The organism is Actinoplanes sp. DH11, assembly GCF_020873875.1.
Taxonomy (GTDB): Bacteria; Actinomycetota; Actinomycetes; order Mycobacteriales; family Micromonosporaceae; genus Actinoplanes.
Genome location: NZ_JAHWGU010000017.1, coordinates 113,673 through 204,607 on the forward strand (window position 1 = coordinate 113,673; position 90,935 = coordinate 204,607).

81 protein-coding genes, 4 tRNA genes and 1 pseudogene (1 of these 86 only partly in view) are annotated in these 90,935 nt (G+C 70.7%); 41 read left to right on the forward strand and 45 right to left on the reverse strand.

Annotated features, from left to right (window positions below; translation table 11 throughout):
* Both LPA41_RS24315 and LPA41_RS24320 read left to right on the forward strand, forming a co-directional pair.
* Window positions 1–411: the 3' portion of a GNAT family N-acetyltransferase gene (locus LPA41_RS24315; RefSeq protein ID WP_229073070.1), read on the forward strand. It extends 135 nt beyond the left edge of the window; only the last 411 of its 546 coding nucleotides appear in the window; its start codon lies off the left edge, out of view; the stop codon is at window positions 409–411.
* Window positions 404–910, forward strand: coding sequence for a GNAT family N-acetyltransferase (locus LPA41_RS24320; RefSeq protein ID WP_229073071.1), 507 nt, complete (start codon window positions 404–406; stop codon window positions 908–910). Before LPA41_RS24315 ends, LPA41_RS24320 begins: the two co-directional genes overlap by 8 nt.
* Window positions 911–1,592: 682 nt before the next feature.
* Here LPA41_RS24320 and LPA41_RS24325 read toward each other — a convergent pair.
* Entirely contained in the window at window positions 1,593–2,555 is a 963-nt protein-coding gene (locus LPA41_RS24325) for a YafY family protein (RefSeq protein ID WP_229073072.1), read from the reverse strand.
* Between the two features lie 65 nt (window positions 2,556–2,620).
* On the opposite strand from LPA41_RS24325, the gene LPA41_RS24330 reads away from it, so the two are divergent.
* The 3 genes from LPA41_RS24330 to LPA41_RS24340 are packed head-to-tail and all read left to right on the forward strand — an operon-like array spanning window position 2,621 to window position 5,385.
* Window positions 2,621–3,556, forward strand: a complete 936-nt coding sequence (locus tag LPA41_RS24330) for an ATP-binding cassette domain-containing protein (RefSeq protein WP_374238205.1) — start codon at window positions 2,621–2,623, stop codon at window positions 3,554–3,556.
* A 2-nt stretch (window positions 3,557–3,558) separates the two neighbouring features.
* On the forward strand, window positions 3,559–4,296 hold the full coding sequence (locus tag LPA41_RS24335; RefSeq protein WP_229073074.1) for an ABC transporter permease: 738 nt from the start codon (window positions 3,559–3,561) through the stop codon (window positions 4,294–4,296).
* An 18-nt stretch (window positions 4,297–4,314) separates the two neighbouring features.
* A complete protein-coding gene (locus LPA41_RS24340) occupies window positions 4,315–5,385 on the forward strand; it encodes a magnesium and cobalt transport protein CorA (RefSeq protein WP_229073075.1) in 1,071 nt (356 codons plus the stop codon).
* A 76-nt stretch (window positions 5,386–5,461) separates the two neighbouring features.
* Here the strand turns inward: LPA41_RS24340 and LPA41_RS24345 are convergent, their stop codons facing one another.
* Entirely contained in the window at window positions 5,462–6,262 is an 801-nt protein-coding gene (locus LPA41_RS24345; protein WP_229073161.1) for a hypothetical protein, read from the reverse strand.
* A 239-nt stretch (window positions 6,263–6,501) separates the two neighbouring features.
* On the opposite strand from LPA41_RS24345, the gene LPA41_RS24350 reads away from it, so the two are divergent.
* Entirely contained in the window at window positions 6,502–6,840 is a 339-nt protein-coding gene (locus LPA41_RS24350) for a PRC-barrel domain-containing protein (RefSeq protein WP_229073076.1), read from the forward strand.
* A 28-nt stretch (window positions 6,841–6,868) separates the two neighbouring features.
* Here LPA41_RS24350 and LPA41_RS24355 read toward each other — a convergent pair whose 3' ends face one another.
* From LPA41_RS24355 to LPA41_RS24365, 3 genes are all read right to left on the reverse strand, one after another.
* Entirely contained in the window at window positions 6,869–7,753 is an 885-nt protein-coding gene (locus LPA41_RS24355; protein ID WP_308036607.1) for an MHYT domain-containing protein, read from the reverse strand.
* Between the two features lie 283 nt (window positions 7,754–8,036).
* Complete coding sequence (locus LPA41_RS24360; RefSeq protein ID WP_229073078.1) at window positions 8,037–8,903, reverse strand: response regulator; 867 nt, start codon at window positions 8,901–8,903, stop codon at window positions 8,037–8,039.
* 59 nt (window positions 8,904–8,962) lie between these two features.
* Complete coding sequence (locus LPA41_RS24365; protein ID WP_229073079.1) at window positions 8,963–9,526, reverse strand: PadR family transcriptional regulator; 564 nt, start codon at window positions 9,524–9,526, stop codon at window positions 8,963–8,965.
* 54 nt (window positions 9,527–9,580) lie between these two features.
* On the opposite strand from LPA41_RS24365, the gene LPA41_RS24370 reads away from it, so the two are divergent.
* Entirely contained in the window at window positions 9,581–10,843 is a 1,263-nt protein-coding gene (locus LPA41_RS24370; protein WP_229073080.1) for a D-arabinono-1,4-lactone oxidase, read from the forward strand.
* Window positions 10,844–10,876: 33 nt separating this feature from the next.
* Here the strand turns inward: LPA41_RS24370 and LPA41_RS24375 are convergent, their stop codons facing one another.
* Window positions 10,877–11,329 (reverse strand): rhodanese-like domain-containing protein, encoded by a 453-nt coding sequence (locus tag LPA41_RS24375; RefSeq protein ID WP_229073081.1) that lies wholly within the window; start codon window positions 11,327–11,329, stop codon window positions 10,877–10,879.
* A 72-nt stretch (window positions 11,330–11,401) separates the two neighbouring features.
* Here LPA41_RS24375 and ftrA point away from each other — a divergent pair, with 72 nt between their 5' ends.
* Window positions 11,402–12,394, forward strand: coding sequence for a transcriptional regulator FtrA (gene ftrA, locus LPA41_RS24380; RefSeq protein WP_229073082.1), 993 nt, complete (start codon window positions 11,402–11,404; stop codon window positions 12,392–12,394).
* Window positions 12,395–12,474: 80 nt separating this feature from the next.
* Here ftrA and LPA41_RS43045 read toward each other — a convergent pair whose 3' ends face one another.
* A complete protein-coding gene (locus LPA41_RS43045) occupies window positions 12,475–14,547 on the reverse strand; it encodes a beta-galactosidase (RefSeq protein ID WP_229073083.1) in 2,073 nt (690 codons plus the stop codon).
* 47 nt (window positions 14,548–14,594) lie between these two features.
* Between LPA41_RS43045 and LPA41_RS24390 the strand changes: the two genes are divergently transcribed.
* The gene (locus LPA41_RS24390) at window positions 14,595–16,721 is read left to right on the forward strand and encodes a glycoside hydrolase N-terminal domain-containing protein (RefSeq protein ID WP_229073084.1); all 2,127 of its coding nucleotides are present in this window, start codon (window positions 14,595–14,597) and stop codon (window positions 16,719–16,721) included.
* A gap of 20 nt (window positions 16,722–16,741) precedes the next feature.
* Here the strand turns inward: LPA41_RS24390 and LPA41_RS24395 are convergent, their stop codons facing one another.
* Genes LPA41_RS24395 through LPA41_RS24405 form a run of 3 tightly spaced genes read right to left on the reverse strand, consistent with a single transcriptional unit; the run spans window position 16,742 to window position 20,282 of the window.
* Window positions 16,742–17,644, reverse strand: coding sequence for a carbohydrate ABC transporter permease (locus LPA41_RS24395; RefSeq protein ID WP_229073085.1), 903 nt, complete (start codon window positions 17,642–17,644; stop codon window positions 16,742–16,744).
* A complete protein-coding gene (locus tag LPA41_RS24400; protein ID WP_229073086.1) occupies window positions 17,641–18,627 on the reverse strand; it encodes a sugar ABC transporter permease in 987 nt (328 codons plus the stop codon). Before LPA41_RS24400 ends, LPA41_RS24395 begins: the two co-directional genes overlap by 4 nt.
* Window positions 18,624–20,282 (reverse strand): extracellular solute-binding protein, encoded by a 1,659-nt coding sequence (locus LPA41_RS24405; protein WP_229073087.1) that lies wholly within the window; start codon window positions 20,280–20,282, stop codon window positions 18,624–18,626. Before LPA41_RS24405 ends, LPA41_RS24400 begins: the two co-directional genes overlap by 4 nt.
* 167 nt (window positions 20,283–20,449) lie before the next feature.
* Here LPA41_RS24405 and LPA41_RS24410 point away from each other — a divergent pair, with 167 nt between their 5' ends.
* From LPA41_RS24410 to LPA41_RS24425, 4 genes are all read left to right on the forward strand, one after another.
* Window positions 20,450–21,715 carry an ROK family transcriptional regulator gene (locus tag LPA41_RS24410; RefSeq protein WP_229073088.1) on the forward strand — a complete coding sequence of 422 codons (1,266 nt, stop codon included), beginning with the start codon at window positions 20,450–20,452 and terminating at the stop codon, window positions 21,713–21,715.
* Window positions 21,716–21,883: 168 nt separating this feature from the next.
* On the forward strand, window positions 21,884–24,781 hold the full coding sequence (locus LPA41_RS24415) for a glycoside hydrolase family 3 protein (RefSeq protein WP_229073089.1): 2,898 nt from the start codon (window positions 21,884–21,886) through the stop codon (window positions 24,779–24,781).
* A 55-nt stretch (window positions 24,782–24,836) separates the two neighbouring features.
* Window positions 24,837–25,325, forward strand: a complete 489-nt coding sequence (locus LPA41_RS24420; protein ID WP_229073090.1) for a hypothetical protein — start codon at window positions 24,837–24,839, stop codon at window positions 25,323–25,325.
* Window positions 25,322–25,816, forward strand: a complete 495-nt coding sequence (locus LPA41_RS24425) for a transcriptional regulator (protein ID WP_229073091.1) — start codon at window positions 25,322–25,324, stop codon at window positions 25,814–25,816. Before LPA41_RS24420 ends, LPA41_RS24425 begins: the two co-directional genes overlap by 4 nt.
* 588 nt (window positions 25,817–26,404) lie before the next feature.
* Here the strand turns inward: LPA41_RS24425 and LPA41_RS24430 are convergent.
* Window positions 26,405–28,183, reverse strand: a complete 1,779-nt coding sequence (locus LPA41_RS24430; protein ID WP_229073092.1) for a cellulase family glycosylhydrolase — start codon at window positions 28,181–28,183, stop codon at window positions 26,405–26,407.
* A gap of 592 nt (window positions 28,184–28,775) precedes the next feature.
* Here LPA41_RS24430 and LPA41_RS24435 point away from each other — a divergent pair.
* On the forward strand, window positions 28,776–29,330 hold the full coding sequence (locus LPA41_RS24435; protein WP_229073093.1) for a hypothetical protein: 555 nt from the start codon (window positions 28,776–28,778) through the stop codon (window positions 29,328–29,330).
* Between the two features lie 3 nt (window positions 29,331–29,333).
* On the opposite strand, the gene LPA41_RS24440 is transcribed toward LPA41_RS24435, so the two are convergent.
* Genes LPA41_RS24440 through LPA41_RS24450 form a run of 3 tightly spaced genes read right to left on the reverse strand, consistent with a single transcriptional unit; the run spans window position 29,334 to window position 32,213 of the window.
* Complete coding sequence (locus LPA41_RS24440) at window positions 29,334–29,945, reverse strand: GNAT family N-acetyltransferase (protein ID WP_229073094.1); 612 nt, start codon at window positions 29,943–29,945, stop codon at window positions 29,334–29,336.
* Between the two features lie 10 nt (window positions 29,946–29,955).
* On the reverse strand, window positions 29,956–31,515 hold the full coding sequence (locus LPA41_RS24445; RefSeq protein WP_229073159.1) for an APC family permease: 1,560 nt from the start codon (window positions 31,513–31,515) through the stop codon (window positions 29,956–29,958).
* A gap of 56 nt (window positions 31,516–31,571) precedes the next feature.
* Entirely contained in the window at window positions 31,572–32,213 is a 642-nt protein-coding gene (locus LPA41_RS24450) for a GPP34 family phosphoprotein (RefSeq protein WP_229073095.1), read from the reverse strand.
* 262 nt (window positions 32,214–32,475) lie between these two features.
* Here LPA41_RS24450 and LPA41_RS24455 point away from each other — a divergent pair, with 262 nt between their 5' ends.
* Window positions 32,476–33,324, forward strand: coding sequence for a helix-turn-helix transcriptional regulator (locus tag LPA41_RS24455; RefSeq protein WP_229073096.1), 849 nt, complete (start codon window positions 32,476–32,478; stop codon window positions 33,322–33,324).
* A 41-nt stretch (window positions 33,325–33,365) separates the two neighbouring features.
* Window positions 33,366–33,581 (forward strand): DUF397 domain-containing protein, encoded by a 216-nt coding sequence (locus LPA41_RS24460; protein WP_229073097.1) that lies wholly within the window; start codon window positions 33,366–33,368, stop codon window positions 33,579–33,581.
* Window positions 33,582–33,746: 165 nt separating this feature from the next.
* Here the strand turns inward: LPA41_RS24460 and LPA41_RS24465 are convergent, their stop codons facing one another.
* Window positions 33,747–34,517 (reverse strand): hypothetical protein, encoded by a 771-nt coding sequence (locus LPA41_RS24465; protein WP_229073098.1) that lies wholly within the window; start codon window positions 34,515–34,517, stop codon window positions 33,747–33,749.
* A gap of 583 nt (window positions 34,518–35,100) precedes the next feature.
* On the opposite strand from LPA41_RS24465, the gene LPA41_RS24470 reads away from it, so the two are divergent.
* The gene (locus LPA41_RS24470) at window positions 35,101–36,963 is read left to right on the forward strand and encodes a sensor domain-containing diguanylate cyclase (RefSeq protein WP_229073099.1); all 1,863 of its coding nucleotides are present in this window, start codon (window positions 35,101–35,103) and stop codon (window positions 36,961–36,963) included.
* On the opposite strand, the gene LPA41_RS24475 is transcribed toward LPA41_RS24470, so the two are convergent.
* Window positions 36,948–38,378, reverse strand: coding sequence for an LVIVD repeat-containing protein (locus LPA41_RS24475; protein WP_229073100.1), 1,431 nt, complete (start codon window positions 38,376–38,378; stop codon window positions 36,948–36,950). The two genes, LPA41_RS24470 and LPA41_RS24475, sit on opposite strands and share 16 nt — an antisense overlap.
* Before the next feature lie 134 nt (window positions 38,379–38,512).
* Here LPA41_RS24475 and LPA41_RS24480 point away from each other — a divergent pair, with 134 nt between their 5' ends.
* Window positions 38,513–39,205, forward strand: coding sequence for a DUF305 domain-containing protein (locus tag LPA41_RS24480; protein WP_229073101.1), 693 nt, complete (start codon window positions 38,513–38,515; stop codon window positions 39,203–39,205).
* Between the two features lie 57 nt (window positions 39,206–39,262).
* Here LPA41_RS24480 and LPA41_RS24485 read toward each other — a convergent pair whose 3' ends face one another.
* The 4 genes from LPA41_RS24485 to LPA41_RS42735 form a co-directional block, all read right to left on the reverse strand.
* Entirely contained in the window at window positions 39,263–39,988 is a 726-nt protein-coding gene (locus LPA41_RS24485) for an SDR family NAD(P)-dependent oxidoreductase (RefSeq protein ID WP_229073102.1), read from the reverse strand.
* Window positions 39,989–40,036: 48 nt separating this feature from the next.
* Complete coding sequence (locus tag LPA41_RS24490; protein ID WP_229073103.1) at window positions 40,037–40,858, reverse strand: helix-turn-helix transcriptional regulator; 822 nt, start codon at window positions 40,856–40,858, stop codon at window positions 40,037–40,039.
* 85 nt (window positions 40,859–40,943) lie between these two features.
* On the reverse strand, window positions 40,944–41,561 hold the full coding sequence (locus LPA41_RS24495) for a hypothetical protein (protein ID WP_229073104.1): 618 nt from the start codon (window positions 41,559–41,561) through the stop codon (window positions 40,944–40,946).
* A 128-nt stretch (window positions 41,562–41,689) separates the two neighbouring features.
* Window positions 41,690–42,937 (reverse strand): cytochrome P450, encoded by a 1,248-nt coding sequence (locus LPA41_RS42735; RefSeq protein WP_229073105.1) that lies wholly within the window; start codon window positions 42,935–42,937, stop codon window positions 41,690–41,692.
* Window positions 42,938–43,247: 310 nt separating this feature from the next.
* On the opposite strand from LPA41_RS42735, the gene LPA41_RS24505 reads away from it, so the two are divergent.
* Window positions 43,248–44,783, forward strand: a complete 1,536-nt coding sequence (locus tag LPA41_RS24505) for a sulfatase (RefSeq protein ID WP_229073106.1) — start codon at window positions 43,248–43,250, stop codon at window positions 44,781–44,783.
* Between the two features lie 12 nt (window positions 44,784–44,795).
* On the opposite strand, the gene LPA41_RS24510 is transcribed toward LPA41_RS24505, so the two are convergent.
* Window positions 44,796–45,440, reverse strand: a complete 645-nt coding sequence (locus tag LPA41_RS24510) for an NADPH-dependent FMN reductase (RefSeq protein ID WP_229073107.1) — start codon at window positions 45,438–45,440, stop codon at window positions 44,796–44,798.
* 153 nt (window positions 45,441–45,593) lie between these two features.
* Here LPA41_RS24510 and LPA41_RS24515 point away from each other — a divergent pair, with 153 nt between their 5' ends.
* On the forward strand, window positions 45,594–46,217 hold the full coding sequence (locus tag LPA41_RS24515) for a DUF4190 domain-containing protein (protein ID WP_229073108.1): 624 nt from the start codon (window positions 45,594–45,596) through the stop codon (window positions 46,215–46,217).
* Between the two features lie 97 nt (window positions 46,218–46,314).
* Here the strand turns inward: LPA41_RS24515 and LPA41_RS24520 are convergent.
* The 4 genes from LPA41_RS24520 to LPA41_RS24535 form a co-directional block, all read right to left on the reverse strand.
* Window positions 46,315–46,390 (reverse strand) — tRNA-Lys (locus LPA41_RS24520).
* Window positions 46,391–46,432: 42 nt separating this feature from the next.
* A complete protein-coding gene (locus tag LPA41_RS24525; RefSeq protein ID WP_229073109.1) occupies window positions 46,433–47,398 on the reverse strand; it encodes an SEC-C domain-containing protein in 966 nt (321 codons plus the stop codon).
* 92 nt (window positions 47,399–47,490) lie between these two features.
* Window positions 47,491–48,474: a polysaccharide deacetylase family protein gene (locus tag LPA41_RS24530; protein WP_229073110.1), complete on the reverse strand. Its 984-nt coding sequence runs from the start codon at window positions 48,472–48,474 to the stop codon at window positions 47,491–47,493.
* A gap of 225 nt (window positions 48,475–48,699) precedes the next feature.
* Window positions 48,700–48,772, reverse strand: a tRNA-Lys gene (locus LPA41_RS24535).
* 139 nt (window positions 48,773–48,911) lie between these two features.
* Between LPA41_RS24535 and LPA41_RS24540 the strand changes: the two genes are divergently transcribed.
* Together LPA41_RS24540 and LPA41_RS24545 are read left to right on the forward strand one after the other, a co-directional pair.
* A complete protein-coding gene (locus LPA41_RS24540) occupies window positions 48,912–50,141 on the forward strand; it encodes an Ig-like domain-containing protein (protein ID WP_229073111.1) in 1,230 nt (409 codons plus the stop codon).
* Between the two features lie 106 nt (window positions 50,142–50,247).
* Window positions 50,248–51,486, forward strand: a complete 1,239-nt coding sequence (locus LPA41_RS24545; RefSeq protein ID WP_229073112.1) for an Ig-like domain-containing protein — start codon at window positions 50,248–50,250, stop codon at window positions 51,484–51,486.
* A 1,077-nt stretch (window positions 51,487–52,563) separates the two neighbouring features.
* Here the strand turns inward: LPA41_RS24545 and LPA41_RS24550 are convergent.
* The 9 genes from LPA41_RS24550 to LPA41_RS24590 form a co-directional block, all read right to left on the reverse strand.
* Complete coding sequence (locus LPA41_RS24550) at window positions 52,564–53,685, reverse strand: DUF6461 domain-containing protein (RefSeq protein WP_229073113.1); 1,122 nt, start codon at window positions 53,683–53,685, stop codon at window positions 52,564–52,566.
* A 52-nt stretch (window positions 53,686–53,737) separates the two neighbouring features.
* On the reverse strand, window positions 53,738–54,697 hold the full coding sequence (locus LPA41_RS24555; RefSeq protein ID WP_229073114.1) for a hypothetical protein: 960 nt from the start codon (window positions 54,695–54,697) through the stop codon (window positions 53,738–53,740).
* Window positions 54,690–55,208, reverse strand: coding sequence for a SigE family RNA polymerase sigma factor (locus LPA41_RS24560; protein ID WP_229073115.1), 519 nt, complete (start codon window positions 55,206–55,208; stop codon window positions 54,690–54,692). The genes LPA41_RS24555 and LPA41_RS24560 overlap by 8 nt, the downstream gene beginning before the upstream one ends.
* Before the next feature lie 46 nt (window positions 55,209–55,254).
* Complete coding sequence (locus LPA41_RS24565; RefSeq protein WP_229073116.1) at window positions 55,255–56,523, reverse strand: cellulose binding domain-containing protein; 1,269 nt, start codon at window positions 56,521–56,523, stop codon at window positions 55,255–55,257.
* A 246-nt stretch (window positions 56,524–56,769) separates the two neighbouring features.
* A tRNA-His gene (locus LPA41_RS24570) sits at window positions 56,770–56,845 on the reverse strand.
* 75 nt (window positions 56,846–56,920) lie between these two features.
* On the reverse strand, window positions 56,921–57,511 hold the full coding sequence (gene orn / locus LPA41_RS24575; protein WP_308036609.1) for an oligoribonuclease: 591 nt from the start codon (window positions 57,509–57,511) through the stop codon (window positions 56,921–56,923).
* Window positions 57,512–57,649: 138 nt separating this feature from the next.
* Window positions 57,650–58,816 (reverse strand): winged helix DNA-binding domain-containing protein, encoded by a 1,167-nt coding sequence (locus LPA41_RS24580; protein ID WP_229073117.1) that lies wholly within the window; start codon window positions 58,814–58,816, stop codon window positions 57,650–57,652.
* A gap of 120 nt (window positions 58,817–58,936) precedes the next feature.
* Complete coding sequence (locus tag LPA41_RS24585) at window positions 58,937–62,578, reverse strand: hypothetical protein (RefSeq protein WP_229073118.1); 3,642 nt, start codon at window positions 62,576–62,578, stop codon at window positions 58,937–58,939.
* Window positions 62,579–62,725: 147 nt separating this feature from the next.
* Complete coding sequence (locus LPA41_RS24590; protein ID WP_229073119.1) at window positions 62,726–64,372, reverse strand: copper resistance protein CopC; 1,647 nt, start codon at window positions 64,370–64,372, stop codon at window positions 62,726–62,728.
* Window positions 64,373–64,509: 137 nt separating this feature from the next.
* On the opposite strand from LPA41_RS24590, the gene LPA41_RS24595 reads away from it, so the two are divergent.
* The 8 genes from LPA41_RS24595 (at window position 64,510) to LPA41_RS24630 (ending at window position 70,775) form a co-directional block, all read left to right on the forward strand.
* Window positions 64,510–65,058: a sigma-70 family RNA polymerase sigma factor gene (locus tag LPA41_RS24595; protein WP_229073120.1), complete on the forward strand. Its 549-nt coding sequence runs from the start codon at window positions 64,510–64,512 to the stop codon at window positions 65,056–65,058.
* Window positions 65,059–65,152: 94 nt separating this feature from the next.
* Window positions 65,153–65,620, forward strand: a complete 468-nt coding sequence (locus LPA41_RS24600) for a MauE/DoxX family redox-associated membrane protein (protein WP_229073121.1) — start codon at window positions 65,153–65,155, stop codon at window positions 65,618–65,620.
* A complete protein-coding gene (locus LPA41_RS24605; protein WP_229073122.1) occupies window positions 65,617–66,357 on the forward strand; it encodes a thioredoxin domain-containing protein in 741 nt (246 codons plus the stop codon). Before LPA41_RS24600 ends, LPA41_RS24605 begins: the two co-directional genes overlap by 4 nt.
* Window positions 66,354–67,394, forward strand: a complete 1,041-nt coding sequence (locus LPA41_RS24610) for a hypothetical protein (RefSeq protein WP_229073123.1) — start codon at window positions 66,354–66,356, stop codon at window positions 67,392–67,394. Before LPA41_RS24605 ends, LPA41_RS24610 begins: the two co-directional genes overlap by 4 nt.
* Before the next feature lie 492 nt (window positions 67,395–67,886).
* Window positions 67,887–68,309, forward strand: a complete 423-nt coding sequence (locus LPA41_RS24615; RefSeq protein WP_229073124.1) for an S-adenosylmethionine decarboxylase family protein — start codon at window positions 67,887–67,889, stop codon at window positions 68,307–68,309.
* Between the two features lie 20 nt (window positions 68,310–68,329).
* Entirely contained in the window at window positions 68,330–68,806 is a 477-nt protein-coding gene (gene bcp, locus LPA41_RS24620) for a thioredoxin-dependent thiol peroxidase (protein ID WP_229073125.1), read from the forward strand.
* Window positions 68,807–69,281: 475 nt separating this feature from the next.
* Complete coding sequence (locus LPA41_RS24625) at window positions 69,282–70,175, forward strand: HNH endonuclease (protein ID WP_229073126.1); 894 nt, start codon at window positions 69,282–69,284, stop codon at window positions 70,173–70,175.
* Between the two features lie 512 nt (window positions 70,176–70,687).
* Window positions 70,688–70,775, forward strand: a tRNA-Leu gene (locus tag LPA41_RS24630).
* Window positions 70,776–71,226: 451 nt separating this feature from the next.
* Here the strand turns inward: LPA41_RS24630 and LPA41_RS24635 are convergent.
* Both LPA41_RS24635 and LPA41_RS24640 read right to left on the reverse strand, forming a co-directional pair.
* Entirely contained in the window at window positions 71,227–72,237 is a 1,011-nt protein-coding gene (locus tag LPA41_RS24635; RefSeq protein ID WP_229073127.1) for an expansin EXLX1 family cellulose-binding protein, read from the reverse strand.
* 63 nt (window positions 72,238–72,300) lie between these two features.
* Window positions 72,301–73,116 carry an MOSC domain-containing protein gene (locus tag LPA41_RS24640; RefSeq protein ID WP_229073128.1) on the reverse strand — a complete coding sequence of 272 codons (816 nt, stop codon included), beginning with the start codon at window positions 73,114–73,116 and terminating at the stop codon, window positions 72,301–72,303.
* Between the two features lie 39 nt (window positions 73,117–73,155).
* Here LPA41_RS24640 and LPA41_RS24645 point away from each other — a divergent pair, with 39 nt between their 5' ends.
* The 7 genes from LPA41_RS24645 to hutH all read left to right on the forward strand — a co-directional run bounded on the left by LPA41_RS24645 (window position 73,156) and on the right by hutH (window position 81,133).
* Window positions 73,156–73,461: an antibiotic biosynthesis monooxygenase gene (locus LPA41_RS24645; RefSeq protein WP_229073129.1), complete on the forward strand. Its 306-nt coding sequence runs from the start codon at window positions 73,156–73,158 to the stop codon at window positions 73,459–73,461.
* Between the two features lie 68 nt (window positions 73,462–73,529).
* Window positions 73,530–74,354: a MurR/RpiR family transcriptional regulator gene (locus LPA41_RS24650; protein ID WP_229073130.1), complete on the forward strand. Its 825-nt coding sequence runs from the start codon at window positions 73,530–73,532 to the stop codon at window positions 74,352–74,354.
* Between the two features lie 15 nt (window positions 74,355–74,369).
* Window positions 74,370–76,001, forward strand: coding sequence for a urocanate hydratase (hutU, locus tag LPA41_RS24655; RefSeq protein ID WP_229073131.1), 1,632 nt, complete (start codon window positions 74,370–74,372; stop codon window positions 75,999–76,001).
* On the forward strand, window positions 75,998–77,155 hold the full coding sequence (locus LPA41_RS24660; protein ID WP_229073132.1) for an allantoate amidohydrolase: 1,158 nt from the start codon (window positions 75,998–76,000) through the stop codon (window positions 77,153–77,155). The genes hutU and LPA41_RS24660 overlap by 4 nt, the downstream gene beginning before the upstream one ends.
* Window positions 77,152–78,456: a formimidoylglutamate deiminase gene (locus LPA41_RS24665; protein WP_229073133.1), complete on the forward strand. Its 1,305-nt coding sequence runs from the start codon at window positions 77,152–77,154 to the stop codon at window positions 78,454–78,456. The genes LPA41_RS24660 and LPA41_RS24665 overlap by 4 nt, the downstream gene beginning before the upstream one ends.
* A complete protein-coding gene (gene hutI / locus LPA41_RS24670; protein WP_229073134.1) occupies window positions 78,453–79,601 on the forward strand; it encodes an imidazolonepropionase in 1,149 nt (382 codons plus the stop codon). Before LPA41_RS24665 ends, hutI begins: the two co-directional genes overlap by 4 nt.
* A complete protein-coding gene (gene hutH, locus LPA41_RS24675; protein ID WP_229073135.1) occupies window positions 79,598–81,133 on the forward strand; it encodes a histidine ammonia-lyase in 1,536 nt (511 codons plus the stop codon). Before hutI ends, hutH begins: the two co-directional genes overlap by 4 nt.
* Before the next feature lie 133 nt (window positions 81,134–81,266).
* Here hutH and rdgB read toward each other — a convergent pair whose 3' ends face one another.
* From rdgB to LPA41_RS24695, 4 genes are all read right to left on the reverse strand, one after another.
* Window positions 81,267–81,881, reverse strand: coding sequence for an RdgB/HAM1 family non-canonical purine NTP pyrophosphatase (rdgB, locus tag LPA41_RS24680; protein ID WP_229073136.1), 615 nt, complete (start codon window positions 81,879–81,881; stop codon window positions 81,267–81,269).
* Window positions 81,878–82,606: a ribonuclease PH gene (rph, locus tag LPA41_RS24685; protein ID WP_229073137.1), complete on the reverse strand. Its 729-nt coding sequence runs from the start codon at window positions 82,604–82,606 to the stop codon at window positions 81,878–81,880. The genes rdgB and rph overlap by 4 nt, the downstream gene beginning before the upstream one ends.
* A gap of 10 nt (window positions 82,607–82,616) precedes the next feature.
* Entirely contained in the window at window positions 82,617–83,843 is a 1,227-nt protein-coding gene (locus tag LPA41_RS24690; protein WP_229073138.1) for a glycosyltransferase, read from the reverse strand.
* A 66-nt stretch (window positions 83,844–83,909) separates the two neighbouring features.
* The gene (locus tag LPA41_RS24695) at window positions 83,910–84,656 is read right to left on the reverse strand and encodes an MBL fold metallo-hydrolase (protein ID WP_229073139.1); all 747 of its coding nucleotides are present in this window, start codon (window positions 84,654–84,656) and stop codon (window positions 83,910–83,912) included.
* Window positions 84,657–84,930: 274 nt separating this feature from the next.
* On the opposite strand from LPA41_RS24695, the gene LPA41_RS24700 reads away from it, so the two are divergent.
* Window positions 84,931–85,386 (forward strand): hypothetical protein, encoded by a 456-nt coding sequence (locus tag LPA41_RS24700; protein ID WP_229073140.1) that lies wholly within the window; start codon window positions 84,931–84,933, stop codon window positions 85,384–85,386.
* Here LPA41_RS24700 and LPA41_RS24705 read toward each other — a convergent pair.
* The 5 genes and pseudogenes from LPA41_RS24705 to clpS all read right to left on the reverse strand — a co-directional run bounded on the left by LPA41_RS24705 (window position 85,329) and on the right by clpS (window position 88,047).
* Window positions 85,329–86,294, reverse strand: coding sequence for a PLP-dependent cysteine synthase family protein (locus LPA41_RS24705; RefSeq protein ID WP_229073141.1), 966 nt, complete (start codon window positions 86,292–86,294; stop codon window positions 85,329–85,331). The two genes, LPA41_RS24700 and LPA41_RS24705, sit on opposite strands and share 58 nt — an antisense overlap.
* Window positions 86,295–86,298: 4 nt before the next feature.
* The gene (locus LPA41_RS24710; protein ID WP_229073142.1) at window positions 86,299–86,613 is read right to left on the reverse strand and encodes a MoaD/ThiS family protein; all 315 of its coding nucleotides are present in this window, start codon (window positions 86,611–86,613) and stop codon (window positions 86,299–86,301) included.
* A 64-nt stretch (window positions 86,614–86,677) separates the two neighbouring features.
* Window positions 86,678–87,168 (reverse strand): annotated as a pseudogene (locus LPA41_RS24715) (Mov34/MPN/PAD-1 family protein).
* A 59-nt stretch (window positions 87,169–87,227) separates the two neighbouring features.
* Window positions 87,228–87,728 (reverse strand): DUF2017 domain-containing protein, encoded by a 501-nt coding sequence (locus tag LPA41_RS24720; RefSeq protein WP_229073144.1) that lies wholly within the window; start codon window positions 87,726–87,728, stop codon window positions 87,228–87,230.
* A gap of 28 nt (window positions 87,729–87,756) precedes the next feature.
* Window positions 87,757–88,047: an ATP-dependent Clp protease adapter ClpS gene (clpS, locus tag LPA41_RS24725; RefSeq protein WP_229073145.1), complete on the reverse strand. Its 291-nt coding sequence runs from the start codon at window positions 88,045–88,047 to the stop codon at window positions 87,757–87,759.
* Window positions 88,048–88,165: 118 nt separating this feature from the next.
* Between clpS and LPA41_RS24730 the strand changes: the two genes are divergently transcribed.
* The 3 genes from LPA41_RS24730 to LPA41_RS24740 all read left to right on the forward strand — a co-directional run bounded on the left by LPA41_RS24730 (window position 88,166) and on the right by LPA41_RS24740 (window position 90,926).
* Complete coding sequence (locus LPA41_RS24730; RefSeq protein ID WP_229073146.1) at window positions 88,166–89,452, forward strand: nicotinate phosphoribosyltransferase; 1,287 nt, start codon at window positions 88,166–88,168, stop codon at window positions 89,450–89,452.
* A gap of 10 nt (window positions 89,453–89,462) precedes the next feature.
* Entirely contained in the window at window positions 89,463–90,041 is a 579-nt protein-coding gene (locus LPA41_RS24735; RefSeq protein WP_229073147.1) for an isochorismatase family protein, read from the forward strand.
* 285 nt (window positions 90,042–90,326) lie between these two features.
* Window positions 90,327–90,926: an alpha/beta hydrolase gene (locus LPA41_RS24740; RefSeq protein WP_229073148.1), complete on the forward strand. Its 600-nt coding sequence runs from the start codon at window positions 90,327–90,329 to the stop codon at window positions 90,924–90,926.
* Window positions 90,927–90,935: the final 9 nt, after the last annotated feature.

Sequence of the window (90,935 nt, forward strand, 5' to 3'; positions counted from 1 at the left end):
TCCGAGGACAACTTCGCCCACTACCTCGCCGACCCGAACCGGATCATCGTGATCGTGTCCGAGGATGATCAGCCGACGGGTTACGCGATGCTGGTCGTCGGGCCGATCGCGGACCCGGACGTCGCCGCGGTGGTGGACGCGACGACGAGCGTCGAGCTGAGCAAGTTCTACGTGGCCGAGGAACAGCACGGCACCGGCGCGGCCGGGGCGCTGATGGCGGAGACGCTGTCCAGCGCGGCCCGGGCCGGGGCGAAGAGCTGCTGGCTCGGCGTCAACCAGCACAACGAGCGCGCGGCGAAGTTCTACGCGAAGCACGGATTCGAGATCATCGGGACGAAACGGTTCCTGGTCGGCTCCGAGTGGCACGACGACCACATCCGGCAGCTGGACCTATCCTCGCGGAATGGCTGAGGTACGGGCAGCGCGCGAGGACGACGTCCCGAGCATCGTCGGCATCTGCACCAGGGCGTACGCGGCGACCTACCCGCAGATCCTGCCGGCGGGATATCTCGACCGGATGATCGCCGAGTTCTACACCTCGGAGCAGGTCGCCAAGCGGATCGCCCCGGCGCCGCCGGACTGGCTCGGCTATCAGGTGGCGGAACAGGACGGCCGGGTTCTCGGCACCGCCGCCGGCGGGCTCACCGCACCGGGCGTCGGCGAGCTCTTCGTGATCTACCTGGAGCCGTCCGAGCGCGGCCAGGGCCTCGGCTCCCTGCTGCTGGACCGGATCACCGAGCAGATCCGCGAATTGGGGGCGACCGAGATGTGGGTGGCCGCGGTGGTCGGCAACGAGCTGGCGCTGCCGTTCTACGAGGCGCGGGGCTTCACCCGGGCGGGCAAGCGCCGCGCCGCCGGCTCCCGCGAAGAAGAGAACGCCTGGTCCTGGCTGCTGCACCGGCCGATCTGAGCCCCGCCACCCTGATCACCCCCGGCCGGGACTGCCCGCGCACCTCCCCCGGTTCCAGCCCCGCTGCCACCGGATGCGCACCACCCCCGGGCCCGGTTCCGGCTGCCGGTTCCGCCGGACGTGCACCCATGTTCCCCGGTTCCGGCCCCACTCACGCCGCCTATGCCCGAGATGTTGATCTGCTAGCGCTACGAAATCGCTGTGATCATGGGGTCAAAACCGCGATTTCGTAGCGCTAGCAGATCAACTCCGCCGCGCGCGCGAGCAGATCAACACCGCTGCGCGCGCGGGCAGATCAACACCGCTGCGCACCCAAGGCGGCCGGCCAAGGCTAGTGATCCAGGGACCGCGCCGGGGCCGAGCGCCAGCAACGACGCGCCGCACTCGCCCGCCGGCACGTCGACATCCTGCGCGCGATGCCCCGCACCCGACCTCTTTGACCAGCACAGACCGGCACAAAGGCCCCTACTCGGGCAGCATATGGACCTCCGCCATGCCAGGAGTGTGACCACCGTCACTGTCCACTGAGGAAGCATGACATAGCAGCGGCTTAACGAGGCGGGAAAGTGTCGTACCCCGTCGATACTTTGAAGGTGCGGATCGGCGCCACGGGGGCGCCGATCCGTCCAAACCCGACAGTCAGGCGACCGGAACGCGTTGCGCAGCAGCGCCTTCCCCACAGTCAGGCGACCCGGGACGCGTTGCGCAGCAGCGCCTCGCCCGCCGCGCGGGCTCGGTCCCGCAGCTCCGGCGGTGACTCCACGACGAACGGCGCGGCAAGCACACCGAGGATCATGATCGGCCAGCCCAGGTCGTCGACGCTGAGCCGCATGCGGCACGTCGAGTCCGAGGTCTCCTCCACGGTCGCCCAGTGGCCGACGGACGACCGGACCACCTCCGCCGGGGCGTCGATGAGGACCGCTACGTCGTACCGGTTGGGGATGGTCGCCAGGCGCGAGCGCAACCAGGCCGCCGGGTCGCCACCGGGCAGGTCGCGGGGGCGGAACCGGGCGCCGGTGGGCGCCGGGGCGGTGAGCCGGTCCACCCGGAAACTGCGCCAGTCGCCCCGCTCCAGGTCCCAGGCCACCAGGTACCACCGGCGGCCCAGCGACACCAGCCGGTGCGGCTCGACGTGCCGGCGCATCACCGCACCGTCGCGCGGGGTGTAGTCGAAGTGCAATCGCTCCTCGCCGCGGCAGGCCATCGCGATCGTGGTCAGCGACACCGCGTCGAGCACCGGTCCCCCGCCGAACGCGCTGGGCGCGGTCACCGCCTGCAGGGCGTCGATGCGCCGCCGCAGCCGGGGCGGGAGCAGCTGGATCACCTTCGCCAGCGCACGGACCGACGTCTCCTCGAAGCCGGCGACCGCCCCGGCCGCGGCGCTGCGCAGCCCGACCGCGATGGCGACCGCCTCCTCGTCGTCGAGCAGCAGCGGCGGCATCGCGGCGCCGGCCTGGAGCTGATAGCCCCCGGCAACACCGCGGCTCGCGTCGACCGGGTAGCCGAGCTCGCGCAGCCGGTCGACGTCGCGCCGCAGGGTCCGCGGGCTCACCTCGAGCCGATCGGCCAGCTCCGACCCGGGCCAGTAACGATGGGTCTGCAGCAGCGAGAGGAGCCGCAGCATCCGGGCACTCGTGTTCGCCATGCGTCCAGACTCCCCATGATTGCGGTCAGGAAGTGGCCGCTGTGAACTCTAGCGTCGACGACATGATGATTGAGACGCGAGAGCTGACGAAGCTTTTCAAGGACGTCCGCGCGGTCGACGGCATCAACCTCACGGTGGCGCGCGGCGAGCTCGTCGCGTTGCTCGGCCCGAACGGCGCGGGCAAATCGACCACGCTGCGGATGCTGACCACGCTGATCCCGCCGACCTCGGGCAGCGCGCAGGTCGCCGGCTTCGACGTGGTCCGCCGGCAACGGGAGGTGCGGCTGCGGATCGGCTACATCGGGCAGGGCAACGGCGCCGGGCACAGCCAGCGCGGGCGCGACGAGCTGATCAGCCAGGGCCGGGCCTACGGGATGACCGTGAAGGCGGCACGGTCCCGGGCCGGCGAGCTGATCGACTCGCTGGGTCTGGGTGAGGTCGCCGACCGTACCGTCTCCACCCTCTCCGGCGGGCAACGCCGCCGCCTGGACATCGCGATGGGGTTGATCCACGCGCCCGAGCTGCTCTTCCTCGACGAGCCGTCCACCGGCCTGGACCCGCAGAACCGGGCCAACCTGCAGGAACACATCGTGCGGCTGCGCGCCGAGCACGACACCACGATCGTCCTGACCACGCACTACCTCGACGAGGCCGACTCGATGGCCGAGCGGGTGATCGTGGTGGATCACGGTCGGATCATCGCGGACGACACCCCGCGGCACCTCAAGACCAAGCACGTGGGCGACCGGGTGATCCTGGGCTTCGCCACCGAGGCCGAAGCGGTCGACGCGGCCCGGACCACCGGCGGCGCCCGCAGCGGCACCGAGGTCGTCGTCACCACCGAGGACGGTCCGCACCTGGCGCCCCGGCTCCTGACCGAGCTGGGCACCGTGGCGCGACTCGAGGTGCGGCGCCCGACTCTCGACGACGTCTTCCTCACCCTCACCGGCCGCAGCCTGCGTGAGGACAGCAGCACCCCCGCCGAGCTCGTGGAGGCCTGATCATGACTTCGTTCGCCACCGACACCCGCGTCGTCTTCAGCCGCGAGCTCCGGCCGGTCGTCCGCGACCCGTTCTCGGTCATCTTCTCGATGATCCAGCCGCTCTTCTTCCTGGCGCTGTTCGCACCGCTGCTGCCCGGTGAGGAGTCCCTCCAGTGGTTCGTCCCCGGCATCATCGTGATGTCCTGCCTCTTCGGCTCCTCGATGACCGGCTCCAACCTGCTCTACGAGATGCAGACCGGTTCGCACGAGCGGATGCTCGTCACCCCGCTGCGCCGCCCGGCGCTGCTCATCGGCCGGGCCCTCAAAGAGATCGTCCCGATGATCGCCCAGGCCGCCCTGATCGTGGCCGTCTGCATCCCGTTCGGCTTCGACCTGCACCTGCCGGGCGCCCTGCTCGGCCTGCTCATCCTGTCCGGCTTCTGCATCGGGCTCGGCGCGCTCTCCTACACCCTGGCCCTGGCCGCGAAGAACAAGGAGTGGCTGTTCTGGACCGTGCAGCAGACCCTGCTTTTCCCGCTGTTGCTGCTGGCCGGCGTGCTGCTGCCGATCGACGACGGGCCGGGCTGGCTGCGGGCGCTCTCCCGGGCCAACCCGATGACGTACGTGGTCGACGCGGAACGTGCCCTGTTCGCCGGGGACGTCTGGGCCCGAACCACGGTGGAGGGCGTGATCGCGGCCGTGGTGGTCGCCACCCTGGGCCTGGTCGTCGGCGTGCGGGCCATGCAACGGTCGGACTGACCGCTACCGTTCTTCCCCATGAGACGTGTGCTCGGGCGGCTGCTGGAGACCATCGTCGGCTCCCCGGAACCGGCGCCGGTCCGACGCGGCAACCCGGGCGCGGTCGTGGACTGTGCGGTCTACGCCGGCGGCGCCCGCCGGTCCGGGCCCGGCACGACGCCGTTCCCGGAGGCGGCCCGTCAGGCCGGGCGGCGCGGCGCCTTCGTCTGGCTGGGCCTGCACGAGCCCGACCGGGCCACCATGGCGGCCGTGGCCGAGGTCTTCGACCTGCACGAGTTGCACGTGGAGCAGGCCGTGGCGGGCGGGCACCGGCCAGGTGTCGAGGTGCTCGGCGAGGTGACCCGGCTGGTGCTGCGCACCGCCCGCTATGTCGAGCACGACCAGCTCACCGAGACGTCCGAGGTGGTCGAGACGGGCGACGTCACGGTGCTGGTCGGGCCGTCGTTCGTGATCACCGTGCGGCACGGCCCGGTCGGACCCCTCTGGCACGTGCGCCGGGAACTGGAGGGCCGCGCCGAGGTGCTGCGGCAGGGACCGTGGGCGGTGGCGTACGCGGTGAGCAGCCGGATGGTCGACAGCTACCTCGATGTGGCCGGGCACGTCGAGCACGACCTGGACCGGATCGAGGAGGAGACGTTCACGACCTCCCGCCGGTCCGAGTTCGCGCACATCTACCAGCTCAAGCGGGAGATGGTGGAGTTCAAGCGGGCGGTGCTGCCGCTCGCCGAGCCGATGGCCCGGCTGCTGGAGCTGCCCACTGTCCCGGCGGCCCTGCGGCCCTACCTGGTCGACGTGCGGGGCCGGCTGGCCCGGGCGGCGGACCGGGTGGCCGGCTTCGACGACCTGCTCAACTCGATCATCCAGGCCCGGCTGGCGCAGGTCTCGGTGGATCAGAACCACGACATGCGCAAGATCGCCTCGTGGGCCGCGATCGCCGCGGTGCCGACGGTCATCGCCGGGATCTACGGCATGAATTTCGAGATCATGCCGGGACTGGACTCCCGGTACGGTTTCTGGATCGCGATCCTCGCCATGATCACAATTGCCGGCGGGGTGCACCGGACGCTCAAGAAAGCCGGCTGGCTCTGAATCGCGCTTGTCGAATCGACAACGCGCGGCCGGAATTGATCTCCAGCCGCGCGTCGCCTTTTATCCGGCTACGGGATCAGCGGCCGCCGCCACTGTTCCCGTGACCACCGTGGCCACCGCCGTGACCACCGTGACCACCCTGGCCACCGGTGTGGCCGCCCTGCTGGCCGCCGCTGTGGCCGCCCTGCTGGCCGCCACTGTGGCCGCCCTGCTGGCCGCCACTGTGACCGCCCTGCTGGCCGCCACTGTGACCGCCCTGCTGGCCGCCACTGTGACCGCCCTGCTGGCCGCCACTGTGACCGCCCTGCTGGCCGCCACCGTGACCACTACCCGGGCCGCCGTGCCCCGGAGCGCCGGGGCCGTTGTCGCCCGGCCCGTCCGAGTGGCCGTGTCCGGGGCCGCCCGGACCGCCGATGCCACCCGGCGAGGTGTTGCGCGCCACCACCGGAAGCGACAGAACGGTGGTGCGCGTCTGGGTGCGGGCACGGAAACCGCACTCGTCGTAGGAGATGGTCGCCCACAGCTTCGTCACGCCGGTGCGCTGCGCGAACGGCGTCACGCGGATCGTCGTGTAGTCGGTGCGGCCCGGGCGCAGCGAGTCGCCCCGGGAGAACGAGACGGACCGCCGCTTGCCCAGGTAGTCGACCTTGACGCGTTCACCGCGGAACTGCACTGCGGCGTCGCAGATCGGCCGGTCGGTACGCCAATGCACGGTGACCAGGCTGGTGGTGTTGGCCCGTACCGCCTGCAGCCAGTTCGAGACCGGCGCGGGCCCGCGGCCGACCGCCGCGGCCGGCGCCGCCGCCGACATGGCCGCCATCCCGGCGGTCGCCGTGGCCAGGGCGATCATCGTGCCGATTCGCCGAGTCTTCTGCATGAGATCCTCCAGTGCCTTCGATGCACGCCGCAGGGATCCGGCGTGACAAAGGGGACACTATGGGAATTGCGGACATACCGCCGCGTTTCTCGCCGCGTTTCGGTACAGAAAACCCATTGCTGTACAAAATGTTTAGGCCCTACTCAGCCGAAAAGATGATGTTGAAGAACGGCTTCCAATAGGCCGGTTTCCCGATATCCCGCAGCATGACGCGACTGCGCCGCGGGTAGAACGTCACCATGACGGAGAAGAGCGAAGACCTCGGAAACCCGGTGTCCTACCTGGTCGCGAAGGAGGGCATTCCGGTCTACGACCGGTCCGGCGACACGGTGGGCACACTGGAGCACGTCCTGGCCGACGAGGCTCAGGACGTCTTCCACGGCCTGCTGATCAAGACCGGCGACGGCCACCGGTTCGCCGGTGGCGACCAGGTGGACGGCCTCTTCGAGCGCGGCGTGATCGTCAGCGAACCGGCCGACCAGCTCGCCACACCCGCCGCCGACATGCCGGCAGGCCTTGCCGAGAACCGTACGACGGCTCTCCGCAAGGCCTGGGACTGGCTGATCCAGCCGAAGTGATCGCGCCCCTCGGGGCGCCGGCGAGTCTCTACTGCGCGCGGTCGCGGTCGCGGTAGGTCCAGTTGCCGCCGCCGAGCGTCGACCGGCCCGGGCCCTGGCCCGGCTGCGGCTGCCGGTGCTGCGGCTGCTGGCCCCACAGCTGTCCGGGCGGGGTGCCGGCAGCCGGTGCCGGGCGCGCCTCCAGCCGGGAGGCGAGGTAGGCGGCCGCCTCGCGGTCCTCCTCGCTCGGGGCGGCGGCGAGCGCGTACACCATGCCGAGGATCGCGAAGACCACCGCGGCGCCGACCGGCGCCAGCAGGCCGGTGGCGGTCGCGCCCTCGACCGAACCGAACGACTCGCCGGAGAACACCGACATCGCGGCCATGCCGGTGAAGTGCATGCCGTTCACGGCGATACCCATGACCAGCGCCGACGCGAAGATCGCGAGCGGCTTGCGGACGTTCAGGGCCAGCCAGAGCGCGACGGTCGCGGCGACCACGGCGATCGCCACCGAGAGGACGACCTCCTGCCCGGCGTAGTGGATCTCGCCGCGGAGGCGCATGGCGGCCATGCCGGTGTAGTGCATCGCGGCCACACCGAGGCCGGCGAGCACGCCGCCGATCAGGATCCGGATGCGTGGCGCGGCGGAGCCGAGCAGCGCGATCGCCAGGCCGACGCCGACCGCGACGAAGGCGATGACGGCGCTGGCGACGGTGAGGCCGACGTCGTACCGGATCGGCGTGCCGCTGACGCTGAAGCCCATCATCGCGACGAAGTGCATGCTCCAGATGCCGGTGGCGCCGATCGCCACCGCGGCGAGGGTGAGCCACCAGGCACGCTCGCCACCGCTCTTCGCCTGACGGAAGCGCACCGCGGCGGTCAGCCCCAGGAGCGAGCCGAGCACCGACAGGATGTAGCTCACCGCCGGGGTCACCCATCCATGATCAAAGTGATGGATCTCCGCCATTGCGCTGTTCCTCTCGCGTTTCGACATCGCCGCGCTGCATCCTGCACCCGCCACCGCCAGGACCGTGACTGATTGTGACGCAGGTTTCGTCACGAGAGAACGTGCAACCGATCTCGATTTGGATCTGGTCCGATCGGCTGACCTACCATTTGTGCCTGCAAAGACCCGTTTTCACGGATAGCGACCCACATGTCTATCGGTGGGCATTGATGTAACTTTGGGTGAGATGTACGGCCGCGTGAAGGGCCACTCAGCCGGCGCGGGACAGCAGGTTCACCGCGGCGGCCCGCTGCGAGTGCAACACCTGGACGGTGTCCTCGGTGCACGTTCCCGGCTTGTCGTCCATCACGCACAGGGTGCCCACCACATGACCCTCGGTGGAGTTCAGCGGCACGCTCGCATACGACCGGATGCCGCTGACCGCGAAGAGCGGCGTGTTCGCGTACTCCTCCGAGGTGGCACTGTCGCCGATCAGCACCGGTACGTCCTCGGCCACCACGATGGTGTCCGGTGACCACTCGACCGGCACCCCACCGGCCTCCTGGACCCAGGTCGGCAGCCCGTGCGACCCGGCCACCACCACACTGTCGTTGAGGACCAGCATGATCGCCGCCATCGGCGCGCCGGTCAGCCGGCACAGCTCCTCGGCGAACCGGTCCAGCGCGGCCGCCTGGGCGGGCCGGGTCAGGAGGTCGGAGACGGCGAGCAGCCGCTCGACGTCGACCAGCTGCGTGGCGCCTCCGGATGCCGCCTGCTCGCCCGACCCGCGAGCCGCGAGCAGTTCGTTGGCGGCGTCCACGACGTGCCGGGGGCGGACCGGCTTGGAGATCGTCACGTCGACGAGTCCCCGGGCGGCGGCCGGCGCGGCGGCGGACAGCATGATCACCGGAATGGCTTTGGTCGCCTCGTCGGCGCGCACCCGCTCGGCCACGTCGAGACCGCTCAGGCCGGGCATGTGGTGGTCGAGAATGATCAGGTCAGGACGGCTCTCGGCGATCACCTCGAGGGCTTTCATTCCGGTGAGCGCCGTGCGAACCGAGTGACCCTCGTTGCTCAGCACCGTGGCGAGCAGTTCGGCGATATCGGTGTCGTCCTCCGCGACCACGATCGACGCCATGCGCAGCTCCTCCTCGGTCGACGGGCAGAATCGACCTTAACCCCCTCGAGCCAGGCGAATCAGGCGTTTGCCGTGGCCGGGACCGGACCGGCGTCCGCCGGCCGTTCGTCCCACTCGACCTCACGCGCGCGGATCCGGCGGGCCAGCTCGGCGATCCAGGCAATCTCGGCGGCCACCAGCCCCTGCCAGTACTCCGCCGCCAGCGGACCGTGCCCCGGCGCACGGCCGGACGCCAGCCGGGCCGCACGCTGGTCGAGAATCACCGCGGCCCGCTCGGCGGAGAGCACCTTCGCACAGCCGACGGCCAGCACGAAGTCCATCGACGCGGCCGGGGAGTCACGCAGGCCGGATTCGACCCTGCGGTGCAGGCCGGCGCGGCCGGCCTCGGTCGTCTCGTAGACCGTGCGCGGCGGCCGGTTGCCCACCCGGCCCGGTTCCCGCGCGGTGACCAGGCCGGCCTTCGCCATCGACTTGAGCAGGGTGGCGACGGTGCTCCGGGTGACCGGCAGGTGCCCGCACCGTTCCCGCAGCGTGACGGCCAGGTCGTACGCGTGCGCGGGCCGCTCGGCCAGCAGACCCAGGATGGGCAGCACCAGACTGTTCCGGGACGCGTCCAAAGGCATCGCCCAAGCGTATACATCTAATCAAAGCGCGGCTCACCACCGTAGGGTGAAGTGATGCGGGAACGACTCACCGACTGGACCGGCACCAACTGGGCCGGCAACGTGGCCTTCAGCACCGAGCGCGTGCACCGGCCGAAAACGATCGCTGAGGTGCAGGAGGTCGTGGCCGCCGGCGAGCGGTTGCGGGTGCTCGGCAGCGGCCACTCCTTCAACCGGATCGCCGACACCGACGGCGCGCTGATCTCGCTGGCCGGGATGGCCCGCACTGCCGAGATCGGACCGGACCGCACCTCGGTGCGCGTCGACGGCGGCATCCGCTACGGCGAACTCGCGGCGCTGCTCGAGCCGGCGGGCCTGGCCGTGCACAACCTGGCCTCACTGCCGCACATCTCGGTCGCCGGCGCGGTCGCCACGGCCACGCACGGCTCCGGCGTCCGCAACGGCAACCTCGCCACCGCCGTCTCCGGCCTGGAGATCGTCCGGCCCGACGGCGAGCTGGTCACGCTGACCCGCGACGACGCCGACCTGGCCGGCGCGGTGGTCGGCCTGGGTGCGCTCGGCGTGGTCACCGCACTCACCCTGGACGTCGTACCCGCCTTCGAGCTCCGGCAGTACGTCTACGACGACCTGTCGGCGGCAGCCCTGCGCGAGTCGCTCGACGAGATCCTCGCGGCCGGGTACAGCGTCAGCCTCTTCACCCGCTGGACCGGGTCCGGCATCGACAACGTCTGGCTGAAGCGGCACGACCCGATGCCGGCCGGCGACTTCCACGGCGCCACTCCCGCCGACGGGCCGCGCCACCCGATCCTCGGCATGCCCACCCGAAACTGCACCGAGCAGGGCGGCGTGCCCGGTCCGTGGGCGGCCCGGCTGCCGCACTTCCGGATGGAGTTCACCCCGAGCAGCGGCGAGGAGCTCCAGTCGGACTGGCACGTGCCGCGGGAGTACGCCCTCGACGCGATCGAGGCGGTGAACGATCTGCGGGAACGCGTCGCGGCAGTGCTCCAGGTGTGCGAGATCCGCACGGTTGCCGCCGACGAGTTGTGGCTCAGCCCGAACTACCGGAGGGACAGCCTCGCGCTGCACTTCACCTGGATCGCCGACACCGATGCGGTACTGCCGGTCGTGGCCGACCTGGAGAAGGCTCTGGCTCCGATGGCGGCTCGCCCGCACTGGGGCAAGATTTTCACGACGGCTCCCGATGAGCTGCGGTCCTTGTACCCGCGCTTCGCCGATTTCGCCGGGCTCGCCCACCGTTTCGACCCGACCGGCAAGTTCCGCAACCCCTGGCTGGACAACCTGCTCGGGACGGACTGACCACCGGCCCGGCCGGTCCGGTCACACCGGGTCTCAGCAGCCGCAGGCCGCGCCGGCCGGGGTGGTGAGCTCGTCGGCCGGGCGGGCCCGGACGCCGTGCTCGTCGCGGACCGGGAAGCCCTCCCGGACCCAGTACTCGTAACCGCCGATCATCTCCTTGACCGGATAGCCCAGCCGGGCGAACTCCAGCGCGGCCTTCGTGGCGCCGTTGCAGCCCGGTCCCCAGCAGTACGTGACGACGCGGCTGCCCGCCGGTACCACGTCGGCGGCCCCGGCCGCGATCCGCGCGGTCGGCAGGTGCACGGCGTGCGGCAGGTGGCCCTGGCGCCACGCCTCGTCACCCCGGGAGTCGATGACGATGACGCCGGGCGTGCCCGCCTCCAGGTCGGCGTGCACGTCACTCACGTCGGTTTCGAAGCGCAGCCGGGCGGCGAAGTGGGCGACGGCCGCGATGTTCTCACCGGCCGCGATGTTCTCACTTGTCATGCCGATCATCGTGCCGTCGCCCGGCCGCCGGCCCCCAGTGGCGGAAACGACGACGGCCGCTAAGATTCCGCCATGCTTCAGGCCGGCCGCCGCGGCCCGTCCGTGTCGGTGCTCGCCTTCGAGGGCATGTCGGTCTTCGAGGTCGGCATCGTCACCGAGGTCTTCGGGCTGCCGCGTCCCGAATTCGACTTCCCGTGGTACGAGCTGACCGTCTGCTCCGAGACACCGGGACCGGTCCGCGTCGTGGGCGGCGCCACCCTGCACACCGGTCACGGCCTGGACGCGTTCGCGGCCGCCGACACCGTGATCGTCCCCGGCGTCCCGGACGTGCGCGCCACGCCCTCCGCCGCGCTGGTGGCCGCCCTGCGCGCCGCGCACACCCGGGGCGCCCGCATCCTATCCATCTGCTCCGGCGCGTTCGCCCTGGCCGGAGCGGGTCTGCTGGACGGCCGCCGGGCCACCACCCACTGGCGGTACGCGGACCTGTTGCGCACCCGCCACCCCGGCATCCGGGTGGACGCCGACGTGCTCTACATCGACGACGGCCAGGTGCTCACCAGTGCCGGCAGTGCGGCCGGCCTGGACCTGTGCCTGCACGTCATCCGGCTCGACCACGGGCCGACCGTGGCGAACATGGTGGCCCGCCGCCTCGTCGTGCAGCCGCACCGGGACGGCGGGCAGGCGCAGTTCGTGGAGTCGCCCGTCCCGCCCGGCCCGGACGACGACCGGGTGGCGCGCAGCATGGAGTGGGCGCTGACGAACCTGGCCCACCCGATCACCGTCGACGTCCTGGCGCACCGGGCGCACATGTCCCCGCGGACCTACCTGCGGCACTTCGCCCGGGCCACCGGCACCACGCCGATCCGCTGGCTGATCACCCAGCGGGTGCACGCCGCCTTGCCGCTGCTCGAATCCGGCACGGCGCCGATCGAGGAGGTGGCCACGGCGGTCGGCTTCGAGACGGCCGTGACGTTCCGGCACCACTTCACCCGGACGATGCGGACGTCACCGTCGGCCTACCGGCGGGCGTTCGCCCGCCCGCCCGAAGCCGGCACGCGGCGGTGAAGACCGCTCTCACCCCGTGCAGCCGGCGCGCGGCCGGATCGTTTGCACCCGTGCCGCCGGTGCGGCCGTAAGGACCGCTCTCACCCGGGCAGCCGGACCACGACCGCACCGCCGTCCCGGACCGTCACCGACCTGTCCAGCTCCCGGCCGGTCACCGCGTCCGAAGCGGTGCCGGGCAGGGGCACCACGACTGCGGCCGGCCCGTGGTTGAACAGGAACAGCAGCGGCCCCCGGCGGACCGCCTCCACACCGTCCGGCCGGCCGTCGAGCACCGGCGCCACCCCGGCCTCGGCCGCCACCCGGGTCAGCAGGTCGCGCAGGGCGTCGCCGGTGAGGGCGGTCGAGACGTACCACGCGGATCCGGCGCCGTGACGGTTCCGGGTGATGGCCGGGGCGCCCGCCAGGATTCCTGATCCATATCGGACGACGGTCTCGGCACCCGCGGTTTCCACGCGCTCCGCCCAGCCGCTCGCCAGGTACCCGCCGGAGAGCGCGATCGGCACGTCCGGCGGCTGCGGGTGCCATTCGACCACCCGGACACCGAGAAGGTCGCGCAGGGCGCCCGGGTAGCCGCCGAGCCGGATCCGGGTGTCCGGCTCGGCGATCCCGCTCAGATAGCTCACCACCAGGTGCCCGCCGGCCGCCACGAAGTCACGGAAGACTGCCGCGGCGGCGTCGTCCAGCAGATAGAGATGCGGCACGACAACCAGCCGGTACCGGCTGAGATCGCCGCCTGCGCGACTGACGGGAAGATCTGCGGGAAGGCCGGAGGAGTGGTCGGCGGGACGGCCGGCTGGGCGGTCGGCGGGATGGCCGGCGTCGGAGAGACTCGCGGCGCGGAGATCGGCGCCGGGGAAGACGAAGTCGGTCTGCAAGCCCGCCCGGAACAGCGTCCGATGCACCTGCCGGACGGCGGCCAGGTAATCGATGTCGGCCGACGGCAGCCCGGCGCCCTGCAGCGCCCACCACGACGGCGCGTCCCAGGTGATCGCGATTCGCGCGTCCGGCGGGTCGAGGGCGGCGACCTCCGGTCCGAGCGCCCGCAGGGTCCGGCCCAGGCCGACCGCCTCGCGGAAGACCGGGCTGTCCGGCCCGGCGTGCGGCACCAGCGCGGAGTGGAAGAGTTCCGCACCGCCGCGCGGCTGCCGCCACTGGAAGTAGAGGGCGCCGCGCGACCCCCGGGCCACGTAGGCGAGGCTGTGCCGGGTGAGCCGGCCCGGTTCCTTGGCGTGCATCCGGCCGCGCGTGTAGATCAGGTTGGGCGCGGTCTCCATCAGCAGCCACGATCCGCCGCCCCAGCCACGGGCCAGGTCGGCGGCGAACGCGGTCTCCTCCTCGGCGCCGCCGTCCGCCGTGTCCGGGTAGTGGTCGACGGCAACGACGTCCACTTCGGACGCCCAACGGGCGTGGTCGACGCTCACCCAGCCACCCTGCACGAAGTTTGTGGTGATCGGCACGTCCGGGTTGAACCCGCGGAGCCTGTCGCGCTGCTCGCGGTAGGCGCCGAGCAGTTCGTCGGAGAGGAATCGGCGGAAGTCGAGCACCTGTGCCGGGTTCGGCAGGTACTGGGTGGCCCGCGGCGGCATGATCTGCGCCCAGTCCGAGTAGCGCTGGCTCCAGAACGCCGTGGTCCACGACTCGTTGAGCGCGTCCAGGTCGCCGTGCCGCTCGCGCAGCCAGGCCCGGAAGGCGGCCGCGGTCCGGTCGCAACGGCAGTCGGTGCCGTACTCGTTGTGCACGTGCCACATCGCCAGCGCCGGGTGCCGGGCGTAGCGGCGGCCCAGTTCCCCGGCGATCCGGCGGGCGGCCGCGCGGTAGGCCGGAGCGGACACGCAGTAGGTGTCGCGGCTGCCGTGGGTGAGCCGCACCCCGTCGGCGGTGACCGGCAGTGCCTCCGGGTGGGCGAGCGTGAACCACGGTGGCGGCGAGGCGGTCGGGGTGGCCAGGGCGACCCGGATGCCGCCGTCGTGCAGCCGGTCCAGGACCCGGTCGAGCCACGCGAAGTCGTACTCGCCCTCGGCCGGCTCCAGGTGTGACCAGGCGAAGACTCCGACGGTCACCAGGTTCACCCCGGCCCGGCGCATCAGCGCGACATCCTCGGCGTGCACCTCTTCCGGCCACTGCTCAGGGTTGTAGTCACCGCCGAAAAACACCGGACACCACCTTGACTTTAGTTTGTACTCTAAACAAAGTAGGTGGCGTGCCGAGCCACGTCAATCCGTCGTTCCAGGACTCGCGTAGCACCGCCTCCTGGGAACACGCGCTGATCACCGGGAACGGGCGGCAGGGTGCGCTCTGCTACGGCTCACCCGGCGGGCTGCGCTTCACCCTGGCACACGAGGACCTCTTCCAGCCGGTCACCGAACCGCTGCCGCCACCGGCCACCGCCGCCGTGCTGCCGCGGCTGCGCGAGCTGATCGTTGCCGGACACTTCGACGAGGCGGCACGGACGGTCTGCGACCTCGCGGCAGAGGAGCATCCGGGGTACGCGCAGACGCGCTGGCAGGACCCGCTGATCCCGGCGTGCACCCTGACCCTCACGCCCGGCCGGCCGGGACCCGGATACACCCGCGGCACCGACTTCACCACCGGCGTCGTCCGGCAGCAGTGGGCCGGCGGGCGCTGCGACGCCTTCGTGTCCCGGGCCGACGACGTCGTGGTCGTCCGCCTCGACGACTGCGGGGCGACGGTGGACCTGGCCCTTGCCGACGGCGAACCGGAACGGCCGATCGACGCCACCGTCACCCGGCTCGGCGACGACCTCGTGCTCACCGGCAGGTTCACCGGCGCCGGATGGCCGGGAGCGCCGGCCGGTTGGACCGTGGCGGTGCGGGTCACCCGTACAGCTGAGGAGCTTTTGATCGTCGCACGCACCGCACCTGGCCTGCGTGAACCCGCCGAGGCCCGGGCCGCGCTGCCGTCCGGCGACTTCGACGACCTGCTCCGGGCGCACGCGCCGATCCACGGCGGCCTGTTCGGCCGGGTCCGGCTCGACCTGGGCGGCGACGTCGCGGAACGGCTCTTCGACGCCGGCCGTTACGCGATCATCAGCAGCACCGGGCGGCGGCCGCCCACCCTGCAGGGCGTGTGGAGCGGCACCTATTCGCCGCCGTGGCGCAGCGGCTGGACCATCGACGGCAACCTTCAGGCGGCGCTGCTCGCGGTGCACACGACCGGCACGCCGGCCCTGATGGTGCCGCTCTTCGACCTGATCGACACGCTGATGGACGACTTCCGGGAGAACGCCCGCCGCCTCTACGGCGCCGGCGGCATCCTGGCGCCGGCGCATCTGGGCACGCACGGGCGGCAGAACCACTTCGGGCCGGTCTGGTGCCTGACGTTCTGGACGGCCGGGGCCGGCTGGCTCGGGCGGCTCTACCTGGAGCACTGGCAGTTCACCGGGTCGCGCGAGTTCCTGACGTCGCGGGCGTTGCCGTTCCTGCGCTCGGTGGCCGACTTCTACCTGGACTTCTGCACCACCGGTTCGTCGTCGCCACTGTTCAACCCGTCGTACTCGCCGGAGAACGCACCCGCCGGCACCGGCGCACAGGCCTGCTCCGACGCCACGATGGACAGGCAGGTGGCCGCCGACGTGCTGCGCGCCCTGCTGACTCTGGACGCCGGGCACCCGGACGCCCCGCGCTGGCGCACCCTGCTCGAGGCACTCCCGCCCTACCGCGTCACGGCCGGCGGCGTCCTCGCCGAATGGATCGACCCGCGGCTCGACGACAACCACGCCCACCGGCACTGCAGTCACCTCTACCCGTTCTGGTACGCCGGCGATCCCGCCGTCGCCGACGACCCGGTGCTGCACGCCGCCGCGGTCCGGGCGGTGCGGGAACGCCTGCGGTGGTGGCTGAGCGAGGAGTCCGACGAGATGGGGTACGGCCTGGCGCTGCTCGGCACGGCCGCCGCGCACCTCGGCCTCGCCGCCGAGGCACATGCGGCCCTGACCCGCGTCGCCGGCGCGTACTGGCGTCCCAGCCTGGTGCCGACCCACAACCGCGATCACCTGTTCAACGTGGACCTCGCCGGTGGCCTGCCCGCCCTGGTCGTCGCCATGCTGCTCCGCAGCCGTGACGTGGGCCCCGACGGCGTGGCGCGGATCGACGTCCTGCCGGCGCTGCCCGGGGCCTGGCCCACCGGCAGCGCACACGGCCTGGTCGCGCGGGGCCCGGTGACGGTGGACGTCAGCTGGTCACCGGACACGGTCACGGTGACGCTGCGCTCCACCACGCACCGGGAGGTGGAACTGGGCCTCCCGGCCGGCCAGGAGAGGCTCACCCTGCGGCCCGGCCTCCCGCACGCGCTCACGCGTAGCCGATGAACTGACGCGTGGCCGATGGATCAGCCCTTGACCGCGCCGATGATCACGCCCTTCGTGAAGTGCCGCTGGACGAACGGATAGATCAGCAACGCCGGGACGACGGTGATCACCACGACCGCCATCTTGATCGCCAGGGTCGGCGGGGTGGCCGCGCCGAGACCCGGGATGTAGACGGCGGCACCCGAGGACGTCGGGGACTGCCCGGCCAGGATGAACTGCTGCAGGACCCGCTGCACCGGCTGCAGGTCGTTGCGGTCGATGTAGAGGACCGCGTTGAAGAAGGCGTTCCAGTAGCCGACCGCGTAGAACAGGCCCACCACCGCCGTGACCGCTTTCGACAGCGGCAGCACGATGCGGGTCAGGATCCGGAACTCGCCGGCACCGTCGATCCGGGCACTGTCCAGAAGTTCGCCGGGGATGCTCATGAAGAAGGAGCGGAGCACCACCAGGTTGAACGCGCTCACCGCGGTCGGCAGGATCAGCGCGAGCAGGTTGTCCTTGAGGCCGAGGCCGGTGACGACCAGGTACGCCGGGATCATGCCCGGGTAGATCAGGAACGTCAGCAGGAAGTAGAAGAGGATCGGCCGGTGTGCGAGCGTCCCGGGACGCGACAGGCCGTACGCCGCCAGCACCGTCACGGTCAGGCTCAGCACGGTGCCGGCGAGGGCCACCACCGTGCTGACCACTATCGCGTCGGTGATCTGGCCGCCCGAGAAGATCACGACATAGGCCGAGGGGTCGAACTCCCGGGGCAGGAAGACGTACCCGCCCACCGCGTTGATGGTCTTCTCCGAGGAGAGGCTCGTGATCAGCACGACCCAGAGCGGTACCACCACCGCGGCCACCACGGCGGTCAGGACGGTGCCCTTGCCGAGCCGGCCGATCAGGGAGGGCTTCTCCTCCCACGCAGGTCTGACGCTCATGATTTCGAGTAGATCCCTTGCTCGCCGAACCGATGTGCGATCTTGTTGGCGCCCACGATGAGCAGCAGGCCGACCACCGCCTTGAACAGGCCGGCCGCCGCGCCGACGCCCCATTGCTGCACGGCGATGCCCTGGTAGTAGACGTAGGTGTCGAGCACCTCGGCGGCGTCCCGGCCGACCGCCTCGCGTTGCAGCACGAACTGCTCGAAGCCGACGTTCAGCGCGTCACCCAGCCGCAGGATCAGCAACAGGATGATCACGGGGCGCAGTCCGGGGAGGGTGATGTGCCAGAGCCGGCGCCAGCGGCCGGCACCGTCCGCCGCGGCCGCCTCGTACTGTCCCGGATCGATCGCCGCCAGCGCGGCCAGGAAGACGATCATGCCCCAGCCGGCGTCCTTCCAGATCGCCTGCGAGGTGATCAGGAAGATGAACGTGTCCGGGTTGGTCATGATGTCCAGCGCGGCGAGGCCGGCCTGACGCAGCGTCTGCGCGATCAGGCCGGCGCCGCCGAACATCATCTGGAAGAGGGAGACGACGAGCACCCAGCTGAAGAAGTGCGGCAGGTAGACGACGCTCTGCACCAGCGACCGCAGCCGCGGCGACATGATGCTGTTGAGCAGCAGCGCCAGGGCGATCGGGATCGGGAAATAGAAGACCAGCTGAAAGATCGTGATCGAGAGCGTGTTGCGTACGGCGTCCCAGAACGCGGGGTTTTCGAAGAGGTACTCGAAGTTCCCGAACCCGATCCACTCGCTGTAGAGGAACGCCTCGAACGGGTTGTCGCCGACGAACGGGTTGTAGTCCTGGAACGCGATGACGTTGCCGAGCGCCGGCACGTAGTGGAAGACCAGCAGCAACGCCATCGCCGGCAGGCACATGAGCAGGAGCGGCCAGTCCCGCCGCAGCCGTGCCGAGAACGACAGCTGCCGCGGGACCGGCGCCGCCTTCGCGGTCTTCCGGAAGATCGCTGGGAGGGCGCTCATCGGCCGTTGTCAGCCAGGACCTTGGCGTAGAACTCGCGGGCCGCGTCGCCACCGCCGGACTTCCACTCCGCGATCACCTTGGGCAGGTCGGAGAGGGGACGCCGGCCACGCTGAATGTCAGTGATCTTGTCGTCGGTGGGCTGCTGGATGGCCGCCTGCTGCGTCGGCACCTCGACCTTGATGCCCTCCCACGGGTTCTTCTCGAGGTACTTCGTGGCGTCGTTCCCCCAGTTCACGAAGTCGGCCGCGTAGTTCGGGATGTCCGGGCCACCGACGATGACCGCGGGACGGCCACCGGTGAAGACGAACTGGTTCGCGAACTCCTTGACGTAGAGGTCGTTGGTGACCGGCGCGCCACTGGCGTCCCGCTTGAAGTGGGTGCCCTCGACGCCGTAGTTGTAGAGCTCGTACTCCTTGGTGCCGAACGGTGCGGCGACGTAGTTGAGCACCCGTAACAGCTCCTGGGTGCGCTCCTGCCCGAGCCCCTTCTTCACGAAGGTCCACATGATCGACGGGGTGCTGGCCCACCGCACCGGCGGCTTGCCGGCGTCCGCGCCGAAGACCTTGACGGCCTGCATGTCGAAGCCGGGCGTGGTCGCGATCGCCGGCCGCAGCACCTCTTTCCAGGCGCCGCCGCCGTCGGCGAACATGAAGATCTTGCCGCCCTTGAACAGGGTCTTGACGTCGCCGCCCTTGGTGCTCGCCAAATCCGGGTGGATCAGCTTCTCGGCGTAGATCCGGCTCATGAACTCGACGGCCCGCTGGTACTCCGGTGTCTCGTACCGGTGATAGACCTTGCCGTCGGCGCCCTTGGCCCAGCCGTTCTGCGACCCGGTGTTGCCGCAGATCTGCAGCACCTCCTGGAAGATGTCGCCGAACGCCCACTCACCGGCGTCCGGGTTCGTCATCTTCTTGCCGAACTCGTAGAGCTCGTCGAGGCTGGCCGGCGCGGCCATCCCGCGCTTGTCGGCGACGTCCTTGCGGTAGAAGAGCAGCGTGGGGTACGGCGAGTCGGTCGGGAACGGGACGGCCATCAGCTTCCCGCCCCAGACCGAGTCCTGCCAGGCCTTCGTGTCCAGGCCGGCGAGCAGGGGGTACGCGTTGACGTTGTCCCCGGACAGGTAGGGCGTGAGGTCCTCGAACAGCGCGTGCACGCCGTCGCTGAACCGGGCCAGCTTGTTGATCTCCCAGCCCGGGATGCAGGTCAGGTCGGGCACGTCCCGGGCGCCGAGCATGGTGTTCAGCTTGTCGCCGTAGGTGTTGCCGTCCTGGATGCTGAAGTTCAGCGTCCCGCCCATGTCCGCGGCGACCGCCTGGACCAGCTTGTTCTCGGTCGGCGGCGCCGGCCCCCACCAGGGCGTCGTCACACTGATCGGCTGACCGCTGGTGATCGGCTTCGCGGTCACCGCGTCGGCGAGGGTCGCGGGGTACTTGACGTACCCGTCGGCCATCGGCCGGACACCCTTGACGTCCGGCGGGACCAGGGTGGAGTCCTTGAACGCGGGCACCACGCCGGCGGCCTGCTCGGCGGTCGTCGCCGAGCCCGCCCGGCTCGGGTCCTTGCTGCATCCGGTGAGCAGCCCGCCGCCGGCCACGGAGGCCGCGCCGAGGCCGATCAGCCCGAGGAAGTTTCGCCTGTTCGTCGACGCGCCCACGGCGCACCTGCCTTCCGAAATGGCTTAAGTTTGGTTAGCGTCTAAACTAAGTACATCGAAGACAAGCTAACTGACGTGTGGTGCGGGCGACAAGGATCACTTGGGAGCGCGACCATGGAGCCGATGGCAAGATGGCGGAGAAAATCCGGTGGAGAGCGGAGCTCGATGTGAGGACCACGCAGGCCGAACCCCAGCCGGCCGGCTTCACCGACGTGCGCGCCACGAATCTCGCCGTGGTCCTGCGTCACCTGCGGACGAACGGGCCGAGCTCCCGCGCCGCGATCGCCGCCTCCACCGGCCTCAACAAGGCCACCGTCTCCAGCCTGACCGGCGACCTCATCGACCAGCGGCTGCTTCGCGAGACCGGGTCGAGCGGGAACCGGATCGGACGCCCGGGGACCGCGCTGGCGCTGGACGGTTCGGCATACGCGGCGATCGGCATCCAGGTCGCGGCCGACCACCTGACCGCGCTCGCCGTCGACTTCGCCGGTGACCAGCTGCTCCTCTGGCACCGGGCGCTCTCCCTGAGCGGCGGCCGCGCGGTCGCCGCGATCATCGCCCTGGCCCAGCGCGCCGCCACCCGGGTCCGGCAACAGGGCCGCACCGTCCTCGGCATCACCCTCGCCGTCCCCGGCCTCGTCGACGAGCAGGGCACTGTCCGGCTCTCCCCCGCCCTCGGCTGGTCCGACCTGGACCTGCGCGGCCCGGTCGCCGGTTCGCTGCGTCAGCCGGGCCTCGTCGTGACCGTCGCGAACCAGGCGGCCTTGGCCGCCCTCGCCTGCTTCCGGCGGCAGTCGAACCTCACCCACGCGCCGGGCGACGGCCCGGCGGCGAACGGCGGCCCGGGGGCGCGGAGCGACCAGGCGGCGAACGGCCGGCTCGCGCCGGAGGGCGATCTCATCCTGGTGAGCGGCGCCGCCGGGATGGAGGCCGGGGTCATCACCGGCGGCCGCCCGCTGCACGGCGCTCGCGGGTTCACCGGTCAGATCGGCCGGTTCGCCCTCGGCCCGGCCGGCAGTCCCACCCTGGCCGACCTGGCCGGCGTCGAACCGCTGGTGCGCCGCGCGCTGCCCGATTTCGACCCGCAGTCGCTGACCGACCTCGGCCCGGCCGTGGAACAGGTCGCCGTGCTCGCCCGTGCCGCCGACGCCGGCGCCCTGGCCGCCCTCCGCGACACCGGCCGCCACCTGGGCCAGGGTCTCGCCATCCTGGCGAACCTCACCGACCCGTCGATGATCGTCCTGGGCGATCACTACGCGACTCTCGCCGAGTGGCTGGTCCCGGCCGCCGAGGTCGAACTGGCAGCGCATCTGCTCGCGCCGGCGCCGGCCCGGATCGTCGCCTCCGAGCTGGGATCGCACGCCGGCGCACTGGGCGCGGCACTGTCGCATCTGGACCGGGTCGATACTGGGAGCCTTCCCACGGCGGTGTAACAATCGATACCCGTTACTCCTTGACCGGCGCGGGACGGGGTGCGAGCCTCAGGGAACCCGACCGAAACATTCGCGAAATCACTCGCGCGCTCGGTTGTCGAAGCGCTTCGACTGTCCGGTCCCGACAGCCGGCTCCGACAGCCCGGCTCGGCCCCGAAGGAACGCGTTGTGACCGATTCCCCCGCTTCGCGCGACGCCGATCGCGACACCTTCCGCGACCCCCAGCAGAAGGTTGCCGCGCGCGTCTCCGACCTCCTCGGCCGGCTGAGCCTCGCCGAGAAGATCGGCCTGCTCAACCAGCACCAGGCCGCGATACCCCGGCTCGGCGTCGGCCCGTTCCGCACCGGGACCGAGGCCCTGCACGGCGTCGCCTGGCTCGGCACCGCCACCACCTTCCCCCAGGCGATCGGCCTGGCCAGCAGCTGGGACCCGGAACTGCTGCGCCGGGTCGGCGAGGCGGTCGGCACCGAGGTCCGGGCCATGCACCACCGCGACCCGGAGAACGTCGGGCTCAACGTCTGGGCGCCGGTGGTGAACCCGTTGCGCGACCCGCGGTGGGGACGCAACGAGGAGGGCTACTCCGAGGACCCCTGGCTGACCGGCGTGCTGAGCACCGCGTACTCCCGCGGGCTGCGCGGTGATCACCCGCTCCGGCTGCGCACCGCGCCGACGCTCAAGCATTTCCTCGCGTACAACAACGAGACCGACCGCTGCCTCACCTCGAGCAACCTGCCGCCGCGGGTGCTGCACGAGTACGAGCTGCCGGCCTTCCGCCCCGCGCTCGCCGACGGTGCCGCGGTCGCCGTGATGGCGTCGTACAACCTGGTCAACGGCCGCCCCGCCCACCTGAGCCCGCTCATCGACGAGTGCCTGCGATCCTGGTCGGCGGAGGACGTCCTGGTCGTCGGGGATGCCTGGGCGGTGCACAACCTGGCCGGCGACCAGCGGCTGTTCGACGACCACGTGACCGGGTTCGCGGCCGCCCTGCGCGCCGGCGTCGACTGCGTCACCGAGGACCTGCCCGCCACCCTGGCCAACTTCACGGCCGCCTGCGAGCGCGGCCTGATCACCGAGTCCGACGTGGACGCCGCTGTCCGGCGGATCCTCGCGATCCGGTTCCGGCTGGGTGAGTTCGACGCGGGCGCGGACCCGTACCGGCACATCGGGCCGGACGTGATCGACTGCGCGGACCACCGGGGGCTCTCGCGGCAGGCCGCCCGGGCGTCCGCCGTGCTGCTGCACAACGACGGCATCCTGCCGCTCGACCCGGGCACCACCGGCCGCGTCGCCGTCGTCGGGCCGCTCGGCGACACCCTGTTCGAGGACTGGTACAGCGGCACCCCGCCCTACCGCACGACGCTGCGCGACGGCATCGCCGCCCGGATCGGCGCCGGCTCGGTGGTCTTCGCGGAGGGCGTCGACCGGGTGACCTTGCGCTGCGCCGCCGGCTTGCTCTTCGCGACACCGCAGGGACCTCTGGGCGTACGGGCGGACGACGATCTCCCGGACGACGATCTCCCGGACGACGATCTCCCGGACCACCCCGGCACCGTCTTCGACCTGCTGGACTGGGGCGAGGAGACCGTCTCGCTGCGGGTGAACGGCCGCTGCGTCGGCGCCGACGGCCTGGGCCCCGGCGACCACCTGCTGATCAACGACCGGCCGGGGCCGAACGGCTGGGAGGTACGGGAGACGTTCCGGTTCGTGCCGGCGCCGGACGGTGTGCTGCTCCACCACGTGCAGAGCGACCGCTTCCTGGTCGCCGGCGCGGACGGGCTGGTCCGGACCGCCGCGACCGGACCGGCGGACGCGACAGTGTTCACCGTGGACCTGCTCGTCGACGGCGTCGCGGCGGCCGCCGCCGTGGCCGCGTCGGCGGACGTGGTCCTGCTCGCCCTCGGCAACCATCCGCTTGTCGCCGGGCGGGAGACCGCCGACCGGCGCGACCTCGAACTGCCGGGCACCCAGGACGATCTGCTGCGCGCCGTGGCGGCCGTCAACTCGCGGACCGTGCTCGTGCTGACCAGCAGTTACCCGTACGCCATCGGGTGGGCTCTGGAAAATCTGCCGGCCGTGCTCTGGTCCGCGCACGGTGGCCAGGAGCACGGCGGCGCCCTCGCCGACGTCCTGTTCGGCAGCGACGCGACCGGCGACCTCGTCGAACCGGCCGGCCGGCTGACCCAGACCTGGTACGCCGATGACGGCGACCTGCCGGACCTGCTCGACTACGACATCGTCGCGTCCGACGCCACGTACCTCTACTACCGCGGCACCCCGCTCCTGCCGTTCGGCCACGGTCTCGGATACACCCGGTTCCACTACACGGACCTGCGCCTCAGCAGCGACGACGTCGACCCCGCCGGCCGCGTCACCGTCACCGTCGACGTCGTCAACACCGGCGACCGCCCCGGCGCCGAGGTGGTGCAGTTCTACACCCGTCAGCAGCACTCCCGGGTGAAGCAGCCGCTGCGCCGGCTCCGCGGGTTCCGCCGCATCCACCTCCAACCGGGCGCCGGCACCACCGTCAGCCTCACCCTGGACGCCGCCGACCTGGCGTTCTGGGACGTCACGAGGTCGCGCTGGGTGGTCGAGGACGCCACGCACACCATCGCCGTGGGCCGCTCCAGCACCGACTGGCGGCGCACCGCGACGCTGCGCGTGCGAGGCGAGCACATCCCGGCCCGCTGCCCCCGGTCGGGCCTGCGGTTCGCCGACAACGACGGGTACGACCTGACGGCCCCCGTGACCCTGCCCGGCCTCCCGGTCGATGCGGTGCGCAGCACCGGTCCCGGGGCCTGGACCGTCTTCGACGACGTCGACCTGGGGCGCGGGCTGACCCGGGTGACGGCGGGTGTCGCCGCCACCGGACCGGGAGCCACCCTGACGCTGCGCCTCGACGACCCGCTCGACGGCCCGGTGCTGGCCACCGTGCCGGTGCCGGTGTCGGCAGGCCTCGACCCGGTCCCGGAGACGTCGGCCAAAATCGATCCCCTTCCCGGCCGGCACGCGGTGTTCGCCCAGTTCAGCCACGCCGGCCTGACCGCGACGGTGCTGACCTTCAGCTGATCCGCGCTTGCTCACTGTCCACATCGCAGGTACTTTCCAAATGGAAAGGAGAGCGATGACCGACATGACTCACGCGGCGGCCACCGAGGCCCTGACCGCGGCGGACCAGGGACTCCGGCGGGGCGCAGGCGCCGTCCGGCCCCGCAACACCACGCGGTTCGTGCTGGTCACCGGCCTGCTCTCGATCGCCGTGGGCACAACTTTCGACATCCCGGCGTCGCTGTGGGGCGTCGGTGCGATCCTGCGCTTCCCGCTGCCCCTGGTGATCTGCGCGGGGTGGGCCCTCTACGTCCGCCGGGAGTGGCCGGCCCGGCCACGGCCGGCGGGGTACGGGCGCGTCGTCGTCACCGCGTTCTTCGCCCTGCACCTGCTGTGCTTCGCGGCGGCGTCCCTCGCCGGCATCGCGCTGCGCGAGGCCGGAACCCCGCTCCCCTTCACCGCCGCGGGCCTGGTCTACGCCCTGCTGATGATCCCCGCGGTGGCCTTCGCCGCGCACCGGCTCGCTCCCCGCTACGCCGACCGGATGGCCCGGCAACCTCGATGACGACCGAGCCGGAACTGAACCCGGTCATCAACACCACCACCCGGCTCACCGTCATGGCGGTGCTGGCCGCGGTCGAGGAGATGGAGTTCGGCGCCACCCGGGACGCGGCAGGCATCAGCGACTCGGTCCTCTCCAAACAGGCCACCGCGCTGGAACGAGCCGGCTACCTGACCGTACGCAAGGGCAGCATCGGCCGCCGGCCACGCACCTGGCTGTCCCTGACCACCGGCGGCCGCACGGCCATCCGGAACCACATCGCCGCACTGCGGCACCTGCTGGCCCGCGCCGAGGCCCCACCACAGCCGACGGCGGGAGCGGCGGGAGCGGCGCAGCCGACGGCGGGAGCGGCGCAGCCGACGGCGGGAGCGGCGGGAGCGGCGCAGCCGACGGCGGGAGCGGCGGAAGCGGCGCAGCCAGCGGCGGGAGCGGCGGAAGCGGCGCAGCCAGCGGCGGGAGCGGCGGGAGCGGCGCAGCCGGCGGCGACCGGCTGACTGCGGCGCCGGTCGCATGACCTCGCAAATCCGGCACCGGTGGCGTCACTGAACGCGGCCCCGGTGGGCGGGCAGGCGGGATGTCGGCCGGTGGTGGGCGAGGCGCACGAGGGCGGCGTTGTAGTTCTTGCCCTCGGGTCCCCTGCGGCCGCCGCGGTCGGTTGCGTGGCGTTGTTGATCTGCTAGCGCTACGAAATCGCTGTGATCATGGGGTTAAAACCGCGATTTCGCATCGCTAGCAGATCAACATCTCGACGAGGACGGCGCGACCGGGACCGCCAGAGGACACGGGAGTGGATTCGCGGGCGGTGTCGGCTGGGTGGCGATCGGGGCGCGGCGACCCCGGGCGCGTGACCCGGGGCTCGGCGGCCCAGGCGCGCCGCCTTCCCCCCGACGTCGCCTGCCCTCTCGGTCGACGGCGGCGTCGACTGCCGGCAGCCACGTCACGAAGGACCCTCCGCGGATGGCCGTGTCGCTGTCAGCGGTCCATCGACGCCGCCCGGCCCGGTGACAACACCCCCGAACGACAGGGGCAGCAAGGCCGGGCGGCTGAGCGATGCCCGGCCGAAGACGATCAACAGAGCGCGGTCAGGCGATGGGTGTGCCGGTCACCGTGGTGCCGGAGCGGGTCAGCTGGTAGGTGACGATCTCGCCGCTCCAGAAGTGGAAGCGCAAGGTCACCGGGGTGGCGTCGGTGACCTCGGCGAAGAAGTCCGGCGTCAGGCGGATCGTGCCGGCGGCGTGGTCGGGGGCGAAGGCGCGGTCGTACTCCTTGTACGGGGTCCAGCCGTGCGGTCCCGCGTTGCTGCCGTCCGGGTAGATCGCCGTCATCGTGGCCAGCCGGTCGCCGTTGAAGGCCGCCGGCACGGCGAACGACGTGGTGCTGCCGGTGGCGGCGGAGAGCACCGGGCGGTCGGTGGCGATCACGTCGAGGCGCCACGGGACGCCGCGGGAGAAGCGCAGGGAGAGGGACGCTGTGACCCCGTACCCCGGTGGTTGGGTCAGCCGCGTGAGCAACCCGGCGGTGAGGGTGAGCCGGTCGCCGGAGATCTGGTAGTCGGGGCCGCGCCGCAGGGTGCTGGCGCCGAGGCGGATCTGGGTGAAGCCGGTGCCGTTCAGGTTCAGCGTGATCGTCTGCGCGGTGACCGGCGCCGAGCGGCTGACGAAGACCAGGTCGGTGGCGGCGGTGCCGGATCGGGTCGTCCAGCTGGAGCGGATCTGACCGAAGAGTTCCGGGTCACGCCAGGCCAGGGACGTACGGTCGAAGTGCTGCCCGTTGTCCCAGAGCATCGTGGCGACCCCGCGGACGCGCGCCTGCCGGCCGAAGAGCTCGAAGAACTTGAGCTTCTCCCCCTGCTCGATCGTGCCGGTGTGCCGGTCGAAGCCGAGCAGGCCGTACTCGCCGATGACCACCGGCACGCCACGCGCCACCAAGGTGGTGTGTATCCGGGTGAACATGTCGATCAGGTCCTGCTGTGCGGTGGCGTCGAAACGGTAGCCGCCGGCGACGTTCACGCTGAACGGCCAGTACCCGTAGTAGTGCACGGTGGCGATCAGATGGGGGTCGTTCAGGGCGGCGAACTCGGCGGCGAGGTTGTCGAGGTGCACCTGGTCGGCCGAGGTGTGCAGGGTCGGCAGCACGAGCAGCCGGTCGGTGTTGCCGCCGCCGGAGCCGCGCACGATGCGGTGGAAGGACGCGTTGAGCTCGGCGAGGAGCGCGGCCGGGTCGCCGCCGGTGAACTGCGGCTCGTTCACGCTCTCCAGCACCAGGCGCGGCGACGCGTCCCGGAAGGCAGGGGCCACCTGCGACCAGATGGCGTTGAAACGGGCCAGCACGGTGTCGTGGTCGACCGGCATGTTGTTGATCCACTGCCAGGAGTCGTGGTGGACGTTGAGCATCACGTGGAAGCCGTCGTCCAAGGCCCAGCCCACCACCTCCTTCACCCGGGAGAGGTACGCCGGGTCGATCGTCCAGTCCGGCCCCGGCCCCTGGTGCTGTCCCCAGGTGACGGGGATCCGGATGCTCTTGAAGCCCTGTGCCCGGATGCCGTCGAGCAGTTCCGGCGTGACCCGCGGGTTGCCCCACGACGTCTCGTCGTCGCCGGTGGCGTCGAACGTATTGCCGAGGTTCCAGCCCGGCTGCATGGCGGCGACCGCCTGCGCCGGGGTGCGGGCCGCCTCGCCGGCGGCGGCCGGGGTGCGGGCCGTCTCGCGCGCGGCGGCCGGGATGCGGGTTGTTTCGCCGGCGGCGGCCGGGGTGGGACCGGCCGCTGATGCCGGCGCGGGTCCGGCCGGGCCGAGGCCCAGCCCGGTGATCAGGGCGAGGCTGAGGCCGAGGCCACCGAGCCTGCCGAACAGTCGCGACATGACGCTCCTGACGAGGACGCGTGGAAGCGGAGCGGACGGGAGCGCTCCCACTGTGATCTCGGCAGACTATGTATGGACGTCAAACTATGTCAATGAATGCCGGCGACATGGCGGCGGGCCATCCGCGGGGGCGAGCGGGGGATGCACACCTCGCCGGAATGGCCCGCCTCTCGGCCTGTCGCAGCGACGCCCCGTCCCGCCGTCGAAGGGTGAGCCGGGGTGCCGGCACCGGCCCGCGCGGCGACCTTGCCGGGCGAGCACACGGTGCTCATAACGCGGAGGCTAGTACTCGGTGCATTCCACAGAAAGGCTGATCCACGGGATACTGCACTTTCCGAGAAACCGATTCCAGTGGCTCCGTCGAAAATGGTCGGCACCGGCTCAGACGAGTCGATCTCTGCGACTACCTGCAACTACGCAAGTTGCATGATCGTTCACCCAAAGGCATCACTCCAAACTGGATTGGCACATGATTTTGGGGATTACGCATTGTCGCGCCCCTATTGCAGTTCGTACTCTATGGTCACCTGTTATCGATCGACTTGAGTACGAGAGCGGGGCCGCTCGGCACGGGCCCGCGTGGGGAGCAGCCATGCTTGTCAAAGTCATCGACCAGATCACCGACGACATGCACGAAGCAGCGTGGGACATGTACGAAGGCGCGTTCGCCGACCTTCGTGCGCTCGCAGTGCAACGCCATCTGATGTACCGGGCGGAGTTCGACCAGGTGATGTTCGATCCCCGAATCGACAAGTACCTCTGCCTCGACGACGGCGGCAAACTCTGCGGCCTGTCCACGTACACCAATGACCTGTACGCGATGCCACTGATCGCTCCGGAGTACTTCGAGCGCCGATGGCCCGACCTCTACGCGCAGAAGAAGATCTGGTACTGCGGCTTCGTAGCGGTCGCCGAGGACGCCCGATCCACCCGGGCCTTCGCAGAACTCGTCGAGGCCATGTACCGAACCGCCACGGATCGGAACGGGATCATCGCACTCGACTTCTGCCGTTACAACGACGACAACCGCAACATGGCGAAGGTGATCCGGTTGATGTTGCGCCGGCTCTCCGGCGGCACGTTGCGAGCGTCGTGCATGGACCAGCAGTCGTTCTGGATCTACGAATTTCCAGCGGCGTCACAGTAGGAATCACGCCATAGGCGACCTCCACATGCACCAGAGCGGAGGCCCGTCGGGAAGTTCGATCACGGACCGGACCTGGTATCCGTGCCGAAGGTAGAGGTCGCGATTGCGCGGTTCGTTGGCCTCGAGATAGGCGGGGAGCCCGGCCCGGTCCAGACGGGCGTGGTGGCGGTCCAGCAGGGCGCTGCCGATGCCACGGTTCTGCCGGCTGGGCCGCACCGCCATGAAGGCCAGGTAGTGGTGCGGCTCGAGCGGGTGGTGCTGGTCGAGCGCGGCGTCCAGCTGCTGACAGCGGTCGAACGCCGTGTCGGCGGCCTCCTTGAGCCGGCGCTCGTAGTCGACCGGTGCCGGGATCATCGAGGTGAGCGGGAACCAGAGCGCGACGCCGCTCATCCGGCCGTCGCCGTCGGCGGTGCTGTAGACCTCGCCGTGCGCCAGAGCGTGCTCCACGAAGATCTCGAAGTAGCGGGGCGAGTTCTGCCCGCGGATCAGGGTGTCGGGTTGCATCCAGCGGGCCACCGGTCCGTCCCACAGCGCCTCGGCCACGAGATCGGTGATCTCCTCGGTGTCGTACGGCGACACGTGCCGGATCACGAGTTCCTGGATGGCGTACGTCATTGATCTTTCCCTACTTGATCGACGGAAGTTGGTCACGTAGTTCGTGCGGATGCTGGTACTGCGAGTGGGAGTGCGGTCGCGGCAGCGCGGGATAGTCGAGGACGTTCCGGCCGTCCGCGCCGCGGCCGATGCCCGCGTACACATCCGGGCGGGTGCGTTTCACGATCAGCGCCCAGCCGAAGCCGATCGCCGCGAACAGCAGGTAGCCCACCGTGAACACCCAGTGGAAGACCGAGTCGCTGCCCACCTGCAACAGGTCGCCGAACCCGATCACGGTCGCCAGCAGGATGATGCTGAGCAGGAAGAACGCGAAGATCGGGGCGACCCGGGCCCGCCAGATGTTCTCGCCGCGGCGGTGCTGGACGAAGAACGCGATCACCGCTGCCGAGGCACTCCACATCAGGATCAGCACGCCCAGACCGCCGACCACGGTCAGCCACGCGAAGAGGTGGACGAGCGGATCGATGCCGAACAGGCCGTAGGTCAGCAGGACGCCGAGCGCCAGGATGCTCTGCGTGACCGAGCCGACCACCGGTGCTCCGGTACGGGGATGCGCGTACCCCCATCGGCTCGGCAGCACCCGCTCCCGGCCCAGGGCGAACTGGTAACGCGAGACCGCCGCGTGGAAGGCCAGCAGGGCGGCGAAGATGCTCGTCATGAACAGCAGGTAGCCGATGGTGATGAGCGTGCCCGGCACGTGTGGCGCGACAAGGGTGAAGACGAGGTCCGTCTGCTCGGTCCGGGCGGCACCGACGATCCGGGTCGGTCCGGCGGCCACCGACATGGCCCACGCCGACAGCGCGCAGAGGATGCCGGCCAGGATCACGCAGAGGTGGGTGGCCCGCGCGATGGTGCGTTTCGGGTCCTTGGCCTCCTCGGAGAGCACGACCGTCGCCTCGAAGCCGGTGAACCCGCCGATGGCCAGCACCATCATGGCCACCACCTCGGGGGTGAGCAGTTGTGCCGGCGCGAGCGCGGAGAAACTCACCGAACCCTCGGCCGGGTTGCCCGCCATCACCAGGTCGTAGATCAGCACCACCGCGATCTCGGCGATCAGCAGGACGCCGAGCACCTTGCCGCTGAGGTCGACCCAGAGCATGCCCAGCACCGCGATCAGCGCCCACGCGACGAGGGCGCAGGCCAGCCAGGACGCGGTCAGTCCGACCGCTTCGAGGATGCCGGAGGCGACCACCCCGAAAAGGCCGAACAGGCCGATCTGCATGAGCGAATAGGCCGCCAGCGCGACGAAGGCCGCCGCGACACCGAGCTCCCGGCCGAGGCCGTGGCTGATGTACGCGTAGAAGGCGCCGGAGTTGACGATGTGCCGGCTCATCGCGACGAACCCGACCGTGAAGATCGAGAGAATCCCCGCCACCACGAGGTAGACCAGCGGCACCGCCGTGTTGCCGACCACCGCGTAGATCGTCGAGATGGCCCCGATGATCACGGTGAGCGGCGCCGCGCCGGCCACGCCGAAGAAGACCACCGACGAGACACCGAGCCGGTTGCTCGCCAGCGACTGGCTGACGATGTCCGGTCCGGAGTTCCGCCGGTTCAACTCCGTCAGCATGGTGCCGGCCCACTGATCGACGTTGTTGCGCCGGCGCTGGTGGCGGCCGGCCGGGCTCACCGGCGGCCCACCGCGAGCGCGGTGCCCACCTGCTGCTCGGTGCACTCAACGAGTTCACGCAGGTCGCTGGGCAGCGAGGCGATCATGCTGGGCAGAGAGTGGTAGATGTGCGGGTACATCTCGAATCCGTACATGACGTGGCGGGTCAGACCGGTCGCGACGACCAGCCCGACCAGCAGGCGGTCGGCGAGGTTGAGATCCATGCCGCGGACCAGGATGTTCGCGATCCGGGTGGAGGCCCAGGCGGCGGCGTTGCGCTGCCGGGCGGTGTTCGGCATGTAGAGCGTCTGCGTGGAGCCCAGCATGCGGCGGCGGGTGACCATCTCGACGGCGCCGACGCGCATCAGGCGCTCGGCGACCCGCAGGGCCGCGTCCTGGGACAGGAAGGCGAGCCAGGTCCGCACATCGGTGTGCTGGGACTGGGCCGAGAGCAGATCAAGGACGTCATGCGAGAGCGCATCGCGCGGCGGATGACGATCGACAATGAACAGTTCGCCGTCGGCGACACCGACACGGCCCTCGAGTACGAGTTCGGAGAGCAGAGCGGCGGCCAAACCGAGGCCGGTCGCACGGGGATGGAGTCTGGACCGGCCGGTGCGGTCCTCGTGTGCGATCAGGTAGTACTGGTCAGCCAACACTTGCGCCACGCCCCTTAGACGCCAGTTCCAATGATCATTTCTCTATGTGTAGGAAAGAAGACAGAACTCGATGTCCGCAGCATCATGTACCGAACATCAAGGTCAATACAAGAAGTACTAGACTTCTCATTAAGGCCCTGCAGTCTGGAACTCCACTAAGGATCATGCAGAATTGCGATCATGGGGCGCGTGATCGAATGGGCTACTGGATCGTGAGGAACCGGTCGTAGTGTCGACCGCATCAGGACCGTAGGGAGTCCAGGTGTCCGATATCGAGGGTCCGACGCTCCGCCGCCGCCGACTCGGCGCGGAGCTCAAACGATGCCGGGAAGCCGCCGGCCTGACGCAACAGGACGTGTCCCGGCACTTCGAGTGGCACGCCGCCAAGGTCACCCGGATCGAGACCGCACGGGTGGCGGTCACCCCGCGCGACGTGCGGGATCTGCTGACCTTGTACAACGTCCGCGACCAGGGATACCGCGAGGCGCTGGTGGAGCTCGCCAGGCTCTCCCGGGAGCGCACCTGGTGGACCGACTACCGGGACATCATGCGACCCGGCAACTTCGTCGGCCTGGAGGCGGCCGCCTCGTCGATGCGCGCCTGGGAACCGATCATCGTGCCCGGCCTGCTGCAGACCGAGGCATACATGCGAGCACTGATCAAGACCGGTCGCTCGAACGATACCCAGCAGCAAATCGACAGGCGGGTGGCATTGCGCCTCACACGGCAGAGCCGGCTCGGCGGCGATCGGCCGCTCGAGCTCTCGGCAGTCATCGACGAGTCGGTGGTGCGCCGTGTCATCGGCGGCGAAGACGTCATGGCAGATCAACTGCGACATCTGATCGATACGGCTGGATTACCGAATGTAACCCTGCAGATCTTGCCCTTCAGCGCCGGGGAACATCCGTTCCTTGGGGGTTCAGCAGCACTTTTGGAGTTCCGCGAGACCACCCATTTGGATGTTGTCTACCTCGAAGGCATTGCGGGAGACTATTACGAAGAGCAACCGGATGAGGTTGCCCGGTACCGGCAGGAGTTCGAGCGAATGAGTGCTAAGGCGCTCGATCATCGGACTACGATAAAGATGATCGAGAGTCTGCTCGTCGCGTAGCGCTCCCGAAGGAATCTCATATCGAAGGGAGGTGCTCGACCATGCTCGCGCACCAACTCGACGGTGCCGTCTGGAGAAAAGCCAGTCGCAGTAACGGCAGCGGCGGCAGCAACTGCGTCGAGGTCGCATTCCTCGACAAGGGAATTGCCGTCCGTGACAGCAAGGACCAGGCGGGGCCGGCTCTCATGTTCACGGAAGCGGAGTGGACCGCTTTCGTGGACTCCACCAAGGACGGCGAATTCGATATCGACTCGTGAGAGCCTACCGATAGCCGCACACCGATGGAAGTCCTGAAAGGTTAGATCGACTTTCGCGATGTGCGACTTGAGGAGTGCCACGGCGTCTCCCCGTGAGGCGCCGTGGCACAGGTCCACCGCCCGCCCGGCGCCGGTGACACACCGGCACCGCATGATGACAATCGGTCAGGCGAAGGCCGGCCGGAACGCCACCGCGACTGCGGGGGCCGGCGTCAGATGCCGGACCGCCGCCGCCCGGGCCTGCGCGACCGCCGCCTCCCGCACCAGGCTGTCCCAGTTGCGGCGGGCACGCACGGCGTCCTGCCAGGCCGCCCGCTCGGCCGCCACGGCCTGCTCGTGCACGCGCGCCAGGTAGGCCGCGCTGACCCGGTGCACCGTCACCTCCTGCTCGGCCGGGTGCAGCCGGGCGTCCCACCCGTGGTGCCCGTTCAGCGCGTCGACGACCGCCTCGGCGGGCAGCTCGCCACGCTCGGCGGCCTCGCGCACGGCCCGGTGCAGGAAGCGCTCGCGGTACGCGTACTCCGCCGGGGTCCGCGCCGTGTACGGCGTGCCGAAGGCCACCGCTGTCCGGCTCCGCGTCCAGCGCACGTCCGCCGCCTGCCAGGACCGCCAGGCCGCGTCCACCCGCTCGCCGGCCGCCTCCCAGTGGCCCTGCCAGCGCTGCGCCGCGGACTCCGCCCGATCCGCCGCCACCCGGACCTCCTCGGCGTAACGCACCGCCTGCCGCGCCTCCTCGGCCTGCCGCAGGCGCAGCTCGTCACGCTGCTCGGCCCGGCGGCGCAGGAAGCCCACCGTGTCGATCAGGGCCCGCCCCGGGTGCCGCACGTTGTGCGGGCTGGCCAGCACCACGAGAGCCGGCAGGGTGAGCAGCATGAGGGTGGCCCAGATCGCCATCGGGGCCGGCTCGGTGAGCAGCATCTCGGCGACGATGTTCATGGTGGTGGTCCGTCCGATCGGTTCGGTGTCCGTTTCCTGGCAGGCGTGGACCCCCGGGCAGCACGTGGTGCTGTCCGAAAAGGGTCAGGCGGAAACGGCGGGCGGAGCCCGCGAACCGAAGGCCCCGGAGAGCGTCCGGGCGCACAGGACGCGCTCGGATCCGGGGGTCGAGCCGGTCGGAACCGGCGCGGCGGCCGGAATTTCGGGGGTACGCGCGGACGGGACACATCCGTCGGCGGAGGCCGTATCGACCGCCACGGCAGAGGCGGAAACGCTGATGGAGCTCGGGCTGCAGGGGGCCTCACCAGTGGGAACGGGAGCCGTCAGCAGCGCCAGAACGAGCGTCAGCAGGACAGGCAACGACCGGAGCAGAGCGCTTCGGGATGTCGTGGCCATGGGACGAACGTACCTATTTGTCATCGAAAGTCCGATTGCGGCGCGCCAGATGATCACCCGTTCCGACTACGCGGATCGGATAGATCTCGCGGCTCGCGGACAGGATCACTCAGCTCGCAGCCCCACGCGCCGATCGAGACATACCGAGCCGGAAGCCATCCGGTCGCCACCCGCGACAGGAGCGATCATGCAGAAGCGCACCGCGGTCACCGACCCGGTCCTGCTGGCGCTCGTGGCGGTCGGGCTGCTCCTGGCGCCGTGGTTCCTGATCGGGCCGGGCGGCGTGACCACCTCCTGGGTGGTGCAGACGACGCTCGACGTGCTGATGGCGTCCCTCGCCTGGCAGATGGCCCGGCACGCGGAGATGCCGGCGGCGGGCCGCCGGTTCTGGCGGGTGGTGGTGCTCGCCTGCGCCCTGTGCACGATCGGCGACGGGTACCAGACCGCGCTGATCGTCCTGAATCCTGGGACGACCGGGATCAGTCTGGTGCAGACCGGCTTCGTGGTCCTCGGGATGGGAACCGTGGTCGCGGCCACCCTGCGGCATCCGCTCGGCGGATCCGGGCGGCTCCGGCTGCGGCTCTGGTTCGACGCGGCGACGGTGCTCCTCGGCGTCGCTGTCTTCCTCTGGTACTTCCTGCTCGCCCAGGAGCTCGGCGGCCGGCAGGACGCCGACCGGTGGGCCGCCTCGGCGACCGCCGTCGTCATGCTGCTCATCACGTTCGGGCTGCTCAAGCTGATCCTGAGCGGGACGGCGCCGTTCACCCGGACGGCGGGGTCGCTGGCGAGCCTGAGCCTGGCCGGGACGGCGCTGGCCGCCCCGATCACCACCGGCCTGATCGGCGACCCGAGCCCCGGGACGATGATCGTGGTGCAGCTGGCACCGTGCGTGCTGACCGCGGTGAGCCTGCGGCTGCAACAGCTCCAGGTCGGCCGGCTTGCCGAACGGGCGGCCACCCGGCCCGGGCCGCGATCGAGCCGGCTGCCGTACCTCGCGGTCGTCGCGACCCAGCTCCTGCTGCTGTGGTCGTTGCGGGACGGGCGGATGGACAGCCGGGTCTGGGGCGTCGCGATCGGCGTCGTGCTGATCACGGCGCTGGTGCTCGGCCGGCAACAGGCCGCGTTCCGTGACAACGAGCGCCTGCTCGGCGAGCTGGACTCCCAGCGCGAGCGGTTCCGGGCCCTGGTTCAGAACACCTCCGACGTGACGCTGGTGGTCAACGAGGAGGCCCTGGTGCAGTACGCCAGCCCGGCCGTGGAGCGGATCCTCGGGGTGACGCCGGAACGACTCCTGGGCACCACGCTGTACGAGCTCACCAACCCCGACGACATCCCGGGCGTGCACGTGCTCGCCGGGCAGCTCGCCGCCCGGCCCGGCGCCGGGCTCACCACGCAGGTCCGGTGGCGGCACACCGACGGCTCGTACCGGTGGATGGACGTCGTCTGCACCGACATGCGGCACAACCCCGGCGTCGGCGGCGTGGTGCTCAACGCCCGGGACGCGTCCGAGACCCGGGCCCTGCACGACGAGCTGCGCCGGCAGGCCAGCCACGACGCGCTCACCGGCCTACCCAACCGGGTGCTGCTGCACCGCCGGCTCCAGGAGTCCGACGCCGGGCGGGTCAGCATGCTGCTGATCGACCTCGACGGCTTCAAGCAGATCAACGACCGGCACGGGCACCACACCGGTGACCTCGTGCTGATCACGGTCGCGGAGCGCCTCACCGACCTGCTCGGCGCCGGTGAACTGGCCGCCCGGCTGGGCGGCGACGAGTTCGCGGTGCTGCTGCCCGGCACCGGCACCACCGAGGCCGACCGGCTGGCCCGGCGGATCGCGGCGGTGATCGGCGAACCGATGCTGATCGCCGGGCACTGGCTCACCGTGGGCGCCAGCGTCGGCGTGGCGACCGGCGAGCCGGGCGAGGGCGACGGGCTGCTGCGCGAAGCCGACGCGCTGATGTACGACCGGAAGAAGGCCCGGAAAGCCGGCGGGACCGCCCTGGTGGACGGTCCCGCCGGTCTCGCTACGTCAGATCACCAGCGACGGTAGTCGTCCTGGGTCTGCGCGTTGAACTGCCAGGTGCGCTCCCGCTCGGCCCGGTCGATCCGGCGGTCGCTGACCTCCAGGACGTCCAGACCCTTCTGGATGTCGTTGGAGTAGATGAAGCCGTTGTACCAGTACGCCGACCACGAGCCACCGGTGATGGCACGCTCGGTGCTCAGCGGGCCCCGCTCCCAGTAGGCGATCTCCTTGGGCTTGCGCGAGTCGGTGAAGTCCCAGACCGAGATGCCGCCCTGGTACCACGCCTGGACCATGATGTCGCGGCCCCTGACCGGGATCAGCGAGCCGTTGTGGGCCACGCAGTTCTCGGTCGCCGCGTTCTCCCGCGGGATCTTGAAGTAGCTGCGGAACTCGAGCTTGAGCTTCTTGCCCTTGCCCTTGATGTCGTAGATCGCGTTCGCACCCCGGTTCGGGCCGACCTCCGGGTTGCAGGTGGCCTCGCCGCCGCCGCCGAGCTCGTCGGTGAAGACGACCTTGTCGGCGTCGTTGTCGAACGTCGCCGAGTGCCAGAAGGCGAAGTTCTCCGTGTCCCGCACCGTGGTGATCACCTTCGGCGCCACCGGGTTCGAGATGTCGAACAGCGCACCGTCACCCATGCAGGCGCCGGCCGCGATGTCCTTCTGCGGGTAGGCGGTGATGTCGTGGCAGCCGCTGGTCGCGGTGCCGTAGTCACTGCCCGGGAAACCGCCGTCCGGGAAGAGCACCGGCGTGGCGACCACGGCCGCCGCGGTCGGCTTCTTCAGCGGGACCTTGACGATCGAGATCTTGTCGTGCGGCCACTCACAGTTCGGCAGGCTGGCGCCGGACAGGTTGTAGGACGACACGTACAGGTAGACCGACTTGTCGCGGCCCTTGCCCGGCACGACCGTGTGCGTGTGCGAACCGCAGTCGGTCTTCACCGCGGACACGTACTGCGGGTTCCGCGGGTCCTTGATGCTGAAGATCTTGATGCCTTCCCAGCGCGGCGTCGTGGCCGGCGCGCTGCTGGGCACCGCGGTGCTCTTGCAGGAGTCGTCCGAGCGCTGCGAGTCGGTGGAGAGGAAGAGCAGGTCTCCCCAGACCGTGATGTCGTTCTGCGAACCCGGGCAGACCACCGGCCGGACGACCTGCGGATTGCGGGGGTTCCTGATGTCGTAGACGGTGAAACCGTTGTAGTTTCCACCGAACGCGTATTTGCCCTGGAAGGCCCAGTCGGACCCGAGGGAGTTCTCGGCCTTGAACTCGTCGACCTTCGGCCGGTTGGCGATCTGCTTGATGTTCGAACTGCTGCGAATCTCGTCCACGCCCGGAATGTCGGCGGGCGCGGCCTGCGCAGGTGCCGCAGCCAGGAAGCTGAGCAGGACCGCCGCAGCGCCGACACTTGTCAGGCGCTTGAGCCGCCCTCGTGGGGCAGGGTGCTTCATGGAGCTCCTTCCGCTCACGGAACCACCGGCGAAACACCGCGAGTCGTGTCGCGCGCACCCCCGGTGACAGCGATGTCGGTCGTTACGATAGCTGTCGAACGTTTCGTTGGGCACCCTTGACGAAAAAGGAAGCGATGAATCGCCGACACTCCCGGACCTTCGCGGCCACGAGCCTGACGGTCCTGGCCGCCGCCGTGGCCGCCCTGACCGCCTGCACCTCCGGCGGCGACCGCCCGCAGCCGGCGGCACCCACCTCCGCGACCGCGACCGCGCCCGCACCCTCATCCTCGCCCGTGCAGGTGCTGGTTCCGGGGCGTCCGGGAGAATCGGCCGTACTGTCCGATCCCGGCACGGTCGACGTGCCCGAACCCGCGGGCTTCAACTCGATCGACGTCGCGTACGTGCAGATGATGATCGCCCACCACCAGCAGGCGCTGGAGATGGCCGACCTGGCGCCCGCCCGCGCCGCCAACACCGGCGTCAAGAACCTGGCCGCCCGGATCAGCGCGTCCCAGAAACTCGAGATCGACTATTTCAAGGGCTGGCTGCGCGACCGCAACCAGCCCGAGTCCGATCCCTCGCACGACCACTCGACGATGCCCGGCGGGCAGAGCCCCGAGAAGATCGCCGAGCTGACCGCGGCCACCGGGGCGGACTTCGACAGGCGTTTCGTCGCGATGATGTCCGAGCACCACCGCGGCGCCCAGCAGATGACCGGCGACCTGCTGCGCAGCGGCTCGGACGAGCGGTTGTCCGAGCTGGCGAACGAATCAGCCGTCGAGCAGGTGGTGGAGATCGAACGAATGGCCGACCTCGGCGTGAGCTGACACCGGGCCGGCCGATCCCCGGCCTGGACGGACCGGGCCCGGTTCCTCCAGGCCGGGTCAGAGGAGCATGCCGCCGGAGGCCTCGATCCGCTGGCCGGTGACCCAGCCGGTGCCGTCGCCGAGCAGGGCCGCGATCACGCCGGCGATCTCCTCGGGCTCGGCCACCCGGCCCAGCGCGGTGATGCCGCCGATGTGCGCCCGCACCTGCTCGTTGTCGCGCAGCGCCCCGCCGCCGAAATCGGTGCCGGCGGGGCCGGGCGCCACCACGTTCGCGGTGATGCCACGCGGGCCGACCTCCTTGGCCAGGTACCGGGTGAAGACCTCGACGGCGCCCTTCATCGACGCGTACGCGGCGTAGACGCCGTCACCGGTGAACCGCGCCAGCCCGGTGGAGAGGTTGACGATCCGGCCGCCGTCCGCGATCAGCGGGAGCAGCCTCTGCGTCAGGAAGAACATTCCGCGCCAATGCACGTTCAGCATCTCGTCGAAGGCCTCCACGGGTGTCTCGGCGATCGAGCCGGCCACGCCGACCCCGGCGTTGTTGACCAGGAAGTCGAAGCTGGTCCGGCCGAACCGGTCGGCCAAAACCTGGCGCAGCGACCCGGCGAACGCCTCGTACGAGTCCAGGTCGCCGACGGTCAGCGGCAGGGCAACGGCGTCGATCTTGTCGCCGGGGTCGCCGCGGTGGGTGTAGATCACGTCGACGCCGGCGTCGATCAGGGCCAGGGCGGTCGCCCGGCCCAGTCCGCGGTTGCCACCGGTGATCAGGGCGATTTTGGGCATGGTGATGCCTTTCTGCGAGGGTTCTGCGAGGGTCGGTGAGAACGACGGTCAGGCGCTCACGGCGGCGAGGAGCTGAAGCTTCTCGTAGCTCGCCGATCCGGGCACCGCGGTGAAGACCAGCAGCGTCTGGGACTGGTCCGGGTCGTGCAGGTTCTGGCAGTACAGGTCGAGGGCGCCGAGTTCCGGGTGCAGCAGCGTCTTTCGGTCGCTGTGCGTCAGGCCGACCTCGTGATCGGCCCAGATCTCGGCGAACTCAGCGCTGGCGTTCAGCAGCGCCGCCACGATCTCACCGGCCCGCCCGTCCGGAGCCGAGGTGTACGCGGCCCGCAGCTGAGCCGCGAAGATCCGCCCGTGCCGGGGGTGGTGCTCGGCGGGGTAGATCCGGCGGGCCGCCGGGTCGGTGAACCAGCGGTACCAGGTGCTGCGGGCCAGCCCGGTGAACCGGGTCTCGTCACCGACGAGCGCGGCGGCCATTCTCGTCTGCCGCAGCGTCTCGCCGTACCGGGAGATGATCATGGCGGGGGTGTCGTCGAGGCGGTCCAGGATTCGCATGATCCCGGGGCTGATGTGATCGTCGCGCAGCACCCGCTGCGGCACCGGGTGGCCGCCGAGGCGGAACAGGTGATCGCGCTCTTCCAGGCCCAGATGCAGGGCCCGGGCCAGCGCCGCGAGCATCTGCTCGGAGGGCGCCGGGCCACGCTGCTGCTCGATCCGGCCGTAGTAGTCGGCCGACATCCCGGCCAGCGCGGCCACCTCCTCGCGCCGCAACCCGCCGGTACGCCGCCGCGCGCCCCGGGGCAGTCCCACATCCTCCGGCTGCAACGCCTCGCGGCGGGTGCGCAGGAAATCCGCCAGCTGTCCCCGGTCCACGTCCCTGATCCTCCCCGCCCGCCGATCCGATGGACCAAGCTTGGCGCGTCACGGCCACCGGATGAAGGCCGCGCTCAACCGGGGATCAGTCGTCCCTGGATCCGGAGCGGGACAACTGCCCGGCCAACTGGTCGGCACCCGCCGACAGCGCGGCGAACCCGGTCTCGGAGAGGTCGTCGTCCTCGCGCAGGTCCTCGAGCTTCTCGGTGAAGTCCTCGAGCTTGTCCACGGCCTCCTCCCGGTCGCCGCGGTCAATCCGCCGCTGCACGTCGCGCAGCCGGCGCCGCAGCGTGCGGGCGTCACCGTCGTCCAGCTCGTCCTGCTCCTCCAGCGCGTCGATCACCACGCCCAGCCGGCGGATCAGCTGGCCCGGCCGGGCCGCCGGGGTCCGGGCCGGCGCGGCAGTGGTCCGGCTCGGGGTGGGCGACGGCCGGGCGGACGGTTCCTCGGTGGCCTCGTCGGTGGCCTCCGCGGTCGGCTCCGCGGTGACCGGCGCGGAACTCGCCACCGCGATCGGCGCCGCCACCCGCTGCTCGTCGTCCCCGCCGGACGAGATGGCCCAGACCGCCACCGAGACGATCACCACCGTGGCGGCGGTGATCGCTCCGAGGATCTTCAGGCGCGGGCTGCCGGACGGGCCGGTGCGGCCGACGACCGGCAGTACGGTCGTCGGCGCCTGGTACGGATCATGCGGAGCGGACACGGCCGCAATCATGCCAGGCGTCGCGGACCCGGCCCCCGCCGTGCCGGGCCGGGCCTGGCTGGGCTGGGCTGGGCTGGGCCAGGCCGGGGCCGGGACGGGTCTGCGGGGGCGGCCGTCGCTGCCGGGTCCTACAGGAGCACCGGCAGCTCGTGCAGGCCGCGCAGCAGCATGCCCGGGCGCCACCGCACCAGCTCCGGCTCGACCGCCAGCCGCAGCCCGGGATGCCGGTCCATCAGCCGGCCGAAGGCGATCTGCGCCTCCAGCCGGGCCAGCGGGGCGCCCAGGCAGTAATGGATGCCGTGACCGAACGCCAGGTGCGGGTTCTGCGAGCGGTCCAGGCGCAACTCGTCCGCTTCCGGGAAGCGGTTGTCGTCACGGTTGGCCGAGAGCAGCACGATCACGACCGGATCGCCGGCCCGCACGGTCACCCCGCCGATCTCCAGGTCCTCGGTGGCGACGCGGAAGGTCGAGGTCTCCACCGGTCCCTCGTACCGCAGGAATTCCTCGATCGCGGTCGGCAGCAACGCGCGGTCGGCGCGCAACCGCTCCCATTGCTCGCGCTCGCGAAGCAGCAGCCAGGTGCCGTTGCCGATCAGGTTCACCGTCGTCTCGTGACCCGCGATGAGCAGCAGGAACACCATCGAGGAGAGTTCCGCCTCGGTGAGCCGGTCCCGCTCGTCACGCACCTGGATCAGGCCGGAGAGCAGGTCCTCGCCCGGGTCAGCGCGGCGCTCGGCGATCTGCGCGAGGATGTAGCCGACCATCGCCCGGATCGCCGGTTCCAGCTGGTCGCCGGACTGCGAACCGGCCACGATCACGTTCGACCAGGCGCGGAACGCGTCCCGATCCGCGGCCGGCACGCCGAGCAGCTCGCAGATCACCTGGATGGGCAGCGGGAAGGCGAAGGTGTCGATCAGGTCGGCGCTCTCCCGGCCCGCCAGCGCGTCCAGAAGTTCGTCGGTGATCTGCTCGATCCGCGGGCGCAGCGCCTCGATGCGGCGGGCCGTGAACGCGGCCGAGACGAGGCGGCGCAGCCTGGTGTGATCCGGCGGATCGGTGGCGAGCATGTGCCGGGACAGGACCGCCGCGGGGCTCGGCGGCCGGTTCGCCGCCGGCTCCGGCGCCGGGTTCGCGGGCGAGTTGGGCACCGGGTTCGCCGCCGTGGACGAGCCGATCGCGAAGGCGGACTGCTTGGACAGGCGCGGGTCGGCCAGGGCGCGGCGGGCGTCGTCGTAGCGGGTGACCAGCCAGACGGTCAGGCCGCTGGGCAGCCGCGTGCGCCGGACGGGTCCGGTGCGACGCCATTGCGCGTACGCCGGGTGGGGGTTGGCCTGGAAATCCGGGTCGGTGAAGTCGACCTCGAGGTTCTGGGTCACCGTCATGACGATACTCGTCGATGCGATGTCCGGGTGTCAGGACGGACCGTGACGAGGCCCGCGCGGCGGGCGCAGCGGCAGACGGGGACGCCGGGGACGCAACCGGGGCCGGCGCGGGCGGGGCTGGGCGCAGACGGCAACGATCGAGCACATGCCACGGACTATCCCCCGGTTAGCCTCCGGGACCGTCGCCGTTGAGGCATTCTTAATGACCATCTCAACGCGAATAAAGCAACCGCGGATCGTACGGGGGCCCGCGCCGACTACCCTCCGGTGGTCGCCTCATCCCGGACGGAGTTGCCGCCCCACCATGTCTATCCGATCCCGCCGCGCGCTCACCGCCGCCTCCGTGATCGTCCCGCTGCTGGCCCTGACCGGATGCACCGCCACCTCCGCGGAACCGGACGCCACCGCCTCGGCAAGCCCGTCCGCCCCGGTGAGCCCGTCCGCGACCGAGTCGGCCACCCGGCCCAACATCGTGCTGGTCCTCACCGACGACATGTCGAAGAACCTGGTCCAGTACATGCCGAACCTGAAGCGGATGCAGCAGGACGGCACGACGTTCACCAATTACACGGTGAGCGACTCGCTCTGCTGCCCGTCGCGGGCGTCCCTCCTCAAAGGACAGTTCCCGCACAACACCGGCATCTTCAAGAACCACGGCTCGGACGGCGGTTTCCGCCTCTTCCACAGCCGCGGCCAGGAGCAGTCCACCTTCGCGACGGACCTGCGGACGGCCGGGTACCGCACCGGGTTCTTCGGCAAGTACCTCAACGAGTACCTGCCGGCGACGAGTTTCAACGGCGGCAAGCCCTACGTGCCGCCGGGCTGGGACCAGTGGGTGGCCGGCGGGAACGCGTACGACAACTTCAACTACGCGCTGAACGAGAACGGCGTGGTGAAGAAGTACGGCAAGAAGGAGTCGGACTACCTGACCGACGTGCTGTCGGCCAAGGCGTCGAACTTCATCACCACGTCGGCCGCGACCGGCAAGCCGTTCATGATGGAGGTGGCGACCTACGCGCCGCACGCACCCTTCACACCGGCACCGCGCGACGCGAAGCTCTTCCCCGGGCTGAAGGTGCCCCGGGTCCCCGCCTACGACAGGTTGCCGGCGGACGCACCGGCCTGGCTCGCCACCCATCCCCCGCTGACCGCGGTGCAGAAGAACCGGATGGACACCGAGTACCGGCTGCGCGCCCAGTCCATGGTGTCGGTCGACCGGATGCTCGGTTCGCTGCGTGCCACCCTGACGAAGGCCGGCGTGGCCGACCGGACCGTCGTGATCTTCAGCTCGGACAACGGCCTGCACATGGGCGAGTACAGCCTGCCCTCCGGCAAGCAGACCGCGTTCGACACCGACGTCAACGTGCCACTTATCGCCGCCGGGCACGGCGTGCGGGCCGGGCAGACCGTGGAAGCCCTGGTGGAGAACGTCGACCTGCGGCCCACCTTCGCCGACCTGGCCGGGGCGACCGCGCCCGCGGAGACCGACGGGCAGAGCATCGCGCCGCTGCTGGCCGGCCAGGCCCCGGCACAGTGGCGCACCGTCTCACTGATCGAGCACCGGGATCCGGCCACCGACCCGGCCGACCCGGACTACGAGCGGGACAGCATCAACATCCCACCGACGTACGACGCCCTGCGGACCGCGCGATACACCTATGTGGAGTATGTCGACGGCACACGGGAGTACTACGACCGCAGCACCGACCCGCACCAGCTGCGCAACCTGGCCGCCACCCTGTCGAAGGAACGGATCCAGGAACTGGGTGCGGCACTGCGGGGCCTGACCCGATGCGCCGGCGCGCAGGCGTGCCTGACGGCCGGGCAGGCCGTCAGCTGACCACGCGCGGGATCAGCCGGCTCCGCGGGCCCACGGTGGCAGTTGCGCGCCGCGCGGGAAGCTCGGCGCGTCCTGCCGTTGCAGCACCGGGTAGACACTGGAGTGTGCCTGCCAGGACGGCTGCTGCCGGGTCTCGGTCAGCGACCGCACCAGCGCGTGCACCATGTCCCGCAACGCCATGTGCAGGCGCCCGTCGGCGATCAGGCCGTCCGGGCCGACCGACGACATGTCCAGCGGGATCCGCACGCAGGCCGCCCGCAGCAGACGGGCACCGGCGTGGTCGAGAACAGACTCCAGCGCCGCCCGGGCGCCGTCGTCGCGCCCCGGACCCACCACGGAGAGCCAGGCCGCCGGCTTGCCGGTCAGCTCGCCCCCGTCGACCAGCCAGTCCAGCAGGTTCTTCAGGCTGCCCGGAAGCGAGCCGCCGTACTCCGGGGTGCTGACGAGCAGGGCGTCCGCCCGGGTCACCTGCCGGCGCAGGGCCAGGACCGGCTCCGGTGGGGACGCTTCGCCCGGCACGAACGCCGGCAACGTGACAAGACCGTCGTAGAGCTCCGCACCGATCCCGTCGGCGGCGTGACGGGCCGCGGTGCGCAGGGCCGCGGTGTGCAGGGAGCCGTCGCGGGTGCTACCCGAGATCAGCAGGACGCGGGTCATGCCGGGAAACGATACGGCCCACGGTGCATCACGACCGTACGGCCGAGGGGGGTGCCGATTTTCGTACCGAATGAATGTCGACATGTAGCCAGGGGCGCAGTCGAGCGGCAGCATGAACAAACGGTCCAAAACAGGTCAGGAACTCGGAGCCCGATGTCGCATCCCCTCCCACCACCACAAGACCCCTACGAGCCGTACCAGCCGCCGCCCGCGCCGCCGGCCTTCGATCCGACCCAGGCACCGCCGCCGACGACACCGTTCGCCGCGCCCGACAGCGCGCCGCCGACGACACCGTTCGCGGCGCCGGACAGCGCGCCGCCGCAGACGACGCCGTTCCCGCCGCAGCCCTATGCGCCGCTTCCCTACGAGCCGCCGCAGGCCTACGAACCGCCGCCCGCCTACGAGCAGCCGCCGGCATACCCGCCGCCGCAGGCCTACCAGCCGCCGATGCCCGGGTACGCGGACAAGGGTCATCCGCCGGCGCCGGGTTACCAGCCGATGCCGGTCGGCCCGCCCACGTCGGGCTGGGCGGTCGCGTCGATGGTGCTCGGCATCGTCGGAGTGCTGCTCGGCTGGTGCACGTGGGCGGTGCCTGCGCTGCTCGCCGTGGTCTTCGGGCACATCGCGCTCGCCGAGACCGGGCCCGGGCAGAAGTCCGGCCGGGGCATGGCGATCGCCGGCCTGATCATGGGCTATCTGATCTTCGCGCCGATGATCGTGCTGATCGTCCTGGGCGGGTTCAGCGCGATCACCGGCGGCTTCAACCCCACGCCGTGACACACCAGGTTCGCCTCCGGCCGGGGTGGCCGGAGGCGGACGGGCAGGGCGGCCGGGAAACGAAAAAGCCCCACCGCGAGGGGTGAGGCTTTTCGTGTGGTGCGCCGCGTAGGACTTGAACCTACAACCCGCGGATTAAGAGTCCGCTGCTCTGCCAGTTGAGCTAGCGGCGCGTTCCAACGAGGAAGAACGTTAGCACACGGGCTCGGCGACCCTCATCGGGACCTCGGCAGGCAGCACTTCTTGTACTTCGCCGCCGAGCCGCACCAGCAGGGGTCGTTGCGGCCGGGCGGCCAGGCGGTGCCGGGCTCGTGGCTCTCCAGGTGACGCGCGTAGCCGGCGCGCACGCCCGCGTCGGCGGGGTCGCCACCGTGCCGGGCCACGTGCTCGGCCAGGTCGTCCACCGAACCGGCGTGCAACCGGAAGCCGGACTGTCCCGATTCGGTCCAGACGGTCAGGGCCCGTTCCAAATCTGCACGGTGGTCGTCCCAGGTGTGCCCGTAGACGTCGGCGAACGCCGGCCACCGGAGCAGCACCTTGTCGAACTCGCCCCGGGGCCAGAACATCACGCCCGACCCGGCCGGCGCGGCGCCAGACCCTGATCGCATCCGGTCGGCAGCGTCGTCGTACTCGTCGGCCGGCAGCTCCAGATCGCGCCGGACCCGGCGGCGGACCTGAAGCAGCGCGTTCGTCAGCCTGGCCCGTTCCGGGCCGTCCGGCCGGTCCAGCACGGTCGTCAGGGCCGCCGTGAGCCACTGCTCGGCGATCGCCGCCTCGCCGCACTCCTCGAGTGCCTCGGCCAGGTAGGCCGCCGCGACCGGCTCGCGGATCAGGCGCGGCCGCAGCGCGGTGAACACGGACATCGCCTCGTCCTCGCGGCCCAGCCGGCTCAGCAGTTCGCCGCGCCGCGCCCGGGCGAAGCCGTCGGCGGCCGCCTCGACCTGCCGGTACGCCTCGATGGCCCGTTCCACAAGCGCGAGCGCCGGCGGCAGGTCGCCCTGTTTCTCGGTGAGTTCGGCGGCCAGCATCAGCGCGTATCCGGCGTCGGCCGGGTCGGCGAGCGCCTGCCCGTCGACGGCGGCCACCAGCTCGGTGGCCGCTGCCCGCAGGTCGCCGCCGCGCAGTGCCCCGTGCCCGATCTCGTCCAGATCATCACTGGTCAGCAACTGGAAGGATGACACAAATCACCCTAACCCGTGGGCGCGGGTCGACGCGCCCACGGGCCGGTTTCTCCTCGGCCGCCGCGCCGCTCGGCCGCTCGGCCGCCGCGCCGTCAGTTCGCCGTGCAGGTGAGCGTCGGCCAGCTCCAGTCACCGCCGTGCTGCACGGTGAAGCCGAAGTTGTTGCCGTTGCCGTTCGGCCGGGCGGTCATCACGGTGCCACTGGTCCAGCTCACCTGGGCGTTCCAGGTCGCGATGATCCGCTGGGCCGGCCGGAGGGTGACCGTGACCGTCCAGTTGTTCGACCCGGTGACCGCGACCTGGCCGTTGAACCGGTCCCCCCACTTCTGCCCCTCGGAGTAGCCGGCGGCGCAGGACGAACCACCCGGCGGCGGCGTCGTCCCGCCGCCGCCGGGTGCCACGGCCCGTCCCGTGGTCGGTGAGATCATTCCGGCGCACAGACCTCGGCTGCGCAGCCCGGCCGCGATCTGCGGGATCGCGGCGACGGTCGCGGCGTACTGGTCGTGCATCAGGATGATCTGGCCGTCGCGCAGGGTGCTCGCCGCCTGCACGATCTGGGCGGTGCTCGCGCCGTTCCAGTCCTGGGAGTCCACGTCCCAGGTCACCGTGCGCAGGCCGAGCGCGGAGGCCGCCGACGCCAGGGTGCCGTTCGTCTCACCGTAGGGCGGGCGGAACAGCACCGGCGTGCCTCCGCCGGCCGCCTGGATCGCGCTCTGCGTGCGGGACAGTTCCGAGCTCATCTGCGCGGCGGACAGCGTCAGCATGTGCGGATGGGTGTAGCTGTGATTGGCGACCCACATGCCGGCGGACACCTGGGCGGCGACAAGCCCCGGATGGGCCGCGGCGTTCTGGCCGGTGTTGAACATGGTGGCCCGCAGGCCGTTGCTGCGCAGCGCGTTGAGCAGGTTGGTGGTGTTCGACGGGTTGGGGCCGTCGTCGTAGGTGAGCGCGACGTATCCGCCGGCACAGTCGGCGGCCGCGGCGGGGACGGCCGGGGCGGCGGAGGCTTCGAGCGGGCCGAACAGGACGGTGGCGGCAGCGGCCAGGACGGCGGCCGTGGCGCTGGTTCTGCGCATGGGGATGCACCTTTCGCCGGGGGACGAGCCTTTGATAGACGATCGTCGTTGCCTTTACCGCTCCCGTCAACCGGTACTTTTCCGAAACTTTCGAAGCCGCTCAGCAGTGACGACGGCCATCAAAGATCTTGCGGACGGGCACCCCTGCGGACAGACTCCGGAAGTATCGGAGCGCGGGCAACAAAAAACCCCGGCCACGTGGGCCGGGGTTGATGCTGGAGAGAGTGCGTCGCGTAGGACTTGAACCTACAACCCGCGGATTAAGAGTCCGCTGCTCTGCCAGTTGAGCTAGCGACGCTCGCCGTGCAACGAGGAAAACGTTAGCACGACCTCTGATGATCTTTGAAATCGGTTGTTCGCCATCACAAGGGGGAGCCGTGACTTGCGTCCATGAGTCAGTATGTCTGCGCTGAGAACTCCAGAACGGGGCCACGACGATGGTTGACCTCCGCCGCTCCCTGGCGGCGATCCTGGCGCTTGCCGTGATCGCTCCTCTCGCCGCGTGCAGCGGCGATTCCGAACCTAGCCGCGCCGACCCTGGCACCGTTGCCAGCTCGGCGGCCGCACCGGTCCCGGAGAGCGCCACCGTGGCCGAGCCGGTGTCGCTGACCGTCTCGCCGGCCAAGGACAAGAAGAACGTGCCGGTCAGCGCCGAGATCGGGCTGAAGGTGACAGGCGGCGAGGTGACCTCGGTCACCCTGACCGACGCCAAGGGCAAGGCGGTCACCGGCGACTTCCGCGAGGACGGCTCGGCCTGGGTGCCGGCCAAGCCGCTGAAGACCAAGCAGACGTACGAGGCCAAGGTCGTCGCCACCGGCAAGGACGGCACCGCGACCACGCAGACCACGTCGTTCACGACGATGGGCGAGCCGGGCCGCCGCACGGGCACCGGGCTCTACCTGTTCGACGACCACACCTACGGCGTCGCGATGCCGGTCGTCGTCGAGTTCAGTCCCGGGATCAAGAAGAAGGACCGGGCCGCCGTACAGAAGCGGATGTTCGTCCGGACCGACCCGCCGCAGCCAGGCACCTGGTCGTGGACCGCGAGCGGTACGCAGGCCTACTACCGCGCGCCGGAGTTCTGGCAGCCCGGCACGAAACTCGACGTGCGGATCGCCGTCGGCGGCCTGCCCACCGGCGCCAACATCTACGGTGACAAGGACCGGTCGGCGAGCGCCAAGATCGGCCGCAAGTTCGAGATGAAGGTCGACAACAAGACCAAGAAGATGACGGTCGTCCAGGACGGCGAGACGGTCAAGACGATGCCGGTAAGCCTGGGCAAGAAGGCCACCCCGTCGTCGAGCGGCACGATGGTGGTCATGCAGAAGATGGCGGCCACCGTCTTCGACACCACCGACACCGACGGCGCGGACGGTTACCGCACCGACATCGAGTACGCGCAGCGACTCACCTGGAGCGGTCAGTACATTCACTCGGCACCGTGGTCCACCGGTGATCAAGGTCGCCGGAATGTGTCACACGGATGTGTCAACGTGTCACCGTCGAATGCGCGGTGGCTGTTCGACAAGACGCTCGTCGGTGACCCGGTCACCGTGCGCGGCACCGAGGACAAGCTGGAGTACGGCAACGGCTGGACCCCCTGGGACGTCAGTTGGGAAGAGTTCGCCAAGGGCAGCGCGTTGAAGGTGCCGTCCAACATCGGCTGAGTGTCCGGCGACCGCGACAGGGGTACTACGGCACAAAACCGGGATTGGTCGCGAGACGTTTTTGGAGCACTATTGGGCGCCGGGGAAACGACGCCGTGAGGGGACCATGGACATGGACAGAATTCGGTCGGGTCGCCGCAGTTGGCGGGCGGCCGTCGTCACCGTGCTGGCGAGCACCCTGCTGCTGACTGCCGCGTGCAGCAGCGGCGGAGACTCGCCGACGTGGCAGGACGGCGGCGCAGCCGGCAGTTCCGCCGCACCGGCCGCCGAGTCCCCGTCGCCCGAGCCCACGCTGAGCACCGTCGCGGTCACCTCGCCGGCGCTCGACGCCACGGGCATCGAGGCGTGGTCCGACGTGAAGTACAACAGCGAGGACCCGGAGAACACCGACGTCAAGGTGACCGACCCCGAGGGCAAGGAGGTCAAGGGCACGGTCGACAAGGACGACAACGTCTGGAAGCCGACCGAGTCGCTGGCCTGGGGCACGAAGTACACGGTCACCGTCACCGGCCCCGAGGCCGAGGGCAAGAACAACACGACCAGCAGCACGTTCACGACGATGAAGAAGCCGGCGAACCTGGTTCGCGTGACGAGCTTCCTCGGCGACGGCAACACCGTCGGCGTCGGCATGCCGCTGATCATGAAGTTCGGCCGGGCCATCCCGGAGAAGTACCGGGCCGAGGTCGAGCGCCGCATGGTGGTCACCGCGACACCCGCGCAGGAGGGCACCTGGCGCTGGATCAGCTCCACCGAGGTGCACTTCCGGCCGAAGAACTACTGGAAGGCCGGCTCCAAGATCTTCTACAAGGTCCAGCTCAAGGGCGTGAAGCTGGGCGACGGGTGGTACGGCCGGTCCGACCTCACCGTCGACATGAAGGTCGGCCGCTCGCTGATCATGACGGTCGACAACAAGTCCAAGAAGATGACCGTCAAGCAGGACGGCAAGGTCATCAAGACCCTCCCGGTGAGCCTCGGCAAGCCGAAGACGCCGTCCTCCAGCGGCACCATGGTCGTCATGGAGAAGAAGGCGCACACCGTCTTCGACACCACCGACACCGACGGCGAGGACGGTTACCGCACCGACATCGACTGGGCGCAGCGGATCACCTACAGCGGCCAGTTCATCCACGCCGCCCCGTGGTCCGAGGGCCAGCAGGGCCGCCGCAACGTCTCGCACGGCTGCGTCAACGTCTCCGAGGCGATGGGCAAGTGGCTCTTCGACCGCACCATGATGGGCGACGTGATCACGGTCTCCGGCACCGAGGACAAGCTCAAGAACGGCAACGGCTGGACCGACTGGAACATGAGCTACGACGAGTACAAACAGGGCAGCTACCTCCGGTAACGGACAAAGCCGCCGAAGCGCGGGCCCGGTCTCCCAAGACCGGGCCCGCGCCTTTTCCTGCGGTACGCCCACCGGCCGCCCACCACCACCTCCCCCACCCGCCCGGTCACCGCCACCTTCCGCAGGCGCCCGGTCGCCGCCACCTTCCGCCTTCCGCAGGCGCCCGGTCGCCGCCACCGTTCCCGGCCACCCGATCACCGGCACCTTCCCCGGCGGACCTGTCGCGATCGCCCTGTTCCGGTCGTCCCCGCGCGGCCACGTGCTGCGGCGATGCGGGCGGTGGTCTCGAGGCGAGCACGAGGGCGGCCACCATAGCGACAAGCGCCCAGTGATCGGGCCAACGCCGTCCACATTGCCGTCGATCAGCCGGGCCAGCTTGTGCTTGTGCTTGTGCTTGCGCTTGCCGGCCAAGCCCGGCTGTCACTCACGGTCGTTGGGAGCGCTCCGCAACAGCCGTGCGTGACAGCCCACCGGACCGGCTGTCACTCACGGTTGGTTGAAAGCGCTTGCCAGCAGCCGTACATGACAGCCGCCAGGGCCGAGCTGTCACCCACGGCTGGCGAGAGCGCTCCCCGGCAGCCGTACATGACAGCCGACCGGTCAGCCGCCGACAGGATCACCGAAACCGCTCCCCACGGCCATGCACGACAGCCCACCGGACCGGCTGTCACCCACGGTTGGTGAGAGCGCTTCCCGGCAGCCGTACATGACAGCCGGCCGGGGCGGCTCGCGCTCGCGCTTGCAGCTGTCAGATGGGACTGATCACTGAGAAAGCTCTCTGACAACCATCAGGGGTCGGGCCGGCTGGGTCTACGGTCGCGCTGAGATCGCTCTCCGACAGCCATGGGCTCGAGCTTGCACTGCTCGCCGGGCGGGCCGCCGCCGGTTGCGCCGCCCTGAATCAGTCGAGCCGGCCGCCTGATGTCCACTGTTGGCGATCAGTTGCTGCTGTGGTCGCTCGCTGCGGGTGCTTTCTGACCGAGCGGTTCGGCGCGGGCAGACTCGCCGGCGTTCGCGGTGCGCGGGCTCGCGGGACCGACCGGGCTCACCGCAGCATGGTTGACGCGCCCCGGGCGGTCAGCGGAAGGCTTTGCGTACCTTGGCGATCAGGCGGGGCCACTCGCGGTCGTCGGTGTCGGTGTCGCCGTCCTCGTCACTGTCCGAATCGGACCATTCGTCGTCGGGTGCGTCGTACTCCTCGTCCCAGCGCTCCGGCCAGCCCTGCGACCGTGTGCCGGCCCGGTGAGCCTCCGCAGCCGGCCGACCGGTGGAAGGGCTTTGCACGGCGGCGGTCGGCAGGGACGGAGCTGGCACGGAAAGGACTGGCACGGAAGGAGCCGCCACGAGACTGCTGGCTCGAGCAGGAACAGGGGCGGCGGAGGCATCGTGAGCAGACCTGGACTGCGCAGGCGCACCCTGAGCACGCCCAAGCTGCGCGAGCGCACCCTGAGCGAGCCCGGGCTGCGCGGGGGCGTTCAGGGTGGGTGCGGAGTTGGCGGGCGGGGGTAGGGGTGTGTGTTTGAAGGAGGCGGATTCGAGGAGTTGCAGTGTCAGGCGTACGCCGGTCAGCTGTTCCGCCAAAGCCATCGCCCGCTCGCGCTGCCTTGCGTCCGATGTCCAGTTTGGATCAGCGGTTTCGGTGTTGTCGGCGGGGATGTCGAAGCCTAGGCGTTCCAGGACCGTGAGGATGCCGTCGGGGTCGGAGCCGGAGCGGTGGGCCGGGTCGGCGGGGTCGAACTCGAGCAGTATCTCGCCGTCGCGGGCCCAGACGAAGCGTTCGCCGGAGTGGGACACCAGGGTGGTTCCGCGGGAGAGGCGGCGGGCTTCGATCTCCGGTCCGACGATCAGGGTCCAGTTGTTGATTGTGGTGGCGGCGACGAATTCGGTGCCGGTCTGTTCGGTGAGGCGGCGCAGACCTACCGCGCGGGCCGGGTCGGTGCCGCCCAGGTGGGTGATGACGTCGGCGGGCGTGCGGTCCCGGACCAGCGTGAGGCAGCAGGCTTCGGCGAGTTCCGCGCACTGCTCGGTGAACCAGGCGTAGTCGAACCGGGCATGGTCGGACCCGGCATGGTCGGACCGGGCATGGTCGGACCGGGCATGGTCGGACCGGGCATGGTCGGACCGGGCATGGTCGGACCCGGCATGGTCGGACCCGGCGTAGTCGAACGAGGCGTAGTCGTCAGCGCTGACAGCAACCATGTCGTGATCATGCAACATGGTTCTGAGGGGCCCGGAGTCGGCTGTGCCGGGGTCAGCGGAAGGCGCCGCTGATCTCGGCCTTGGCCGGGCCTGCGCCGGCGATCGCGCCGTAGGTGTCGGCGCGCGGGTCCCGTTTCCCGGCGGTGTGCACGAATTGGGCGGCGAACGTGTAGTCGCCGGGTGCCAGCGTCCGGCCGTCGTGCAGGGTGAACCGGTAGAGCAGTGCGTCAGTCTCCTCGGTGACTGTCGTCGCCAGCATCTCGCTGGGCACCGAGCTCCACTGGCCGGCCGGGGCCACGCCGCTGGTACGCGCCACGCTGACCAGCACGTCCAGCTCCGTGATCGTCTCGGTGGTGGTGAGCACCAGGTTGCCCTGCGTCCACGTCGCGTTCGAGTGCGGGTCGGCCGTGGCGACCGAGCTGAGGAAGCCGGCGGCCGGGGTCCACCGCGGTGCCGCGCCGCCGGCCGCCGGGGGCCGTTGCGGGCTGGTCGTGGAGGCGGCATCCGGGGCGCCCCCGGCCGGATCGCCGGACGCCGGCGAGGACAACACCCCGCCAGGCCCAGCCGGCGACGACAGCCCGCCGGACCCGGCCGACGACGAGACCCCGCCCGACCCGGCCGACGACGACAGCCCGCCGGGCCCGGCCGAAGGCGACAGCCCGCCGGACGCCGATGACGGCCCCGACCCCGGCGACTCCGACCAGGAGCGCGCGTCGGAAGACGCGGACGGCACCCCGGGGGACGACCCGTCGGACGACAGGTCGGGGGCGGACGACACCGAAGTCGCGGCCGGCGGCCGGTCACCGATGAGCCGGACCCCGGCGACGCCGACAACCAGGGTCGCCACCACCGAGGCCGCGGCCGCCACCGGGCGCAGCGCGAGGAACGCCCACCGGCTGCGGGCCGGTTCGCCGCGGCGCCGGGCGACCCGGGTGCGGATCGCGTCCCGGTCGGGCACGTGCCGTTCGGCCTCACGGCGCAGCACCCGGCCGAGATCCGGGTGTTCAGCCATGCAGGCCTCCCATCATCAGCGGCGTGCCCCGCAGATGTTCGCTCAGCTGTGCGGCGCCCCGCGAGGTGTGACTTTTGACCGCTCCGACCGAGATGCCCAGGATCGAGGCGACTTCCTTTTCCGGGACGTCGAACGCGTACCGCAGGATCACGCACTCACGGCGCCGCTGCGGAAGGCGCTGCAGCGCGGCGCGTACGTCAAGGATCGCGGGGGTGTCCCGCTCGCCGCGCTCGCGGCGCAGCAGCCCGAGGCGCAGAATGCCAGCCCGTTCCCGGCTCTGCCGCTTGATCCACTGACGGGCCAGGTTGGTGACGATGCCGCGAGCGTACGCGATCGGGCTCTGCGCCGACTGGACACGCTCCCAGTGCCGCCACACCTCCACGAACGCGTCGGCCGCCAAGTCGTCGGCGGCCTGCGAGTCGCCGGTCACCAGGTAGGCGAGCCGGGACAGATCGGCGTGATGGTCGTCGAAGAACCGCCGGAAGGCGTATTCGGTCTCAAGGTCGGACAAGCCACTGTTCCTGACCGTCAGGGGATACACGGGGGGAGGTGCGGCGTCAGCCGATCGTCACGGAGTACGCGCTGGTGTCCAGCCGGCCCGACCCGGTGAAGATCTCGGGACCGGCCTGCACGCTGGACAGGTACTTGTCGCGGGCCAGCCAGCCGCGAGCGACCAGGTCGTCGGTGAAATCGGTGAGATTCAGGGCGGCGGACGAGGTGTTGGCGGTACGCACGAAGGAGTACACGTTCCAGCCGATGTTGCCCCGGTAGAGGTCCCAGGTGGTGCCGGCGACGGTCACGGTCGCCTGCTTCGTGCCGACCGGTCCCGCGCCACCGGTCCGGTGCAGCCAGACCATGACCTCGTCGGTGGGGTTGTGCTGCCAGTCCGGGTTCGCGATGTCGTGGAGCCACAGGTCGTACGCGACGTTCATGATGCCGGCGGTCGTCTGCGTGACCTGGAAGTTCCAGGCGGTGTCGACCGGCTTGCCGTCGCTGAGCCGGATCGGCAGGCCGGTCCCGGTGGTCTTCCAGCCCCAGTGCCAGCCGAGGACCGCACTCGCGTACGACTTGACCTTGGTGGTGTCGCCCGCCCAGTTCCAGCTGGTCCCCCAGCTCAGTTTGTCGCCGCTGAGGCCGTTCTCCCGGACGCACTGGGAGCCGGTGCCGTCGGCCTTGCCCCAGACGTTGTTGTTCACCCAGTACTTGCCGCGGATCAGGGCGGCGTAGTCGGCGCAGTTCTCGGCGCCCGGAGCGCCACCGGGCGCGGCAGTCGGGCTCGCCGAAGCGGTTGCGGACGGCTTGATCGAACCGGTCGGGCTCGCCGAAGCGGTTGCGGACGGCTTGATCGAACCGGCCGGGCTCGCCGAAGCGGTCGGCCGGCTCGAAGCGGTCGGGCTCGCCGAAGCGGTGGTGGGGCCGGTGCAGGCCACCCCGTTCAGGGTGAAGCCGCTCGGTGCCGGGTTGCTGCCGCTCCAAGCCCCGTTGAAGCCGAGCGTCACCTGCCCACCGGCGGCGATCGAGGAGTTCCAGCCGGCATCGCGCACGGTGACCGCGCCGCCGTTCTGGGTCCACGTACCGTTCCAGCCGCTGGAGACCTTCTGCCCCGACGGGAAGGTGAAGCCGAGTGTCCAGCCGCTGACGGCCGCCCCGCCGGAGTTCTTGATCTTCACATCGCCGGTGAAGCCGCTGTTCCACTGGCTGGGGACGCTGTAGGTCACGGAACAGGCGGCGGCTTCCGCGGCGTCGGCGTTGAGCACGCCGGCCACCGCGGCCGCGGCGCCGAGGGTCAGCACCGAGAGCGGTACGACGATGCGCCTAGCAAGCATGGGGAGTCTCCCGGGGAACGAGGATTGATCCACACCCCAGTGGCCCGACGACCGGGAAAGGTTGCTCGCATCCCACAAATTTTTCGGTGATCTTGCGGAGCGCTCCCACGGGATGCTCGGCCTCGTACACAAAGACCCCGTACACAAAGACTCCGTACACAAAGGCTCAGTACGCGAAAGGCTCCGTACGCGAAAGGCTCCGTACAAGAAAAAGGCCCGGTCCGAAGACCGAGCCTTTCGCTCACATGGGGTGATCGACGGGACTTGAACCCGCGACCCCCGGGACCACAACCCGGTGCTCTACCAGCTGAGCTACGACCACCATGACCACGACGCGTTCCCGTGGTGCCGCACAATCATAGCCACACCGGATGCGGGGTCGTCGAGCGGGTTACTCCTACAGCTCCGCGGCGATCGCCTTGGCCGTTTCCACGTCCGGCCCGGGCTGCGGCACGAAGACCGTGCGCCGGTAGTACTCCAGCTCGCGGATGCTCTCCCGGATGTCGGCGAGCGCGCGGTGCGACAGGCCCTTGGCCGGTTGACCGAAATAGACCCGGGGGTACCAGCGCCGGCACAGCTCCTTGATCGAGGAGACGTCGATCATCCGGTAGTGCAGGTGCGCGTCGAGCGCCGGCATGTCACGGGCCAGGAAGCCGCGGTCGGTCGCGATCGAGTTGCCGCAGAGCGGTGCGGTGCGCGGGTTCGGAACGAACTCCCGGATGTACGTCAGGACCGCCTCCTCCGCCTCCGCCATGGTGATCGCCGAACGGCGCACCTCATCGGTGAGACCGGATTTGGCGTGCATGTCGCGCACCACCGGCGGCATCGCGTCCAGTGCCGCGTCGTCCGCGTGAATCACCAGGTCGACGCCCTCGCCGAGCACGTTGAGTTCGGGATCGGTGACAAGCGCCGCGACCTCGATGAGCTTGTCCTTGCCCAGGTCGAGACCGGTCATCTCACAGTCGATCCACACCAGAAGATCCGCCACGCGGACAGCCTACGCCGGGCGCGACGACATCGTTCGACGTGATCTCAGCTTCGCGCTCTTTGTCCCGTTTGGCACCCCGACTTCCCAGTTGGCCGAATATTGGGTAAACTGAACTTAACGGACGAAGCCCCCCTTCGGTTACTCCGTTCCCCCGGGTAAAGGGCCCTCCGTGTCGGCAGCACGGAGGGCCCTTTCGGGCTGCCGGGAACGCAGCGCCCAGCTCACCTCCGGCCGCTCATCGGCCCACCGGATCTCCGCCTTCTCCCCTGGCGACACGAACTCCACGAGCCGCTCCCCCTCGGCCGCCACCTCCGCCCGGACCCGGCCGGTGAGCGGCCGAATCTCCGCGATCGACAGCGTTGAACCGGCCAACGACCAGGTCGCGGCCACAAATCCATCCACCAGCACCGTCGGCCGCACGATCGACCACCCCGGCATCACCAGCGGCCGGTCACCCGGGTGGATGATCCGGGCACGGTCGGAGTGACCCAGCAGCGCATTGTCGAACTCGGGCAGGAACACCACGGGCGCGGCCATGCCTTCATCGGCCAGCGGGGCGTCCGGCAGGTCGTACAACTCGGTCCCGGCCTCGTCCCGGAAGACCCGCAGCTTTTCGCGCATTCCGGACATCAGCCCGCGCAAGCGGGTCAGTCCCGACCAGACCTGAACGTCCTTGGCCGAAGCCGGCCCGAACGCCGCCAGGTAGCGCGTCACCAGCTTTTCGGGTGCCGGCTCACCGGCCTGCGGCCGCCCCAGCCAATCATCGGCGAGCACACAACTCACTCGCCCCCGGTGCCGCCACGTCCCGGCCGGCGGCGGATGCAGCAGAGACAACCGCAGGTGTACGACCAACTTCAGCCACTCCGGGTCCGGACCGGGAAACCGTTCCACCAGCCGCCGGGTGATCTCCGGCCGGCTCATCGGCCCATCCGCCAGAATCTCCCGGGCCGCCTCCAGCAACTCCTCCTGAGCCAGCCCGCCCAACCGACCGCCACGCCCCGCGAACCGGTCCAGGTACGGCTGCAACGTTGAACGCAACCAGCCAAAATCCTCCCCCGTGCAGAGGTGCTGGGTGCCGCGGAGCAGGGCGCTGCGGACCACCGTCCGGTCCTGCAGGAGCGCGGTCAGATCGGCCTGCCGGAACGTGGGGATGCGCGCCCGCACGCTGAGATACGGGGAGTCGGACTCCTGCCCCTGCAACGCCACCAGATGAGCGATCACCTCGGCCGGGGCGGCCGTGCTGTCGCTCAGCAGTTGGCGGGTGAGGAAGGTCCGGTTGAGCTCACGGGTGGAGAGAACTCTCATGTCCCCGACCGTAGGCGCGATAGAGGTCAGTTCCTGACCACTATCCGTTCCGGCCGTCGCCGGGAAACGGGCCGGGCCGCCGACCTGATGGTCGGCGGCCCGGTGCGGGTTGATCCTCTGTCACCCGTTCGGACGGTCAGCGTCCTTCGGGTCGTCGCGCTTCGGAACGTCGTTGTCACGGTCGCGATCGGCGGCGGGCCGACCGGCGACGGTACGGCGGCGGCGCCGTTCCGAGCTGGCGGCGAGCAGTTCGGCGGCCTCTTCCCGGTAGCTCAGCGTCCGCGAGACCTTCTGCTGCTTCTCCGATGCCGGCGGCTTCGGGCGGGGTTGCGGTTTCGGCTGCGCTGGGGCTTGCGCTTTCGACTGCTCCGGAGCTTGCGGGTGCGACTGCCCGGTGGCTTGCGCCTCCGGCTGCTCCGGGACCTGGCCCGGCTGCTTCGCGTTGGGCACAGTCTTGGACGCTCGGGCCTTCGACTGCCCTGGTGCCTGCGCCCTCGGCCGATTCGACGCCTGCGTTGCCGCCTGCTCCGAGCCCTGCGACTTGGGCTGACCCGGCTCCTGCGGTTCTGCCTGCTTCGGCGCCTGAGGTTTCGCCTGTGCTGGGGCATCGGAGCCCGGCTGAGCTGCGGCCTCAGATCCCGGCTGCGTCGGGGTGTGGTCGGCCGGCTGCTCCGGTGCGGGCACTTTGCCGGTCTTGCCGGCGGCCCGGGCGGCGACCGATTCGGCGGCTTTGAGCCATGCTGCCGGTACGCGGCGGCTCGTACCGGACTTCCCGGCGGACGCCGACGGCTTCCCGGCGAGCCGGCTCTGCGCTCGGGTGAGCGGATTGTTGGCGGGCTTCTTGCGCACCGGTCCGGCGGGTTCTGGCTGCGCCGGAACCGCGTTCGCCCGCGCCTCCCCGAACCCGGACGCCTCGACGGCATGCATCGAAGCGCGGTCCGCCGCCGCAGCCGAGCCGTCGCCAGCGGCCACGTTGTCGTCCTCGCGCGGCGCGGCCGTCGCAGGCTCGGCGTCTTCCGGTTCGGCGGACTTCGGCTCGGCCTCCGCCGGTCGAGGCGCCCCCGGCTCCGCGGCCTTGTCTGTCGAACCTTGGCCCCCGAGCCCCTCGACTGCCGACGCTCCGGCGACCGCTGTGTCCTTCGGCATCGGCTTGCCGGCGGGCGGCCGGCCGGATTCGACGGTGTGAATCGAGGAACGGGTCTCCGGCAATGCCCGGACACCACCGCTGCCCGGCGCCTTCGTTCCCGCTGTCTTCTCCGTGGTCGATCCGTCCGTCACCGCTGCGGGCGGGTCGACCGCAGCCTGCGCATGCCGGCCTTCCTCACTCTGCCCGGGCGGGTCGACCGCAGCCTGCGCATGCCGGCCTTCCTCACTCTGCCCGGACGGGTCGACCACAGCCTGCCCAAGCAAGCCGCCCAGAGCCGGGCCGCCCAGAGCCGGACCATCCACAGCCGGGCCGGACGGATTGCGCACAACCTGCCCGGACGAGGCGGCAGGGGCCTGCTCGGACTGATCGACTGCCGGGTGGTCGGGTCCGGGTGCCTTCTCCTCAGTTGCATCCGGTGCGGGCGCCGACCGGCTGGGGATGGGCAGGATCGGACGCTTCGGGCTGTCGGCCTCGTCTTCCTCGGACTTTTGCTGATTCTTTTCGGTCTGGGTGGGCTTGGCTGCCCTCTCCGCCTGGTCGTCAACGGGGGTGGGTTCTGTCTTTGCGGTCGCGGCAGGCGCGGCGTCCGGAGCGAGATCCACGATCGATGCCGGGTGGACGTCAGAAGCGCCCTGCTCAGGAGCGGACGGCGCGTCGGTGCGAGCGGTTTGCTCAGGAGCGGACGGCGCGTCGGTGCGAGCGGTTTGCTGCAGAGCGGATGGTGCGTCGGTGCGAGCGGCCTGCTCGGGAGCGGGCGGCGCGTCCGTGGGACTGATCCGGTACGGGCCCATGTGGGTCAGGCCGGTCGCGTTCCAGTCGGTGGCGGCCGGGCCCGTGTGCAGCGCGATCCCGGAGACGGCCAGGCTTGGCGATGCCGAGACCCCGGCCGGGGCGGCGGGCGAGCTGGGAGTGGGTTCGGACGCTGAGCCGGCGGCCGGGGCAGTCGTCGGCTTGCCGGCCGGGGCGGCCGGTGGGGTGGCTGCGGGCTTTGTGGTCTGGCTTGCGGTTCGGCGCTGGTCTGCGGCCTTGCGGGCCTGCTTCCGCGAGATACCGGGCCGGATGTTTCCGCCGCCCTGGCGTGGCGCCTCGGCCAGGTTGCCTGGGCGCTCGTTCCAACTCTGACCGGTCGAGGAGGAATCCGCGCCCGCCGACACCCCAAGATCCGGGGCAGACCCGGAGGCCGCCGCAGACCCGGAGTCCGGGGCGGACCCGGGGGCCGCCGCAGACCGGGAAGCCGGCGCGGACCCGGAAGCCGCCGTAGACCCGGAAACCGGCGCGGATCCAGAGGACGCCGCGTCCGACCCCTCGGTAAGCAACGTGCCCGGCGCCTCCGAAAGAACAGCCTCCGTAAGAACAGCCTCGGGAAGACCAGCCTCCGGAAGAACAGCCTCCGGCGCCACGTCGGCTTCGCTTTCGGTGGCGCTTGCTTTGCGCGGGGAAGCGATGGGCGCGTCAGCCCGTACCGCTGAAGAGGCTTTCCGGGCCGCCGCCTCCCGGAGGCGTGCCGCTGCCCGCGCCTCGGTCTGCCGGGCGCGTTCCGGTGCTGTCGCGGCGACCCAGGCGCCGACCGCGGTGGCGTGGAATTCGGGGATGTCGCCGGGTGCGGCGGTGCGGCGGTTGGTGCGGCGGGCGGGGATGGGACCGGGTTGCATGGCCGAGAGTGCCGGGGTTTCGCCGAGCAGGTTGAGGGGGCGGCCGGGGGCGGGTGTGGGGGTGTCGGGGAGCGCGAGCGGGGCGCTGGTCCGGCTGGGTGCCGCGCCGCTGCCTGCCGGCAGCTGCGGTTTGGGCGCTTTCGGCGGCCAGGAGAACTCGGGCAGGGCGGGTGGGCGCGCCGGGCGGGAGTCAGCGAGGGTACGGGGCCGGTGCGCACCACCGGGCCGGCTTCCGCGGATGTTGGGCAGGGGGGCGCCGATGGCGTACATCAGTTCCGGCACCTGGCTGGGTTCGACGACGTAGACGACTTCGCGGCGCCGGCCGGGCCAGGCGAGGACGACGACGCTCGCCATGATGAGCAGGGTGCCGAGTGTGATCAGGCCCCAGGTGCTGGAGTTGAGCCAGCTGGGGCGGACCTCGGCGACGGCGGCGAGCCGGTTCACGGGTGCGCCGCCGGGGCTCATCAGGACGAGGCTGTACGGCCCGCCGGTGAGTTCGCCCGGCACCAGGTTGAGCTGGCCGTTGCCGGTACGCGTCCAGAAGGCCTGCTGCCCCGGGATGCCGGCGGGAACCCGCGGTCCGAGCACCCGTTCCGTCGTGACCGGGAGGGCGCCGGTGCCGATGTCGACGGCGTCCACCCGGGTGTGCGGCACGCCGGCCAGGTAGCGGCTGACGTCGGCGGCCGGAGCCAGCCCGACGAACGCCGCACCGTCGGTGGTGGCGGCGGCCAGGCGCAGCCGGGTGTCGCCGATGCGCGCGAACGGGGCGTCGTCGCGCAGCAGCCGATCGATGTCGGGTACCACCACCGCGTACCCGGGGATCGCGAGTTTTTGCAGCTCACCGCTGAACGCGCCACCCGGGTCGCGATGCTGCATCAACGCCCACAGCGCGCCACCCGCCAGCAGCGCGGGCAGCCCGACGGTGAGTAGGAGCATGCCGAGGATCGTGCGGAACACCCGCATCTGTTCTCCCCCTTCCCGGGCCGTACCGCCAAGACCATACAGAGGCAAATAACCCCAAAGTGGTCAAATCGGTACGGCGTCCCTGAATGAGATGCGAAACGGCCCGGCCTCTCGAGGAGAGCCGGGCCGTGGTGCCGGGGTGCGGGGTCAGGAGACCTTGGCGGTCATGGTCAGGGTCGACTGGTCGATCTCGCTGGTCCGGGCGGTGAACTTGAACGTCCACTCGCCGGCCGCCGGCAACGCGATGTCGCCGATCGCGTGGAAGTCGGTGATCCGCAGCAGCGGAATCTCGATCGGCTCGATGCCCGCGCTGGTCAGCGCCGCGGTCGCCTTCCACTCGACCACGGGGAGCGGCTTGTTGTCGGGCGTGTAGGCGTACAGGTGGATCGAATTGTTGCCGACCGCCGCCGGGAAGAGGTCCACCTTGAGCGACATCTTCGGCGCGGTGATCGTCTGGCTGACGGTGCTGACCGTGGAGGTCTCGGCGGCCTCGGCGGTCCGCGGCGGCGAGATCTGCACCAGCGCCGAGGTGACACCCAGCACCACCGCGGTGATCGCCAGCTCCACCGCGACGATCCTGCGGAGCGGACCCGGCGACTCCTCGGCGGCGCGTTCCTTGACGAGCTTGCGGGAGTACGCCGCCACGCCGATCACGATCGCCGCCAGGGCCACCTTCGCCAGGATGAGCCGGCCGTAGGTGCTGTTGATCAGCCCGTCCAGCGTCGACACCTCGATCAGCGCCTGCACCACACCGGCGAAGACGAGCGCGGCGACCGCAGTGGCCGCCCAGCGCGACCAGATCGGCAGGATCGCGCCGAGCTCCCGCCCGTTCGCCTGGCGCAGCAGGAAACCGAAGAGCATCACCAGACCGCCGAGCCAGACCGCCATCGCCGCCAGGTGGATCGCGTCGATCACCACCGAGACGCCGGCCACCGGTGAGGCGGTCGGGTGCCCGGTCAGCGGCCAGGTGGCGAGCGCCGCCACCCCGAGCACCCCGAGCAGGGCCAGGTCCAGCTTCGACTCGCCGCCGCCGGACCCGACGAGCAGCGGCCGGAGCAGGAACGCCGCGGCGATCACCACGCCGAGACGGACCAGCATCACCGCGCCGAACGTGCTGCCGAGCACGTCCCGCAGGTCGCCGACGCGGACGTCGAACAGCCCGGTCCCCAACGTGTACGGCGCCTGCAGGTAGAGCGCCACCAGGGTGCTCCCGGTGACCAGCCCGATGCCCGTCCAGATCAGCCGGCCCGGACCGCGCCGGGACAGCCGCTGCGGCCAGAGCAGAGCCAGCACCAGCACCGGGCCGACCAGCAGGACGAGTCCCGCGTACCCCAGATATTTCGCCACCGGGATGAGGCCGCGCACCACCGGGTCGGCCGGCGCCTCGCCCGCGGTGTCGGTCGGCGGCGTCGAGGCCGCACCCACCGAGTAGCTGATCGTGCCGGCGACCGGATGGCTGTCCGCGGAGATCACCCGGTAGCTGACCAGGTACGTCCCCCGGCCGCCGCCGGAGCGCAGCGGGATCGTCACCTCCGTGCCGCTGACCGTCGGGTCACCCTGGTTGGCCTGCGAACCGTCCGGCGCGATCACCCGGATCTTGCCGGAGAGCAGCTGCACCGACTCGCTGAACGTCAGGGTCACCCGAGGCGGCGCGTCCGGCACGATCGTGCCGTTGCCCGGGTCGCTGCCGACAAGTGCCGCGTGCGCGCTCGCCGGCGCGGCGGACAGCAGAGTCCCGAAAAGCCCGAGCAGCAAACCGGCCAGCACAGCCAGCACTCGGCGGCGGTCAGTCAAGACGCACTCCGTTCCCGGTCATGGACTTCCGGTGTTTCCGGTCATGGACTTCCGGTGATGGACGCTGAGTCGCCCGGAAGCACTTGCATGGTTCCAGATGCGGACCGGAACTGCCGATTCGCGTAGCATCACTGCTCGTGACGGCAGGTGAGCAAGAGACGGACGAGACCACCGCGCTGGCTCTGGCCGCCCGCGACGGCGACCGGGCGGCGCAGGCCGCGTTCGTGCGAGCCACCCAGACCGAGGTCTGGCGGTTCACCGCCGCACTCATCGATCCGGGTACCGCCGACGATCTCACCCAGGAAACCTATCTCCGCGCGTTCCGGGCGCTCGACACGTTCGCCGGCCGCTCCAGCGTGCGCACCTGGCTGCTCGGCATCGCCCGGCGCACCTGCGCCGACCACCTCCGCTCGGTGGTCCGCCGGCGGCGGCTCGACACCCGGCTCGCCGCACAGGCCGCCACCGAGCTGCCCGTCCCCGACCCGGCACACCGGCTGACCAGCGCCGACCTGCTCAACCGGCTCAGCGACGAGCGCCGGACGGCGTTCGTGCTGACCCAGGTCCTCGGCCTCTCCTACGCCGAGGCGGCCGAGGTGGAGGGCGTTCCGGTGGGGACGATCCGCTCCCGGGTGGCCCGCGCCCGCGACGAGCTCATCACAGCTGTTTCCCAGGCACAGGCCAGCTGAGAACGGGTCTTCCGGCCCTGCGTGTGACGCCCGTCCCCGGGCCACGATGATCGGGAACTGGGGCGGGACGAACAGCGTCTAACGGGGCGTGACCATGGAAAGAACCTGGCCGTGGATCTCCACGGCGGCACGGCTCGGCCTGGCCGCGGTGTGGCTGGTCGCCGGCGGGCTCAAGGTCGGTGACCTGGCGGCCTCGGCGCGCGCGGTTCACGCGTACCAGTTGATGCCCTATGACATCTCCAAGATCGTGGGCGCCGCCCAGCCGTTCCTGGAGATCGCCCTCGGGCTGCTCCTGCTGGCCGGGCTGGCGGTGCGGCTCACCGCCGGCATCTCCGCCGTCCTCCTGGTGATCTTCATTGCCGGGATCGTGTCGGCGTGGGCGCGCGGCCTGCAGATCGACTGCGGGTGCTTCAGCACCGGTGGTGAGCTGGCGGCCGGGTCGGATCCCGCGTACGGGGTGGACATCCTGCGGGACCTCGGGTTCCTGGCACTCGCCGGAATCCTGCTGTGGCGGCCACGGAGCCGGCTCTCAGTTGACAGCGTGCTGATGGGGGAACGATGAGCAAGGGCAAACGGGACCGGACCACCCAGGCCCGGGAGATCGTCGCGAAACAGCAGGCCGCCGAGCGACGGCGCAAAGTGACCCTCTGGACGTCGGTCGGCGTGGTCCTGGTGCTTTTCCTCGCCGGCTTGGTCGGCTACACCGTGATGTCGCGTCAGGACGACGGCACCCTCGTCACCCCGGCCGCGGCGGTCGACGACGGCACCGCGTTCGCGGTCGGCAACGGCCCGGTCACCGTCGACGTCTACGAGGATTTCCTCTGCCCGGCCTGCGCCAACTTCGAGAAGGCCAGCGGCGCCACACTGCAGGAGATGGCCACCGCCAGCAAGATCACTCTGCGGATCCACCCGGTGGCGATCCTGGACCGGTTCTCCAACGGGACGGAGTACTCGACGCGCTCCGCCGGAGCCGCCGCCGCGGCCGCCGAGGAGGGCAAGTTCCTCGAACTGCACAACGTGCTCTACGCCAACCAGCCCGCCGAGAACAGCGACGGCCTGAGCAACGACAAAATCGTCGAGCTGGCGAAGTCGGTGGGCCTGACCAGCGAGACTTTCGCGACGGCGGTGAACGAGGGAACCTACAAGGCGTGGGCGACCAAGGCGACCGAGAAGTTCTCCGACCGCGACTTCACCGGCACGCCGACGATCGTGGTCAACGGCACTCAGCTGACCGGGCCCGGCGACACCGTGCCGACGACCGAGCTGCTCACCCAGACCATCGAGAAGGCGGCCGGGTGAGGCGACTCCTCCCGCTGCTGCTGGTGGTGGCCGGTTTGCTCCTCGGGCCGGCCACGCCCGCGTTCGCGCACGCCGGCGACACCACCGAGGTCAGCTCCTACCGGACCCAGGTCACCGGCTTGAGCAGCCCCTTCGACGGCCTCAGCGTCCGCGTTGTCGAAGGTGGCGCCCGCCTCGAACTCACCAACGACAGCGGCCGGCCCGTCGAAGTGCTCGGCTACTCCGGGGAGCCGTACCTGGAGGTCCGCCCCGACGGCACCTGGGAGAACGCGAACTCACCGGCCGCCTACGTCAACCAGACCCTAGGCGGCGAAACCCCGCTGCCGGCCGGCGCCGACCCCACCGCGGCACCCGCCTGGCGTCAGATCTCCACCGACACCACGATCCGCTGGCACGACCGGCGCGCCCGCCGGGTCGACGCCGGCCTCCTGCCGCAGGCCGCCGCCGACCCCGGCTCCGAGCACCGGCTGCGGGAATGGGCGATCCCGCTGCGCGACCAGGTGCGGACCTTCGAGATCCAAGGCACGCTCGACTACGAACCGGCGCCGGTGACCTGGGCCTGGTGGGCGGGCGCGGCCCTGCTGGGTCTGGCCGTCACTCTCGTCGCACACCGGTGGGCGGCCGGCTCGGCGCGATGGCTTGCGCTCATCGGGGGGCTTGCTTCTCTGGGGTACGCGTACGCCCGCACCGCCGACGGCGCAGGCTGGTCCGGCGTCCTCGTCCTCGCCGGCCTGCTCGCCTGCGCGGCCGCGTACCGTGACCCGCCCTTCTACCTGGCCCTGTCCGGTTTCGTCCTGGCCGCGTTCGCCGGGTTCGGCAGCGCCGACGTCTTCTTCGCCTCGGTCGTCCCGGCGGCCGGGCCGGGCTGGCTCGCCCGCACCGCCGTGTCACTCGCCATCGGGATCGGCGGGGGGCTGGCGCTGACCGGGGTGTTGCGGATCCGGGCGGCGACGCCGGCGGCCGCCCCCTCGACCCCCGCCTCCGCCTCTGCCTCTCCCTCCGCCTCTGCGGCGGACTCGGCCGTTGGCTCGGCCTGACCTGCCGGCCCGGCCACGGGTATTGGCTCGGCCTACCTGCCGGCCCGGCCACGGGTATTGGCTCGGCCTACCTGCCGGCCCGGCCACGGCGGCGCCCGACGCGCTGTCCAGGTCGCGATGTTGATCTGCTGGCGGAGCGAAATCGCGGTTCAGACCCCATGATCACAGCGATTTCGTAGCGCTAGCAGATCAACATCCCGCCGTGGCCCGGGCGCGGCGGGCCGCTGACCACAACCGGTCCCCCGGCGATGTCCCGACTCGGTCGCACCGCTGCCCTCCCGAGTACATGACTCGGTGCGTACGACCCCATTGATTACGTTTCCGTACGCCGCCGGGACCACCGTTTCCCGCTTTCTCCGACGCATTCGATGACGAATTCCGTACCGCCTCTGAACTGCGAAAACACCAATGTGCCAATTAGCGGCTCAGGGGTGACGGCGGTTCGTGGTGCGGCGGTAACGTTCGGTTGTGGCAATTCGCTGAGGAGGACCGATGAACCATTACGGCGACGAACTCACGCTCCGCCTCTCGGCCGTGACCGACATCCGGCCACTCGACGACGAGCAGCAGCTCACCACCTTCATGCGCGACCTGGTCGCCCGCATCGGCATGACTGTCATCGCCGGGCCGCTCGTCGCCACCGAGGGCGGCCCGCCCGAGAAGTCCGGCAAGTCCGCCGTGGTCATCCTCGCCGAGTCGCACGCCGCCGTGCACACCTACCCGCACCTGCGGGAAGTGCTCGTCAACGTCTTCTCGTGCAAACCGTTCCACGAGTCCGACGTGCTCGCCGAGTTCCACCGCGTCGTCGGCGACTTCGAGATCGCCGAGCGCTCCCTGAGCCGGCGCGGCGAGGAATGGCCCCGTGACCTGACCGCCGCACGGCAGCTCTGGAGTGGGCAGCGGACCGCCGCCTGACCGGCACTATCGTCGGTCCCATGACTGAAAACGTGCGCCTGGCCGCCGGCGACACCGCGCCCGACTTCACCCTGCCCACCGACAACGGGGACAGCCTCACGCTCAAGGACCTTCGCGGGCGCAAGGTCGTGCTGTACGCGTACCCCAACGCGATGACGCCCGGCTGCACCAAGCAGGCGTGCGACTTCCGCGACTCGCTGGCCTCGCTGCAGGCCGCCGGGTACGAAGTGGTCGGCATCTCCCCCGACAAGCCGGCCAAGCTGGCGAAGTTCCGCGAGCGCGACGCCATCACGTTCCCGCTGGTCAGCGACGAGGACAAGAGCGTGCTCACGGCGTACGGGGCCTTCGGCGAGAAGCAGCTCTACGGCAAGACCGTGACCGGCGTCATCCGCTCCACCTTCGTGATCAACGAGGACGGCACGATCGAGCGGGCGCTCTACAACGTCAAGGCCACCGGCCACGTCGCCAAGCTCCGCCGCGACCTCGGCCTGGACTGACACGATCCCGCAGCCGGCGCGGCCACCTTTCGCCGACCCCGCTGACCGCTGACCCGCCGACCCTGCTGACCTGCCGACCCTGCTGACCCGCAGGCTCTGCTGATCCACATACCGGGGCATGTGGTCCCGAAGATTGGGCTACTGCTCCTGCAACATGGACTGCTGGTCCCGCGACGTGGCGACCCGTGCCGCGGCGACGCGGCCAGATCGGGCCTGCCGGTCAAGAAGTCGGGCCGAACCCCGCAACTCCGGGCACTACCCGCCGATGGGGAGAGCAATCGCCACCCTCCATGGGCCGGCAGCAAGACCCGGATCTCACGGCGGCCGTCATGCGGTAACCAACCCGCAAGGCGGCCGCCGTGCACGTATTCCGATCATGGCTTGTCGTGCGTGAGCTGTCCTCATGACCACTGGTCACGCGTTCGTCCGATACACCCGCGCCATACTCACCGACGCGGTCTCCGCGTCGACGTCGATGGCCGGCGTGCTCCGCCATCTCGGGTTGCCGCTCAACGGCGGGTCCCACGCCCACCTGTTGCGCCGGATCGCCCATCTGGGCATCGACACCTCGCACTTCCTCGGCCGGGCGCATGCCCGGGGCACGGCCAGCCGGCCGCACCGCCTGCCCGCGGATCTCCTGGTCGAGCGCCCAGCCGATGCCCGCCGGCAGGCGCCCACCACGCTGCGGCGGGCACTCGTGCAGACGGGTCGCGCCTACCGCTGCGCCACGTGCGGCATCGGCGCCGAGTGGAACTCACGGCCCATCACCCTTCAGGTGGACCACATCGACGGCCGATTCTGGGACTGCCGGCCGCACAACCTAAGGTTTTTGTGCCCCAATTGTCATAGCCAGACGCCGACCTACGCCGGACGCAACCGGCCACGGCAGACGACACCCTTGATCCGGGTCAACAGCGCCGGCGACCCGGTCGAGCCGGCCACGCCGCGAACCGACCTGACCGAAACCGCCCGCGTCGAAATTCTGCGGCGCGTCGAAGCCCGCAGCCTCGGACCGACCGAGGCGGGACGACTCCTGGGATGCCGGCGCAACCACGTCTACACGCTCCTCCGCCGACTGCGGGACTACGGCTCAACGGAACCGCCGCCCCGTCAACGCCGGCAGTCCGCCACGGAACTCTCCGCGATCGTCGCCTTTGCCGCGGCCCATCCTCGGCTGAGCCCCCGGAAGGTGGCGGCCGCCCTGCGCTCCCGAAGCCCGGACCCGATCACCGTCTCTGCGGCCACGGTCGAGAACGTGCTGCGGGAGGCCGGCCTGTCGAGCTGGGCGAATCACGCGGGCGCTGGCCGAGCGGCAACCGAGCAACGGGCGGCCAAACAACCGGATGCCGAGCAACAACCGGCCGCGTAACCGGATGCCGGACGAACAACCGCCGAACGACCGGTCTCCGAACCAGCGACTGCGTAATGAGCAGCCAGCGAAGGCGTCCACATTCGGCCCGGGCCCGGTCAGCTGTCACTCACGGCTGCCAGACACGCCCTCCAACAACCACAGCTGACAGCCCGACACGGCCAGCTGTCACTCACGGCTGCCGGAAACGCTCTCCAACGACCATGACTGACAGCCCGGCAGGGTTGGCTGTCACTGGCGGTTGCCGGAAACGCTCTTCAACAACCGTGGGTGACAGCCAGGCTCGGCGGCTGTGAAACGGATCATCGATGGTCGACTCTTATACACCACCTCAGCGGACGCGACCCCCGACCCGGTCGGGCCAGCGCCGGGCACACGCGAAGGTGTGACGAGAAGAGGGTCCTGGCGGGCGCGAGGAGCGCAGTTGTGCACGATCGGCACCTACCGAGAGGTCGATGGCAGATCTGACCGATTAGACTTCTCACAACGCGTTGCCTCAATGGGCAAAGCGGGCGGAAGTGGCGAAATCAGGCAGCCGCGCGGGTTTTAGGTGCCCGTGCCCGAAAGGGCGTGGGGGTTCGAGTCCCCTCTTCCGCACCAACTCAAGTCTGCATATCCGGCATTCACTGAGCAGCACACCGGAGCCTCACCGAAATCGGTAAGGCTCCGGGTGGAGGGGACGGCTGCGCGCGCGCCGGTCAGTTGGGCGTGGCCGTCGGCACGCTCACGGGGTGAGTCGGTCTGTCAGCACGCCCAACCGGCGAGTCGAGTCGCGCCCAGCTGGCGAGTCGAGTCGCGGGTCAACGCGTCTAGCTGGCGGGTCGAATCGGTCAAGACGCGCCGCTGGCGGTCGGAGTCGGTCAAAAACGTCCCACCGGCGGGTCGGAGTCGGTCAAAAACGTCCCACCGGCGGATCGGAGTCGGTCAAAAACGTCCCACCGGCGGATCGGAGTCGGTCAAAAACGTCCTACTGGCGGTTGGAGTCGGTCAAAAACGTCCCACCGGCGGATCGGAGTCGGCCAACGTCGCCCCACCGGCGGATCGGGGTCGGTCAGCAGCGGTTGGGGGCGGGTTCGGCTGCTGTCAGGTCGAGGGCTGCGGCCTCGGCCGCCGGGTCGGTGGGGGTCGACTCGAGCAGCGGGGCGGCGGCTGCCGACGCTGACGCTGTTGCCGGCAGGGCGGCTGGGGCGGAGGCTGCCGGGCTGGATGGCGGCGCGGCGGAGGCGGGGGCGGAGCGGGAGGCCTTGGTGGCGGGCTGCTTCGACGGGGACGCGGCCGGCTTCTTCGGGCTGGTGGCCGGCTCGGGCGACGAGGCAGACAATGACGACGAAGACGACGCCGAGGAGGCTCGGACGGCTGTCTTCTGGACGGTGCCGGGGTTCATTTTGATGCCGGAGACGGTGCTCGTCTTCCCGTACACATCGGTGATCTTGATCTTGAAGGGGCCGGGACCGGCGCCGCTGTCGATGATCCAGTAGTTGAAGTCGGTGCGCTGGGCCTTGGTGAAGCCTCGGCCGGAGCTTGCCACCTGCACCGAGGAGAGCAGGTTGGCGTGGTGGTCTATGCGGGCGGCGAACCAGTACTGGGACGCGCCCTCCTTGACCCGGACGCTTATCGGGGCCGGCACCGGCGGGTTCTTCACCAGCTTGTACTTGATCGGGATGATCCCGTCGATCTCGGCGCCGATCTTCTTGAACGCGGTGCGGCTCAGGTCGAGGTGACCGGCGGCGCATTCGGGGCAGGAGTCGAAGACCTTGACGCGGACCTTGCCCTTGGGGCCGGTGACGTCGAGGTAGGCACCGCAGGCCGCGCCCTCGGAGTACTGCGACGGGCCGAGCGCCACGTAGAGGTCGTCGGCGGGCGGTTCGAGTGAGCAGTTGCCCGAGGTGCCGGCCAGGTCGTAGAACGTGGCCTTGCCGGTCTTGGTGGTGGTGCTCGGCGGCGCGGCGCAGGCGGAGCCACCGGTCTGCAGGAGCAGGGCGACGCCGATGATTCCGGCGACCACCGCGGCACCGCCGGCGGCGAGCCAACGGACGGGGAACGGGCTTCGATGAGCACTCACCCGGGCATATTGGTCGGCGTGCGGCGGGTGGGGCAAATTTTCTAAGACTCCCCTAAGACGGATTCACTCTTCCACGACATTCACCGGGTCCCCTGTCCGAATTCGACCAGTCTCGCCGGCGGTCAGATCGGGGATCAGGTTCACCGCGAACATCAGGCCGTTGCCGAACCGGCGGTGTTTGCCGAGCACGTGCAGCGGCTGCCGCCCGGTCTCGCCGGTCTCCTGGTCGATCGTGGTGACCCGGCAGCGGTCGCACGGCTTCGCGACCCGGAAGGTGAGCTCGCCGATCCGCAGGCGCCGCCCCGGCCATGCGTCCTCGGCCCAGGCGGGCGCGTCGGCGACCACCAGGTTGGGCCGGAACCGGTGCATCGGGACAGGCTGGTCGCCACCCTCGGTGAGCCAGTCGTTGAGTGCGTCGAGTGACGCCGCGTTGGCCAGCAACACGGGGTAGCCGTCGGCGAGACTCACCCGGTCGTCCGGCCCGGCGTGCGAGCCGATCGACCGGCCGGTGGGGTCGGCCTGCCAGACGAGCCGGGCGTCGCGGCCGAGGAAGGCGCTTGTCCACTCGTTCTCGGCGAGGCGGGCGGGGACCGGTTGCTTGTTCCGGAACACCCGGACGGCGATCTTCGGGCTGTCGTGCGGTTCGTCGATCTCCAGGGTGCCGTGGCCGGGCGCGGTGAGTGCCAGGCCGCCGGGCCGCGGCCGGGCCGCGAGCTGGGTGAGCAGCGGTGCCTCACGCTGGGTGATGCCGACACCGTCGGCGTCGACGATCATCCACCGGCGGTCGCCGGTCAGGCCCCACGGTTCAACGCCGGCTTCGTCGTGGTCCAGGCGGTGGCAGCCCTTGACGGGGTACGAGTGGAGCGCCGTGATCCGCATACCCAGCAGCCTGCCACACGGGCACCTACGCTGACTCTCATGATTGCGCGGATGTGGCGGGGCTGGGTGCCGACCGGCCGTGTCGGTGAGTACGTGACCTATGTGGAGCAGACCGGCCTGCTGGCGTACCGCCGGACCCCCGGCAACCTGGGCGCCCAGATGTGGACCAGGGATCTCGGCGACGGCCGGTCCGAGGTGACGACGGTGAGCTGGTGGGAGTCGCTGGACGTGATCCGCGCCTTCGCCGGCGACGACATCGGGCAGGCCGTGTTCTATCCGGAGGACGACGCCTTCCTCGTCGACCGGGAGACCACGGTGACCCACCACGAGGTCGCCGCCCGCTGACTCTCGCGGCCACGCCTCTTTCGCTTGACCCTCTAGCTTCTGAAAGTTTTCATGCATAGCCTGAGGCTGTGAATGACGGAGTAGTCAAGCTCTTCCAGGGCGCCCGGCTCACCCCGACCCAGCGGCGGATCGCACACTGCCTCGTCGAACGCGGCGCGACGGCGGCCTACCTGTCGGCGGCCGAGGTGGCCGAACTGGCCGGGGTCAGCCAGCCGTCGGTGACCCGGTTCGCGATGGCGCTGGGCTGGTCCGGCTATCCGGCGCTGCGGCGTGAGCTGCGCACCGTCACCGCCGACGAGCCGGCCGAGCCGTCCGGGCGCAACGCCATGCAGCGCGCCGTGCACGCCGAGACCGAGCACCTGCGGCGCCTCGGTGAGCAGCTGGACCGGCTCGACGACGTACGCGCCGCCGCCGGCCTGCTGGTCGCCAGCCGGCCGCTGCCGGTGCTCGGGTTACGGGCCGCGGCACCGCTCGCGGCGTACTTCGGCTACTTCGCCGCCAAGGCGTTCCCGGACGTGCGGGTGCTCGACGGCGGCGGGACAAGCCTGCTGGACCGGCTCGATCAGGCCCGCGCGGCCGGCGCCGGTGCGATGCTGGCGATCGTGCTGCCGCGCTACCCGCGTGAGACGGTGGAGGCCGTCCGCGAGGCCAAGGCGGCCGGCCTCGCCGTCGTCGCGATCACCGATTCGGCGGTCAGCCCGGTCGCCGAGTCCGCCGACGTGGTGCTGCCGGCCGCGGTCGGCACCCAGCTCGTCTTCGACCTGCACACCGGCCCGATGGCGATGGCCATGGTGCTGCTGCAGGCGATGTGTGATGCGGCGCCGGAACCGGTGCAGCGCCGCCTGGAGGAGTTCGAAGCGACAGCCGCACAGCGGCACATCTTTCTGGCGTGATCGAAAGGAGCCGACATGACCGAGATCCGTTCGCCGCGCGGTACGTCGTACACCGCTCAGGGGTGGCCGCAGGAGGCCGCCAAGCGGATGTTGATGAACAACCTGGACCCGGACGTGGCCGAGCGTCCGCAGGACCTCGTCGTCTACGGCGGCACCGGGCGCGCCGCCCGCGACTGGCCGTCCTTCCACGCCATCGTGCGGGAGCTGGACCTGCTCAAAGGCGACGAGACCCTGCTGGTGCAGTCCGGCAAACCGGTCGGCGTGCTGCGCACCCACGAGTGGGCGCCGCGCGTGCTGATCGCGAACTCGAACCTGGTCGGTGACTGGGCGAACTGGCCGGAGTTCCGGCGCCTGGAGCAGCTCGGCCTGACCATGTACGGCCAGATGACCGCCGGCTCGTGGATCTACATCGGGACGCAGGGCATCCTGCAGGGCACCTACGAGACGTTCGCCGCCGTGGCCGCCAAGAAGTTCGCCGGTGACCTGGCCGGGACACTCACCCTGACCGGCGGCTGCGGCGGGATGGGCGGTGCGCAGCCCCTGGCGGTCACCATGAACGGCGGCGTCTGCCTGGTCGTCGACGTGGACCGGACCCGTCTGCAGCGCCGCGTCGACACCCGGTACCTGGACGTCGTCGCGGACGACCTGGACCAGGCGATCGCGCTCGCCCTGGAGGCCAAGGCGGCCCGGACCGCGAAGTCGATCGGCGTCGTCGGCAACGCGGCGCTCGTCTTCCCCGAGCTGCTGACCCGCGGCGTCGAGATCGACATCGTGACCGACCAGACGAGCGCGCACGACCCGCTGAGCTACCTGCCGGTCGGCGTGGAACTGGCGGACGCCGCCGAGTACGCGCGAACCAAGCCCGAGGAGTTCACCGACCGGGCCCGGGCCAGCATGGCGAAGCAGGTCGCCGCGATGGTCGGCTTCCTGGACGCCGGCGCCGAGGTGTTCGACTACGGCAACTCGATCCGCGGCGAGGCTCAGCTGGCCGGGTACCACCGGGCCTTCGACTTCCCCGGTTTCGTACCGGCCTACATCCGGCCGCTCTTCGCCGAGGGCAAGGGACCGTTCCGCTGGGCGGCGCTCTCCGGCGACCCGGCCGACATCGCCGCCACCGACCGGGCGGTGCTCGACCTGTTCCCGGAGAACGAGCCGCTGGCGCGCTGGATCAAGATGGCCGGCGAGCGGGTCGCCTTCCAGGGGCTGCCGGCGCGGATCTGCTGGCTCGGTTACGGCGAGCGGGACGTCGCCGGTGTCCGGTTCAACGACATGGTGGCCAAGGGTGAGGTGTCCGCGCCGATCGTGATCGGCCGGGACCACCTGGACTCCGGTTCGGTCGCCTCGCCGTACCGGGAGACCGAGGCGATGCTCGACGGCTCCGACGCGATCGCCGACTGGCCGCTGCTGAACGCGCTCGTCAACACCGCCAGCGGCGCCAGCTGGGTGTCGATCCACCACGGCGGCGGGGTCGGCATCGGCCGCAGCATCCACGCCGGTCAGGTCTGCGTGGCCGACGGCACCGCCCTGGCCGGGCAGAAGATCGAGCGGGTGCTCACCAACGACCCGGCGACGGGTGTGCTGCGGCACGTGGACGCCGGTTACCCGTCGGCCTCCGCCGGTGGCGTCACGATCCCGATGAGCCGATGAGCGCGTTCACCCGGGCCTGGCAGGAGATCGCGCCGATCGGCCGGGCCGACAGCGGCGGTTACCTGCGGTACGCGCTGACCGAGCCGGAGCTGACGCTGCGCGATTGGTTCCGCACCCAGGCCGCGCGAAGGGACATGCGGGTCACCGACGACGGCAACGGGAACCTCTTCGCATGGCGGGGCGAACCGTGGGCGCCGGGCACCGTGCTGACCGGTTCCCACTTCGACTCGGTGCCGCACGGCGGCGGATACGACGGGCCGCTGGGGATCGTGAGCGCGTTCCTCGCGGCCGACCGGATCGACGCCTCCCGGCAGATCGGGATCGCCGCCTTCGTCGAGGAGGAGGGCGGGCGGTTCGGCGTACCCTGCCTGGGTTCTCGTCTGCTGACCGGCGCGATCGCGCCCCAGCAGGCCGCCGCACTCACCGACCGCGACGGCATCTCCTTCGCCGAGGCGCTGGGGTCGGTGCCTGCCGGGGCCGACCTCGCGAAGATCGGGAACGTCGCGGCCTTCGTCGAGCTGCACGTCGAGCAGGGCCGGGCGCTGGACGTCCCGGTCGGGGTGGCGAGCGCGATCTGGCCGCACGGGCGCTGGCGGATGGACTTCGCCGGCGTCGGCGACCACGCCGGCACCACCCGGATGAGCGACCGGCGCGACCCGATGCTGACCTTCGCCTTCACCGTGCTCGCCGCCAACAAGGAGGCCCGGCTCAGCGGGGCGCACGCCACCATGGGGCGGGTCCAGGTCGAACCGAACGCCACGAACGCGATCCCGTCGCTGGTGCGCGGCTGGCTGGACGCCCGGGCGGCCGACACCGGCACCCTGGACCGGCTGGTCGACGCGGTGGTGCGCAAGGCGACCGAGCGGGCCGATCGGGACGGTACGTCCCTGACCGTCACGCCCGAGTCGGTGACCGCCGAGGTCGCCTTCGACGAGGCTCTGGGCCGGCAGCTGTCGAAGGTGCTGGGGAACGCGCCGATCCTGCCGACCGGCGCCGGACACGACGCCGGAGTGCTCTCCGCGCACGTGCCGACCGCGATGCTCTTCGTCCGCAATCCGACCGGGGTGTCGCACTCCCCCGCGGAGCATGCCACCGACGAGGACTGCGAGGCCGGCATCGAGGCCCTGGCGACGGTCCTGGCGGAACTGACATGACCGTCTACCACGCCGGCCACGCGTGGATCGGCGGCAAGGTCGAGCGCGACGTCCGCATCGACGTCTCCGGTGACCGCATCACCGGCGTGCGCGCCGGTGCGGAACGGACCGGCGAGATCCTGACCGGCCTCGTCCTGCCGGGCTTCGCCAACGCCCACTCGCACGCCTTCCACCGGGCGCTGCGCGGACGCACCCACGGCGACCGCGGCAGCTTCTGGACGTGGCGGGAACTGATGTACCGGGTGGCCGGCCGGCTCGACCCGGACAGCTACTTCGCGCTCGCCACGGCGGTCTACGGCGAGATGGCGCTGGCCGGGATCACCTGCGTCGGCGAGTTCCACTACCTGCACCACGGCCCGGACGGGGTGCCCTACGCCGACCCGAACGCGATGGGCAATGCGCTCATCGCGGCCGCCCGCGAGGCCGGGATCCGGATCACCCTGCTGGACGCGGTCTACCTGACCTCGGGTGTCGACGGCAAACCCCTCGAGGGCGTGCAACGGCGGTTCTCCGACGGCGACTACGACGGCTGGTACCGCCGGTTCGAGACGCTGCGCGGTGGCGACGGTGTCCGGATCGGTGCGGCGCTGCACTCGGTGCGGGCCGCGCCGGCCGACGGCATGGCGACGTTCGCGCAGCGCACCGACGGGCTGCCGGTGCACGTCCACCTCTCCGAGCAGCCCGCCGAGAACGAGGCCTGCCAGGCCGTGCACGGCTGCTCACCCACCGAACTGCTGCAGGACAGGGGTGTCTGGCAGCCGATGACCACCGCGGTGCACGCCACCCACCTGACCGCGGGCGACATCGAGATCCTCGGCGACGGGCAGTACGTCTGTCTCTGCCCCACCACCGAACGGGACCTGGCCGACGGCATCGGGCCGGCCCGGGCGCTCGCCGACGCCGGCGCGGCACTCACCCTGGGCAGCGACAGCCACGCCGTGATCGACATCTTCGAGGAGGCGCGCGGCGTCGAACTCGACGAACGGCTCGCCACCCGCCGGCGCGGCCACTTCGGCGCCGGCGAACTGCTCACCGCGGCCACCGCCGCCGGACACGCGTCGCTCGGCTGGCCCGACGCCGGCGAGATCGCCGTGGGCCGGCGCGCCGACCTGGTGGCGGTCTCGCTGGACAGCGTCCGGACCGCCGGCACCGACCCGGCCGGACTGGTCTTCGCGGCCACCGCGGCGGACGTGACCGACGTGATCGTGGACGGGCGCCGGGTGGTCACCGGCGGGCGGCACCGGTCGATGGACGTGGCGGCCGCCCTGCGCAACTCGACAACCGAACTGGTGCTGTCATGAGCCTTGCCGTCACGAACATCGGTGAACTGGTCACCAACGACCCGCACCTGGGCATCGTGCACGACGCCGCCGTGGTGGTCGACGGCGACCGGATCGTCTGGGTGGGGCCGTCGTCGCGGACGCCGGCGGCCGACTCCCGGCTCGACGCGGACGGCGCCGCGGTGCTGCCCGGCTTCGTCGACAGCCACGCGCATCTGATCTTCGCGGGCGACCGGGCGGCCGAGTTCGGGGCGCGGATGGCGGGGGCCGCGTACACCGGCGGCGGCATCCGCACCACTGTCGCCGCCACCCGCGCGGCAAGCGACGACGAGCTGCGCCGCAACGCGCGGCGCCTGGTGGGTGAGGCGCTGCGGCAGGGGACGACCACGATCGAGATCAAATCGGGGTACGGGCTGACCGTCACCGAAGAAGCCCGGTCGTTGCGCCTGGCTGCGGAGATCGTCGAGGACACCACGTACCTCGGGGCGCACGTGGTCCCGGCCGAGTACGCGGGACGCGCCGACGACTACGTGGACCTGGTCCGGGGCGAGATGCTGGACGCCGCGGCACCGTACGCCACATGGGCCGACGTGTTCTGCGAGCGCGGCGCGTTCGACGGCGACCAGGCCCGGGCGATCCTGACCGCTGCCGCCGCACGCGGCCTCGGCCTGCGGCTGCACGCCAACCAGCTCGGTCCCGGCCCCGGGGTCCGGCTCGCCGTGGAGCTGGGTGCGGCGAGCGCCGACCACTGCACCCACCTCGACGACGCCGACGTGGACGCACTGGCCTCCTCGGACACCGTGGCGACGCTGCTGCCGGGCGCCGAGTTCTCCACCCGCTCGCCCTACCCGGACGCGCGCCGGCTGCTGGACGCCGGTGCGACTGTCGCCCTGGCGACGGACTGCAACCCCGGGTCGTCGTACACCAGCTCCATGCCGTTCTGTATCGCGCTGGCCGTCCGGGAGATGCGCATGACCCCCGCCGAAGCCGTCTTCGCGGCCACCGCCGGTGGGGCCGCCGCCCTGCGCCGCACCGACCTCGGCATCGTGCGGGCCGGCGCCCGCGCCGACCTGATCGTGCTCGACGCACCGTCCCACCTGCACCTGGCCTACCGGCCCGGTGTCCCCTTGATCCGCACCATTCTGCACGACGGAGTGCCACAGTGATCGTCACCGTTGAACCCATCGGCGTCAGCGCCGCCGACGTGATCGCCGTCGCCCGGGGCGACGCCCGCGTCGAGATCTCCACCGCCGCCCACGAGGCGATGGCCACCAGCCGGGCCATCGTCGACGGCATCGAGGCGTCCGGCCGGCCCGTCTACGGCGTGTCCACCGGCTTCGGCGCGCTCGCCAACACCTCGATCGCCCCGGAACGCCGTGCCGAGCTGCAGCACGCCCTGATCCGCTCGCACGCCGCCGGGATCGGCGCGCCGATGCCGCGCGAAGTGGTCCGGGCGATGATGCTGCTGCGGGTTCGGTCGCTGGCGATGGGTCGCTCCGGTGTCCGGCCGGTCCTCGCGCAAGGCCTGGTCGACCTGCTCAACCACGACCTGACGCCGTGGGTGCCGGAACACGGCTCGCTCGGCGCCTCCGGTGACCTGGCGCCCCTCGCGCACTGCGCGATCGTGCTGCTCGGCGAGGGCTGGGTGCTCGGCAAGGACGGCGCCCGGATCTCCGCGGCCGAGGCGCTGCACAGCGCCGGCCTGCGCCCGCTCGAACTGGCCGCCAAAGAAGGCCTCGCGCTGATCAACGGCACCGACGGCATGCTCGGGATGCTGCTGCTGGCGATCGCCGACGCCGGGCACCTGTTCGCCATGGCCGACGTGACCACCGCCCTCGCGATCGAGGCGATGCTCGGCTCGGAACGGCCGTTCCTGCCGGAACTGCACGCGATCCGCCCGCACCCCGGCCAGACCGACTCCGCCGCCAACATCCACCGGCTGCTCCAGAACTCCGCGATCATGGACTCGCACCGGGACGACCTGGCGCACGCGGTGCAGGACGCGTACTCGATGCGCTGCGCCCCGCAGGTCGCCGGCGCCGCCCGGGACACCCTCGCGTTCGTGACCACCGTCGCCGGCCGCGAACTGGTGTCGGTCGTGGACAACCCGGTCGTGCTGCCCGACGGCCGGGTCGAGTCCACCGGCAACTTCCACGGCGCGCCCCTCGGCTTCGCCGCCGACTACCTGGCCATCGCGGCCGCCGAGGTGGGTGCGATCGCCGAACGGCGCGTCGACCGGCTCCTCGACGTGACCCGGTCCCGGGACCTGCCGCCGTTCCTCTCCCCCGACGCCGGCGTCAACTCCGGGCTGATGATCGCCCAGTACACGGCGGCCGGCATCGTCGCGGAGAACCGGCGGCTGGCCTCGCCCGCCTCGGTCGACTCGCTGCCCACCAGCGGCATGCAGGAGGACCACGTCTCGATGGGCTGGGCGGCCACGAAGAAGCTGCGTACCGTCCTGGACAACCTGACGAGCCTGCTCGCCGTCGAACTGCTCTCCGCCGTCCGCGGCCTGCAACTGCGGGCGCCCCTGACCGCCTCACCGGCCGGGCAGGCCGCGGTGGCGGCGGTGACACCGTTCGCGGGCGGCCCGGGGCCGGACGTCTTCCTGGCCCCGGTGCTGGAACAGGCCCGCGCGGTGATCAGCGGACCGGCCCTCCGCACCGAGATCGAGAAAGCCGTCGGCCCACTGCGCTGATCCCCCGGCTTTCGATTCGCGAGGGCTGGACTTTCGATTCGCGAGGGCTGGACTTTCGATTCGCGAGAGGTGGGCTTTCGATTCGCCAGAGCGAGGGGCGTGGGTTGCGAGAGCCGCAACCCACGCCGCGTCCTCAGCGGGGCAGTTCCTTGGCGATCACCTTGGCGAGTTCGCGGAACGCCTTGCCGCGGTGGCTGATGGCGTCCTTCTCGGCCGGGGTGAGTTCGGCGTTCGTACGCTCCTGGCCGTCCCCCACGAAGATCGGGTCGTAGCCGAAGCCGCCCTCGCCGCGACGGCTGCGCAGCAGCCGGCCGGTCTGCCGTCCCTCGACCAGGTGTTCCCGCCCGTTCGGCAGGACCAGGGCCGCCGCGCAGACGAAGGCTCCGCCGCGCTGGGTGTCGGCGACGTCGGAGATCTGGGCGAGCAGCAGGTCCAGGTTGGCCTGGTCGTCGCCGTGCCGGCCGGACCAGCGGGCGCTGAAGACGCCGGGCATGCCGTTCAGCGCGTTCACCGCGATGCCGGAGTCGTCGGCGACCGTGGGCAGGCCGGTGCGTTTCGCGCCCTCGCGCGCCTTGATCAGGGCGTTCTCGCCGAAGGTGAGCCCGGTCTCCGGCACGTCCGGGTAGTCCGGGAAGTCGCCGAGGCCGACCAGCTCGATCTGCGCCACGCCGAGGGCGGCGTCCAGGATCCGCTGGAGTTCGACGAGCTTCTTCGGGTTGCCGGTGGCGAGCAGCAGCCGGGCGCTCATGCGGCGAGCGCCTTCTGCTGCGCGGCGGCCAGCTCGGCGCACCCGAGCACCCCGAGATCCAGCATCGCGTCCATCTGGGCCCGTTTGAACACGCCGTTCTCCCCCGTCCCCTGGACCTCGACGAAGTCGCCCTCGCCGGTGCAGACCACGTTCATGTCCACCTCGGCGGTGACGTCCTCCTCGTACATCAGGTCCAGTCGTGCCTCGCCGGCGATGATCCCGACGCTTACCGCCTGGATGGAGGTGTGCAGCACCTTGTCCACCTTGCCGGCCAGCGACTTGCGCCCGGCCAGCCAGGTGACCGCGTCGTGCAGCGCCACGTAGGCGCCGGTGATCGCGGCGGTCCGGGTGCCGCCGTCGGCCTGGAGCACGTCGCAGTCGAGGACGATCGAGTTCTCGCCGAGCGCCTTGAGGTCGATGCAGGCCCGCAGGCTGCGGCCGATGAGGCGGGAGATCTCCTGGGTGCGCCCGCCCAGCTTGCCCTTGACGCTCTCCCGGTCACCGCGGGTGTTGGTGGCGCGCGGGAGCATCGAGTACTCCGCGGTCACCCAGCCGAGCCCGGAGCCTTTGCGCCAGCGCGGCACCCCCTCGGTGACACTCGCGGTGCAGAGCACGCGGGTGTTGCCGAACTCCACCAGCACCGATCCCTCGGGGTGGATGCTCCAATGCCGGGTCAGCGTCACCGGTCGCAGCTGGTCGGCCGCTCGGCCGTCGGGTCGTGCCATGCCCCCAACCCTATGCGTAACGGGCTGCGCCGGCTTCGTCCGCCCCGGACTCACGGCGGTGCGTCATCGCCGGACGCATCAGCGGGACCGCCGGGCGCAGCGACGCGACCGCCCGGAACCTCGCCGGTACTGTCTCCGGGAGAGCGCCGTGCGCCAGCAGGAAACCCTCCACCGCGGCCGGCCAGCCGAAGTTCTCGGCGCGGGCCCGGGCGGCGGCGCGGCGCTCCACCCGTGGCCGCTCCATGAGGGAGCTGACGGCGTCGGCGAACGCGTCGGCGGTGCCCGGCACCGCGATGCCGCCGTCGCCGACCACCTCGGGGAGCGCGCTCTGCTCGTTCACCACGACCGGCGTCCCGCAGGCCAGTGACTCCAGCGCGGCCAGGCCGAACGTCTCCACCGGACCGGGCGCGAGTGTCACGTCGGCGCTGGCCAGCAGGGCGGCCACGTCGGCGCGTTCGGAGATGTGGCCGGCGAAGCGGACGGGCAGGCGGGCCGCGCGGTAGGCCAGGGCGGTACGCCGCCGGCCGTCACCGGCCATCACCAGCACCGCCGGCACCTTGCCGTTGCGCAGCGAGGCGACCGCGTCGACGGCCAGCTCGGGCCGCTTGGCAGCGGAGAGACGGCTGCAGTAGACGATCAGCAGCTCGTCGGGGCGCGCGTACCGGGACCGCACGCTGACGTCCATCCGGCTCGGGTGGAAGAGGTCGAGGTCGACGCCGAGCGGCACCTCGACCAGGTTCGGCACGTCGAGGCGGCGGAACTCGGCGGCCGCGAACCCGGTGGTGCAGACGATCGTGTCGAAGGCCTCGGCGGTGCGCCGGTTGAACCGGTCGGCGAGGGCGTCACGTTTCGGCATGCCCCAGACGCCGAGGACCCCGGCCAGGCTCTCGTGGGAGACCATCATCGAGCGCACGCCGCGCTGCCGCGCCCAGTTGCCGGTCCAGCGCAGCGTGGTGCGGTCGGAGACCTCGATGCGGTCCGGTTCCAGGCTGTCGAGGAGCCGGGTCAGCTCGCGCCGGCCGGCGAGCACCCGGTAGCCACCGGTGCGGGGCACCGGCGCGCTGGGCAGGGTGATGACGCGGCCCTGTTTGGTCATCTTGTCCGAGTAACTGCGGCCCGGGATGATCAGGACGGCTTCGTGCCCGGCCTGCTGGTAGCCGCGTCCGAGCTGCCGCAGGGCGGTACGCAGGCCCCCCGTGTGGACCGTGACGAAGTTGGCCAGGCGAACGATGCGCAATGCGACAACTCCAAGATCACGACACGTGGTGCAATCGGTGCAGCCGACTCGCCCCCGCACACCGGCTCAGAGATCGTATCTGGCCCCGGGCCGGACGACGTCGACCGGTCCCGCGAACGCGGCGCTTGCCGCATCCACAATAGATGCCTCACTGGCCCAAGCCGGCACCAAGTGGGTCAGCAGGAGCCGTCCGACGTCCGCCTTGGTGGCCGCCTCGCCCGCTTCGCCACCGGTCAGGTGCAGGTCAGGGGGGTTGGGGGCACCGTCGAGGTAACTCGCCTCACAGAGGAACAGATCCGCGCCGGAGGCCAGGCGCAGCAGCGCCTCACAGGGCGCGGTGTCCGACGAGTACGCCAGGACACGCCCGTTGTGCTCGACGCGCACCCCGTAGGTCTCGACGGGATGGTTGACCCGGTCCACGGTGACCGTCAGCGGGCCGATCGGGAACGTGCCGGGCTGCAGTCCGTAGAACGTGTACACGTCGTCGACCGGCTCGCCCTCGGTGCTGTAGGCGGCGGCGATCCGCTCGGCGGCGCCCATCGGCGCGTAGACCGGCACCGGCGGCAGCGGGCCGGCCGGGTCGTAGCGGCGGACCACGACGTAGGTGCACGCGTCGAGCATGTGATCGCAGTGCAGGTGGGTCAGGAGGATCGCGTCGATCCGGCGCATGTCCGAGTACCGCTGGAGCGCGGAGAGTGATCCGGAACCGAAGTCGATCAGGAGCCGGTAGCCGTCGGCCTCGACAAGATAGGCCGAACACGCCGACTCGGGGCCGGGGAAACTGCCGGCACAACCGAGAACGGTCAGTCGCATGCGGTTTCCTCTGGTTCACATCGGGTCGAACAACTCCGGCTCGTGAACGCCCCGCTGAACCGGCCCGCGCTGGACTTGTCAGACCAGTCAATCACGGAGCGAAGCGTACGCCCCGACCAGTGCTTGGCGTTAACAACTGATCGATTTGTCGTCAAATCGACAACCCACATCACAACCGCCGTGACCTCGGTCATTACGAATTCTCACCGTCACGTCCGGTGACCTGTCGGCGTTGCACAGGGTAGTACGTCGAAGGTCATCTGATGGAGGCGACGTGACCGCGGTCGAACAGGCCCGCACTACCCGAACCACGACCGCGGAAAACCCGCAATCTCTGTCACTCGAGGATCCCGGCGTATTCCGGTTCCCCACTCCCGAGGACCCGCCGCCCGGTGCGGCACGCCTTCTCGTGATGGCGCTCTACGGCACCGCGCTCGGACTCACCGGCGTGGGCGTCGGCCTCTACGCCGTGGTGACGGTCTTCGGTGGAGCGCCCGGCTGGTACCTGCCGCTGCTCGGGCTGCTGACCCTGCTCAGCGTGGTGCCGACCGCGGCCGCGTTCCTCGCCATCCACGAACGGCACCTGCCGTGGTGGCTGCTGATCGCGGCCGCGCCGCCGATGGCCGCCGCCGTGGCGGTAGCCGTCGCCCACACAGAACGCCGGGCCGTCGCCTACGCCCAAAGTTGGCCTTCGAGGGCCTCTTCCGCGTCGTTGAGCGTGCCGCCGTAAGCGCCGGTCGACAGGTATTTCCAGCCGCCGTCGCAGACCACGAACGCCACGTCGGCGGCCTTGCCGTTCTTGACCGCCTCGTGCGCCACGGCGAGCGCGGCGTGCAGGATCGCGCCGCTGGAGAAGCCGGCGAAGATGCCTTCGACCTCGACAAGCTGACGGGTACGCAGAACCGCGTCCCGCGTGCCCACGGAGAACCGCCGGTCCAGCACCGAGGCGTCGTAGAGTTCCGGCACGTAACCCTCGTCGATGTTGCGCAGGCCGTAGACGAGTTCGCCGTACCGCGGCTCGGCCGCGATGATCTGGATGCCCTCGACCTTCTCCTTCAGGAACCGGCCGGTGCCCATCAGGGTGCCGGTGGTGCCCAGGCCGGCCACGAAGTGCGTGATCGTCGGCAGGTCGTGCAGGAGCTCCGGACCGGTGGTCTCGTAATGCGCGCGGGCGTTCGCCGGGTTCCCGTACTGGAAGAGCATCTTCCAGTCAGGGTGCTCGGCGGCCACCTGCTTGGCGGTCGCGACCGCCTGGTTCGAGCCACCGGCCGCCGGCGAGAAGAGGATCTCGGCGCCGTACATCCGGAGCAACTGGACGCGCTCGGTGGAAACGTTCTCCGGCATCACGCAGACCAGCCGGTAACCCCGCAGTTTCGCCACCATGGCCAGCGCGATGCCGGTGTTGCCGCTGGTCGGCTCCAGGATGGTGTCACCGGGGCGCAGGTGCCCGGACTCCTCGGCGGCGCGCACCATGAACAGCGCGGCGCGGTCCTTGATGCTGCCGGTCGGGTTCCGGTCCTCCAGCTTGGCCCACAGCCGCACCGGCGGCGCCCCCTCGGGCACCGCCGGCGAGAGGCGGGGCAGGCCGACGAGCGGCGTGCCCCCGCACGCGTCGAGCAGGCTCTCGTAACGAGCCATCGGCCTAGCGCCCCAGCAGGGCGGCAGCGGCAGCGAAACCGAGGGCGCCACCGGCCACGGCCGGCAGGATGGTGATCGAGTCGCCGTCCTTCAGCTTCGCGTCGAGCGCGCCGAGGAACCGGACATCCTCGTCGTTGACGTAGATGTTGACGAACCGGTGCAGGCCGCCCTCGGGAGTGATGAGCCGGCCCTTGAGGCCGTTGTGCTTGGCGTCGAGGTCGTCGATCAGGCCGATGAGCGTCTCGCCGGCACCTTCGACGATCTTGGAGCCGCCGGTGTAGTTGCGCAGGATGGTGGGAACGCGGACTTCGATAGCCATGACTGTCATGCTCCTAGAGAGTGTCGTTCATGAGGCAAGGGAGAGGGCCGGTGGGAGTTGTCGCTCAGCGACACTCGTAAACCACCGAAACCGGGCTCTGCCCGAACATGTACGACTGCACGGCACTCACCTTCACGCGTCCACCGTCGCATCCACGATGTTGACCTCTTCTTCGGTCACCACACCGTCCACGATACGGAACGAACGAATCTCCTCGGAATCCGGCTCACGGGTCGAGACGAGCAGATAGTGCGCGTCCGGCCAGCCGGCGATATCCGCATCCGTGCGGGACGGGTACGCCTCGGTGGCCGTGTGCGAGTGGTAGATCACCACTGCCTCTTCGTCGCGGTCGTCCATCTCGCGCCACACCCGGAGGTATTCCATCGAGTCGAACTCGTAGAACGTCATCGAACGGGCCGCGTTGTCCATCGGGATGTGCCGGGACGGGACGTCGCTGCCGAGGGCGCCGGCGACAACACCACAGGCCTCGTCGGGGTGGTCCCGGCGGGCGTGGGCCACGATCGCGTCAAGGATCGTCCGGTCGATGGTCAGCACGACGTTCACATTACCGAAGCAATTGCGGCGCCTGGGCGTGGCGGTGCCCACACCGAGCGCTACTTGATCTCCGGCAGAGCGTTGAGCAGCGACTCCTGGAGGTAACCGAGGTACGCGTACACCGAAAGCTGGAAGACCCGGCTGGAACCGGGGTCCTCGAGGACCGCCTCGTCCAGTTCCTCGCCCAGATCGGTCTCGGCCCGGATCTCGAGGCGGGTGCCCATCGCGAGCCGGGCGTCGTTGATCGCCCGCAGCCAGGCCTCGGCGGCCTCACCGTCCAGCCGCACCTCGCCCTCGCCCTCGTCGGGCAGGGCCGCGAGGATCGCGCCGGCCTGGTCGATCTTGCCGGTCTTGAGATCGCCCTCGGTGTAGAGGCGGAACTCCTGCGAATCCTCCGGCAGCTCCGGATAGATGTCCGGGAAGAGGCGGCTCACCACCGGGTCGGTGTGGTCCATGCCGTCGGTCAGCAGACCGACCACCTCGGCGGCCACCTTGCGCAGCACGCGGACCTCGTCGTGCTCGAAGGTGGCCACACACTGACCGCCGATGCGTCGGAACATGCTCTTCCCCACCCGCTTTTTTCCGGCCTCAGGCCCGGTCGACCGTGGCCCAGAGACCGTATCCGTGCAGTTGGTTGGCGTCCATTTCCATGCGCTCCCGGGCACCGGTGGAAACCACCGCCTTGCCCTTGGTGTGCACGTCCATCATCAGCTGCTCCGCCTGCTCCTTGCTGTAACCGAAGAGCTTCTGAAAGACCCAGGTCACGTACGACATGAGGTTGACCGGATCGTCCCAGACGATCGTCACCCACGGTCGGTCCGCGGCGGGTTCTTCGTGGATCTCCGGCGTCTCGACGGGAGCAACCTGAGGTAACGCCATGCCCCCCATGTTGCCACCGGATTCGGCGGATCGGTGAACCGGAGCGCCGAACCGCAGGTCAACAGTGGTTCCGCGCCCGCGCGCCGCAGATCGGCCCGCGGCGCAATAGGGTAGAGCGGTGGAGACCAGCACCCCCGCCCTGATGACGGATCACTACGAGCTGACCATGATCAGCGCCGCCCTCAAGGACGGCACCGCCGAGCGGAGTTGCGTCTTCGAGGTCTTCGCCCGCCGGTTGCCCAGCGGCCGGCGGTACGGCGTGGTCGCCGGCACCGGCCGCCTGATCGAGCTGATCAGCAGGTTCCGGTTCGACCCGGCCGAGGTCGACCACCTGCGCAGCACCGGCGTGGTCGACGAGGCCACCGCCACCTGGCTGGCGAACTACCGCTTCAGCGGCGATCTCGAGGGGTACGCGGAAGGCGAGCTCTTCTTCCCCGGATCGCCGATCCTGACCGTTTCCGGCACGTTCGCCGAGTGCGTGGTGCTGGAGACGCTGATCCTGTCGGTGCTCAACCACGACAGCGCGATCGCGGCGGCCGCAGCCCGCATGGTCACCGCCGCCCGGGGCCGGCCGATCATCGAGATGGGCTCGCGGCGCACCCACGAACACGCGGCGGTCGCGGCGGCCCGCGCGGCGTACCTGGCCGGTTTCGCCTCGACGTCGAACCTGGCCGCCGGGCGCGCCTTCGGCATACCGACCACCGGGACGTCGGCGCACGCGTTCACGCTGCTGCACGACGACGAGCCGACCGCGTTCGGGTCCCAGGTGGCGGCGCTCGGCAAGAACACCACGCTGCTCGTCGACACGTACGACATCAGTCAGGGCATCCGGAACGCGATCGCGGTCGCCGGCCCCGACCTGCGCGCCGTGCGGATCGACTCCGGTGACCTGTCCGTGCTGGCCCAGCACTCGCGGGAGCTGCTCGACTCGCTGGGCGCCACCGAAACAAAGATCATCGTCTCCGGCGACATGGACGAGTACTCGATCGCCACCCTCGCCGCCGAACCCGTCGACATGTACGGCGCCGGCACCGCCGTGGTCACCGGCTCCGGGGCGCCCACCGCCGGCCTCGTCTACAAGCTGGTCGAGGTCGAAGGCCGCCCGGTCGTCAAACGCTCCGAGAACAAGGCGACCGTCGGCGGCCGCAAGACCGCCGTGCGCCGGCACAAGCCCACCGGCACCGCCACCGAAGAGATCATCTACTCGCAGGGCGTGCCCGACCACCAGCCCAACGACCGCCTGCTCCAGCGCACCCTGATCTCCGCCGGCGAGGTGCAGCCCGCACCCACCCTGGCCGAGTCGCGCGAGCACCTGCGGCACTGCTTGATCTCCATCCCGTGGGAGGGCCTGAAGCTCTCCGCGGGCGACCCCGCCATCCCCGTCGTCATCGTCCCCACCGCTTAGGGAGTTATCCGTGTCGCGCGCGCTGATCATCGTGGACGTGCAGAACGACTTCTGCGAAGGTGGCTCCCTGGCCGTGTCCGGCGGCGCCGCCGTCGCCAAGGGCATCTCCCTGGTCCTCGCCAAGGCCGGCGACCGGTGGGACCACGTGGTCGCCACCAAGGACTGGCACATCGACCCGGGCGCCCACTTCAGCGACACCCCCGACTACGTCGACTCCTGGCCGGTGCACTGCGTCGCCGGTTCCGCCGGCTCCGAGTTCCATCCCGAACTCGACACCGGGCGCGTCGAGGCCGTCTTCCGCAAAGGCGAATACCAGGCCGCGTACTCCGGCTTCGAAGGCCGCACCGAGACCGGCGAAACCCTCACCGGCTGGCTGCGGGACAAGGGAGTCACCGACGTCGAGGTCGTGGGCATCGCGACAGACCATTGCGTACGGGCCACCGCCCTCGACGCCGCCGCAGCCGGTTTCACCACCACGGTGGTCCTCGAACTGACCGCCGGCGTCGCCCGCGCCACCACCGACGCCGCTCTCGAACAGCTGCGCGCCGCCGCCATCACCACCACCGGCGACCCCGTCGTCGACGCCTGAACCCACCCGCCGCCTTCTCCGGTCGCTGCCCCTCCGGCTGCTGCCGCCTTCCGGTCGCTGCCCCTCCTGGCTGCTGCCACGTTCCGGTCGCTGCCCCTCCGGCTGCTGCCGCCTTCCGGTCGTTGCCCCTCTTGGCTGCTGCCACGTTCCGGTCGTTGCCCGTTCTGACTGTCATGGGCCGCAGCCCGGGTCCCTCGTGCAGTCCCCGGCGGCCGGCCCCGCAGGATGCCGCCGGTGCGCCGCTCCGGCTTCCGCAGCACCCTGCCCCCGCGCCATGATCAGCTGATGAGGGATCAGAGCTTTCTCCTGCTGCACGGCTGGCAGAACCGCCGCCCACCGGCACACTGGCAGCACTGGCTGGCCGGTGAACTGACCGCGCTCGGGCACGCCGTCGACTACCCGCAGCTGCCGGACCCGGACGAACCCCAGCTGGACGCGTGGCTGGACGAGCTGCGCACCCGGGTCGCCGCGATGCCCGGCTCCCGCCGCACAGTGCTCTGCCACAGCCTCGGCTGCCTGCTGTGGCTGAACGCGGCGGCCCGGTCAGCGGTACCCCTGCGGGTGGACCGGGTCCTGCTCGTCGCTCCCCCGTCACCATCGATCACCCTCAGCCAGCCGGCGATCGCCGGCTTCGCCCCGCCCGACGTCACACCGGACCAGTTGTCGGCGGCGGCCTCGTACACCCGCCTGGTCGGCACCGACAACGACCCGTACTTCCCGGAAGACATCCGAGACGTCTTCGGCACACCGCTGGGCGTGGACACCGACATCCTGCCGGGTGCGGCCCACTTGAACATGGACTCGGGCTACGGGCCTTGGCCGTCGGCACTCGCCTGGGCGGTGGGCCCCGACGACACCCCGATCCAACTCCGCCCCACCCACTGAGCCACCACC

Coding starts and splice junctions, on each gene's coding strand:
- LPA41_RS24720 (WP_229073144.1), bottom strand. CDS start 87,728: ATGTTCCGACGCATCGGCGGTCAGTGTGTGGCCACCTTCGAGCACGAC.
- bcp (WP_229073125.1), top strand. CDS start 68,330: ATGACTGAAAACGTGCGCCTGGCCGCCGGCGACACCGCGCCCGACTTC.
- LPA41_RS24485 (WP_229073102.1), bottom strand. CDS start 39,988: ATGCCCAAAATCGCCCTGATCACCGGTGGCAACCGCGGACTGGGCCGG.
- LPA41_RS24370 (WP_229073080.1), top strand. CDS start 9,581: ATGCGGGAACGACTCACCGACTGGACCGGCACCAACTGGGCCGGCAAC.
- LPA41_RS24565 (WP_229073116.1), bottom strand. CDS start 56,523: ATGCTTGCTAGGCGCATCGTCGTACCGCTCTCGGTGCTGACCCTCGGC.
- LPA41_RS24540 (WP_229073111.1), top strand. CDS start 48,912: ATGGTTGACCTCCGCCGCTCCCTGGCGGCGATCCTGGCGCTTGCCGTG.
- LPA41_RS24530 (WP_229073110.1), bottom strand. CDS start 48,474: ATGCGCAGAACCAGCGCCACGGCCGCCGTCCTGGCCGCTGCCGCCACC.
- LPA41_RS24400 (WP_229073086.1), bottom strand. CDS start 18,627: ATGAGCGCCCTCCCAGCGATCTTCCGGAAGACCGCGAAGGCGGCGCCG.
- LPA41_RS24645 (WP_229073129.1), top strand. CDS start 73,156: ATGATTGCGCGGATGTGGCGGGGCTGGGTGCCGACCGGCCGTGTCGGT.
- hutU (WP_229073131.1), top strand. CDS start 74,370: ATGACCGAGATCCGTTCGCCGCGCGGTACGTCGTACACCGCTCAGGGG.
- LPA41_RS24640 (WP_229073128.1), bottom strand. CDS start 73,116: ATGCGGATCACGGCGCTCCACTCGTACCCCGTCAAGGGCTGCCACCGC.
- rdgB (WP_229073136.1), bottom strand. CDS start 81,881: ATGAGCGCCCGGCTGCTGCTCGCCACCGGCAACCCGAAGAAGCTCGTC.
- LPA41_RS24365 (WP_229073079.1), bottom strand. CDS start 9,526: ATGCCTTTGGACGCGTCCCGGAACAGTCTGGTGCTGCCCATCCTGGGT.
- LPA41_RS24550 (WP_229073113.1), bottom strand. CDS start 53,685: ATGGTTGCTGTCAGCGCTGACGACTACGCCTCGTTCGACTACGCCGGG.
- LPA41_RS24345 (WP_229073161.1), bottom strand. CDS start 6,262: ATGCAGAAGACTCGGCGAATCGGCACGATGATCGCCCTGGCCACGGCG.
- LPA41_RS24615 (WP_229073124.1), top strand. CDS start 67,887: ATGAACCATTACGGCGACGAACTCACGCTCCGCCTCTCGGCCGTGACC.
- LPA41_RS24445 (WP_229073159.1), bottom strand. CDS start 31,515: ATGCTGACGGAGTTGAACCGGCGGAACTCCGGACCGGACATCGTCAGC.
- LPA41_RS24505 (WP_229073106.1), top strand. CDS start 43,248: ATGTCTATCCGATCCCGCCGCGCGCTCACCGCCGCCTCCGTGATCGTC.
- LPA41_RS24605 (WP_229073122.1), top strand. CDS start 65,617: ATGAGCAAGGGCAAACGGGACCGGACCACCCAGGCCCGGGAGATCGTC.
- LPA41_RS24665 (WP_229073133.1), top strand. CDS start 77,152: ATGACCGTCTACCACGCCGGCCACGCGTGGATCGGCGGCAAGGTCGAG.
- LPA41_RS24510 (WP_229073107.1), bottom strand. CDS start 45,440: ATGACCCGCGTCCTGCTGATCTCGGGTAGCACCCGCGACGGCTCCCTG.
- ftrA (WP_229073082.1), top strand. CDS start 11,402: ATGCTTCAGGCCGGCCGCCGCGGCCCGTCCGTGTCGGTGCTCGCCTTC.
- LPA41_RS24340 (WP_229073075.1), top strand. CDS start 4,315: ATGAGACGTGTGCTCGGGCGGCTGCTGGAGACCATCGTCGGCTCCCCG.
- LPA41_RS24710 (WP_229073142.1), bottom strand. CDS start 86,613: ATGGCTATCGAAGTCCGCGTTCCCACCATCCTGCGCAACTACACCGGC.
- LPA41_RS24460 (WP_229073097.1), top strand. CDS start 33,366: ATGCTCGCGCACCAACTCGACGGTGCCGTCTGGAGAAAAGCCAGTCGC.
- LPA41_RS24335 (WP_229073074.1), top strand. CDS start 3,559: ATGACTTCGTTCGCCACCGACACCCGCGTCGTCTTCAGCCGCGAGCTC.
- hutI (WP_229073134.1), top strand. CDS start 78,453: ATGAGCCTTGCCGTCACGAACATCGGTGAACTGGTCACCAACGACCCG.
- LPA41_RS24440 (WP_229073094.1), bottom strand. CDS start 29,945: ATGACGTACGCCATCCAGGAACTCGTGATCCGGCACGTGTCGCCGTAC.
- LPA41_RS24660 (WP_229073132.1), top strand. CDS start 75,998: ATGAGCGCGTTCACCCGGGCCTGGCAGGAGATCGCGCCGATCGGCCGG.
- LPA41_RS24475 (WP_229073100.1), bottom strand. CDS start 38,378: ATGAAGCACCCTGCCCCACGAGGGCGGCTCAAGCGCCTGACAAGTGTC.
- LPA41_RS24585 (WP_229073118.1), bottom strand. CDS start 62,578: ATGCGGGTGTTCCGCACGATCCTCGGCATGCTCCTACTCACCGTCGGG.
- LPA41_RS24360 (WP_229073078.1), bottom strand. CDS start 8,903: ATGGCGTCGATCGTGGTCGCGGAGGACGACACCGATATCGCCGAACTG.
- LPA41_RS24465 (WP_229073098.1), bottom strand. CDS start 34,517: ATGAACATCGTCGCCGAGATGCTGCTCACCGAGCCGGCCCCGATGGCG.
- LPA41_RS24375 (WP_229073081.1), bottom strand. CDS start 11,329: ATGACAAGTGAGAACATCGCGGCCGGTGAGAACATCGCGGCCGTCGCC.
- LPA41_RS24325 (WP_229073072.1), bottom strand. CDS start 2,555: ATGGCGAACACGAGTGCCCGGATGCTGCGGCTCCTCTCGCTGCTGCAG.
- LPA41_RS24545 (WP_229073112.1), top strand. CDS start 50,248: ATGGACATGGACAGAATTCGGTCGGGTCGCCGCAGTTGGCGGGCGGCC.
- LPA41_RS24740 (WP_229073148.1), top strand. CDS start 90,327: ATGAGGGATCAGAGCTTTCTCCTGCTGCACGGCTGGCAGAACCGCCGC.
- LPA41_RS24600 (WP_229073121.1), top strand. CDS start 65,153: ATGGAAAGAACCTGGCCGTGGATCTCCACGGCGGCACGGCTCGGCCTG.
- rph (WP_229073137.1), bottom strand. CDS start 82,606: ATGGCACGACCCGACGGCCGAGCGGCCGACCAGCTGCGACCGGTGACG.
- LPA41_RS24425 (WP_229073091.1), top strand. CDS start 25,322: ATGACGACCGAGCCGGAACTGAACCCGGTCATCAACACCACCACCCGG.
- LPA41_RS24705 (WP_229073141.1), bottom strand. CDS start 86,294: ATGGCTCGTTACGAGAGCCTGCTCGACGCGTGCGGGGGCACGCCGCTC.
- LPA41_RS24625 (WP_229073126.1), top strand. CDS start 69,282: ATGGCCGGCGTGCTCCGCCATCTCGGGTTGCCGCTCAACGGCGGGTCC.
- LPA41_RS24430 (WP_229073092.1), bottom strand. CDS start 28,183: ATGTCGCGACTGTTCGGCAGGCTCGGTGGCCTCGGCCTCAGCCTCGCC.
- LPA41_RS24395 (WP_229073085.1), bottom strand. CDS start 17,644: ATGAGCGTCAGACCTGCGTGGGAGGAGAAGCCCTCCCTGATCGGCCGG.
- LPA41_RS24320 (WP_229073071.1), top strand. CDS start 404: ATGGCTGAGGTACGGGCAGCGCGCGAGGACGACGTCCCGAGCATCGTC.
- clpS (WP_229073145.1), bottom strand. CDS start 88,047: ATGGCGTTACCTCAGGTTGCTCCCGTCGAGACGCCGGAGATCCACGAA.
- LPA41_RS24515 (WP_229073108.1), top strand. CDS start 45,594: ATGTCGCATCCCCTCCCACCACCACAAGACCCCTACGAGCCGTACCAG.
- LPA41_RS24695 (WP_229073139.1), bottom strand. CDS start 84,656: ATGCGACTGACCGTTCTCGGTTGTGCCGGCAGTTTCCCCGGCCCCGAG.
- LPA41_RS24350 (WP_229073076.1), top strand. CDS start 6,502: ATGACGGAGAAGAGCGAAGACCTCGGAAACCCGGTGTCCTACCTGGTC.
- LPA41_RS24580 (WP_229073117.1), bottom strand. CDS start 58,816: ATGAGAGTTCTCTCCACCCGTGAGCTCAACCGGACCTTCCTCACCCGC.
- LPA41_RS24470 (WP_229073099.1), top strand. CDS start 35,101: ATGCAGAAGCGCACCGCGGTCACCGACCCGGTCCTGCTGGCGCTCGTG.
- LPA41_RS24480 (WP_229073101.1), top strand. CDS start 38,513: ATGAATCGCCGACACTCCCGGACCTTCGCGGCCACGAGCCTGACGGTC.
- LPA41_RS24555 (WP_229073114.1), bottom strand. CDS start 54,697: ATGGCTGAACACCCGGATCTCGGCCGGGTGCTGCGCCGTGAGGCCGAA.
- LPA41_RS24420 (WP_229073090.1), top strand. CDS start 24,837: ATGACCGACATGACTCACGCGGCGGCCACCGAGGCCCTGACCGCGGCG.
- LPA41_RS24330 (WP_374238205.1), top strand. CDS start 2,621: ATGATTGAGACGCGAGAGCTGACGAAGCTTTTCAAGGACGTCCGCGCG.
- LPA41_RS24435 (WP_229073093.1), top strand. CDS start 28,776: ATGCTTGTCAAAGTCATCGACCAGATCACCGACGACATGCACGAAGCA.